Source organism: uncultured Tateyamaria sp., assembly GCF_947503385.1.
Classification (GTDB): Bacteria; Pseudomonadota; Alphaproteobacteria; order Rhodobacterales; family Rhodobacteraceae; genus Tateyamaria.
Genome location: NZ_CANNDO010000001.1, coordinates 956757 through 1072099 on the forward strand (window position 1 = coordinate 956757; position 115343 = coordinate 1072099).

The following is a 115343-nucleotide window of genomic DNA, read 5'->3' on the forward strand; positions in this document are numbered from 1 at the left end:
GGAGCGGATGCCGACATCGTGGTGTGGGATCCGAAGATCACCAAGACAATCAGCCCCGCCAATCACCATTCAGTTCTGGACTACAACGTGTTCGAGGGCTTTGAGGTCAAGGCGCAGTCGCGGTACACGCTGAGCCGGGGTGAAGTGATCTGGGCCTGGGGGCAAAACTCGCAACCCAGCCCGGGGCGCGGCAAGTTCGTGCCACGGCCTGCTTTTGCGTCGGCATCCGTGGCGCTGTCGAAGTGGAAGGCGCTGACAGCACCCAAGATGATCGAGCGTGATCCACTGAACATTCCGGCGGGGATTTGACATTGGCGAATTGGTTCACGCCCGACCCAATTCCGAACTCGGATGTCGCTGACCGGGATGCCCGCAATAAAGCCGCACTGCTATTGCGTCGCTTTGCAGTTGGGCGGATTACGAACGATGAATTCGAAGATGGCGCACCGACAACGGCTGATCCTGCCGTGGCTGCGATCTGGGATACTGCGTGGGTCTATTACTCCGATTTGCGCGAACACCGTCTTCGCGGGCCTGATCGGCTGCATCCAGACGCGAAACGCGCATGGGTTCGCTGGATTCTTTTTCTTGATTCCGATCTGCCGTATCGATGGCCCGCAATCCGGCATCCCGGCAATGATCCGGAGGCAGGACGCCGTTGCGATCTTTTGGCTTGGCTTATCGGGTCACTGAGCCGTGTGTCTGCAACACCTGAACAAGAACGCTTCACAAATTCGGGGCATTATCCTGTCTGGCCGTTCTCGTCAGTGCGTGATTACAAAGCGGCGCTTCGAAACCCAAAGAGGTTGGCGTGCCAAAAGCAATAAACGTAATCAGCGCTCAAAATCTCGACCTGACATTTCAGACGAATGACGGCCCCGTTCACGCGCTCAAGGGCGTATCGCTGGATATCGAAAAGGGGGACTTCGTGTCCTTCATTGGCCCTTCGGGCTGCGGCAAGACGACGTTTCTGCGCTGCATGGCGGATCTTGAGGCACCCACCGGAGGGTCAATCACCGTAAACGGGGTGTCGCCGGAAGAAGCGCGGAAGGCGCGGGCCTATGGGTACGTGTTTCAGGCCGCTGGGCTTTATCCGTGGCGGACAATCGGGCGGAACATTTCGTTGCCGCTCGAGATCATGGGGTATTCCAAGGGCGATATCGCGGAACGGGTGACGCGGACTTTGGAGTTGGTCGAGCTGTCTGGTTTTGAAAAGAAATTCCCGTGGCAGCTGTCTGGCGGGATGCAACAGCGTGCTTCAATCGCGCGGGCGCTGGCCTTTGATGCTGATATCCTGCTGATGGATGAACCATTCGGAGCGCTGGACGAAATCGTTCGGGACCACTTGAATGAACAACTCTTGCAGCTGTGGGCGCGGACGGAAAAGACGATCGCCTTTGTCACTCATTCCATCCCCGAGGCGGTCTATCTGTCCACGCGCATCGTTGTGATGTCGCCGCGTCCGGGGCGGATCACTGATGTGATCGAAAGCACCCTGCCGCGTGAGCGACCGCTGGATATCCGCGAAAGCCCGGAGTTCCTTGAGATTGCCCACCGGGTGCGGGACGGGTTGCGAGCCGGGCACGCCTATGACTGAGGGTCACGTGATTGTCGGGATCGGGCGTGAGGGGCCAGCCCCTCACACTCCCCGGGATTTTTTGGGGACAGAGACGGGGACATGATGCGCTCGACCTTTCCAGTTTTGACTGTGTTGGCCGTGATTGTGGGCGTCTGGTATCTGGCTGTGGCCCCGATGAACGTGCGTGTGGCGCTGGATCAGGCTGAGCGCGCCGGTTCGGCCATTGTGCCCGAAGGCTCCGTCCCACGGCGGGATGTGTCGGTGTGGCGGCTGATGTTGAACAACACCGCACACGTGCCGCTAGGTTACGCGCTGGAGCGACCACGCCTCCCGACGCCGGGGCAAGTGGGTGCGGAATTGTGGAAGACCACCGGCGAGATGATCGCCAAGGGCAGGGCGTTTTCCAAACGCGGGCTGATCTACCATGGATGGATCACGTTGCAATCGACGCTGTGGGGCTTTGCGCTTGGCACGGTGTTGGGCATTGTGGGCGCTGTGGCGATTGTCTATTCCCGCACGGCACAGCTGAGCATGATGCCATGGGCGATCATTTCACAGACCATTCCCATTGTGGCACTGGCACCGATGATCATCGTGCTGTCGTCGCAGATGGGGGTCGAGGGGCGTGGCCTGCCCAAGGCGATCATTTCCGCCTATCTGTGTTTCTTTCCGGTGCTGGTGGGCATGGTCAAGGGGTTGCGTGCGCCGTTGCCAGCGCAATTGGACCTGCTCAGGACGTATAATGCCAGCGGTTTGCAAAGCTTTTTGCGGCTTCGGTTGCCTGCGTCGCTGCCGTACCTGTTCACCTCTCTCAAGATCGGGATCGCGGCGGCGCTTGTGGGGACCATTGTGGGCGAATTGCCGACCGGGGCCATCAGCGGTCTGGGCGCACGGATCCTGATCGGGGATCAGTTTGGCACACCGCTTGCGATCTGGTCGGCCCTGTTTGCTGCGGCCATCCTTGCCGGGGGACTGGTCACATTGCTTGATCTTGTGCAGCGGCTGACCCTCAAACGGATGGGGCTGGCATGAGTTGGGTCCTTGTCGCTTTGCTGGTGTGGGCCGCAGGCTGGGGTCTGAACATCATGCTGTCACGGTGGGGCGAGGTGCGGGCCGTGCGCGTGGCCGTACCCGTGATCTTTGGTCTGACGCTGCTGGCCATGTGGGAGGCGCTGGTGCGCGGCTTTGACGTGTCGCCGGTGATCCTGCCGCCACCGTCTGTGGTGGCGCAGACCTTTGCCGCATCGACCGACATTTTGTGGACGGATTTCAAGCAGACAGTGGTCAAGGGCGCGTTGCGCGGCTTTGTCATCGGCACCGTCGCCGCCTTCGTCACCGCGATCCTCATCGACCGATCGCAATTCCTGACCCGCGGCCTGTTGCCCATCGGCAATTTCGTGGCGGCCCTGCCCATTGTGGGCATCGCTCCCATTCTGGTGAACTGGTTCGGCTTTGACTGGCAGTCCAAGGCAGCGGTGGTCGTTGTCATGGTCTTTTTCCCGGTGCTGGTGAACACGGTGCAGGGCTTGCAGGAATCCTCAGCCATGCAGCGGGACCTGATGCGCACCTATGCGGCCGGATACTGGCAGACGCTGTGGCGTCTGCGTTTGCCCGCCGCCATGCCGTTTGTGTTCAACGGCCTCAAGATCGCGACCACGCTGGCCCTGATCGGCGCCATCGTCGCTGAATATTTCGGCTCACCCACGCGTGGTATGGGCTTTCGCATTTCGACGGGTGTCGGCAGCTTGTCCATCGACCTCGTGTGGGCTGAGATCGCGGTGGCCGCTTTGGCGGGCACGGCATTTTACGGTACGGTCGCGTTTGTGGAACGCATCGTGACGTTTTGGCATCCGTCGCAACGGGGATAAACACGCAAACCAACCTGGAGGGTATCATGAAGATCAAAGCAACACTCGCAGCGCTGTCGTTGACGGCAACGGGGGCTATGGCAGCCGATGACGTCACTTTGCAGCTCAAATGGGTCACACAAGCACAGTTCGCGGGCTACTACGTCGCACTAGAAAAAGGGTTTTATGGCGAGGAAGACCTTGATGTGACCATCAAACCCGGCGGGCCCGACATTGCGCCAACGCAGGTGCTTGCCGGCGGTGGCGCCGACGTGACCGTCGAATGGATGCCCGCCGCGTTGGCTGCGCGCGAAAAGGGTCTGCCGATGGTGAACATTGCGCAGCCGTTCAAATCGTCGGGCATGATGCTGACCTGCCGCAAGGATGCGGGCGTCGAGACCACCGACGATTTCCTGGGCAAGACGCTGGGTGTCTGGTTCTTTGGCAACGAGTTTCCGTTCCTGTCGTGGATGTCGCAATTGGGCATTGCCACAGATGGGTCGGAGGGCGGTGTTGAGGTGCTGAAACAGGGCTTCAACGTGGATCCGATCCTGAACGGGCAGGCAGCGTGCGTGTCGACCATGACCTATAATGAATACTGGCAGGTGATCGACGCGGGGCTCAGCCCCGACGATCTGACTGTGTTCAAATATGAGGACAATGGTGTGGCGACCCTTGAGGATGGGCTCTACGTGCTCGAGGAAAACCTCGCGGACCCGACGTTCGAGGATAAGATGGTGCGGTTCGTGCGCGCCTCCATGAAAGGCTGGAAATACGCTGAGGAGAACCCGGACGAGGCCGCAGAGATTGTGCTGGAGTTCGATGAGACCGGGGCCCAGACCGAGAAACACCAAAAGCGTATGATGGGTGAGATTGCCAAGCTGACCGCAGGGTCGAATGGCGCGCTGGATGTGGCGGATTATGAGCGGACCGTGCAATCGCTGCTGGCGGGTGGGTCTGATCCGGTGATCACCGCGGCGCCCGAGGGCGCGTGGACCCACGCAATCACGGACAAGGCGCTGAACTAAGACGTTCCGAATTGTCGGCAAAAGCCGGCCTTCGGGCCGGCTTTTTTCGTGCTGCGGGGTGGAAATGCAGCCCGCGCGCGCCAGATGGTATGAAAATCTAGGAGTGCGCCCGATGACCCGAATGGAAAACCTGCAACCCAACCTTGATGAACAGGCCCGTCAGGATGCGGTCTATGAGGCCGCGATGCGGTCGATCAATGCCAAGCAGCGCGAGACGGAGCGGCAAGGATATGTCGTGATGTCGGGGGCCATGAATTGGGGTGAGGGATCACTGAGCGACGGGATTTTCGGCAAGGTGAGCCATGCGGCCAAGCTGTTCATGATCGGATTTGCCTGCGTGCTGCCGCCACTGATGGTGTGGATTGTGCTGCTCTGATTTCTCCAGAGATCTGAGCATATCTAGAGGGTCCGGTTTCCGGGCCCTTTTTTTGATGTCCCACGCTGGGACAGGCCCCCAATGACGGAAAATCAATGAGTTACAGCGGCGGATTAACCGTGCGTTTAGGGTTGGGGCGTGGGTCCGCTGAACGCTCAACCAGTTGGTAACCAAGTTTGGGCATGGTTTTGACATGTCGATCTACCGTCGTTTCTTTCTGCCTGGGCGCACGTTTTTCTTTACTGTCGCTTTAGCCGACCCGTCTTCGGATATGCTTGTACGCCATGTGGATGTGTTGCGGGCAGCATTTGCGCAGACACGGGCGGAGCGACCGTTTGCCTGCGACGCGATGGTTGTTTTGCCGGACCATCTGCACGCGATCTGGACCATGCCGGAAGGGGATGCGGATTTTTCAACGCGCATTGGCGCGATCAAAGCGCGGTTTGTGATGGGGTTGCGTAGGGCGGGCTTCAGCCCGCCGATGGATTTGCCTGTGGTGCGGTCGGGGCGGTATGCCGGGCTTAAGCCCGGCCTACGTCGACACAAGCGTGAGATTGGGGTCTGGCAACGGCGATTTTGGGAACACTGCATCCGGGATGAAGCCGATTACGCGATGCACCTGCGGTATTGTTGGTTGAACCCGGTGAAACATGGCTACGTGGAGCACGCGGAGGCGTGGCCATATTCCTCTGTTCATCGGGATGTGCGATTGGGGCGCGTCCATTCGGACGTTTCAGGATCGGTGCCGGACGGGGCGTTCGGGGAGCCGGATGACGTGATGCGCGCGTAATGGGATAGAGCCGGACAGCACCGGTTTTCGTAGGGCGGGCTTCAGCCCGCCACGTGGTTAAAATTGGGACTGGTTCTGGGCGTGTGCCGGGCTGAAGCCCGGCCTACGCATCAATCAAGACCCGAAGATCAGCACGATAATCCCGTCCACCTCGTGCTGCGCTGACGGTACAGCTGCGTGCGAAGGCGCACGCTCGGCGCGCGCTTCTCCGAACCGTTGAGTGTTTAAGGGTCACACTCAGCGGACGAATTTTTTGTGTTTCAGGCGTTTGGGTTCAAGCGCGTCCGGCCCCAACCGCCGCTTCTTGTCTTCCTCGTAGTCCTCGAAATTCCCCTCGAACCACTCCACATGGGCATCCCCCTCAAACGCCAGAATATGCGTACAGATACGGTCCAAAAAGAACCGGTCGTGGGAGATCACAACAGCGCACCCGGCAAAATCGACCAAAGCGTCTTCCAAAGCGCGCAGGGTTTCGACGTCAAGGTCGTTGGTCGGTTCGTCGAGCAGCAGCACGTTGCCTCCTTCTTTCAACAGTCGTGCCATGTGGACGCGGTTGCGTTCGCCGCCTGACAGCAGCGACACTTTTTTCTGCTGGTCGCCGCCCTTGAAGTTGAAGGACGAGCAGTAGGCGCGGCTGTTCACCTGTGCGTCGCCCAGTTCGATGATTTCGGCACCGCCGGAGATCGCCTCCCACACCGTATCGCCGTCCTTGAGGTCGTCGCGGGACTGGTCGACATAGCTCAGTTCGACCGTATCACCTAGGCTTACGGACCCCGCGTCGGGCTGTTCCTGACCGGTGAGCATCTTGAACAGGGTCGATTTGCCCGCACCGTTGGGGCCGATGACCCCGACGATGCCGCCGGGAGGCAGGGCGAAGTCGAGATTTTCCACCAGCAGCTTATCACCCATGGCCTTGGACAGCCCTACGACCTCGATCACCTTGCCCCCCAGACGCGGACCGTTGGGGATAACGATCTGGGCGCGGGTGAGTTTTTCGCGCTCGGACTGGTCGGCAAGCTCGTTATAGGCGTTGATCCGGGCCTTGGATTTGGCTTGCCGCGCTTTGGCGCCCTGCCGCATCCATTCCAGTTCGCGTTCGAGGGTCTTCTGGCGCGACTTGTCCTCGCGCGCCTCTTGCTCCAGCCGCTTGGCTTTTTGTTCGAGCCATGCGGAATAGTTGCCCTCGTAGGGGATGCCGCGGCCACGGTCCAACTCAAGAATCCAGCCGGTGATGTCGTCGAGGAAGTAGCGGTCGTGGGTGACGATCAGGATCGTCCCTTTGTAGTCAATGAGATGCTGTTGCAGCCACGCGATTGTCTCGGCGTCGAGGTGGTTGGTCGGTTCGTCGAGCAGCAGCATTTCCGGCGCTTCCAGCAGAAGTTTGCAGAGCGCGACGCGCCGCGCCTCACCGCCCGACAACGTGGTCACGTCGGCGTCGTCGGGGGGGCAGCGCAGCGCCTCCATGCTGACGTCGATTTGGCTGTCCAGATCCCAGAGGTTTTCGGCGTCGATCTGGTCTTGCAGCGCGGCCATTTCGTCGGCGGTCTCGTCCGAGTAGTTCATGGCCAGCTCGTTATAGCGGTCCAGAATGGCCTTTTTCTCGGCCACGCCGAGCATGACGTTTTCCCGTACGGTGAGAGTGGGATCAAGCTTTGGTTCCTGCGGCAGGTAGCCGACCTTGGCCCCTTCGGCGACCCACGCCTCGCCCGAGAATTCGGTGTCGAGACCGGCCATGATCTTCATCAGCGTGGATTTGCCAGCGCCGTTGACGCCCACAACACCGATCTTGACGCCGGGCAGAAAGTTCAGGTGGATGTTTTCAAAGCATTTCTTGCCGCCCGGATAGGTCTTGGAGACGCCGGACATGTGGTAGACGTACTGATAGGCGGCCATGGGACGCTCCTGTGGATTGGGTTTGGTTGGATGTAGCTTCGGGCGCGGCCAAGGGCAATGGGGCGTGGATTGTGATCCGGGCGCAGCTGTGGCGGGCTTTCCACGTGGGCCGTGCGTGCCTATGGTGGCCGGAACGATGATGCAAAGACGGGGAGGGCGAGGGATCATGCGTGTGGCTTTGGCTGTCCTGCTGTGTGCGGTGCTTGTGGCCTGTGAGGTGGGTATCGGTCTGGCGCCGCCGCCGAACCTGTACCGGACCGGTCTGAACTATCCCGAAGAGCGTGTGCACCCGTCGCTGCGGACGGTGGAGCCAACGATATTCTTTATGACGGACCGGGCACCGGAGGCGGGGTCCTATGGCCGGGAACGGTCCGCGTCGATGGCGTTTGGCCGCGCGACGGTGCGGTTTGGCAAGGATCTGGACTGGCCCGAGTTGCTAAGCCGGACCCGGGCGGATTCGGACAAGAACATCTCGCGTCTGTGGGTGCCGGAGGTCGAAGAGATCGTGCGGTTCAACGGCACGCCGCTGGCCTATGAGCGGGTGGACGGCCAGTTGCGCCACCTGCCGCGCGTGCGGGCCCTGTACGAGGCGCAGACACAGGCGTTTCAGGACACCATTGCAGCACAGATCCGCGAGACGGGGAATGACAGGCTGATGGTCTATGTCCACGGGTTCAACAATGAATTCGAGGACGGCCTGACCACGATTGCGAACCTGTGGCACTTTGCCGGGCGCAACACGGTGCCGATTGCGTTCACATGGCCTGCGGGTGCGGGGGCGGGGCCGCTGGGTTATTTCCGGGACCGCGATTCCGGCACGTTCTCGGTGCATCACACCAAGGAATTTCTACGGATGCTGGGGGAAATCCCGGAGGTCTCGCAGATTGACATCATCGCACATTCAAGGGGCACGGATGTGGTGACGACCGCCCTGCGCGAGATGATCCTTGAGGCCCGCGGGTCCGGGCAGCACCCCAAGCTGGCGCTCAAGACCGGGACCTTCATCATGGCCGCACCTGACCTTGACGTGGGGATCGTGCGGCAGCGGTTGCAGGCGGAGCGGTTTTCCGAAGCGTTCGAGCAGATCAACCTGTACATCAACCCAAGCGACGGCGCGCTGCGCCTGTCCGCCTACCTGACCCGGTCGACCCGTCTGGGAGCGCTGCGGGACGAAGATTTCCTGCCCGGTGAACTGGAACTGCTGAGCAAGCAGGCGCTGGTGCATTTCATCCGTGTCGAAGGGGTCAGGGGCGGCTTTGGCCACGCCTATTTCCGCGACAACCCGGCGGTGCTGTCGGATGTTGTGCTGGCGCTGCGCACGCGCGCGTTTCCGGGCGGCACCCTGCGCCCGCTGACCCGCGAAACAGAAAACGACGTCTGGGTGCTGTACCCCAACTATCCGCTGGAGCAATTGCCCGACCTGAGCCCGCTCGAAGAACGCGCATTGGCCCGCGACGAACGGTGAGCGACCTGCATGATATGATAGCCCGCTGGGCGCAGTCCGGTGCGCTGTGCTGGATCGGCCTGCGGCCTGCGCGGGGGGCCGACATCACCGCGGTCGAAACGGTCGAGGTCACGCAAGACGGGCTGACCGGCGACCGGGGGCGTGCGGGCAAACGGGCAATCACGCTGATGCAGGCCGAGCATCTGCCGGTGATTGCCGCCTTTCTGGGGCGCGAGACGGTCCCGCCCGAGATGCTGCGGCGCAACCTGCTGGTGGAGGGCATCAATCTTGCCGGTCTCAAGGCGCGAGAGGTGCAGGTGGGCAACGCCGTGCTGCGCCCCACCACGATCTGCGCCCCGTGCAGCCAGATGGAGCGGGCGTTTGGCCACGGTGGCTATGCCGCGGTGCGTGGCCATGGCGGCTGGTGCGCGGAGGTGGTGACACCGGGCCTGATCCGCGTGGGCGACGCGGTCACGCCGCTTTAACCAAAGAGTTCCGCGTCAAGCACCTGCGACGCGGTCAGCATCATAAACCCTTCCTTGCGTGCGGCAGACAGGGCAAATCCCGGTGTCGCGTCAAAGGCGGCGACGCGGGCGTTCAGGGCATCAACATGTGTCCAGTCATGGGCAAAGGTGCCGTCGGGCCGTTCCACCAACCCCGGTCCACACAGGTCGCAATATGCGTCCCAGGACAGGAGGTTCACCCATGCTTTGGAACCGCCAAAGAGCCCGCGTTTGGGTGTCAGTTCATTGCGCATCATCAACACTGCGTCCGTGGCCGGGCTGATTGTGATGGTCGCATCGCTCCAGACAAAGAATGTGCGCGGGGTGTCCTTGTCCAGAAACCATTGGACCTGTGGCACGAAAAAGTCCTGATCCAGCGCATCCTCCCGCGCCGCGCGGCCCGCGTTCCAGTCATGCACCGCCCGGATCAGTGCGCCGGGCCGGGTATGGGCCTGAAAATCGGGGTGTTGTGCGGTCACCGCCTGCATCGCGCGGCGCGCGTGGTCGGTGTAGCGCGCCACAAAGGCAAGCTGATCGAGCGGACCGGCAAAGGTGCTGTCGGTCTGGGGGTCGTAAATGTGCAGGTCGTGTGACTGCATGAGGTCGGACACGATCCGGGCGGCCACGCAGGCAAAATGGAGCGGGCGGTTGAAGTTGAGGATCAGCATCGCCACAGTGCCCGGCGGTGCGGTATCATCTTCGGTGTCCGGCGCGCCAAGATCAAAGATCATATGCACGTCCGTATCGGCGTATTCGTATTCGGCCTGTGCAAATCCGTTCTGTCCGCCCGACACAGTGAAATGGGGGCGTCCGGCGAACCAGTCCTGTAGGGTCTGAAGGTCCGGTGCAGCGCCGTTGGGCAGGAAATAGACGTCGTAACTCATGCGTGTACTGCGCGTTCAGGCCCCTGAAATTGTTTGACCTTCGCGGGGCGTTTGGTCTTAACCCCACTATGCGTTGCGGATTTCCTTTTGCAAGACCGGGTCAGGTGATCGGCCTTTTGGGCGGGTCCTTTGACCCGGCGCATGAGGGGCATGTCCACATCACCCGCGAGGCGATGAAACGGTTTGGTCTGGGCCGTGTGTGGTGGCTGGTGAGCCCCGGCAACCCGCTCAAGGAACATGGCCCCGCGCCGCTGGCCCGCCGGATGGAGCGCGCACGGGCGGTGATGCGTGACCCGCGCGTGACGGTGACGGATATCGAGGCAACACTGGGCACCCGTTACACCGCGCAGACGCTGGCCGCGCTGCGCGCGCGGTATCCCGGTGTGCGGTTCGTCTGGTTGATGGGGGCTGACAATCTGGCTCAGTTTCACCGCTGGCAGGACTGGACATGGATCATGGAAAACGTCCCCGTCGGCGTCTTGGCCCGGCCCAATGACCGGATTTCGGCGCGCATGAGCCCGGCGGCGCGGCTTTATCGTCCGTACCGCATTGCGGGGCGGGCGAGCCAGATGCTGTCCCGCGTGGACGCGCCCGCATGGTGTTTCGTCAACGTGGCGATGTCGCCGCAATCCTCAAGCGCGATCCGCGCGGCAGGGGACTGGGGCGCGCCTGCGGAAAAGTGATCCGGGGCGGGCATTGCGCGGTTGTTTGCCCATTCGCGCTGGGGTTAGATGCGACTATGGTGCGCGGGTTTTCGAGACGATTGTTTATGGGGTTGCTGGGGGCCGGAGTGGCCCAGACGGTGTCGGCGGCACCGCCCACGGCGTCGCTGCGCCCCGTCGCGCGCGGTGCCGATCATTTCAAGAAAGCCGTGGCCGGACCCGAGGCGATTGTGGCCAAGGCCAATCTGGGCGGGCGCGTCGTCTTTGCCGTGGCGGACCCGCGGACGGGTCAGATCCTCGAAGGTGTGAACACCAAGGTGGGCACGCCCCCGGCGAGCGTCGCCAAGGCCGTGACCGCGCTCTATGCGTTGAACGCGCTGGGCCCGTCGCATCGGTTTGAGACCCGTGTGATGGTCACCGGGGCAGTGTCGAACGGTGTGGTCAGCGGTGATCTGGTGCTGGTGGGGGGCGGAGACCCGACGCTGGACACCAATATGCTGGCCGCGTTGGCGCAGGCGCTCAAGAACAAGGGTATCCGCGAGGTGCGCGGCGGGTTCATGGTGGCGGAGGGCCTATTGCCCTATGCCAAGACCATCGACCGGGATCAGCCGGATCACGTGGGCTACAGCCCGGCGGTGTCGGGCATCGCGCTGAACTACAACCGGGTGCATTTCGAGTGGAAGCGGTCGGGTGGTGGCTATGGGGTGACGATGGACGCGCGGTCGGACCGGTATCGGCCTGCGGTCTACACCTCGAAGATGCAGATCGCGGACCGGAGCCTTCCGGTTTATTCCTACAGCGAAAGCGGCGGGGTTGACCGGTGGACCGTCGCGCGCGGCGCGCTGGGCAATGGCGGGGCGCGTTGGCTGCCGGTGCGCAATCCCGCGCTATACGCGGGCGACGTGTTCCAGACGCTGATGCGGGCGCAGGGGATTGTGCTGAAGCCCCCCAAGGTGGTCAAACGCGCGCCCGGCGGCACGGTTCTGGCGGTGCATCAAAGCGACGAGTTGCGGGTGATCCTGCGCGACATGCTGCGGTTTTCGACCAACCTGACCGCCGAAATGGTGGGCATGGCCGCCACGCTCAGGCGGACAGGCAAAGTGGCGAGCCTGAAGGCGTCGGCAGGCGAGATGAGCCGGTGGGCCGCGTCCGCGCTGGGCGCGCAGGGCACGCGGCTGGTGGATCATTCGGGGCTGGGCGGAGACAGCAAGATGACCGCAGAGGGTATGGTGCAGGCGCTGGTCAAGGTGCATGGTAACCGCGGGTTGCGCCCGATCCTCAAACCTTTTGCGATGCGGGATGCCAAGCGGAAGGTGATCAAGACCCATCCCATTGAGGTCCATGCCAAGACGGGCACGCTGAATTTTGTGTCGGGTCTGGCGGGGTATATGACGGCGCGCGACGGGCGCGAACTGGCCTTTGCCATTTTTTGCGCGGATGAGCGGACGCGGTCGCGGATTTCCAAGGCCAACCGCGAGGCCCCGCAGGGCGCGCGCGGCTGGAACCGGCGGGCCAAGGCGATGCAGCAGGCGCTGATCGAGCGCTGGGGCGCGCTCTACGGCAGTTAGATGTCGCCGCATGGTCATGCGGCGACCGGCTGGGGGGCCAGCCCCCCAGACCCCCCGTGGTATTTTTGGTCAGAAGAAGATGGGCGCCGTCAGGCGGCGATCTTCATGCGGCGGGCGTCGATGATGTCGGCGGTGGCTTCGGCGGTGGCCGCAGACAGGGTCCAGCCGAGGTGGCCGTGGCCGGTGTTGTAGTAGACACCCGGTTTGGCACCTGGCCCCACGCGCGGCATCATTGAGGGCAGCATGGGCCGCAGGCCCGCCCATGGCACGCAATGTTCGGTGGAGACGTCGGGAAAGAACGCCTCGCACCATTGGCGCAGCGGGCGGATACGGTCGTCGCGGATGTCGAGGTTGTAGCCGTTGAACTCGGCGGTGCCCGCGATGCGGAAGCGGCCCTTGCCCAAGCGGGACGTCACGATCTTGGCCTCGTCGTCCAGCAGGCTGACCCACGGGGCTGCGGCCTGACTGGCGGCGTCATCGAGGTTGACGGTGATGGAGTAGCCCTTGACCGGGTAAATGTTGATGCGGTCACCCAGTCGCGCGCCGATGGCGCGGCTGCCGACACCGGCGCAGACCACGATGCCGTCGAAATCCTGTTGCCGGGCACGCGCGTCTTCGGTCCAGCCGAGGCGGATGCCGGTGCCGGTGTGGCAAAGCTGGGTGACGTCGGATTTGTAGTGGAACGCCACCCCCATGCGCGCGCAGCCATCGGAAAGGGCACGGGCGTAGCGGTGGATGTCGCCGGTAAAGTCGCTTTCGGTGTAGAACCCGCCCAGCGTATCGGTCTTGAGCGCCGGTTCCAGCGCCTGCACCTCGGTGGCCGAGACCTCGCGACGGTCAAGCCCTGCCTGTGACAGCAAGTCGTTCACCCGGCGCGCATGGTCAAATTCGGCCTGCTTTTTGTAGACGTGCAGGATACCGCGCTGTTCGCAATCGAATGTGAACCCGACCTCGCGGGCGAACCCCATCAGGTGCGCGCGCGCCGATATGGCGAGGCGCGTGGTTTCGATCGTGTTGCGTTCGTAATGGGGAATGTTGCCCATGAACTCGGCCATCCAGCTTAGCTTGTGCCACGAGGGGCGCGGGTTCACCAGCAGGGGCGCGTCGGATTTCAGCATCCATTTGAGCCCTTTGAAGATGGTGCCCCAACGTGTCCACACCTCGGCGTTGGAGGCTGACAATTGCCCGCCATTGGCAAAGGATGTCTCCATCGCGGCATAGCGGTTGCGGTCAAACACGGAGACGGCAAAGCCGCGGCGCGCCAGCGCATAGGCAGTGGTGATGCCGGTGATACCGGCACCGATAACGGCGATATGGGTCATTGGGGGTCCTCCCAAAATCACGGCGATGACGCAGGACGCAGCCCCGGCACCATGCCGGGCAGGCGTCCCCATCTGTCGCGTGACCTGAGAGCTTCGCAGGCGCGGGCGCGCTGCTTTCTCCTTCGGTGGGCCGGATACCGTGCGGTCCGACCACTCTCCAGATCGTCGCATAAGCCCCTAGGGGCGCGGCGGACACGGTTCCTTGTGCCTGAGAGTTTCCGGGGCGTTGCTCCTTCGGCGGCGGGGTGTCTGTGCCCCGCGCTCTCCCATGTCAGCCTTGTGCGACTGACGGGCGTATAGGAAGCTGTTGTGAGTCGTGCAAATCTTATTTGTGCATCGGGCGACGATTTCGGCGTGCATGGTTTTCAGGCAGCGCTCGCCGCCTGTTACCATCGTGTGCCGGGCCTGCGTGCGCACGCAGTTGCCCAGCAGAACCAGAGAGTGAACGATTGTCAGAAAACACCTTTTTCGAGACCCCGCAGCGGCTGACGCCCTATCCGAATTTCCGATTCAAGATCAAATGGGACCAGAACGGTAGACCGACTTATGTTGCGGGCATCAGCCGTGTCTCTGCGTTGAACCGATCAACATCTGTGATCCGGCACCGCGAGGGGGGCGATCCGTCGGCGATGCATCTGGCGCCGGGTCAGACAGAATACGGACCCATCACGCTGGAACGTGGCGTGTGCCACGATCCGGCATTCACGGCGTGGGCGAACAAGGTGTTTGACCGTCGCAACACGCCCCCGCCAGACCCGGACGAGATGTCACAGGCCGATCACCGCAGGAACCTGACCATCGAAGTCTACAATGAGGCGGGCCAGAAGGTATTGGCCTACAACGTCTACAACGCCTGGGTGTCCGAATTTCAATCGGTGTCAGACCTTGATGCCAATGGGGAGGCGGCCATCCTGATCCAGTCCATGACGGTTGAAAATGAAGGCTGGGAGCGGGACACATCGGTCAAACCAGATGCTGAGCCACGCTTTACCCTGCCTGCATCGGATTGATCACCGTGCGGTGGGGTCCCGCGTGATCTCTTGGTAGGCCAGTTCAAGGGTATCAACCGCCAGTTCGTTTTTCATCGAATCCAGACTGTCCGCCTTCCATCCGACCGGATAGGCGGTGCGCACCGTCCATGACGCCAAGGCTTGGTTCGTCGTGTTGAGCAACGTGATGTGGACCGTTTTGGGTTCGATGGGAGCGGTCAAACTCCCTTGCAGCGTCTGGTGGACCCACTGCACCAACGGACCATTTGCAGGTGCCACCATATGTTTCAGTTTGAGGTTTGCGTGTCTTGGCGATTTCGGCAGACTGTGGACAAAGCGGTTTTCGCCACCTTCAACAAGCGGCTCGGTGTCCATCGTGCTGTCCAGACCTTCCACCCCCTGCGCCAGTACCGGCTGAACGTCACCGGCGAGGGTGACGCGGAAGGTAAACGCAGTCGTCGGTGCAAGGGTTTGGGCCACGGTGGATCAAACCGTCAGGTGCCGCGCACGGGCGCCGCGTTCGATGGCGGCGGCGTGCAGGCGGTCGATGTTCAGTTCATAGCGGATTTCTTCGAGCAGGCGCAGCTCAGCCTCGTCCAGCGTGCCGTCGGCTGCGGCCACATCGCAGGCCAGCGCATAGGCGGTTTCAAAGAGGTATTCCGGCAGCGCATCCCGCACGAGACCAAAGAGCGCGTCGAGCCCGTCCTCTTGTTCAAAGAGGTCAAAGACGGTCCGGCTGACCACCGGCAGGCGGTCCGCGTCGAAATCGGCAAAGACGGGCAGCATGTTGACGGCTGAGTTGATCTTGACCAGTTCGGCGGTGCGAATGTCCTCGTCCGAGGCGGACACCGCGACCATGACCGCGACCAGCGCGTCCTGCGGGGTAAGGGAAAGGGTTTCGATGTCCGACATGGGGCTGCGTTCCTGATCAAAGGCGTTTGTCCCTCAATATTGACGCCTTGCACCGCCCGCAATAGGTAAGCCCGGATCACGCGGGCCCCCGCGCGGTGCAAGTGGCTGCGGCATGGTGCCGGGCCTGAATGTAGGACACCCCGATGTCGAATTTCCGTGACGCTGCGATGACGAGCAAAGCCTGGCCTTTCGAAGAGGCGCGGCGGCTGCTCAAACGCTATGAGGCGGCGCCGCCGGAAAAGGGCTTTGTGCTGTTCGAGACGGGCTACGGGCCGTCGGGCCTGCCGCATATCGGCACCTTTGGCGAGGTGGCGCGGACAACGATGGTGCGTCGGGCGTTTGAGGCGATTTCCGACATTCCCACCAAGCTGGTCTGTTTTTCGGACGATCTGGACGGGATGCGCAAAGTGCCGGGCAACGTGCCCAACCCGGAAACGCTGGAGCCGCATTTGCAGATGCCGCTGACCAGTGTGCCTGACCCGTTTGGCACGCATGAAAGTTTTGGTCACCACAACAACGCGATGCTGCGGCGGTTCCTTGATACGTTCGGGTTTGATTACGAGTTCATCTCGGCCCGCGAATTCTACCGTTCGGGGCAGTTCGACGAGACCCTGCTGCGCTGTGCGGAGAAATACGACGACCTGATGGCGATCATGCTGAAGTCGCTGCGCGAAGAGCGTGCGGCGACCTATTCGATCTTCCTGCCGATCCATCCCGAGACGGGGCGGGTTCTTTATGTGCCGATGAAGCATGTGGATGCGGGCGCGGGCACGGTCACCTTCGACACGCCCGAGGGCGAAGAGATGACGCTGCCGGTGACGGGCGGCAACGTCAAGCTCCAGTGGAAGCCGGATTTCGGCGCGCGCTGGGCGGCGCTTGGCGTGGACTTCGAGATGTATGGCAAGGAACACGCAACCAACGAAAAGATCTATGACGCGATCTGCCGGACGCTGGGTGCCCGCCCGCCCAACCATTTCTCGTACGAGCTGTTCCTCGACGATCAGGGCCAGAAGATTTCCAAGTCGTCGGGCAACGGTGTGAGCATCGACGAATGGCTGACCTATGCCTCGACCGAGTCGCTGAGCTATTTCATGTACCAAAAGCCAAAGACGGCCAAGCGCATGTTCTTTGACGTGATCCCCAAGGCGGTGGACGAATATCACCAGCAACTGCGCGCCTATGCGGGTCAGGACGACAAGGGGCGCGCGGCGAACCCGGTCTGGCACATCCACTCGGGCGATGTTCCGCAAAGCGACATGGTGGTGCCCTTTGCCATGCTCCTGAACCTCGCGTCAGTCAGTCAGGCCGAGGACAAGGCGACGCTGTGGGCCTTTATCCAGCGCTATGCGCCGGGCACGGGGCCGGACACGCATCCCGGAATGGACCGCGCCGTGGGCCATGCGGTGGCCTATTACAACGACTTTGTAAAACCCGCGAAAGTGTACCGCCTGCCCACCGACACCGAGCGCGCGGCGCTGGAAGCGTTGCGTGCCGAACTGGTCGCCTATGACGGAGCGGTCGAGGATGAGGCGCTGCAATCGGTGGTCTACGCCGTGGGCCGCGACCGGTTTGACCCGCTGCGTGGCTGGTTCACTGCGCTGTACGAGGTGCTGCTGGGCGCGTCCCAAGGTCCCCGTTTTGGCGGGTTCATCGCGCTTTATGGTGTGGACGAAACGGTGGCGTTGATTGATCAGGCGCTGGCCGGTGAACTGGTGGCCTGATCGACAGCGCAGCCACGTGCAAAGTGACGTCCGAGAGAGAGACGACATGCGCTAACCCTTTGTGACGATTGCATACTGCGCGGATCCTGGCCTTGCGGCCTGCGATGCGCCCGGTATCGACACAGGCACAACACCGGTTGCACGGGGCGACGCCCGCAGCGGTCACGGGCAAGCCGCGTTTTGAAAACCGTGGGCTGTTGCCCAAGCGGCAGGCGTGGAACCAAGCGCATTTTTCGCCTGTTCTGCCCGGCCTTGCATGTGCGCCGGTTGCCCGTCTCGGGCGCGGCGCTACCATCCTTGGATCACGAGCAAGGATGGATCGATGCACAAATGGGTTTTGGGATGGGTTCTGGCGATCGGCCTCGCGGGCGGCGTCTGGGCGCAGGACAGTGAAATCAAAGGCGTGATTTCGGGTCAGATCGAGGCGTTCAAGGCTGATGACTTTGAACAGGCCTTTACCTTTGCTGCGCCGTCGATCCGGCAAATCTTTCGCACGCCGGAAAATTTCGGCGTCATGGTGCGGCGCGGATACCCGATGGTGTGGCGCCCGTCCGAGGTGACCTTTCTCGATCTGCGGGAACAGAGCGGGTCCTATGTTCAGACTGTGCGGATTGAGGATGCGGAGGGTGCGGTGCACCTGCTGGCCTATGCGATGACGCAAACGCCGGATGGCTGGCGAATTTCCGGGGTTCAGATACTTGAGGCACCGGGCGTCAGCACCTGATCCGGCCTAAGGCGTTGCGCCAAGGCATGACATCGTGCGCGGCGGTTCGGTCAACATGTTCACTGCACAGGATGCCGGTCAGGTCTGACCGGCCCGCGTTCCAGAAATAGTCGCGCACGGGGCAATTCTGCCCACATGGCCTGCCCGCGCCTGCGACGGGTTTTATGCCGCCGCAGAGGGCCTTGGCGGGCCAAGGCAGCGCCGCGCGCGCGGCGGCCACAGCGGCAGGGGTCGGCAGGGCTGCGTCGTCTTCCAATAGGGTCACTGCGGCGCGGACGTTTTGCACCGCCATGCACAGGAACAGCCCGGTCGCCTGCGCTGGCATCGGGACAGGCGGCAGTCGGTCGAGCCGCTGTTGCAATTGGGCCTGTGTCACCTTGGTTCCGGCGGTGCGCGACAACCGCCAAGCAAACATATGTTGCCACATCAACGCCCGCATGGCCGTCATGCTGGTGCATCCCCGCCAAGCGCCGCGCGGATCATACGGTCGTAAAGTGCGGCCAGTTCCAACTGGCGGTCACGATCCATGTCGGGGTCCAGCAGGATAATCCCGCTAAAGGCGGCGTATTCGAGATGGGCGCAGTTCCGGGCCGTCGCGTCATCCAGCGCAAAGCGCTGGCAGTAGAGCGATGTGAGAACATCCAGCCGGAGATCGTCCGCGTCCCTGACGATCTGTGCGACCGCTGGGCGCCGCCGCCCGACCTCGCGGATGCCAAGCTCCAGCCGGTAGTCGATGGCCATGGCGGCCTCTGTCAGTGCAGCATCCTGTTGCGCGGCGGGCGCGTCGGGGTCGATGGCGCTGGCCACGTCCTGTGTTTGCGTGCGGTGCCACGCATCGGCCAGCGCGACCAGAAAGGATTCGTGATCCGCAAAGTGGTGGTAGAACGACCCCCGGGTCAGGTTGGCGGCGGCGCAGATCGCCTCCAGCTTGACGGCTTCGGCCCCGTTGGCCGACAGTTCGGCCAGCCCGAGGGCGACCCAATCGTCCCGGCTGAACCGCCGTCTGGTCATTGCATCAGGCCGGTCAGGCCCAGCAGGGCGACGGGCAGAAACAGCCAGCCTTGAGGCAAGCGGCTGTAGGTTTCGCGCACGACCGGAACCAGTGCGACGCCAACCAGAAAGAAGCCGGTGGCCAGCGCCGTGCCTGCCGCCGCCAGCGTGGCGTCACCCGCATGTGCGGCCCACAGAAAGAAACCCGCCATGCAGGCAATCGCGACAGTGGTGAAGTGCCAGCACAGATACTGCGTGTGGCGCACCACCGGGCTGAGCGCTGTGGCGCTGACAAGGGGCCGGGCGATCTGCCGCCCGCCGACAATGACATGAACGACAAGCCACAACGCAGACAGCGCCCCGGCGGACAAGAAAAACATGTGCGACATGGCGCAACCCTCCGAAATTCGATGGGTACATACCTTTTTGTATGCTGCGCGACAAGTCAAACATACAAAAAAGTATGTTTGACGGTGCAAAGCCGCGTCTCAGGCGACGCGGCAGTTGTCCTGATCGAAGCGAAAGGCGCTGGTGTCGTCGAAATCGAGTTCAATCTGTGCGCCCACGCGGGTTGGGTCCTGTCCGAAGAGCCGCACGGTCAGCGTCTCGTCATGGTCGGTGGCGACCAGCAGGTTCGTGTCGCCGCCCAGACGTTCCACATGGGTCACATTGCCCGAGATGCGGCCACCTTTGGTCGGGCGCAGATGTTCGGGGCGAATGCCCAGTGCGCCGCCGGGCGGGATGTCCAGCGGTGCCCGTTCGAGAAAGTTCATCGCCGGTGAGCCAAGGAACCCGGCCACAAATCGGTTGGCGGGGTTGTTGTAAAGCTCCATGGGCGAGCCGACCTGTTCCACCCGGCCATCGCGCAGCACGACGATTTTGTCGGCCAGCGTCATCGCCTCGGTCTGATCGTGGGTAACGTAGATCATCGACGCGCTCAGCGTGCGGTGCAGTTCTGCGATCTCGATCCGGGTGTTCATACGCAGGGCGGCGTCGAGGTTGGACAGCGGCTCGTCAAAGAGGAACAGCTTGGGTTCACGGACAATGGCGCGGCCAATGGCGACCCGCTGGCGCTGCCCACCGGACAGATCGGACGGGCGGCGGTCGATATAGGCCCCGAGGTCCAGCATCTGCACGGCCTTGTCGACGCGGGCGTCGATCACCGATTTGGATTGCCGTTCCTGTCTGAGGCCAAGGGCCATGTTGTCGCGCACGCTCAGATGCGGGTAGAGCGCGTAGGACTGGAACACCATGGCGATGCCACGTTTGGCGGGGGGCACGGCGTTGACCACGTCGCCGCCAATGTTGACGGTGCCGCTGGTTGCGTCCTCCAAACCCGCAATCACCCGCAGAAGCGTGGATTTTCCGCAACCCGAGGGGCCGACAAAGACGACGAATTCGCCGTCCTCAACGGTCAGGTTGATGTCCCTGAGCACCTCGACCGCGCCAAAGGATTTGCAGACATTTGTAAGGGTCAGGGCGGTCATTGGACGTCTCCTAGCTCAACCGGGCGGCACGTGCGGATGCTTTCATCCGCGGCCAGACATATGCGCAGCGATTGCACGGCGTCGGACATGTGCCGTGTCAGGTCCATGTCGCGGGCAATCGCGTTCAACAGGAACGCTTGCTCTGCGTCGCAAAGCTCTTGGTGGCCGGGTTCGCCGGGCATCTTGATCAGGGTGTCGTTGCCGGGCCGGTGGACAAGGATAGCGCCAACGGCGGTGTGGCCGTCCACATCGTCGGATTGCCCTTTGTTGCCGTCCGTAATCGATACGGACCCGTTGGGCGACACCACGTCTTTGACGAAAAAGGCGGTCTCGGACATCATTGGCCCCCACCCGGCCTCGTACCAGCCGACAGAGCCGTCTTTGAACCAGACCTGAAGCTGGCCGTAATTGTACATGTCGGGCGCAATCTCGTCCGACAGGCGCAGGCCCATGCCGCTGACGCGGATGGGGGCGGCGTCGGTGATCTGGCACATGACATCGACGTAGTGAACGCCGCAGTCCACAAGGGGCGACGTGGTTTCCATCAGCGCCTTGTGGGTGGCCCATGTCGGACCGTCGGACTGCTGGTTGAGGTTCATCCGAAACACATACGGCCCACCCAGCGCGCGCGCCTCGGCGATGAGCCGCTGCCAGCTGGAATGGTGGCGCAGGATGTAGCCGACGACCAGCTTGCGACCGTTGGCCTGTGCTGCGGCCACGACCCGGCGGGCATCCGCAACGGTGGTGGCCAGCGGCTTTTCCACGAACACATGCGCACCGGCCTCCATCGCGCGGATGGCATAGTCGGCGTGGCTGTCGGAATAGGTGGCGATGCAGACGATATCGGGGCCAAGCGCCAGCCCTTCGTCAAAGGTCGCAAGGCGCGGGTAGGCGCGCAACGCCTCGGGCAAAGCCACGTCCGACCGGTTGACCAGCCCGACAATCTTGGCATCGGGGTGGACGTGATAGGCCAGCGCGTGGCTGCGGCCCATGTTGCCAAGTCCTGCGACGACGACCCTCATTTGACTGCCCCCGATGTGATGCCCCGGATCAGCTGGCGCGAAAAGATCACATAGAGTGCCATGACCGGCAGGATCGCCAGCGACAGGGCCGACAGCACCGCGTTCCAGTCAGTGACGAACTGCCCGATGAACACCTGACTGCCAAGGGTCAGTGTCTTGACCTCTTCGGCGGGCGCGAGGATCAGCGGAAACCACAGGTCATTCCAGATCGGGATCATGTTAAACACGGCCACGGTCGCCATCGCCGGGCGCACCAGCGGCAGCACCAGTTGAAAGAAGATGCGGTATTCTGACAACCCGTCGATACGGCCTGCGTTTTTCAGGTCATCGCTGACCTGCCGCATGAATTCGCTGAGAATGAACACCGCCAGCGGCAGGCCTTGGGCGGTATAGACAAGGATCAGCGCCCAGAGCGTGTTGACCAGCCCGGTCTGCACCATCATCTCAAGAATGGCGACGGTGCCGATGCGGATCGGGATCATGATCCCGAGCGCCAGATAGAGGCCCATCAGCGTATTGCCCTTGAACCGGTATTCAGCCAGCGCAAAGGCCGCCATGGCCCCAAAGAGCAGGATAAAGAACAGCGAGCCGACGGTGACAATCATCGAGTTCTGGAAGTAGAGAAAGAAATCCCCCTGTTTCAGCACGGTTTCGTACCCGATCAGTGAAAACGTCTCGGAATTGGGCATGGCCAGCGGTTCGCGAAAAATCGCGCGGCGGTTTTTGAAGCTGTTGATGACAATGACAAAAACCGGGAACAGCGCGATCAGGGTATAGAGGATGAGCGCGCCGTGGGCGGCAAGGGTGTTGAAGCGGTTGGTGCGTGCAATCGACATCAGAACTGATACCTCCGCATCCGGCTTTGAATGCCAAAGAGATAAATGCACACCCCCACGAGGATGATAGCGAACATGGCCGATGCGATGGTCGACCCCATATGCGGGTCCCCCAGTTGCAACTGAAACCCAAAGAAGGTGCGGTACATGAAGGTGCCAAGGATATCGGTGCTGAAATCAGGCCCCGCCAATGCACCCTGCGCCGCATAGATCAGATCGAAGGCATTGAAATTGGCCACAAAGGTCAGGATCGAGATGATTCCGATCGACGGCAGGATCAGCGGCAGCTTGATCTTCCAGAAGGCGGAGAGGCTGGTGATCCCCTCGACCTCTGCCGCCTCCAGTATCTCGTCCGGGATCGACAGGAGGGCGGCATAGATCAGCATCATCGGGATGCCGACAAACTGCCAGACCGACACCAGCGACAGGGTGGTCAGGGCGTAGGCTTCTTTGCCCAGCCATGGAGCATAGAGCGACTTGAGCCCTACCGCATCCAACATACCGGGCGCGATGCCCCAGATGGGCGACAGGATCAGCTTCCATGCAAAGCCCACGATTACAAAGCTGAGGATTGTCGGGATAAAGATGGCGGAGCGGTAGAAGGCGGCAAAGCGCAGGCGCGGGTGGCTCAGGATCGCGGCGAGCGCGATGCCGATGGGGTTCTGCACCAGCATGTGGATGACGAAGAACCAGAAATTATTGCCAAGCGCGTTCCAGAATTGATCGGACCAGACGGTTTCCCCGAACAGCCTGCGAAAGTTTTGCAGGCCCACATAGACGCGTTCCTGATCGACCTCGGTGAACAGCGACAGCCGCAGCGTATTGAACAGCGGATAGATCATCACGGCGGTGTAAACCAGCACCGCAGGCGCCAGAAAGACAACGATATGCCACCGGAATTTTGGGCGGTGATGTTGATCCGACATGGAACTCTCCTGTTGGCCCGCGCAGGTCCGTTGCAGCGCCGCAATGAGACGGGAATTGGTGCGCCGAATGTTGTGGGGCGATGTGCCACGACCGGTTGTGGGCGCATGTCCCGCCCCGACGCATCGGGACGGAACGGGGTCAGGTGACCCTTATTGCTGGGGCGCGTACCAGCTGGCCAGACCCTCTTGGAGCCGCGCGCCCGCGTCTTCGGGGCTTTCCTCGCCCTTGATCACCGCGACGGAGGCATTCCATGTCTCGTTTTCGAGATTGGGCGTGCCGCGCGACAGGACCTGATACGTGGAGCGGATCGTGCTTTCGCACTCGCCCCGCCACGAGATGAACTCTTGGGCCAGCGGGTCTTCGAGCGTCACGGGCGCATCCGACAGCGGGAAGAAGCCGGGCAGGGCATTGGCAAAGATCGTCGCAAACTCGGACGAGCCGACCCAGTTGAGGAAGGTCTTGGCTGCCTCGGGATTGTCAGTGGCGGCGTTCATGCCGATGCCGATGTCGGTGTGGTCCGAGATATAGCAGGTGTCGCCTGCGTTCTGGACCGGCGGATAGAACGCACCCATCTCGAAATCAGCGAGGTTGTTGAAGCCCGAGATTTCCCACGAGCCGGTCGGATAGATCGCAGCACGGCCAAGGGTAAAGATGTTCTGGCTGTCGGGATAGGTCTGTGCCTCGAACCCGTCGCCCAGATAGTCGCCCCATTTCGCCAGTTGCCGGTAGGGCGCGACCCATGCCTCGTCCGTCAGCTTTTGATCACCGGCGAGCAGGGCAAGGCGGCCTTCTTCGCCCTTCCAATAGTTCGGGCCGATGTTGTTATAGCCCATGGTCGCGGCTTCCCATTGGTCATTGGTGCCCATGGCCATGGGGATGTAGCTGCCGTCTTCCTTTATCTTGTCGAGCGCGGCAAAGAATTCCGCCTCGGTCGCGGGCTCTTCGAGGCCCAGTTCGGCAAAGGCGTCCTTGTTGTAGATAAAGCCGTGGATCACCGACGCCATGGGCACGCAGAACTGCGTGGCGGCGTCATCCGTGCTCCAGCCTGATTTGGCCACGGGCGAGAAGTTTGCCATGCCGTCTAGGTCGCTGATATCGGCGAGGTGTCCCGCCTCGAACAGGGCCAGCGACGCGTCAAAGGGGCGGCAGGTGATGATGTCACCGGCGGACCCTGCGTCCAGCTTGGAATTCAGGACGGCGTTGTATTCTGCGGGGGCGGAGGGCGTGAAGTTCAGCTTGATGCCCGGATGTTCAGCCTCGAATGCCGGGATGATCTCGTTCTGCCAGATGGCCAGATCGTCATTGCGCCAGCTTTCGATGGTCAGCGTCACATCCTCGGCAGAGGCGGCCCCCGCGATCACGGTCGAGGCCAGCAAGGCGCCGATCAGTTTGGAATTTGTCATTTTGTTCTCCCTAGTTGAATCATTGGTGTTCCGGTGCAATCGCGTGCAGGCACGGGCCCAAATGCCCGTCATGTGCCCGCAGCAGCGCCTTGGCGTCGGCATGTGACAGCCCGGCGGCCACAAGGGTCGCGGGTTTGACGTGGCCGGACGTCACGGCCAGCGCGCGGGCGGCGTCGGCATCGGCGACATTTGCGATGCGGGCCACCATGCGGGCGGACCGGTCCAGCAGTTTTGCATTGTCCGCCACCACATTGACCATCATGCCGCCATACACGTGGCCCAGTTTGACCCCCATGAGCGAAGACATGAGGTTCAACGCCACCTTTTGCGCAGTGCCCGCGCCCATGCGCGTCGATCCTGCGATGACTTCGGGTGGCGTTTGCAGGCAGATGGCGATGTCCGCAGCGTTCAGCAGGTCCGTGTCGGGATTGTTGGCGATGCCGATGACGCGCGCGCCGGCGTCGCGGACGGCACGGGCCATCTGCACCGCGTAGGGTGTTGTGCCGCTTGCGCTGAGCACGATGACTGCGTCGCCGGGCTGCGCGGCGCGCGCGGCGTCGCGCGCGGCATCTGTGTCGTCTTCGGTGTCTCCGGGCATCCGCCCGTCGATGGGGATCCCCCCGGCCATGTGTATCTGGATCTGTTCCGGGGCAATGCCGAAGGTGCCCGGCAGTTCGCAGGCGTCGGCCAGCGCCATCAGGCCGGAACTTCCAGCGGCGGCGTAGATGATGGATTTGCCGTCCTGAACGGTGCGCGCCAGCAGGTTCGCCGCGTCGCTGATGGGGGCGGCGGCGCGGCGCACCGCCTCGACCGCGTCAAGCTGTACGTCAACCATACGCGCCACCGCGTCCTGCGGCAGCAACGCGTCGATTGCGTCCCCGTCCATAACGTTTTCGGTGGCTGGCAGCAGCATACGAATCCCCTTTGACCAAGAACAATACCTTTAAGATACCTTTTGTCTACCACTTTCTTTTTTCCGCAACGCCGGTGGATGAGTGGCGGGAAAAATGCGCGTAAAAGATACGATAGGTCTGTTATTCCGCCAATAGGTATTATAAAGGTATTATATGTCTGATTCTGCACACAGCTACATTGTAGGCGTTGATGGCGGCGGCACGGGGTGCCGCGTTGCCATTTCCGCGATGAATGGTGCCGTGCTGGCGCGGGCCGAAGGTGCGCGTGCCAACGTGGCGTCGGATGCGGCCCTTGCGGTGCGCAATGTGCTGGCGACGGTCGCAGCGGCGGCGCAGGAGGCAGGCATCTCAATGCAGGCCTTGGCCCGTGCGCGGGCGCATCTGGGGCTGGCGGGGGTGCAGACGCCGCGGGACGCGGTTCGGATCGCATCGGCCATGCCGTTTGAACATATCGTTGTCACCGATGACCGGCCCACGGCTGTGACCGGGGCCTTGGGCGGGCGGGACGGATACCTGTTGTCGGTTGGGACCGGAACCATCGCGGCTGCGACGGTGGGCGGGCGGTTCCGGTATGTGGGCGGTTGGGGGTTTTACCTGTCGGATCAGGCCTCTGGCGCATGGTTGGGGCGCGCGGCGCTGGAGCACGTGCTGCTCTGCCATGACGGTGTGTTTGCGCACACCACGCTGACGCGCCAGTTGCTCCGCTCTTTTGATGATGACGCAAATGCGCTGTCGTCCTTTAGCTTTTCGGCCAAGCCCGGCGACTATGCTGCCTTTGCGCCGGTAATTTTCGACGCGGCGCGGGCGGACGACGCTTGGGCGCATGAGCTTATCGCGCAAGGCGCGGACCATCTGGTGCAGAGCCTGCGGGCGCTTGGGTTTCGCGCGGGCGACCCGCTGTGCCTGAGCGGCGGGGTCGGCCCGCATTACGCCGACCATTTGCCGCCGGACCACCTGTCCGGGCGCGTCCCCGCCGCCGGAAACGCGCTGGACGGGGCGCTGGCGCTTGCCAAATCACAAGGGGCCATGACGTGAGCATTGTCGAGTTTCTTGCACCGGACAACTGGCTGCTGCCGGATGGTGGCCCGCGCTATATGCAGTTGCGCCGACGGCTGAGCGAGGGGGTGGATCAGGGCCTGTTGAAAGCGGGCAGTTCGCTGCCGCCGGAACGGGAAATCGCGACAATCACAGACCTGTCGCGTGTCACCGTCCGCAAAGCCATACAGGCACTGGCCGAAGATGGTATTATCGTTCAGAAACAGGGGTCTGGATCATTCGTGGCCTCTGATACGCCGCAGATCGAGCAATCGCTGTCCCGGCTGACCTCGTTCAGTGAGGACATGTCGCGGCGCGGTATGGCTTCGGCGAGCATCTGGCTGGAACGCGGCATTTTTATGCCATCGCCGGACGAGGTGCTGGCGCTTGCGCTGACGCCGGACGCCTCTGTGTCGCGCATCGCGCGGCTGCGCACCGCCGATGACAAACCCATGGCGATTGAACGCGCATCCCTGTCGACCGACGTGCTGCCCAACCCGCTTTTGGTCGAAACCTCGCTATACGATGTGCTGGATAAGTCCGGGTTCAGGCCGGTGCGCGCGCTGCAAAAAATCTCTGCCATCAACCTACAGGAAGACAATGCCACGTTGCTTGGCGTCGATGTGGGCACGGCGGGCCTTCGGATTGAGCGCACGTCCTATCATGCGGATGGGCGGGTCGTTGAGTTTACGCAATCCATATATCGCGGGGACGCCTACAACTTTGTGGCTGAGCTTCGCCTTGCCAAGGAGCAGGACCGCACATGACGTCCCCTGAGACACAGATGCGCCGCGAGGTGCTGGAAATTCCGACCGCTGTCGAGCGATTGCTGGACGCAGGGGGCGATGACATCCGCCGCGCCGCCGACGCCATACGCGACCGCGCGCCGGGGTTTATGGTCAGCGTCGCGCGCGGGTCCTCGGACCATGTGGCGACGTACCTGAAATATGCGTCCGAGTTGCTGCTGGGCACGCCCATTGCGTCCGTTGGCCCGTCCATCGCGTCGATCTACAACCGCAAACTGAACCTTGCAGGCAGCGTGTGTCTGTCGGTTTCGCAATCGGGCAAAAGCCCCGACATCGTTGAGATGGCGCGTATGGCACGGGCCTCTGGTGCGTTGTCGATCGCGGTCACTAACCACCCGGACAGCGATCTGGCGCAGGTGTCGGACCACACGCTGAACCTGCACGCCGGACCCGAGCTGAGCGTTGCGGCGACCAAGACATTTGTGAATTCCGCCGTTGCGGGCATTTGGCTGCTGGCGGAGTGCAAGCAGGATGCGGAACTGTTGCGGGCGGTGCATGACCTGCCGGGCGCGCTGGCGCAGGCGGTACAGACCGACTGGGACGCTGCGCGCGCGGCGCTGGGCACACGCAATTCGATTTTCTGCCTTGGCCGTGGGCCGGCCTATGCGATTTCGAACGAAGCGGCACTGAAGTTCAAGGAAACCTGTCAGATTCACGCAGAATCCTATTCCTCGGCAGAGGTATTGCACGGGCCGGTCTCGATTGTGGATGGCGGATTTCCCGTCATTGCACTGGCGTCGAATGATGCGGCAGAACAGGCGCTGGCCGATGTGGCCGACACCCTTGCCGACAAGGGCGCGCAGGTGTTTGCCACAAGCGACAAAGTACAGCGGGCCACACCCTTGCCCACGGTGCGGACCGGCCATGCGCTTACTGATCCGATTGCATTGATCGCGCGCTTTTACGCCATGGTCGAACGCACGGCTGCGTCGCGCGGGATCAATCCGGATGCGCCGCGTCACCTCAAGAAGGTGACAGAGACGGTATGACCGACATCGCCCAAGCCTTTGTCGGTGCGCAGGTCCATGATGGCCACCGATTGTTGCAGGATCATGCGGTTGTCGTGGCGCGCGATGGCACCTGCCGGGTGGTGGACCGGGCCGCACTGCCCTTGGGGTGTCCGACACGGGATCTGTCCGGCGGCGTGATCGCCCCCGGTTTCGTTGACCTTCAGGTCAATGGCGGCGGCGGTGTGATGTTCAACGATGATCAGTCGGTGGAGACGTTGCGCACCATTGCAGCGGCACATGCCAGCACCGGGACGGTCGCCCTCTTGCCCACTTTGATCACGGACACCGGGGCGCGAACACATGCGGCGATCCGCGCCGTGGAACAGGCCATTGCACAACAGGTGCCTGGCATTGTCGGCATCCACCTCGAAGGGCCGCACCTGTCGGTGGCGCGCAAGGGTGCGCACGACCAGGACCTGATCCGTCCGATGGACGATGCGGACCTGTCACTGTTGTTGGGGGCGGCGGACCGGTTGCCCAACGTGATGGTCACCGTCGCCCCCGAGACAACGACACATGCGCAGATCAACGCTATGGCGCAGGCGGGGATCGTGGTGTCACTGGGGCATACGGATGCACAGTTCGGGACGTGCATGGCCGCGTTTGACGCGGGCGCGCGCTGTGTCACGCACCTGTTCAACGCGATGAGCCAGCTGGGCAACCGGGAACCGGGGCTTGTTGGTGCCGCGCTGGAACGGGACGACGTGCACGCGGGTTTGATCGCGGACGGCATACATGTGCACCCAGCGATGATCCGCATCGCCCTGTCGGCCAAGCGTGCCGCCGACAAGATCTTTCTCGTGACGGATGCGATGGCGACGGCAGGCTCCGACATCGATAGTTTCGAGTTGAACGGGCGGCGCGTGCTGCGCCGGGCGCAACGTCTCACGCTGGAGGATGGCACACTGGCCGGGGCGGATCTGGACATGCCGCGTGCGCTGTCTGTCATGGTGGATGCCGTGGGCGACGATCCGGAGCACGCCATTGCGCGGGCGACCTCGGGGCCTGCGTCGCTGCTGCGCGAACAGGGCACTGCGGGCGGGTTGAACGGCCCTTTGGCTGGGGTCATCCATATCGGGCCGGACAATGCGGTGACGCCGCTGCGGGGCCTTGCACGCCAAGACGCCTAACGGCACGACCGCGGGTTGCGCTTTTTGCTACCTGTGCGGGATGGCGCGCGGGCAAGGGCACAAAGTACCGGGATGTGAGCGCTACTTTATGTGATTTTTCGGCAATTTCGGATAGTGTGGCGCAAGTCTGACCGCATACGAGCTGCCTTGTGCGAACCGATCCGAAAGACTTGGATGATACGCTGCGCGACGTTTTCTCGCTCGCGCCCAGCAAGGAATCCGTGCTGCTGCATCGCGAGATGATTGCGCAATACGATCAGGAACAAGAACCCATTTCGGAACGGATCGTCTGGGCGGAGTTTCAGCCTGACATGGGCTTTGTCCGTGCCGGTATTTCCAACGCGCGCACCATGGAGACGGTCAGCGTACTGGACCCTAGCGCGCATCCCGAAATCGCCGAAATGAACGACATCGCCGCCCGGCAGGACTTGCAGGCCGGGGGGGTCGTGCCCGCGGGCACGCAGGACGGGTTCCATTGGTGCGTTCCGTTCACCGCCGTGTCCGACAGGGGCGCAAAGCGCAACACGCTGCGGACGGTGTTGATCACGCGGGCGCTGTTTCACGAGGTCTTTGACCTGTTCAACCGCCAATGCCAGCTGACCCCCGCCGAAAAGGTCGTGGTGTTTCAGTTGGTCGCGGGGCTGAACCCAACAGGTGCCGCGCGCGAGGATGGCGTGTCCATCGAAACAAAGCGCAGCCACCTGAAGCGCGCGATGAGCAAGCTGGGCTGTGCCAGTCAGTCGGAAACCGTGCGGATGCTGATCAGTCAGCTGGTGCACATCATGTATCTGTGTGAACAGGACCCGGACCAAAGCCGCGTTATTGATGCCTTTACGGCGGACCACCTGCGGGAGCCGATCCGCCTGTCAACGCAGCGTTTGCAGACCGGGCGTTTGATCCGCATCTGGGAAATGGGGCCGGTGGATGGCAAGCCGCTGCTGGTTCTGCACGGATACCTGTTTCCCTTTCTGCTCCTGAATGCGCAGGAGGCCTTGCTGCGCAAAAACATCCGCTTGGTGATCCCGGTGCGCGCGGGATATCTCGACGATCAGGCCTGCGCGTCAGCCTTTGGCGAAGGGACGCTGATCGACCAGACCATCGACGATCTGCTGGCCTTTATGGAAAAGACGTGGGCGGGGCCGGTGGACGTGCTGTGCCATTCCAGTGGCGCATTTTATGCGATGCTGATGTTGCAACGCGACCCGCACTGCTTTGCCCGCCTTGTCGTCACCTCAATCAACCTGATGGATCATCGCCGCGAGGCGACATCTCCGGCTGCGAAATTTCTGGACGGTCTGCGCAAACTCGCCACCCATAACGGCATGTACAAACGGCTGAGCGCGCAGTTCCAGCAGCGGGTGTTTTCCAATGATCGCACGACGCGGTTTGTGCTGCGCAAACTGTTCAGCGCCAGTGACACCGACGTGCAGGCGCTGAACGGTCAGGTGGGATATGGGGAGGCGTTTGGCTGGTATCGGGCGCTCCACGCCCATTCGACGATCGGCATCGCGTCGGATTTTGAACTGGTGCACAAGGAATCCGCGAACCTTGTGAACGGCCTCAGGACGCCGACTGTGTTTGTACATGGCACGCAGGATCATTTCACCGAGCCGGACGTGCTGCGCAGCTACTTGGACGGGCAGGACCATGCGCAGATGCGGCTGGTCGAGGGGGCCGGTCACCTGAGCGTTGCCAGCCATGCAACCCAGATTTGGGACGCGATTGCCGACAGTCTGGGGCTGGACCCGGCGCAGGGTTGAGGGGGTAGCCCTGCGCCGGGTACGGGTCTCAGAACCGCCAGACACCTCCGATGGAGGCGCTGTGCGTGTCCGCATTGTCCCCGAACTGCCCCGAATAGCGCATGTCGAACGAGAACGTGTCATCCACCTTGATCTCCAACCCGGCGCCAATTGCGATGACACTGTCGCCCAAGGCGGCACCGCTGTCTTGGAACGATGCACCCGTCACGCCAGCGATTGTGCTGTTCACGACGGACCGGTCAGAACCAAAGGCGTGTTCGTACATCAGCGACACTGACGGAATGACGGTCATCCCGTCAGCGGTCTGGATCGTCTGTTCGAATGCCATCCCAACGCCCAGCACGGTGCGGTCGAACCGTTCTGATCCAACGGTAAGATTGAGAATGCCTGCGCCGGTTTCGGTGTAGCCGTCGCGGTTCACCACCGTATGGCGCAGCGACACGACAGGGGCGAGGCGCATTTGTGCGGCATTGTCCCAGCCCAGACGCGGCGCGAGGTTGTATGACAGGTCCGCGCCGATTTCGAACACGGACCCGTCTGCGGATGCGCGCGCGGTGGCCGGGGCCGATCCGGTCAGAGGAATGACCCGCGTGATGTCATGCGATTGCCTGCCATATGTGGCTGCCGTCGTGAAGCGCCACGCGTCCCGTTCCATGTGGTAATACGCGCCGATCTGTCTGGTGTCGATGTCAGCGCTGTCGGGACCGCTGGACACATCGGTGCTGGAATAGCCAAGGGCCACGCCCGCGCGGACAAAGCCTGTGGCTGTGGGGCGCGTTACGTCATAGCCAATGGCCAACCCGTTGGCATCCGCGTTGTAGCCCGGCACGGGCGGGGCTGCGTCCACGTCACTGCGGCTGGCAAAGGGACTGACCCAGACGGATGCACCGTCGGGCCCAAACAGGCCCGCCTGATCCTGAAACGCGGCGCCCGAAAAGCGCAGCGCGCTTTGTTTTGCATCGTCTTGTGCGGCGTTGGCCCCCCGTGCGCGCAGTGTCCGGGCAAAGATATCGGCGCTGACAAGCCCCGCTTGGAGAGCGTTGGGATGGATCGATTTGTCTGACATCTCGGTCGATGGATCGTCCGGTGTGACAGTCCCCATGCTGTAGCTGACGGCGACACTGTTGGCGGCGTAGGCGGCAACCACATCCACGTCGGGCAGATTGTCGATGATCGTGTCAAAGGCACCGGCAATGCCGCCATCCGCCGTCAGGATGGTATAGGATTGCGTATCCGGATAGCCGGTCGGATAGCCCACACCAAAGATCGACAACGTCCCGCCGAGCGTTGCGCTGCCCGACACGTCGACGAGATCGGACGTGCCGTTGGCTGCAATCTCCACGTCCAGTTGGCCCGCGCTATCCTGCGCGAAATCCCCGTTCACGGTAAACGTGCCAATGGAGTTGCCGGGTGCAAAGCGTCCGCTGTTGGCAAAGCCCGAGGCGGTGCCGGTGCCGGTCACCAGGCCCATGTTCGACACCACGATATCACCGACCTGATTGTCTGTCTGGAAACTGGCCCCACCGCCAACGCGGATGTTCAGGCTGGCCTGATCGGCATCGACGATGCCGTGCCCCTCCATGATCTCGAAATCGAGCGGTCCATTGGCGAAACTGCCGCCGCCCACGACCAGCGTGCCTGCGCCGGATTTTGCGATGGATTCGAAATTGGTGAAATGCGCGATCTGAGATGCGGGATCGAACCGGGCGCTGTTGCCTGCCTCGACGGACAGCGCAACCCGGTCATAGCCTTCGCCCCCATCGACCGCGTCCGTTACGGCAAACCCTTGATAGAGGAACTGGTCGTCCCCGCCACCCAGTCGCGACACACCCGTGATCGACGCGGTTTCGCGGATGATCAGCGTATCACTGCCTCCGCCAAGATCCATCGCGATGCCTGAGCCGCTGCTGAGTGTGCCGGCGATGTCCACGGTCGTTTCATTGCCGAGGTCCACATCGACGACCACGACTTCTTCTGTGTCCGGGTCAGTTTCCGCGACGCGCGTGCGGCTGTCGTCCTGAATACCGATCCCGGTGGTGGTGGTGACCGCGCTGGTTTCGTCGATGCTGATGAAATTGTTGCTGGCAACGACACTGGGTATTTCGAATGCGCGGATCGAGACGCCCAAGGCGATCCCTGCGCCGCCGTCGGCGGTGACCTGCACCGACGTCCCGTTGCGCAGGATCGTCTCGGACATGCCGGATGAAAGGGCGATGCCGTTGCTGTTGGTGCCCTGCACATCGACCAGTGCGCCGTCCAGTTCCAGCTGTGTCCGGCCGGTCATCGCCAGCGAGATGCCGTCCGACCCTGCCACCAGATCGGATTGTGTGGCGCTTTCGACCCCGGTGCCTTGGGTGTAGATTTCACCTGTCACCAGAACATTGGCATCGTTGCTGATGGTCATGCCGTCCGCGCTGAACCCGGGGAAACCAAAGTCCGAAATCCCGATCCCCGTCGCGGTGCCCTGGCGGGTTGTCCCGGCCCCGCCCGTCGCGCGAATGACGCCTGCGTGTTCGATCTGTGGCGGAGTGTCCCCCGCTGTGCTGAACGAGAATATGCCGATTGCAGTGCCTCCGACCGCTTCGCCGGACCCGGTCAGGCTGGCATTGCCCCCAGTGACGATCATCTCGCCTTCGGTGCGGAATGTCGTGGTGCTGGAAGCTGGCGCATCTTCGGGTATGAACCCGCCGCTTACGATCATCCCGGTTGCGGAACCGCCCGTGACCGTCAGGTCTGATCCGGTGGACGCGACACCTGTCGCATTGCCGCCTGTTGTGACAATGTCGCCCGTCTGGACATATCTGCTTTGCCCAACCGCGTTGAGCGAGATCGACAAGGCGTTGCCTGTCCCGCCGACCACCCTCCCGGAAAGGTCGGTTCCGTCAAGCGTCAGCGACGCGTCACCGGCATGTGCGGTCAGCGCGCTGTCTTCGACCATATCGAATGTGGTTCCGTTGAGGCCGGACGTTGCGCCGATGCTGACCCCGCTGGCCTGTCCTCCACCGACATAGGCGGTCATGTCCGAACCTGTCACCTGGCCCGAGGCGTTGCCACCAATGGCGGTGACATCGCCTGCCAGATCGTAGCTCAGTTCTTGTGTGAAGAGCGTCAGACCGCTTGCACCGCTGCCGCCAAATCGGTTCAGGACCAGCGTGTCGCGGGGCGTCCCGTTGGGCAAATCCGACAACTCGTTGACGTCGGACGTGCCTGTGCCGACAATCTCGGCATGGGCGTCACCGCCGGTTACGTTGACGTCACCTGTTATGTTGAGCGACAGGCGTTGCGGGTTGGTATCCCCGATCAGACCGCTGCCTATGGTTTCAATGCCACTTGCAGTCATGCCCGATCCACTGGCCGCCACGAGCCCGCTGGCCTGTCCTGCGTCATCGGTGGCGCGTGCGGTCATTGTGGTCATGCCGTTGGTCACGCTGATATCGCCGTTGATCGTGATGGTGCGGGCGCTGGGTTTGTTGACCCAGACCCCGATCAGCGCTGCGGAATCCACTTGCGCGGTGGCCCGTGTGTTCGGGTCGCCGCCGGGCAGGTCGTTGGCTTGCGACAGCGCTTCAACATTGCCGCCGGACAGGGTCACGTTGCCGTTGATCGTCAACGATGTTTGATCGGCAAAGGTGACCTGATCGACATTGCCAAAGTCGTTGTCCGTGATGAAAACACCGCGGCCTGCGCTGTGGCGCGCGATTGTCGCGGCGATGGCTCCGGTGGTTTCAGCAGAGGCGGTCACGCCACCACCGGTCAGGGTGACATCCCCCGTCTGGGTGATGTCGATGTCACCATTGGCCTCAACATAAAATCCAAAGTGATCGCTGGATGTGGATTGGCCCGACGATTGGGCAAAGCGGGTTGAGAACACGCGCTGGTTCACGCCAACATCGCCGCTGCGGTCCACGACCAGCGTGCGTTGGCCACCATCCAGCGACACATTTCCGGTATTGGTGAATGTCACGTCGCCGCTGTCGTCCCGCAGGCGGATTGCTCCAAACTGGCCCATGACAAAGTCGCGCTCGCCGCCCGGCGCAAAAATATTGGTGCGCCTGCTTGTCGTTGCGGTGACCGTGGGCCGCGTGACGATGAGGTCGCCGGTGCGCGTGAGGTCGAGGCCTGTCCCGCTGAAGATGTTGAAGGTGCCAAAATTGGCGAGGTCAAATTCGGGTGTGTTGGTCACGTCGGACAATGTCGGCCCGGTAATGTCACCTGTCACGGTGCCGGTCACCGCTCCATCAGTCCGAATTTCAAAACCTGCACGCCGCGTCCGGCCAAAGCCGGGATCAAGCACGGTGCCAAAGGTCGACAGATCGGCGTTCACGTTGATGTCCGCGCCGGTCGTATTCGTAAAACGCAGACCGGTGCCGCCGACCGCCTGCGTCAGACTGTTGATGTTGATCGTGTCGAAACCACCGGTGACGGCCTGTCCGGTTGGCAGGGCCCCGTCGCAGGTAACGACGTTCCCCGTTGTCACGCAGGATGCGGACCCGACCGCCGGATAGAGTGCAGTTGTCAGTAACAAAGCGCCCAACGCGCCCATACGTGGCCACGTCACACACGGTTCGGCGTCGCCGGTTGGCGCGCCCCAATTCAATAGATTCATCTCAAATTCACCCCAGAAATACCATTTCTGACCACGAGGATAGAAGTGCGTGAAACCGATGGCGTCACCCAAATGGGTGAGATGAGGGCAGATAAAAGACGGGACCGCACGGTGCCTGCGCCGTTTGCCAGACAGGTATGCAGCAAAGGTGGCGGTCATCTGGAACGGCGGCAACCAACTGACAAGGCGGAGAAAGTGGCGGTGTGGGAGGCCGGTCCTTTTGCGGATCACAGGCTGTGCGCCGTGCGCGTGGTGTTGCCTGCCATTGCAAGGCTGCGCACGCCCCTCCCACGTCCCGTTAACCCCTTGTTGATACTTCCCCCTACCGCGATGGCTGGGTGTCCGGCCTTGGGTGTGACTGGTGGCCGTTCGGGCGCACCACGCCCGTCGAGACAAAAGGGAAATTTGGATGAACAAAGCGATCACTGATGGCGTGCTGCTGATGCCGCCTGCCTTTGCAAACGGTCTGGATGTCTGGTCGAGCGGTGATGGCACCCCGGGCTCGGACACGTATGAAAATGCGTCCAACGCGGCCTTTGTGCCTGCGGATCAGGACTTTGGCGGCTGTCTGGAGTTGCAGAAGACATCTGGCACGACGCGGGTGCGGTACATGGGGCAGACGCCGCTGTTGCCGGGCTGCTATCTGCGCATAACGGCCCGGATCAAGGCGATTGCGGGCAACCTGCCATCGGTGCGCATTGCGGGCTATGCAGCGCGGTCGAACGGGTCTGCTGTTGGCGGTGTGGACACCACTGCCGATGTGGTGACGCTGACCAGCTACGGGTCTGTGGTCGAAGTGTCGGCCATTGTCGGCGCGGGCAACCGGAGCGGTGTGGACCTCGTTTGGGGGGCGGAGCCGGTCTATGGCCACTTTGGCCTTGACCTGACGGGGCCGAATGGCGGGGTCGTGCGTATCGACGATCTGGTGATCGAAGACATCTCATCGGTATTCCTGAGCGATCTGGTGTCGGTGGTCGACGTGCGGGATTATGGCGCGGTGGGCGATGGCACCACAGATGACAGTGCCGCCTTTGACGCCGCAGATGCGGCGGCGAACGGGCGCACGGTTCTGGTGTCCGAAGGCACCTTTCGGCTGAATTCGGATGTGGCGTTCAACAACTCTGTGCGTTTTGAAGGCACGGTGAGTATGCCCGATACGGCCATGCTGCTGATCCGCAAGAACTACAGCCTGCCCACCTATATCGACGCTTTCGGCGACGAGGTTCTGGGGTTCAAAAAGGCGTTTCAGGCGCTGCTGAACAATTCCGACCATGACAGTCTGGACATGGAAGGGCGGCGCATCGCGCTGACCGAGCCAATTGATATGCAGGCGGCCGTGCCGAACCGCACCACCTTTGCCACGCGGCGGGTGGTAAAGAACGGCCAGATCGAGGCGGTGGGCGATGATTGGTCGACCGTTGTTGCAACCAGTCAGGCGACCTATTCCGCGTCGAATTCGCGCAAGCTGACCAATGTGACCAATGTGGCGAACGTGCCCGTGGGCGCGCTGGTGCAGGCCAATGGTGTCGGGCGCGAGATTTATGTGCGGTCAAAGAATGTGGGCGCACAGGAGATCGAGCTGAACGCGCCGCTCTATGACGCCGAGGGCACGCAGACCTACACGTTCCGCCGGTTCGATTACCTGCTGGATTTCTCGGGCTTTGCCAGCCTGTCGCTGTTCATCATGAGCGACATCGAATTTCAGTGTAACAGCAAGTGCAGTGCTGTCTTGCTGTCGCCCGGCGGTCCTGTGAAGGAATTTCAGGACTGCTATTTCAGCCGCCCCAAGGATCGTGGGATCACCTCGATCGGGGAGGGTTGTCAGGGGATGCTGATCAATCGGTGCCAGTTCCTGTCCGCCGAAGAGCCGCTGGATGTCGCTGACCGTGTCAGCATCGGGATGAACGTCAATGCCAACGATGTGAAGCTGAAGGATTGCCGGGCCACGCGGTTCCGTCACTGGGCGGTGATGGACGGCCAGAACCACCTGATTTCGGGCAACCACTTCTTCCAGGGTGACAACGTGCCCAGCGGTGTGCGCACCGCCGGGATCATCCTGCAAGAGAATTTTTCGGCCTCGATGATCACCGGCAACTACATCGACAATTGCTTTATCGAGTGGACAAATGAACGTGACCCGACGCCGGCCTTTTCGGGAGGTTTTTCGTTCAGCGCGCTGACGATTTCCGACAATGTCTATCTGAGCGGGGACGTCGCACCGTGGTTCACCTACATCGTGGTCAAGCCGTTTGCGGCCGGTCATTTTCTGAACGGTGTGACGATCACAGGCAACCGGTTCCGCAGCATCAACGGGTCCATCGTGCGGGCGGAAAGCGTCGACACCAGCTTTGCCGACCTGGACCACAGCCGGAACAAGGATGTGTGTTTCACCGGCAATTCGTATCACAACGTACAGGAGCAGGCGCACAATCCGCTGCACATCGAGTATACGCAAAACTCTAATGCGCAGACGTGGACCATCGACACCAACAACCAGTTGCCGTTCGAAGCGTATTGCCGGTCGGTGGATGCCGTTGTGGCGATTGGCGACATCCGCAACTCCAGCAACGCCAAGCAGTTTCAAGCGCCCGTGGCGCGTGGGCGTGCTGGGTTGAACGACGATCAGTTCACGCTGGAATGGGGCACCTCTGTGCGTGGTCCGATCCGTGCAACCGTGCGGATGGACGGCTAGGGCTGCGCCCCGGTTGATCTAAAATTCCTGCCAGAGGCCGAGCCGGAGCGACACGTCGCCCTGCTCGGCCTCGAACCCGATCTGGTAGCTGGGTTTCTTTTCGCGCGGCTGCCAGATCAGTGAGGGGGCCAGCGTCAGGCTGGTTGCGTCCTCCGTCCCGCTGACAAAAACCTGCATCATGATCTTTGTAGTGTCCGTGATGCCAAGGCCCAGCGTCGTGTCGAGTTTGGCCGTGTGCGCCGCACCGGCCAGCGACCACTCCACCGCAAAATCGACCGCAAGCCAGCCGTATTTCTCCCGCCACTTGATCCCGCGCCCGTAGCTGAGCCCGGTGCGGAGCAGCGGCTCCGTTTCGGAATTCAGCGTTGCCCCCAGACCGATTTCGTAGGCCAGTTTGTAGGCGCGGTCACCTGTCGGGATGGGCAGGCGCGCAAAGGCAAAGCCCGAGCCGCCCGCAAGCTGTCCGACAACCATGTTCGCGTCCACCTTGATGCCAAGGGTTAGCTTGGGCCGGACGCCATATTCGAAATAGAGCGCACCGTCACTGTGCCCGTCCGCCCCTTGCAGCACTGATGATGTTAGAAAACCTGTCCCCTGCGCGCGCAGCCACGCGCCGCCATGGCAGGTCGTGGCCCAGACGAGGGCGGCAATGGTCAGGATCAGGCGCAATCTTCCGCTCCTTAAAGCAGGGTTAATTTGCGCCGATCTTGGTTAACAATTGGTTAGGCTGGTCCGGAGTGATGTCTGGCTTAGATGGCAGCCTATGACTTTGCCCGCCGAAAATGTGCAATCCTATCCGCGCCCTCCGACGCTTGAGCCTGTGACGCATGAGATCCGGGTCGAACTGGGGGACGCGCCGGTGGCGCAAAGCTCTGCCGCGCTGCGTGTGCTGGAGACGCACCATGCGCCGACCTACTACATCCCGCCCGAAGACGTTGTTGCAGACCTCTCCGCCGCGCCGGGCGGATCGTTCTGCGAGTGGAAGGGGCACGCCGCCTATTGGACAGTCCACGCCGGGGGCATTTCGGCACAGGCCGCTGCGTGGAGCTATGCACGCCCGACGCCCCGCTTTGCCGCGTTGGCGGGCTATCTTGCGTTCTATCCGGGCCTCATGGGTGCCTGTTGGGTCGGAGGGGTGCGGGTCACGCCGCAACCGGGTGATTTCTATGGTGGCTGGGTGACGCCGAACTTGCAGGGGATTGTCAAAGGGGACGCGGCAACGCGCCACTGGTAGCTGGTTTTTTGCCGGTTCCGCCCCCATCTTGTGCCAAGACAACCCAACACAGGAGCCCCCATATGAAATGTCCTATCGATGGCACAGCACTGGTGATCACAGATCGCAGCGGCGTCGAAATCGATTATTGCCCGCAGTGCCGCGGGGTCTGGCTGGACCGGGGAGAGTTGGACAAAATCCTCGAACGTTCCGCTGCCTATACCGCGCCACCGCCGCCGCCACAGGCGATGGGCCGTCAGGATTATGACGATGACTACGATGACGAACCGCGGCGCCGGAAAAAGCGCAAGGGCGGTTTCGGGGACGTTCTGGGCGACATCTTTGATTTTTAGCGGTGCGCGCGGCGCGCCGCGTTGCGCGTGCCCTGAGAACACACAATAGCCGGTGCGTTTGGAGGCGCCTTCCCGCAGCCCTCAGGCGACAGGCGCTTTGGCACAGGCGCGAAAGTCCTGCACCGGACCGGCCGCACTGTCCAGCGACAGCGTAACGGCAGCCGTCTGGGTAAAGGCGGTGGCCGTTGCATTGAACTCCAACCCGTCGAGCACATTGCCAAAGCCCGCATCGGTCACGGTGAGGGTCTTGCCCCGGACCGCGTGGCGGGTGGTTGAAATAGTGTTTGGCTGTGCCCCGTCAAAGCGGATGGAAAACGCGGGCGCGCTGGGCCACCCCTCCGGATTGCTGATGGCGATGGCATAGAGAGAGGCGGCGTGATCGTACGTCACTGTGACGCCCGCGCCACCCTCAATGTGGCTCAGCGTGCAGATTGGCGTGGGTGAAAAATCCCACGCATGGGCGGGTGCGGCGAGCCAGACAAGGGCGGCTGCGGCGCGGATCATGCGGGTTCTGTGCTCAGGTCAAAATCGACGTGGATGTGGTTGCCATCGGGGTCTTCGACGTTGACCTGCACGATGTCGGTGCCGGGCACGTGGCCCAGCCGGGGTTCGATATCATGCGCGGCGAGCGTGTCGAGGAAGGTCTGATAGCCGGTTGCGCGAAACGCCACATGTTCCATCCGCACGCCGTCATACCCCGTGGGGGCGGTGTCGACTTCGACCAGATGCACGACGGGTGTTGCGCCCAGATAAAGCCATGCGCCGGGGATGTCGAAAGGCGGGCGGGGCCCTGCGTGCAGGTCCAGCACCTCGGCATACCAGCTTTGCATGGCGGCGAGGTTTTGGGTGAGGATATTGACGTGATCAAAGGCGGTCAGGGGCATGGGGTGGAGGTTAGAGCAGCGTTGCGGGCTTGTTAAGCCTTTGTGAGATTGTGAATACGACACGGACCGCGATAGCCACGCGAGCGCGGTGTATATCGTTCTAATGTGAGCGGATGGCGGGGTTTCGCAGAGGGACGGTGTTTTGGTGTTCGGCGTTACCCGTGGGTAACTTAAGTAATTGGTATTGTGTCTTAAAATTTGGTTTTCTATGTGTGCGGTTCAAGCCGGGGCGAAGGACAAAGTGCACGTGTTGTCGTCTGTGCGCAGAGATCAGGCCTTTGAGCCCAGCCAGGAAAGCCTGCAACACTCCGCTTTGATCTGAGCGCCTGCCCGACAGGCACTGTCGGGCCGCGCCGACCCTCCCCCGTCAAACCGGAGGTTTGCCTCCGGCAAAACGGGAGGCGCGATTGCGCCACCCCTCGGGTCGGCGTGTGAAAGATCCATAGAATGTTGCGACCTATTTGACCCGGGTTATGGCGACACGAGCTGTGCCAGACCTGGAGGGCGCTTCGATCGCGTTGGTCGGTGCAAGTGCTTCAAAGAATAGATGTCGAGTGAGTTGCGAAGTCCCTCGCCAATAGCGCCCTACGGGGGTAGGTCGGGCGCTGCCCGGCGGTGCCGCTGGGCGGGCGTCGGCCCCAACGTGATCTCAATAAAATGCTACTGTGATTGCCACTATGGTGTCACGGCTTCGAGTTTTTGGCATTCAATAAGACAGTTGTCGATCAAATCGGCGGCTTTGCCCTCTGAGAACCGATTACGCCTCAGATAGGCTTCAGAGGCAATAATCTCTTTAGTTAAACTCAGAGCGCCGCTTGTTATTCGAGGAAGTCCAGCAATTTCAATCGACCAAGATACAACTTGGAAATGTACGAACTCGTTTCGCCAATTGTGAAGCCGCCACAGGTCCCGGATCTGAGGCGATGCACAGTCGTCAAACCGCTGGGGAATATCGGTATTTAGGCCGTCCGGTAGCCGTCTCAAAAGACCGGGCAGATTCTGCATTTTCGGCGCTGGGAAAGCCATTTCTTCCGGTGGCAAAGTCCCTTGCTTTTTCGCAGTGGTTTTTTCGCGGTCGTTCTCAAAGTAATCTAACAGATCAGTTTCGCTCCGTTTCGATAGAGCGCCACCGCCATTCGTTCTCGTCAGGATGCATACTGCTGCTCCTTGCAAAGCGGCGTGTGTGCATAGGACCACCTGCTTCCAAAAAAGGGGGTTCCCTGAGGTCGCCTGAAGTCCGGCTAAAGCAGAATGTAGTGACGCTTCAACGTCAATAAACTCATCAAATTCGACATAGTCGATTTTCGACATCTCTTACCGCTTCCTTCGCTTCACATTCCCACCCCGTTGCCCAGCCCTACCAGCCGTTGACCGACCCGATGCCTTTTGCGCGTCGTCCACGGCCTTTTCCACCGCGTATTGCCGCGCCAAGGGGTCGTCGGCCACGACCAGATCGACCGTTTCCAGCCGTTTCACCTCATCCCGCAAGCGCGCGGCCTCTTCGAACTCCAAGTTCTCGGCGGCCTTGCGCATGTCAGCGCGCAATCCGTCCAGCACCGCTTGCAGGTTGCCGCCCGCAAGCGTTTTGTCGACCTTGGCGGTGACGCGGTTCATGTCGACGTCGCCTTTGTAGAGGCCGGCCAACACATCCTCGACGTTCTTTTTCACCGTCTCGGGGGTGATCCCGTGTTCTTCGTTATAGGCCATCTGCTTGGCGCGGCGGCGGTTGGTTTCAGCCAGCGCGCGTTCCATCGAGCCGGTGATCTTGTCGGCATACATGATCACGCGGCCGTCGGCGTTGCGCGCAGCACGTCCGATGGTCTGGACAAGCGAGGTCTCAGACCGCAGGAACCCTTCCTTGTCGGCATCAAGGATCGCGACCAGCCCGCATTCGGGGATGTCGAGCCCCTCGCGCAGCAGGTTGATGCCGATCAGCACGTCGAAGGCGCCCAAGCGCAGGTCGCGCAGGATTTCGATCCGTTCCAGCGTGTCGATGTCCGAATGCATGTAGCGCACGCGGATGCCCTGTTCGTGCATGTATTCGGTCAAATCCTCGGCCATGCGCTTGGTCAGCGTGGTGCAGAGCGTGCGCATCCCGGCGGCGGCGACGCGGCGCACCTCGTCGAGCAGGTCGTCCACCTGCATCTCGACGGGGCGGATTTCAACCTCCGGGTCCAGAAGGCCGGTGGGGCGGATCACCTGTTCGGTAAAGACACCGCCTGTCTGCTCGATCTCCCACGCCGCCGGGGTGGCAGAGACGAAGACGGATTGCGGGCGCATGGCGTCCCATTCCTCGAATTTGAGGGGGCGGTTGTCCATGCAGGAGGGCAGTCGGAAGCCGTGTTCGGCCAGTGTGAACTTGCGCCGGTAGTCGCCCTTGTACATGCCACCGATCTGGGGGACGGAGACGTGGGATTCATCGGCAAATACGATGGCGTTGTCGGGGATGAATTCGAACAGGGTGGGGGGTGGTTCGCCCGGCGCGCGACCTGTGAGATAGCGCGAGTAGTTTTCGATGCCGTTGCAGACGCCGGTGGCCTCGAGCATTTCGAGGTCGAAATTGGTGCGCTGTTCGAGCCGCTGCGCTTCGAGCAGTTTGCCCTCGCTCACCAGTTGGTCGAGACGGATTTTCAGCTCTTTCTTGATGCCGATGATGGCTTGGTTCATCGTTGGTTTCGGCGTCACGTAGTGCGAGTTGGCGTAGACGCGGATATGTTCCATCGTGTCCGCTTTTTCCCCGGTGAGGGGATCGAACTCTGTGATGCTTTCCAGTTCTTCACCAAAGAATGACAGTTTCCACGCCCGGTCTTCGAGGTGGGCGGGGAAGATTTCGAGGCTGTCGCCGCGCACGCGGAATGACCCACGCTGGAACGCCTGATCGTTGCGGCGGTATTGCTGCGCCACGAGGTCGGCCATGATCTGCCGCTGGTCATATTCTTTGCCCACGCGCAAATCCTGCGTCATGGCGCCGTATGTCTCGACCGAGCCGATGCCATAAATGCAGGAGACAGAGGCCACGATGATCACATCGTCACGCTCTAACAGCGCCCGCGTGGCGGAGTGGCGCATTCGGTCGATCTGTTCGTTGATCTGGCTTTCTTTCTCGATATAGGTATCGGACCGCGCGACGTAGGCTTCGGGCTGGTAGTAGTCGTAGTAGCTGACGAAGTATTCGACGGCGTTGTCGGGGAAGAACCCTTTGAATTCGCCGTATAATTGCGCAGCAAGCGTTTTGTTCGGGGCGAGGATGATCGCGGGTCTCTGCGTCTCTTCGATCACCTTGGCCATGGTGTATGTCTTGCCCGTGCCGGTCGCCCCCAAGAGCACCTGATCGCGGTCACCCGCATTGACCCCCGCGCTCAGCTCTGCGATGGCCGTGGGCTGGTCGCCTGCGGGTTTGAATTCCGTCTGCATGGTGAGACGCTTGCCGCCTTCGAGCTTGAGGCGGGTGCGGACATCCTCGGCCGGGTTGGCAAGGAAGGTCTCGGGGTCGGAGGAATCGGTGTGTGCATAGGCCATGCGCCTAATGTGGCGCAGTGACCCGAACGCGCAAGGGCGCTGTTGTCAGATTCTGGCAGGAGCAAAGAGAGGCATGGGCGCGTCCAGCCCCTTGAGCGGTTCAGTGCTGACGTGGACCATGTCCTGACCCACCGCCTGCGCCACCGTGTCGGACACCAAGATGGGCGCGCCCAGCCTGCCGCAGAACGCCTCGACCCGCGCGGCGATGTTCACCGACTGGCCCAGCACGGTGAAATCGATCCGTTCGCGGGCACCGACATTGCCATACAGCAGCGCACCGTAATGGATGCCGGTGCCAAAGGGCACGGGCAATTCGGCCAGCGCCGCGATGCCAAGGCCCGCCTGTGCCGCGCTGAGCGCGGCGCGGCAGGCCTGCACCTTGCCCGCCTCGGTCCCGTCAGCGGGAAACATCGCCAGAATACCGTCGCCCATAAACTTGAGGATCTCGCCGTCGCTGCCGTCTATGGCGTCTGACATCACCTCGAAATAACGGTTGGCGATATTCAGCACGCGGTCCGGCGGTTCAGAGGCATTGAGCGCGGTCCAACCCCGGATGTCGGAAAACAGGATCGCGGCTTGGGTCGTTTCGATGTCGCCGCGGGTGATCTGCCCGTCCAGCACCCGGCGGCCCGTGCGCGGGCCGAGGTAACTGGTGGCAATGGCTGTGGCGAGGTGGTCGTGGCGGCGCGCCTCGACCACGGGGGCCAGCACGTCCGACAGGGTGTCGAGCAGCGCGATGTCCGCATCGCTGAAGCCGGGCCCGTCAGCGACAAAGATGACCATGCCGAACGATCCGGTGGCAAAGGGCATGGGCCTGCCGTACCAGTCGGAGGCACCGCGATCTCGCAATTCGTGCAGGACAAGGTGATCATCCGGCCCCAGACTGTCGTCAAGACGGCGGCGATAGGGCGCTTGGCTGGTGGCGATGATCTCCATCGGGCTGCCGACATAGGTGGTGCGGGTTTCCATGCCGTGCCCGGTGCGCAACTGGTCCTGATTGGTGTCATCGGTCCCGTCGGGGTCCCAGATATAGCTGACCGCGGCAATCAGGGGGTGGGTGGTGCGCATCCCCATGCGCAGGCGCATCAGCGGCACACCTGCATCCCGCAGACGTGGACCCAGACCATCGGTCAGGGCCTTCAGGCCCTGCATCCGCCCGTCGGTCAGGACCCATTCAATGAGAGGGACGGCATCATGCATCAGTCTGATATGGCCTCTTTACGATCTGAGACAATTCGCATCTTGCGGGGACAGGGCGAATTTCCGATATACAGGATTAGAACGTCAGGAGCCATTCAATGCGCGCACGCATCTACCAGCCGGCCAAGACGGCCATGTCCTCGGGCACGGCCAAGACCAAGCATTGGGTGCTGGAATTCGCGCCTGCTTCCGCACGGTCGGTGGACCCGCTGATGGGGTGGACGTCGTCGTCGGACACGCAGGCGCAGGTGCGCATGAGCTTTGACAGCAAAGCGGCGGCACTGGACTATGCCAAAGAGCATGGGATCGACGCGCTGGTGCAAGAGCCGAACAAGCGCAAGGCCAACATCCGCCCCGGCGGATACGGCGACAACTTTGCCACGAACCGGCGTGGGGTATGGACGCACTAACCGTCACCCGCGATACGCCCCGCACCCCGGACGTGGCCGCGTTGCTGACGCGCCACTTCGACTTGATGCGGTCGACTTCTCCCGAAGAAAGCTGTCATGTCATGGCGCCCGACACCCTGTCGGACTGCGGTGTAACGCTGTTTGCGGCGCGCGAAGGGGACAAGGTGCTGGGCGTGGGGGCGCTGGCCGTGATTGGTCCCGATCATGGCGAGCTAAAGTCGATGCACACCGCCGCAGAGGCGCGCGGCAAAGGGGTGGCGCGTGCAATACTGGCCGCGCTGTTTGACGCGGCGCGGGCGCAGGGGCTAACGCGGTTGAGCCTTGAGACAGGTTCAGCACAGGCGTTTGCGGCCGCGCGCGCCCTGTACGAAGCGCATGGGTTTCAGGACTGTCCCCCGTTCGGGGATTATGTGCTGGACCCGCTCAGCGTTTTTATGACCCGTCGCCTCTGAACGCTTGCCCTGTCGGCGGCACTGCGGCATGACAAGGCCAGCGGTCCCTTAGCTCAACTGGATAGAGCAGCTGACTTCTAATCAGCAGGTTGAGGGTTCGAGTCCTTCAGGGATCGCCACATTTGACCCGACATGCGTGGCCTGCGGTTTTTTCGCGAGGCGATCGAGCCTGTGTTGTGAGGCGGTGCCGGGCTGAGAGGGCTTTGGTTTGCGACGGCACCCGGACCACCGTTGCACCTGCCCACCCGGACAAGCGTTCACGCATCGACATGCAGACCACAGGCCAGCCCGCGCTGCGGGACTTTTACACTCTGCGAGTTTGCATTGTTTGCCTCGTGTCCAGCAGTCTGCGCATGGATCGCGCGCGCAATGGTAGCACGGCCTGTTTGCGCCTGTTCGAGAGGATCAGACAGGCGGGGCAGGCGCGTGTTGAGGCGGTATCATGGGGCGATTTGCGTGACGTTTGCGGGCGGGCATTCGGTGTCGTATGTTGCTGTTATCGAAAGCAAATTCGTGCATTATCCCGCAGAGCGTGTGCCCTCTTCGTAACAGATGACAACAAAACAGCCGTTTTCCCCATGATTGTGTAAAAAAGTTAATGCACATGACAGGCGGATTGGCACGAATGCATGTCATGCTCAGCCGGCCCACGCGCCGGAGCACGAATAAAAAACGGCAAAAGCCGTGCGTGAGGGATGAAGATGTCAAAGCTCAAAGCTGCCGCGGGTGCGGTCATTGCTGCTGTTGTTTCGCTGGTGTCCGCCACACCCCCGTCCCACGCCACGACATTCACCACCAACGTGCCCAACACGAACATCACGCTGCCAAGCGCTTATCCCGAGGCTGGCGGTGTCGTCATCGTCATGGAGGGCGTGAACGGCCAGATCTACTACCAGTTCAGCGATCCGAACGGGGCGTTCCGTGGGCGCAATTCGAACGGACGGCCAACGCGGTTTCGGGGCAATCCGTTCACGATCAACGATCCCATCCCGCTGGATTGCGGCATTCGGTCGTGCACGGACTATTTCGGCGGCGCGATTGCGCGGGTCTATGTTCGCTTTTCCGCCTATGACGGCGACACGCAGCCCGGCGGCTTTGACGAAAACGACATCAGCCTGATCCTCAACGGGGTGAATGTGGGCAACTGGTCGGGGCTGACAACCGAACGCACCAACAATGCAGGCACCAGCAGTCAGGGGTTCGGAACCGGGTTCGGCAACAACACGTTCAACACCGGCTGGTTTGCATCCAGCAATCCGACCCTGCTCAACAGTTTGCTGACGACAGGACGCACGACCACGCAGGTTCTGGATGATGACCCCGATGACAACTATTGGGACTTTCGTCGGGGCAATAGCCTGAGCAATGAGGCGTTGCGCACAATTGCGCCCGGTTACGAATTCGAAAAGACGACCACCGCAACGGATTACACCGACGTGGGCGACGTGATCAGCTACACTTACACGGTCACGAATATCGGATCGGTGAATATCAACAATCTCACCGTGTTCGATGACAAGGTCGACGCGCAAGGCGGCACCGTCAGCTGTGACACCACGACGATCAACGAAACCACCGGCGGCGGCTCGGCCGAGGTGGCGACCTGTACAGCCACCTATACCGTGACCCAAGCGGATATCGACAATGGCAGCCTAAAGAACGTGGCCCGCGCCAATGGCGATCCGGAGTTCGGTCAGTTGGGCGCGGTCGAGGACACTGTGACATTGCCCGGACCCACGGCGGCCCCCGACATGACCGTGACCAAGCTGGCCGGTCAGACGACGTTTTCGACCGTCGGTGAGGTGATCAGCTATGATTACACGGTCGAAAACACGGGCAACACCACGCTGACCGACCTGTCCGTCAGCGACGATCGCATCCCGACGCTCAGCTGTGCGCAGGCGACACTGCTGCCCGACGAGACGCTGACCTGCGCGGCCAGCTATACGGTTACACAAGCTGATCTGGACGCTTTTGCGGTCAGCGGAACGCCACTGACCAACACCGCAACGGCGGTGGGGCAGGACCGGGGCGGTGCGACCCTGACGCGCACGGTGACCGAAACCGTGGACGGCCCTGCGGCGGCACCGGTGATCGACGTGACCAAAACGGCGCTGCAACAGAATTTCGATGCGCGCGATGACGTGCTGCAGTTCCGGATCGAGGTGACCAACCTCGGGAATGTGACATGGCCCGGCCCGCCCAGCATCACCGATGATTTGATCACCAACGCAGGGGGCACGGTCAGCTGCCCGCCGGGGGCCATCCCGCCCAACGGCGCGGTGATCTGTTCGGCGGATTACACGGTGATACAGGATGACGTAAACGCGGGCCAAGTCTTTAACGAGGCGACGGCAAGCATCACCGTCGGCGGCACAACTGTCAGCGCCACGGGCAATGTGACCGTTCCGTCGGTGCAAACAACCGGCCTCACAATGGTCAAACAGCTGAACTCCGGCAGCGCCACCAGCTTTGACGCGCCGAACGTCACGCTGATCTACGACTACGTGCTGACCAACACCGGCAACGTCACCCTGACCACGCCGCGCGTGACCGATGAAAAGGTGAGTGTGACCTGCGCGGCCACCGAAATCCTGCCGGGCACGTCGGTCACCTGTACGTCCGACAATTACCTGACGACCCAAGGCGACGTGGACACAGGCGGCGTCACCAATATCGCCACCGCTGCGGGTGATGATCCGAACGCGACCGAGGTCACCAGCGACCAGCAACAATTGACGGTCGACGCGGACCAAATGCCTGAACTGACCCTCGACAAGCAGGCACCGGTGGTGGCACCGGTTGATTTCTTCGAAGGGCAGACGGTCACCTATACCTACGAGGTGCGCAACACCGGCAACACCACCTTTACCGGGCCGCTGACGGTCAGCGATGACCGGATCACAGGGCCGATTGACTGTGGATCGGCGGATTTGGCCGTGAATGACATGCGGACCTGTCAGGCGATCTATACGGTGACCGTGGCGGACGAAGATCTGGGCTTTGTCACCAACACGGCGACCGCCACGGACGGTACCACCACATCCAACGCCGACACGGAAACCGTACCGCAGAACGGCACGGACGCGATTGAACTGACCAAGGTGGCCGATCTGGCGTCTGTGTCCAGCCTGTCGGACGTGATTACTTACACCTTCACCGTCACCAATGTGGGCGACCGGTCCATCGGCACGCCGCGCACGATCACGATCAACGACCCGCGCATCGGCCCTGTTGCCTGTACGCAGACCCAGCGTATTTTCCCGGTGGGGCAGGGCACGCCGAATTCGATCACCTGCACCGGCTCCACCAACCCGACGCAGGACGAGCTTGATGCGGGCGAGGTGGTGAACACCGCCACAGCGCAGTTTACACGGACCAATGGCGGCAATCCGTTCACGGTTGTGTCTCCGTCGGCGCAGTCGACAGTGCCAGTGGCAATCACCCCGGCCTTTACGCTCGACAAGGTCGGTCCGGCGCAGTTCAGCAGCGTGGGCGAGCAGATCACCTATGAGTTCCGCGTCACCAACAGCACCGAGCAGACCATCGCCACCGCAACCGTGACCGACCCGCTGATCCCGGGTCTGTCCTGTGATTTGACGGATATCGGGCCTCGCGCCACCCAGCAGTGCATCGGCACCTACACCGTCACGCAAGCGGATGTGGATGCAGAAACCATAACGAACACCGCCACAGTCAATGGCATGTCGAGCACCGGCGAGACGTTGGACCCAGCCAGCGACACCGAAGTGACGCCCATCGACCCGGCGGCGGCCACGCAGTCGGTGGACCTGTCGAAGACCGCGAATGTGAGTGCGTTCAACGCGGTGGGCGATCAAATCCGCTTTAGCTTTGCCGTCGCGAACACCGGCACGCAAACGCTGACCGACATCGTGGTCACGGACCCGCTTGTCTCGTTCAGCTGTTCGATCCCGGTGCTTGCGCCCAGCACAACGGACAGCACATCCTGTCAGGCGGTCTACACCGTCACGCAGGCTGATCTGGACGCGGGGGCGGTCAACAACATCGCGACCGTTGCCGCGCCCGGCACGTCGGGGGACACCAGCACATCGTCGGTGCCTGCTGCCAGCCGGGATGCGTCCTTTACCATCGACAAACAGGCCGATGACGCGGTGAACGTGGTGGCTGGGCAGGTCGTGACCTACAGCTACAGGGTGACGAACACGGGCAACGTCACCCTGTCGAACGTCGCGTTGACCGACACACATGTGAGTGCTGCGGGCACGCAATCCCTCGCCATCTCGGGCGGGGGCGACACAGGCAGCATCGCGCCCGGCAACACCGTGACCCTGTCAGCCACGTACACCGTCACCCAAGACGACATTGATGCAGGTGCTGCACTGACCAATACGGTCAGCGGCACCGGCACGCCGCCCGCCGGGGTGACGCCGCCCACGGCGACCGGCAACGAAAGCGTGTCAGTCGCCGCTGCAAACCCGATCTTGCGGGTGGTGAAGACCGAGACTGACGGGCTCGGCACCTTTGGGGCTGCAACCAGCAGCAAAGCCTACACATTCGCCGTGTTCAACGACGGCAATGTGACCATTGGCAATCTGGTGCTGACCGATGACCTGACCGGGTTCACCTGCGCGCTGGATGATCTGGCACCGGGCGCGTCCACGACCACCTGTAGCGGCGGTTTGGCCCTTGGCGACAGCTATACGGTGCAGCAATCGGATTTGGATGCGCGGTTTCTGACCAACGAGGTGCAGGTGACCGGTGACGCCCCCGGCGGCACTGCCGTCAGCGCCACTGACAGCGTGACACTGACAGGCCCGTCACAGGCCCCTGCCATCACCATGACCAAGACAGCGACAGCCGGGGCCGGGTTCGCGGCCGTGGGCGATACGCTCACCTATTCTTATGTCGTGACCAATGCAGGCAACGTGACGCTGACCGAGCCGGTTGCCATCTCTGACAACCGCATTTCGGTGACCTGTCCGGCCCTGCCGTTGGGCGGGCTGGCCCCCGGCGCCACGCTGACCTGCACGGCAACGGACACGGTGACACAGACCGATCTGAATGCGGGCAGCGTGACCAACACCGCCACTGCCAGCGTGACGCAGCCCGTGGTGCCCGACACCCCCGGCGGCCCGACCACGGTCACAGCGACGACACCGCCGCAGACCGAAGTTGTGACTGCCGCGCAGTCGCCCGGCCTGTCGATCTCCAAGGCATTGGCCAGCACGTCCGCCAGCAGCTTTACGGCAATCGGCGATCAGATCACCTATGAATACACTGTCACCAACAGCGGCAACGTCACGATCACCGACACGATCAACGTGAGCGACAACAAGATTGCGGGCGGCGTGGCGCAGTTCTGTTCAGACACCGATCTGGCGCCCGGTGCCAGCCTGTCCTGCACCCTCGTCTGGACCGCCGATCAGGGCGCGATTGACGACGGAGAGGTGGTCAACACCGCCAGCCCGGTCTCAACCTTTGGGGGCGGGTCCGTGCCGGCCAGCAGCGACACGCTGACTGTTCCGGCGGTGCAGACGCCTGCGCTGACCATGCGCAAGGATTTTGTGACGATCCGCAATGCAACTCCGCCGCCGGTGGTGGGGGATTTTGCCGCTGGCAACACGGTCGTCTACCGCTACACGGTGACCAATTCGGGCAACACAACGATCACCACGCAGCCCGTGGTCAACGACAACCTGATCAGTGCCGCCGCCATCACAATCGACGCCCCGTTCCCCGCAGGCGGGATGGAACCGGGCGACACCGTCACCTATACCGGTGAATATGTCCTCACCCTTCAGGACATTCAGCTGGGCAGCGTCACGAACAATGCCACGGCCACATCCGGTGGGGTGACATCGAACCCCGAGGCGGAGACCGTACCGACAGGTGCCACCCCGGCCTTGAGCATCGTCAAGACCGCGTTGCAAAGCGCCTTCACGGCGGTGGGGGATACGATTGACTATGAATATGTGGTGACCAACACCTCGCCCGGATCGCCTGCGCCGGCCTTTGCCAACCCGATTACGGTCACTGATGACCGCACAGCGGTGACATGCCCGGCGACGCCGGGTGGTCAGTTGCGGGTGGGCCAATCCATCACCTGCACCGCGTCCTACACGGTGACGCAGGATGACCTTGATGCCGTGGACGCAGGCCAGACGGGCGGGTTCGTCACCAACGTGGCCACCGCAAACACCCTGTTTGGCGGGCAAGCGGTGCAATCACCCGCCGCCACTGTGACGGTGTCCGCGGTCAACGACCCGGCCCTGGCGGTTGCGAAATCCGTGTCCGGCGGCCCCAACCCCGCCGGGGCAGGCGACGCCATCGTTTACGCGATCCTGACCACCAACAGCGGCGACACAACGGTGAACGGCGTTGAAGTCAGTGACCCGATGCTGGCCACGCTCCGTTGTTTTCAGGGGGCAAGCAATACCGGCGCCTCCGTGACCCTGCCCATCACCCTTGCACCGGGTGCGCAGGTGCTGTGCGAAGGGGACTACACCATCACGCAGGATGACGTGGACGATCAGACCCTTGTCAACACGGCAACCGCGCAAGGGACAACGCCCGCAGGAGCACCTGTGACCGCCACCGGTTCGGTTCCCGCCCCGCTGGAAGATGACGCACCTGCCGTGACCGTGACCAAAGCGCTGAGCATCACAGAACCCGACAGCACGTTCAGCATCGTCGGGCAGGAGATCGCGTTCACCGTGACCGTGCGCAATTCGGGCAATATCACGCTGAGCGCGACAACCGTGACCGACGACCTTGTGCCGGGAGAAAGCTGTACTGTGCCCAGCCTCGCTCCGGGGGATGAGGACAGCAGCTGCACCTTTGCCTACACCGTCACGCAAGAGGATATCGACGCGGGCGCGCTGACCAATGTGGCGCGGGCAAGCGCGGTCCCGGTGAGCGATCCGGGCAACCCTGTGGACGGCAGCGGCACGCTGGTCGTGGGTGGCCCCGCCGCCGAACCTGCGTTCAGTCTGGTCAAAACCGCCGACGTGACGAGCTTTGCCGCGCCGGGTGAGACGATCACCTACAGCTACAGGGTGTCGAACACCGGCAATGTGACACTGACAGCCGCCCCGACAGTCAGCGATGACAAAATTGCAAACGTCTCTTGCCCGGCGCTGCCTACAGGTGGGCTGGCCCCGCAGGCCAGTATCGTTTGCACGGCCACGTATCTGACCACCCAGCCGGATGTGGACAATGGTGGTGTGACCAACATCGCGACGGTGCAAAGCAGCGAAGTGCCCTTTGACCCAAGTGACCCGAACCGGGCCGAGGCCACCGAAACCGTACCCGCGACCCAAGGCCCTGCCTTCACCATCGACAAGACCGTGAACGACGCCACGCAGGTCGTGGCCGATCAGGTGCTGACCTACAGCTACCGGGTGGTGAACACCGGCAACGTCACCCTGACCGACATCACCCTGACCGACGCGCACACCAGCGCTGCCGGAACAACCGCACTGGCGCTAAGCAACGGTGGCGTGATTGACAGCCTTTTGCCGGGGGACGAGGCGACGCTGACCGCCACGTACACGGTCACGCAGGCCGATCTGGATGATGGCAGTGACATCACCAATGCGGTGTCCGGCACCGCAACACCGCCCGGCACCCTGACACCCCCCGGCGCGCAGGACACGCAGACCGTGACCGTCGCGGCCCCTGCGCCCGAAATCACAGCGCTCAAAACCGTGAGTGCCAGCACCGGCACCGGGGTGGGCGATACTGTCACCTTCGACATCACGATCACCAATACGGGCAATGTCACGCTGGACAGCGTGAGCCTGACGGACACTTTGCGCAACGGCAACGGGCAGGCGATCACGCCCGCGCCGGTGCCTGTCCTGACCGCCGGTGACGGCGTGGCCCTTGATGTGGGCGAGGCGTGGACCTATCAGGTGACCTACACCTTGACCCAGCCGGATATCGACAGCGGCGGGCTCAGCAATGCGGTTCTTGTGCGGGCACAAGACCCAAGCGACACGCCGGTGAGCGACCTCAGCGACAACGGCATCGCCGGTGACGGACCGGACACGCCGACGACCTTTGAACTGCCTGCACAGGCCGCAGTCACCGGGCTCAAGACCGTCACGTCCACAGGCACAGATGTGGGTGACATCGTCACCTTTGACATCACGGTGCAGAACACCGGAAACGTGACCCTGACCGGTGTGGGTGTCGCGTCTGACACGCTTGAACGACAGGACGGCACAAGCCTTGTGCTGGCGACCGGCCCCACATTTTCCTCCAACGACGCAGGTTCGCCTGCGGGCACGCTGGTGGTGGGCGAAACCGCGACATTCGTGGCCAGCTATGTGCTGATCCAGCCCGATATCGACGCTGGTGGCATTCGCAACTCCGCCGTGGTCACAGCCACACCGCCCCGTGGTCCACCGGTTACGGATATCACCGACAATGGCGTGCCCGGCGATGGGAACGACACGCCCACTGCGCTCGACATCGCACCCGCGCCCGCCTTTACCTTTGACAAGGCATATACCGGAGCCGATGCGAGCTTTGACAGCGCAAGCGACGTGCTCGAATACACGTTCACGCTGGTCAACACGGGCAATGTGACCCTGATCGACCCCATCACGATCACCGACCCCATTATCACCAACCCGATCATCTGCGACCCGGTGTCGGCCGCCGCTCCATGGTCCCCGACCGAGACGCGCACCTGCTCCACAACCTACGTGGTGACCCAAGACGACGTTGACACAGGCGCGGTTGTGAACGCGGCCTCCGCCGCTGTCGGGTCCGCGCCCGGACAGACCGACAGCGTGACAGTGCCAGCGAACCAGACCCCCGCGATGGCGCTGGATAAGGTCGCCGACAGCGTTGACCCCGCGACCGAGTTCTTTGTGGGGGCTGTTATCAACTATACCTACACCGTGACCAATACCGGCAACACGACGGTCGCGGCACCGATCACCATCACCGACAACCTGATCCCGGCGGGTGACATCACCTGCCCCGTCTTCCCGACAGACGGTATCGCACCGGGCGGCACCTATGCCTGCCAAGGCACCTATACGGTGACCGCTGGCGATGTGGACCTGACCCTTGTCACGAACCTCGCCACGGCCAGCGACGGCACCACCACGTCGCCCCAAGTGACCGAGACCATCCCGAACAATGCGATCCCGGCTCTCGACGTCACCAAGGAACTGCTGGCGGTGACGGATGCCAGCGACACGGCGCGGGCGGGCGGTTTCGAAGCGGTCGGGGACAAGCTGCTTTATCGCTTTACCGTGGTGAACACGGGCGGACTGGCCTTTGTGAACGATGTGGTGATCAACGACGCGTTGCTGTCTGCGCCGCTTGTCTGCTTTGCCCGGACGGGTGGCGATCCCGATTTCCGCCCCGGCGAAACCGTGACCTGCCAGACGGATGCCAGCACGGCCTATCTGGTGACCCAAGACGATCTGGATGCGGGACAGGTGGTGAACGAAGCCATAGCCCAGACCAGCGCCAGTGGCCTGACCGCGCCGGTGATTTCGGATGTGTCATCGGTCACAACGCCTGCGGCGACCGACCCGATGTTCACGCTGGCCAAGACAACCACCGCCACCAGCTTTGCCACTGTCGGAGAGACGATTGCCTTTGACTTCGTGCTGCGCAACACCGGCAATCAGACGCTGTCCAACCTCAACGTTACAGACCCGTTGATCCCCAGCCTTGTCTGTGACGCTGCGACCCTTGCACCGGGCGCTGACCTCACATGTTCCGGGACTTATGTCACCACGCAGGTGGACGTCGATGCGGGCACGTTCAGCAACACGGCCTCCGCCTCTGCCGTGACCCCGGCGGGCACAGCCGTGCCGCCTGTCACCAGCACGGCAACGGTGCCGGGGCCACTGACCGACCCGCTGACCCTCGCCCTGACCAAGACGGCGACGCCGTCGCCCTTTGGCGCGGTGGACAGCACGGTGTCCTATGGTTTTGCGGTCGAAAACACATCGCGCTTTACCCTTGTCGATGTCACTGTGACCGATCCGCTGATCCCGGGGTTCAGCTGTGTGATTGCGCAGCTTGATCCGGGTGTGACCAACAGCACAAGCTGCGCGGCGACCTATACGGTGACACAAGAAGACGTGGATCGCGGATCGCTGGCCAACACGGCAGAGGTGACGGCAGGCGACGTGTCAGGCACACGGAGCGTGACGACAAGCGCCACGATCACAACTCCGGGTCCGGCGCGCGCGCCTGCGCTTGAGGCGACCAAGACCGCCAACATCACCAGCCTGACACCCGGCTCCACCCTCACCTACGCGCTGCGTGTGGCCAATACCGGGAACGTGACGCTGGACATCTCCGGCATCACCGACACGATGAACCGGATCAATACCGGCGCGCCCACCTTCCTGACCACGCCCTTTGTGCTGGTCGGAGGCGACACGAATATCGACGGCCTGTTGGATGTGGGCGAGGTCTGGGAATACAGCGCCACCTACCGGATCACGCAATCCGACCTGAATGCAGGGGGCGTGCGCAACTCTGTTCAGGTCACTGCGGACGGGCCTGCGGGCTCCGGGTCGGTCAGCGACACGTCCGACGACGGCGACGATGGCGACGGCAACATGAGCGATGATCCCACCGTGGTGGAGATCACGCCCGATCCGCGCCTTGATGTGACCAAAGTGGTCGTGACGCCGGGTACGCAGGCGGGCGACACGGTGGTGTTCGAAATCACTGCGGCCAATATCGGCAACGTGGACATCACCGGTCTGTCCGTCACCGACACGCTGAGCCGTGCCGACGGGTCCACCCTTGGCACGCAAAATGCGGTGCCGGTCGGGGCAATCGCGGATCCGCTGTCTCCGGGGGACGCGGCCCGTTGGCGGGTGTCCTATGACCTGACCACCGAAGATGTGGATGCAGGTGGCCTGTCCAATGCGGTGGTGGTGCGCGGCGTGGGCCCCGGTCCGGGGTCCGTGCCTGTGACCGATACTGGCGACGACGGCGACGATACGGATGGCAACACCAGCAGTGACCCAACCGTTCTGGCGATCGCGCCGCAACCGGAACTGGTGGTGACCAAAACCTCTGCCAGCCAGACGACGGCACCGACCGCGCCCGGCGAAACTGTGTCCTTTGACATCTTGATCGAGAACCTGGGCAACGTGACGCTGCGCGATCTGGTCTTTACCGACACGCTCACCCGTCTGGACGGAACGCCATTGTCGCTGAACGGCACGGCGCCAAGCGGCATCGCCGCGTTGGGGGCAGGCGACAGCACGACGCTGACGGTCGCTTATACGCTCACCCAAGAGGATTTCGATGCGGGCGGCGTGCAGAACGTGTTTCAGGCGACAGGCACGGACCCGTTGGGCCTGCCGATTGCGGATGTGTCCGATGATGGCGACGACGGCGATGGCAATACGCTGAACGACCCGACACAGGTGCCCATCCCGGCCATCAGTTCCGTGACGCTGAGCAAGGAGGCAAGCGTGCCGACGCGCATCCTTGGTTCGGTGTTCGAGGTTGTCTTTACCCTGACGCTGGAAAACACCGGCAATGTCACCCAAGCAGACCTTGTGCTGGAGGACGATCTGACCGTCTTTGTCGCGCCTGCGACCCTGACGGCGGTCGGAACGCCCGTTGCAACCGGTTTCACCACCGGTGGCGCCAATGGAGGGTTCAACGGACAGAGCGTGCTGAACACCTTGGCGGCGGGGACGTCTCTTGCCCCCGGCGAAACGGGCATCGTCACCATCGCGGTGCAATATGACACCGCCGCCGGGTCGCCTGCCGGCACCAACACGGCCACGCTGACCTCTGACAGGATCGCAACGGCGGTGACCGCATCCGCAACGGTGAGCAGTTCCGAACCCACCTCGGATATTGTCGCGGGCAAGCGGCTGATCAGTGGCGGTGTCGTGCAGCGCGGGTCGGTCGTGACCTTTGAACTGACCTTTGAGAACCGCAACACCACGGCGGAAAGCGGTCTGACCTTTGTCGATCAATTGCCACCGGGGCTTATCTATGTGCCGGACTCCGCCACGTTCAATGGGGCTGCAACGCCTGCGCCCACGCTGATGGGCCGTGCCGTCGCGTGGCCGGGTCAGACACTGACAGCCGGTGAACTTGTCACGATACAGTTGAGCGCGCGCCTCACCGGGGGGCCGGGTGAATATATCAACAACGCCTATGTGATCGGGCCGGACGGGTCGCGCGTGTCCAACACAGCCACCGCGGTGCTGCGGGTCAGCCCCGAGGCGGTGTTCGACTGCGGTGACATCATCGGCAAAGTGTTCGATGACCTGAACGCCGATGGCTATCAGGACCCGCCCCAGACGATCCGGCGCGAGGGCAATACCGCCGCAGTGCGCCGGATGCTCGACACATGGACGCCTGAACAAATCCAACTGGATGGGGGCGAACCGGGCCTGCCGGGGGTCAAGCTGGTGACCCCACGGGGCGACATCATCACCACCGACAAATTCGGTCGTTTCAACGTACCTTGCGCGCTGCTGCCCGATCAGCGGATCGGCTCCAATTTCCTGCTGAAGCTGGACGACCGGTCGCTGCCCACAGGCTACCGCGTGACAACCGAGAACCCGCGTGTGATGCGGGTGACGGCGGGCAAGATGGTCGAGATGAACTTTGGCGCGCGCCTTGGCAATCTGGTGGAGATCGACCTGACCGCCACCGCCTTTGCCGGAGATGCGCCCAGTGCTGCGCTGGTGCAGGGGCTTTTGGGGCTGGTCACACAGATTCAGGACGAACCATCAGCCATCGTGCTGCGCTACTACCGCAGTGATGAAACGGTGGGCACCGCGCGCGCCCGATTGCGCGCCGCCGAGGCGGAATTGCGCAAGGCGTGGAAGGGTCGGGGCACCTACAGGTTGGATATCGAACGATCCGTCAGGCGGTTGCAGTGAGGGTGACTGCTATGAACCGGATTTTCGCGACAACGGCTTTCCTTTTGGGCTCCACCGCGCTGCCTGCGCTGGCACAGGACGGTTTTGTCATCCAGCTGAACGGCGACCGGGTTGCGGGCAATGACCCGGCTCTTGAACGCCAGATCAAACGCATTGACGAGGTGCTGGAACGGGCCGACGTGCGCGTGCAATATGACGGGCTCGACGTCACGCCGCGCCTCGACCTTGAGATCGACGGACCCGATGATACCCGCCGCGCGGGTGAAACTGTTACGCTGCAATCGGCGCTGAACTACCCCGGATTTGTCACGCGCGGCGAGGTTCTGATCCTCGACCTGAACGCGCGCGGCGGTCCCAAGACGCTGGGGCGTTACGACATCGCGCCCAATGGTCAGGTCAATGTAGAGGTGCCCGAAGGCGACAATATCGTGGCCCTGCACCGGGTCTACGATGCGCGCGGGCGCTATGATGAAACCGCGCCCCTGCGTCTGAGCCGTGGGGACGACCGCGACCTTGTGGACGGTGTCGAGGACGGTAATGACGCCACCGCGCGCCGCCGCATCCCGGTCTATGGCGGTGCGGTCACCGTATCGGGCAGCAGCGTGGCCGCAGGCGCGCAGGTCAGCACATTGGGCGAGGTGATCACACCCAGCCCAGGCGGTGAATTCGTTATCCAGCGCATCCTGCCGCCCGGCACACATGCGGTTGGCGTGCAGGTGCGCGGCGCAGGCGCCGAACCGGTGGACGTGGTGCGCGAGATCGACGTGCCGCGCTCGGACAGCTTTTACGCGCTGCAACTGGACCTGACGCTGGGCTATAGCGACAGCGATCTGGACGGGCGCGACTACTACCAGCAGGGCCGTATCGCGGGCTATTTCAATGGCCGCTTTGCCAATGGCGTGGAATTGACCGCGCAGGTGGACACGGGCGAAGGCGATCTGGACGAGATTTTCTCGGGACTGGGCGAACGCGATCCACGCTCGACCTTTCTGCGGCTGGACCCGGACGATTTGTATCCGACCTATGGGGACGACAGCACACTGGTCGATGACACGCCCACATCCGGCAAATTCTATCTGCGGGTCGAAAAGGACAACAACTACGCCATCTGGGGCGATTGGCGGGCCAATATCGCCAACACGACCTATCTGCGCAATGACCGCACCCTGTACGGCGCGCGCGCGCATGTGGAATCGCGGGACGTCACATCGCAGGGCGAGGCGCGCTGGCAACTGGACGCCTATGCGGCGCAGCAGGATACGTTGACCCAGCGCGACGTGTTCCGGGGCACCGGCGGGTCGGTGTATTTTCTCAGCCGTCAGGACCTGACCATCGGGTCCGAAACGCTGCTGGTGCAGGTGCGGGATGCCACCACGGGGCGGGTGATTTCCACCCAGACGCTGGTGGCCGGGCGCGATTACACCATCAACCACATCCAAGGCATCATCACACTCGAAGAGCCGCTGCAATCCGGCACCGGGTCCAACGGGCTGGTGGTCACGGATGTGGGCGGCGCAGCGGATGTGAACCTTGTGGTGCAATATGAATTCACCCCGGACACCGGTGACATTGATGCGTTTGCCTACGGCGCGCGCGGCGAGCTGTGGGCGACGGACCGGCTGCGCTTTGGCGCCACTCTCCAAAGCGAACAGACCCCTGCGGGCACTCAAGAATCCTTTGGCGTCGATCTGCGGTATCAGGTGAACGAAGACACCTACCTCAGCCTCGAATACGCTCAATCCGAAGGTCCGGGCTTTGGCTCTGATGTGTCGACTGACGGTGGCCTCGTCTTTGACGAAGCCGCAGCGGTCGCAGGCAGCGGTGAAGCCTACCGGATCGAGGGGCGTGCGGCCCTTGTCGATCTGGGTCTCGACGCTGACGGGGCGATCAGCGCCTATTTCGAAGAACGCACAGCCGGTTTCACTACGCTGGATTATTCGACCACGGCGGACGAGACGCTATGGGGCATTGCGCTGGACGTCGCGGCGACCGAACGGCTTGATATTGCGCTGTATTTCGACAGCTTTGAACAGGATGGCGGCAAGATCGACCGCGAAGGCGGGATCGAAGCAGACTATGCCGTGACGGATCAGATGACCCTGAGTTTTGGCCTCGAAAACCTTGAACGCGAGGGTGTGTCGGGGTCCGGCGATGGGTCGCGGACCGACGCCGTTGTCCGGCTGAGCTTTGAGCCGTCGGAAACGCTGAGTTGGTACGTCTATGTTCAGGAAACGCTGGAACGCTCCGGCGCGCTTGAGGAAAACGACCGCGTCGGTCTGGGTGGGCGCGTGGAATGGGCCGAAAGCTGGGAGCTTGAGGGCGAGATTTCCGATGGTGACGGCGGCACCGGTGGGCGTCTGTTGATCCGCAATGACCGGGGCGAGGCGGGCAACACCTATTTCGGCTACGAACTGGACCCCAGCCGCGAGATTTCGGGGCTGAGCCGCGCCGAAACGGGCCGGTCCAAGGGCCGGTTCATTGTCGGCGGTGAACGGCAGGTCAGCGGCACGGTCACCATGTTTGGCGAAAACGCCTATGACCGGTTTGGCCGCTATAACAGCCTGACCTCGTCTTACGGCATCACTTACGAGCCGACCGAACGGTTGTCCTTTGTGACCGCGTTCGAGACGGGACAGGTGCGTGACGAGGTGAATGGCAATTTTGACCGCTACGCGCTGTCCTTGGGCGTGCAGTACCAATCGGACATCTGGGAGGGCAAGGCACGGCTGGAATACCGCAAGGAAGACGGCACGGGCAGCGCCTCCACCCGCGACAGCGACACGTGGCTGTTCACCGGGTCGGGCAGCTACAAGATCGACGAAAGCCAGCGTCTGGTGTTCTACGCCAAACTTTCGGACACCGATGGCAATGGCGGTATCGCCCCGGATGCAAATTTCACTGATCTGTCAGTCGGTTATGCCTATCGCCCGATCCACGACGAACGGTTGAACGTGCTGTTTCGCTATCGCTATTTGGATGACGAATTTGGACAACGGGTGCGCGACAGCGATGTGCCCGGACCGGTGCAGCGCAGCCATGTGTTCAGCCTCGATGCCGATTATGACCTGACCAAAGCGTGGTCTGTGGGCGGCAAGATCGGCGCACGGTTCAGCGAAAGTGCCGCGACCAGCGGGGACGCCTACACCTCTAACGATGCGGTGCTGGGCATCATGAACGCGCGGTGGCATATGCTGGACAAATGGGACGCTCTTTTTGAGCTGCGCGCGTTGGATTTGCGGGACGTGGGCACAACCGAGGTTGGCGGTCTGGCTGCCGTCTACCGGCACGTGGGCAAGAATGTGAAGCTCGGGATTGGCTACAACTTTACGAATTTCAGCGACGACCTGACGGACCTGACCTATGACGACAAGGGCGCATTCATCAACATTGTTGCCAAGTTCTGACCGCGCGTGAGCCCGCCCAATCGGGTTGGTGGCGGGCGGTGCAGATTGCGCTTGCGGCACGATTTGTGTCCGTCACAACGTGGCGCGACAAGGGGATAGGGACCGAGCGACCATTGCCCAAACGCGATGTCCTTCGGGGTGACGGCGTGCGTGTCGCCTTGAGATATGTGACGTTTCGGCTGGAATACCTGACCCGTGATGAATGCCCCCGGACAGGCCCGTATATATGTCAAAGCCTTTGTGCCCGCTATCCGGCACATGGGTCGGGATCGCGCCGGAGGTGGATCGTTTTGGACCACATGAAAGCACTCAACTATCTTGCGGGTGCGTTTTCCAACGGGCCTGCGCACCGTAGGACGGATGACCGGCAGGCCAAAAATTGCGGCGTCCTGCCGATCCATCGCGGACAGGCTTTGGGCTTTGCGTTTGTTGTGCCCTTCAGGCGCGATCAGGTGCGTGCTTTTTCGAATTGCGCCCAGACCTCTTCCAGCGTGTCGATGTCGAAACCGGGTGCGCGCGCGGGACCCAAGACGATGGCCTCGCAAGAGATCACGGTTTCGATGGCCTGCTTTAGCGATGGAATGACATCGGTCGGGATGACCAACGCGCCGTGACGGTCGGCGTGGATCAACTCGTCCTGCGCCACGCGCATTCCCATGATGCTGACGGGTGTTCCGATCTCGACCACATGCACAAAGCCGTGGCTGGGGCCGATGGACCCGGACAGAACCGGGAACCCGTCGTCGATCACATCGAGATCACGCATGACACCATTTGTCACCGCACCAGCAAGGCCAAGGCCCTTGTGGACCGCGACATGGACCTCGCCCCACCACCCGGCGATGCAGTTTGGATAATCGACATCTTCCACCACGGCGGCGGTCGGCCCGCTGCCCGCGGCCATGGACCGGAAATAGTCCATGCGCCGGGCTCGGATCGCCTCTGGTTCTTCGGTCGGCGGGGCAAGGCCGGAAATCTTGGCGGTACGGGCAAATCCAACGGTGGCGGGGTCGCCGGGCTTGGAATGCTGCATCGTGCCACGGGTGAACCGGTTAAAGCCGCGCCTGCCCTGCGCCACCTCGATGGCGTTGCAGACAGTGGGCGTGTCCACTGATCGCAGGAGCGACAGAAGGTCGTCGGGAATTACTGTGTCAGCCATGTGCTCAATGTCCTGTTCATAAAGTCGGGTTGTTCCAATGTCGGCAACTGCCCCGCGCCCGGAATGATCGCGAGCGTCGATCCCGGGATCAGTTCGTGCGTCCTCTCATGACGCGCCACGGGGCAGGGGCGGTCATCCTCACCGCACATCAAACCGGGCCGCCAGACACGCGAATCACGCATCAGCCCAGCGGCATTGTCTTGCCCGCAGGATCGTCCGTGCGTCTGATGCGGTACAGTGAGGCCTCGCCCGTCATCGAAGGGGCGACGGACCGCGCCACACCGTCCGGCACAAGGCACGTATCGCCGGGGGCCAGCACGGTTTCGCCGCCGTCCCAGCCCAGATGCCAGTGACCTTTCATCGGCATCAGCACTTCGGGGGCATTGCAGGTGTATTGGTCTGCGGGAATGGACCGGCGTGTGATGAAATCCACTTCAAAGCCCGGACGGTCGCGCAGGATTGCATCCGGGCCGATCACCTTGGCGGGTTGACGGTCGGCCAGCGCCATCAAGTCCCAATAGCGGGCGACGTAATGCGGAACGACGTCGGCGGTTGTGGGTTCGCCACGTTTGGCAAGTTCTGCCTCGGGCATCAGTGGCATGGGGGCGATATCCTGCGGCGGCGTCTGCCCCTTTTTGGTGTCGTAGAGAACACCGTTTTCACCAAGGATCAGCCCATGCGCTGCCGCCTCTTCGACGACCTGCGGCGCCCACATCACGCCTCCGCCTGCATCGTCCCCGCCGAGGAACGCCATGATCATCCCGTAATCCGTCCCGATGTTTTCGAACCCGCGAAAGATGCCGGTGGGGATGTTGAAAATGTCGCCCTCCTCCAACGTCACCTTGCCGGCGTCGCCCCACCGACCCCAGAAAAACCGCCAGCGTCCCTTGAGGACAAAGAACGCCTCAGCGGTGTTGTGATCGTGCAGAGAGTTGCGGCACCGTGGCGGCTGGCCCGCCGCACCGATGTTAAAGCCGGGCGTGTCGCGGATATGCACGTGCTGGTCCGGGCTTTCTGACACTCCGCCACCGATAATGGTAAAGTTCTCCTTTTGATCGCTGCCCGGTGTGTGGGCGTCGATAAAGGCGGTTTTGCAGGGTTTGAGTTCGCCGTAGCGGACGATGCGGGGGGCTGTGTCGGTCAAAGTCATTGTCGTGGCCTTTTGTGGTTCGAATTGATGCGCGTCGCGGTGCAGGGGCCGGTCAATTCGGTGGCCGCAGGTTCAGCCGTCGGGACCGCAGGCTTTGCCGATGGGTGTGAAAGCGACGCATGGCCGTGCTTTCTGACAGGCCTTCTGTACAGGTCGGTCGTCCAGCGCGTCCGTGCGCAGCACTGCGCCGCACGGACGCATCCGACTGCGGACCGCATCGTAGGGGGAGCACCGGCCCACGGCGCAGGTCCGGGACTTTGACGTGGCGGTGCGCGGCGTCAGATCGGACCATCGGCCCACCCTTCCGGCACGCGCGCGCTGCCCCGAATGACCAGCGCGCTTTCGATCTCCACCCGTCCCTTGGGCGTCACGCCATCCTCGATCATGCTCAGCAGCATAGAAACCGTTTCCTCGACCATCCGGTTCACTGGTTGGCGCAGGGTGGTCAGATCGTAGGTCTTCCACGCGGACATGGGCACATCATCGTATCCCACGACCGAAACGTCCCGCGGTACGCAAAGCCGAAGATCACACCGCAGCGTTTCCAGCACGGCAAAGGCCATGTGATCATTGCCCACAAAAATCGCATCCGGCACCTCGGCACCGCTGAACAGATCCAGTGTCGCCGTGATCGCCATGCTGCGGCGATAATGACTGTCGATAACGGCAAAGGGTGTCAGGCCGTGGGCAGCAAGCCCATCCACGAACCCTTGTTGCCTGTCTCTGCCGTTCACCGATTTTTTCCAACCGGCGATATGGGCGATCCGGCTGTGGCCGCCTGCGGCGAGGAACTGTCCGGCCAGCCGCCCGCCATCGTAGTTTGCTGCTGTCACGGACGGCAATGTGCGGTCGTCCTGACCACGGTTGAACAGAACGAATGGCATGTTCAGATCGCGCAGGCGCGCGGTCAACTGGTTGGACATGCTGGTCGATGCCAGAATGATCCCGTCCACCTGATGGGCGAGCAGCCCTTCGACCACGCTGTCGACCTCTTCGGCCATGTTGGCGGCGAAAAAGACCAGCACATGATATCCGCGCTCGCTCAGCCGTTCGGACAGTTTTTGCAGGGCTTCGGGGTAGAACGGGTTTTTCAGATAAGCGAGCACGATGCCAATGGTAAAGGACCGACCCGTATTGAGAGACCGGGCCAGCGTATTGGGGCGGTACCCCAGTTCGCGCGCTGCATCCTGCACCAGTTTGACCTTGTCGGCTGACACACGCGCGCCCGGTGTGAACACACGGCTGACCGTGGGCTGGCTGACACCGGCCCGTCGCGCAACCTGCGCGGCAGTGATGCGCGTATCAGGCACAGAGCGGCCCCGTGGCGGGTTTGAACAAAAGGTGCGCGCCGGACCGCATCATGTGATCCGGTTCCCGGTGTCGGGGTCGAACAGGTACAAATGGTCCGGGTCCAAAGAGATGCTGACCACATCGTCCTGATCCTTGCGCAGATGTCGGTCGCCCTTGGCGATCACGCGCTGTTTGCCCCATTGCACGGTCAGCAACGTGGCCTCGCCGGTGTTTTCGAACGCATAGATGCGAACGTCGATATCGCCCTGACCTTCTTCGGCCACGCGCATGTCATCGGCGCGCACGCCCAGAACGACCTGCGCGCGGTCCGACGCCGCGACCCGCACCAGTTTTGTGCCACCCGTCGTGACGAAATGCCCATCCTGCACCGATCCATTGATCAGGTTCATTGCGGGCGATCCGATGAAGCCTGCCACAAAGAGATTGGTGGGATCGTTGTAGATTTCGTCGGGGGTGCCCAACTGCTGGATGATGCCGTTTTTCATCACGGCAACCCGGTCGGCCAGCGTCATCGCTTCGATCTGATCATGGGTCACGTAGATTGTCGTTATCTTGAGCGCGCGGCTAAGGTGTTTCAATTCGGCTCGCATGGTTACGCGCAGCTTGGCGTCGAGATTGGACAGCGGTTCGTCCATCAAAAAGACCTTGGGCGTGCGCACAATGGCGCGGGCCAAGGCGACCCGCTGGCGCTGGCCGCCCGACAGCGCCTTGGGCTTGCGGTGCAGAAATTCGGTCAGCTCCACCTGTTCTGCGGCCTTCTGCACGCGCGGTGCGATGTCAGCCTTGGGCGTGCCGCGCACCTTGAGCGGGTAGGCGATATTGTCGAATATCGTCATGTGCGGATACAGCCCGTAATTCTGGAACACCATCGCGACATCCCGGTCTTTGGGCAGATCGTCATTGACCTTACGGTCGCCGATCCAGATCTCGCCCTCTGTCGGCTCTTCGAGGCCGGCGATCATGCGCATGGTCGTGGTCTTGCCGCAGCCCGAGGGTCCAAGCAGGACCAGAAACTCCTTGTCGAGTATGTCGAGGGACTGGTTGTCGACCCCGATGAAATCGCCCCAACGCTTGGTCAGGTTCTTGAGGACGACTTTGGCCATCAGCGCACGGCCCCCATTGTCATGCCTTGTACGAAATACTTGCGGATGATCAGCGCCAACACGAACATTGGCAGCATGATTATGATGCCTGCCGCACTCAGCAGGTTCCACAAATCCCCCTCTTCGGCCTTGAACAGCGCAAGGCCGATGGGCAGCGTTACCGCGTCCTTATTGGTCAGGATCAGCGCAAACAGGAACTCGTTCCACGCGATGATGAAGCAGAAGATGCCTGCCGTCAGCAAACCGGGCGCCGCCATGGGCAGAACGATATTGCGGATCACCTGAAGCCGCGATGATCCATCGACCATCGCCGCTTCCTCGGTGTCCAACGGAATGCCATCAATGAACCCTTTGATCATCCAGATTGCAAAGGGCATGACGATGGCAAGGTTGACGAGGATCAGGCCCAGACGCGTGTCCAGAAGCCCGACATCGCGGAACATCACAAAGAACGGCAGGATGATAACCACGGCGGGCACGAATTGCGTGGCGAGGATCACCACCAACATCGCCGTCTCGCCGCGCAGCCGGAACCGGCTAAAGGAATAGGCGGCCATCGTAGCAATGGGGATCGCCAACACGACCGTGACAAAGGCGATGATGGTCGAGTTCAGCAGTTTGTCCCCGAGGTTGTAGGGCGCATCAAACACGGTCCCGAAATTCGCGAAGGTCGGCGTAAAGAACAGTTTGAGCTGGTAGACATCCACGTGGGTTTTGAACGCTGCCATGAAAATCCAGATAATCGGGACCAGCATGACGAAAATAGCCATCAGGATGAGTGCGGTCTGGATCGCCCGTGCCACCTGCTTTTTCCGTTTTCCGGTCATTGATCAATCCTTCCGGAACACGAATTTTGCGTAGGCATAGGTCAGGAAGATCATCGGGATCACCATCAGCCACGCGACAGACGCCGCATAGCCTATTTGCCCGTACTTCATCCCGTTGAAATAAATGTAGTGGCTGAGCGTTTGCGTGGCTGTGCCGGGACCGCCATTCGTCAGCATGAATATCTGGTCAAAGGTTTTCAGGCTGAAGATCGACTTCAGGATGATGACGACGGCCAGAACCGGTGCAAGCTGCGGCAATGTTACGTCCCTGAAGACGCGCCAGCCGCTGGCGCCGTCGACCTGTGCGGCTTCGATCGTGTCTTGTGGCACGCTGGCCAAACCGCCGATCAGCACCAGCGTCAGAAACGGAATCCAGCCCCACACATCCGCCATCACGCAAACGGCGAAGGCGAGGATCGGATCCGCCAGCCAACTGACATCGGCAAGAGGCGGGATCATCACGCCGAAAAAGGCATCGAACAGGCCAAATTCCGGGTTGAACATGAACCGGAAGCTCACGCCGATCAGCGCAGGTGACATGGCAAAGGGCAGGATGAGCAGGGTCTGCACACCCGACCGAAACCTGCCGCCCGGAGCCAGCAGCATCGCGAGACCCAGCGCCAGTAACGTCGTCAGGGCAACCGTCAGAACCGTGTAGATGGCGGTTATCCAGACCGAATTCCAGAACGCGGGTTCCTGACTGAACGCCCAGGTGTAATTCTCCCATCCCAGATACTGGTCAAGCGAACCGGGCCGGTTGAGCCGACCCACCGTGAAGGACAAGCGCAGGCTTTCGATCAGCGGCCAAATCGCGGTGGCAAACACCACAAGGACGGCTGGCAGGACCAACAGGTATTTCAGCGTGTTGTCGCGCATGGCTGCGATGTCCCGGTGGGTGTGTGCGCCGCCCGGCTGACACGCCGGGCGAAGGGGGGATTGGCCGGACCGCGCGCGGCGGCCCGATCAGACGTCAGGACAGATCACTCAATGCGCCCGGCGCGCCGCAGGACGCGTGTCGCCTGTTCGGCGGCGTCGGTCATCAGTTGGCGCGTATCGCCGCCTGCGGCGGCCTCGGCGATGGCGGCTGACAGGATGTCACCGACTTCGGGCCACTCCGCGATTTGCGGCATGATGTCGGATTCCTTTAACGACTCCCATGCCGCAGCCTGAATGCCGTCATTGGCCGCGTTCACATCGGGGTCCTGCAAGGACGAGATGTGGGTAACCACGTTGTTGACGATGCTCTTGCCCGCGACCTCACGCTCGGTCGCGTTGGCCTTGTCCATCTCGGGGTTTGACAACCATTTGAGGAACTCCCATGCGGCGTCCTTGTTTTCGGAATATTCCGAAATCGAGAACGGCATGGAAATCGCGTAGGTCTTGGTGACCTCGTTGTACGATGGCATACCTGCGAATCCGACCTGATCCTTGGACAGGGTCGAGGTTTCCGGATTGTAGAACCCGGAATAGGCCCACCACCAGACCGGGATCATCGCCGACTTGCCCTGCATGAACGACTGGCGCGCGTCTTGTTCGACAAAAGCGAGGCTGTTGGGGTTGGTCACGCCATGCACCGTGTGCAGCGCGATGTAATCCTCTGTCGCCTTTAGCGCCTCTTCGGAGGTCCAGGCCGGTGTCCAGTCATCGTTGAAAATATCCGCCCCGGCGGCCCATAGGAAGTTGATCCAGATGAACAGGTTTTGCCGGTTGCCGTCGTTGTTGTAATACAGCGCGAGCGGCGCGATGTCCGGGTTCGTTTCCTTCAGCGACTTGCCGATCTCGATCACCTCGTTCCAGCTTGTGGGCGGTTCGGGGATCAGGTCCTTGCGATAGAACATCAACTGCGGATGCGCGCGGAGTGGAAAGCCCAGCGTGTCGCCCTCGAACTGGGCAGAACGCGCAAAGGCGGCCGGATAGCGATCCATGGAGATGCCGTCCCGCGCCATCAATGCGTCGATCTTCATCAACCAATGGGCGTTTGGCGGCCCCCAACTGTCGAGATAGTTGACCACGTCAAAAGTGCCGTTGGCGGCGATGCCTTCGGCATTGATCTTTTCCTGCAGGCTGCCAAACGGGATGAATGTCCATTCTGTTTCGATGCCGGTCAGTTCGGTGAACTCACCGTCGCGCAGCATCAGGCCGTCAAATTGTGGCGTCACGACGCTAAGGATGTTGAGCGTGGTGCCTTCAAAGGGTTTGCCCGCCATCAGGTTGTAGGGCATGTCCTCAGCCGACGCGGAAAGCGGTGCAAGCAACAGGGTTGCTGCCGCCACTCCGGCCTTCAATAAAGTCCTCTTGCGCATTTCGTCCTCCCAGATGATTCGCCGAGTTGTGATTGTGGCAAGGTTTCCAAGAATACGTATTCAAATCAATCCCTGTTGGGTTTCTGATTGTATGCGGGCCTGTGACAACGGCATGGGCGCGCCTGTTTGATATCCATGTGGCGTCATCAATCCGTGCCACGTTTCACCCAGAAAAACGCGCAAAAATTGCTTGCGGCAGACGGTGTGGGGGCGGGGAGACTTGTTTGGGGCTTGCGAAACGGCGCCTCTACTATAGGTAAAAAAAGTTGCACAAAGGGAAAAATTCTGCGAGCGTCGAAAGCGCCTTTGTTGTCCACCGACGTTAGGAAGAGTTGTGAAAGACAGCGCCTCGACCCATCACCACATTGACGGGCGCGCCATTGCCGCGCAAATCCTGAGGGACTGTCAGGCGTATGCACAAAGCGCGCAGCGGATCGGGCGGCTGATTTCGGTTTCCATCGGGGATGTGCCGGAGATCGAGGTATATGTTCGCAACCAGACGCGCGGTGCGGCCCGCGCGGGCCTGCCGTTCGAGACAGAGTTCTGGCCGGGCGATATCACGCAGGACGCGGCCAAGGCGCGCATTCAGGCGATGAATGACGATGCCGGGACGTTGGGGATTATTCTGCAACGCCCGGTGCCCGCGCACATCAACCTGCGCTCGCTGCAATCGGCCATCCACCCGCTCAAGGATGTCGAGGGGATGAACCCTGCCTCCATCGGCAATATCGTCTATTCGGATGTGGCGCTGGCGCCGTGTACCGCTGCGGCCAGTGTCGCGTTGATCAAGTCGACGGGTTTGGACCTCAAAGGGACCGAGGTTGTGATGATTGGCCATTCCGAGATCGTGGGCAAACCCGCTGCCATGATGCTGATGGCCGAAGGGGCAACAGTGACCGTCTGTCATCACTTGACCCGGTCGGTTGCGATGCATTCACGCCGTGCCGATGTGGTGGTGGTCGCGGTTGGCATTCCCCATTTTCTGGGGCCGAATATGATCAAACCCGGTGCGGTGGTCATCGACATCGGGATCAACCAAGTTAAAGGCGCGGATGGCAGGCCCCGGATCGTCGGTGACGTGGATACCGATGCGGTGGGTGAGATTGCAGGGTGGATCACCCCGGTGCCGGGCGGCGTGGGTCCGGTCACGGTGGCGACCCTGATGCGCAACGCGACCGTGGCGCACCAGCGCCAGGTTGCCGCTGGATGGATGGACTGACATGGGCAAACAGCAAAACCGATTTGACGTGGCCGCCGCTGTGGCAGACCCGGCGCGGGCGCAGGTGGTCGAGATTTACGTAAGCAAGGGTTTTAGCGGGCTTGAGTTATCCTCTGTCACGCATGTGCTGGCCACGGCCAACGCGATATTGGCGCGGGATCTGTTTTCGTGGCGGTTCAGCACGGATGCACCCGGTTTTGTGACCAGCGATCAGGGGGCGCTGGTGCGTGGGGAACCGGCCATTGGTGACCACAGGCTGGCAGACATGATGGTCGTGGTTGGCGGTAAAAAGGCGGGCGGGAACACTTGGCTGCCGCGCGCACGCGCGATGCAGCGCAAGGCCCGCACAGTTGTGCTCTTGTCGGACGCGGCAACGGCGTACATCAGGGCGACCAAAGCACCTGCGGGCCGGGTCACCACGCATTGGCGGGATGTGACGCAACTGGTCGAAACCGGATACCACCCACGTTTGACAACGCATCTGAGCGAGAATTCGGATGGCATCATCACGTCCGCAGGGGCGGGTGCCACGCTGGAGCTGATGGTCGGCCTTGTCGCGCCGCACCTGACCAGCCCGCAAGTCGCAGAACTGGGCAATCACCTGCTGTTGCAGACCATCCGCAAAAGCGACGCAGAGCAACCCAAGTCCATCGCCGACAACGAAGGGCTGTTTGATGCAAGGTTGACCGAAGTGATCCGCCTGATGGAAGACACGGTAAACGAGCCGCTGTCGATGGACGACATCACCACCCGCGTGGGCGTTTCGACCCGGCATCTTGAGCGGGTCTTTCGTTCTGTGTTCAATGATACGCCCGCGCGGTTCTACAAGCGACTGCGTGTCAAGCGCGCGCGGGCCATGATCGAGGAATCGCTATTGCCGATGGTCGATATTGCAGTCGCCACCGGCTTTGGCTCCTGCACGACGATGGCAAAGGCGATCAAGGGCGAATACGGTGTCACGCCGTCCAAGATGCGCGAGCGCAAGAACCTGCAACTGCTCACCTATGACGGGCGCTAGGCGGCCAGATACCCGATGGCCGCAAAAACCACGACGATCCCAAGCCATTGGGCACGCGCGACCGCTTCACCAAGAAAGACGGCGGCAAGGATGATGGTAAGCACGCCAAATGTCGACGCGGCGACGGCTGCAAAGGCGGGGTAGGCGTAGCCGCCCGCCAGCATCACCGCGCCGATGGCGATTGCGTCCAGCACGCCCATGACAATCAGCACCGGCACAGCGCGGCGCACCGGCAACAGCGGCTGGCGCAGGGCCAGCGCGAGGGCAACTACCACCGCGACCGCGCCAAAACGTGCCAGCGCAATTGCGGTCATCTCGGTGCCTTGGGCGATGGACAACTGGCCCAGTGCAAAGGACACGGCAAAGCCGATGGCGGCAAGTATGGACCAGACCACCGCTGACGCGCGCGGGCCCGTTGTGTCCCGGTCGACCGACGTCAAGGCAACCGCGCTGCACCCGGCGACGATCACAACCACGGCCAACCATTGCCAGCCGGTCACAACCTGCCCGTTCGCCACGGCCCAGCCGACCGACAGGATGGGAAAGCTGGCGACGATGGGGGCGACAACCCGCACTGGCCCGATCTTGAGCGCTTGATAAAAGCTGAGGCCAGTCAGGCCAAAGACAGCCCCGGACAGGAGGGCCAGCCACGTGGCATCCCCGCCGATCCGCGCGGTGTCCAGCGCAGGTGACAAAACGGCTGTCATCACGCAGCCGGTGACAAGAACCGGGAACAGGGAGGGAAACACGCCCACTTTCTGCGAGATGTACCGCACCAGCGTGTCGTGCACGCCCCAGCAAAACGCAGCGATCAGGCCAAGGGTCAGCGCGCCCATGTGCATTGCCCCGCCGTCTGGATTGTTTTTCTCACGCGGCGGTGTCCCTTTCATTTGCAGATTTGCCAGAGAGGAGTATTCTCACAGTTAAATTTTTATTCCGCTAGTGCAAATCCGCGCGGCGTGGGAGGCGATGATGCTTGATGACCCCTATCCCAAGGTTCGGCCTGGCCCACCGCGCCCAAGCCAGATCATCCAGCCCGCGCAATTTTCGATGCCGCCCGGCACAGAACGCTACGTGGTGCAGGGCGGTGGCGCAGTCTTTATCCCCGTCGAAGCCGGAGATGGCCTCACGGTGATCAACGATGAGGGCGGGCAGGTGTGCGAGGTGGTCTGTGCAGATGCGCAGGGCCGGGCGGGCGACACTTTGCTTGATCGTCCGGTTGACGCATCTGCGGATGGCTTGCGTGCCTTATTGGCAGGCAGTGACCAGTCTTTGCGCGGATTTCGGATGGGGCTCGAAGCGCGCAAAATTGATCTCGCAGGGGCGCGCGCCATCCGTCTGTTCGATACGGACACCCGCGCCAAGGCCACAGAAGACATGCGTGTCACCCGCGACGGCACCCTGATCATCGCGGCACCCGGCGACCCGATGGATGCAGAGGCGCAGAATACGACGACGCCGCTCACCGTCATGATCCGGCGCGCCACGATCAAATCCCACGTCAAATTCGCGCTGCCCGATCCGCTGGCCGACCCGGTCGCCGACATTCGCGTGCACAGCCAGACTGCCGAAGCCTACTTTGTCAAAGCGGGTGACTATATCCAGATCATTGATGTGGATGGCCGACAATGCACGGATTTCGAATGCTTTTCCGCGCGCAAGCTGGACAAGGGCATCGAACACGCGCTGGACGTGACCACGACGCGCACCCTGATGGGGCACGCATACCCCATGCCAGGCCTGCACGCGAAATACTACGATCAGGAGATGCTGCCGCTGGTCGAGGTGGTACAGGACACCTGCGGGCGTCACGATGCCTTTGCCTTGGCCTGCTCTGCCAAATATTACGACGACATCGGCTATCCCGGTCACGTTAACTGCTCTGAGAATTTCAACACCGCACTGGCCGAATTCAATGTGACAGGTCGGCCGGGTTGGATGGCCATCAACTTTTTCTTCAATACCTATCTGGACGAACACGGGGTCATGTACTCGGACGAACCGTGGTCGCGCCCCGGCGATTATGTCCTGCTGCGGGCGCTGACGGACATCGTCTGTGTGTCGTCGGCCTGTCCTGACGACACAACGGCGGCCAATGGCTGGAACCCGACCGACATCCACGTGCGCACCTATAGCGGGCGCGAGACATTCCAACGCAGTGTCGCCTATCGGCCCACCCCTGATGCGGACCCCAAAATGACCAAACAAACCGCCTTTCACGACAGCTTTGCCAAACACACCCGCAACTTTGTCGAATACAACGGCTATTGGCTGGCCAACTGTTTTGCCGAAGCGGGCCCGATCGAGGAATACTGGGCCTGCCGCAAGCAAGCTGTAATCATGGACCTGTCGCCGCTGCGCAAGTTCGAGATCACCGGCCCGGATGCAGAGGCGCTGTGCCAATACGTCTTTACCCGCAACATGAAGACGCTGGCCGTGGGCGGGGTGGTGTACACCGCGATGTGCTACGAACATGGCGGCATGATCGACGACGGGACTGTCTTTCGGTTGGGCAAGGATAATTTCCGCTGGATCGGCGGCAATGATTACGGCGGCGAATGGCTGCGTGAACAGGCGGACAAGCTGGGGCTCAGGGTGTTGGTGCGGTCCTCCACCGACCAACTTCACAACGTCGCGGTGCAGGGACCGGAAAGCCGCGATCTTCTGCGCAAGATTGTCTGGACCGCGCCGCACAACCCCGAATTCGACCAACTGGGCTGGTTCCGCTTTACGCCTGCGCGCCTCAACACCGAAAGCGGCACGCCCTTTGTCATCTCCCGCACCGGCTACACCGGCGAGTTGGGGTACGAGGTCATGTGTCACCCAAAGGATGCGGCTGAAATCTTTGACGCGATCTGGGATGCGGGGCAGGGGCACGGACTGCGCCCGATGGGGCTCGAAGCGCTGGACATGGTGCGGATCGAAGCGGGGCTGATCTTTGCGGGTTACGATTTTTCTGACCAGACGGACCCGTTCGAAGCCGGGATCGGCTTTACTGTCCCGCTCAAGTCAAAAGAGGATGATTTTATTGGCCGCAATGCGCTGATCCGGCGCAAGGAACACCCAAGCCGCAAAATGGTGGGCCTTGATATCGACAGCAACGTGGCGGTGGATCACGGCGATTGCATTCACATCGGACGCGCGCAAGTGGGCGAGGTCACGTCCTCCATGCGCTCGCCGCTGCTGGGCAAGAACATCGCCCTTGCGCGCATTGACGTGGCCCATGCCGAAATTGGCGCAGCGGTTGAGGTGGGCAAGCTTGACGGTCACCAAAAACGTCTGCCAGCCGAAATCGTACCCTTCGCGCATTACGACCCGAAAAAGGAGCGGCCAAGATCATGATCCGTCGCGCATTCCTGATCGGGCTTGTCGCTCTGGCCTTTCCCGCCCACGCTCAATCGGTCAAGCTCAAGGCGCACGAGATCGACGCGCTTTTGTCCGGCAACACGGCTGTGGGCAAATGGGAGGGTGCAGCGTACCGTCAGTATTTCGATGCGGACGGCACGACAATCTACGCGCAGGACGGGGCGCGGTCGACACGCGGGAAGTGGCGCATTGATGCGGACAAGGATGAATACCAAAGCATCTGGCCCCGCGATGCGGATTGGGAAGGGTGGTTTGTGATGGAATGGGCCGGGACGTTCTACTGGGTCAGCAAGAAGACCCCGCCAACGCCGTTCGAACTGGTCGAAGGCCAAAGGTTGGTGGCCCCATGATCCGCGCCGCCATTTTCGCTCTGCTCTGCGGGACGTCCGTCCATGCGGAAGCGTATTGTGCGGACCTGACCGCGCTCACCAACCACAGCGCCGGGACAATCACGCTGCCCGATGGCACGCCGGGCACCTGTGTCACCTCACTGGACCTGACGGGGGCGCGTGCGGCCAATTGCCGGTGGCCCTTTGAATACCGCGCCGAGGCGGCAACAACTGCATTTACGACTTTGCTGAACGCAACGACGCGCTGCCTGAATGCCAATGGCGTTGCGGATCAGGGCGTCAACCACCCCGACAGCTACGACCTGCGCACGTTCGATACCGAAACGGCGCAGATCAGTGTCTCCATCAAAGACAAGGGCGCTTTGCAGCAGACCTATGTCTTTTTGCGGGTCGCGCCTGCCCCTTAGTTTTGCAGATAGACTTCGAGGCTGTCATCCAGCGCATCCACCCACGGTGTGTGGTGGATGGGCGCCATCGACCCGGTCATCACGGACGCATAGCAATTGTCGCGGAACGTCATGATCCCTTGTTTCTTGTGGCCCTTCCATGCCTTGAACGCCTGACAGGCCCCTTCGACATCGAATGATGGATAATCCGTCTCTGCGATCAGTTCCTTGATGTAGTCGCCCTGATACCAGATCGCGTCATAGTCATCCTCTCCCGCATCCTCGCGGGCGATACGGTCCGCCACGTCGGCTTCCATCTCGGCCTTGGAGGGCAGCGCGATCTTGCCCATGATCGCGTCGCGCACCCACCATGCCTGCGCGTCAAACATGTTGAAGGTGAACCACTGGTCCTGCATCCCCAAATAGAAGAGCGCCGGATTGTCGACCCACGCAACGCCCTTAAAAAGGTCCGCCGTCGCCAGACGGTTGGCGGTTTTCAGGCGCAAATCTTCGGCCATAAAGGGGAAATGGTGCTGGTAGCCCGTGCACAGGATCACGGCGTCCACGTCGCGGCTGGTCCCATCCTTGAAATGCGCGGTCTTGCCGTCGACATGGGTCAGAAGCGGTACTTCCGCCCAATTGTCGGGCCAATCATATCCCATGGCAGCGGTCCGGTGTGACACCGTGATGGATTTTGCCCCGTATTTCCAACATTGCGAGCCGATATCTTCGGCGGAATAGCTGGTGCCGACGATCAGAATGTCCTGATCCTTGAATTCCAGCGCATCCCGGAAATCATGGGCGTGCAACACGCGGCCCTTGAAGCTTTCGAAGCCGGGAAATTCCGGCACGTTCGGGGTGGAGAAATGGCCCGACGCGCAGATCACGTGGTCAAAGGTTTCGGTGTATTCGCGGTCGTTCGGCAGGTCTTTGACCGTCACGCTAAACACACCGTCCTCGAACGTCACCCGGCGCACCGCGGTTTCAAAGCGAATCCAGTCGCGCACACCCGCCTTTTCGACCCGGCCCTGAATGTAGTCGAAGAGCACCGCGCGCGGTGGATAGGATGCGATTTGCTTGCCGAAATGCTCTTCGAACGAATAGTCGGCAAATTCCAACCCCTCCTTGGGGCCATTGGACCACAAATACCGGTACATAGAGCCGTGTACCGGCTCGCCATATTGGTCCACGCCAGTGCGCCATGTGTAGTTCCACAAGCCGCCCCAGTTGGATTGCTTTTCAAAGCAGACGACCTCGGGGATGTCTGCGCCGTTCTTTTTGGCGGACTGGAACGCGCGGAGCTGCGCAAGGCCCGAAGGACCGGCCCCGATGATGGCGATACGTTTGGGCATTGTGCGACTCTCCTTAAAAAATGCGTTACCTCAATTCCATCCACATCATCCCTGTAAGTCAACAAATTTGAACATCAGGAAAGTCATTGCTGCGCAACAAAGCCCATGTCAGGGTCACGTGACGCAAGTTTATACGATCCGGGAAAGACGTAAGACATGATCAAACCCCATTTCAGTTTCTGGTTCATCGCGGCGTGCGGGCTTGTCTGGAACCTGATGGGATGCCTGAACTTTATCACCCAGATGAACGCGGACGTGGTTGCGCAGATGCCCGAACTGTACCGTCAGATCATCGAAAATCGTCCCGCTTGGGCTACAGCGGCCTTTGCGGTGGCGGTGTTTGGTGGCGCAGCGGGCTGCATCGTGCTGTTGCTGCGCCGCCGGGTGGCGATGCAGGTCCTTTTTGTATCGCTGATCGGGAGTGTTGTGGCAGTGATCCACACCGTCACATTGGTCGGGTTCGCCCCCAGCACCGCTTTGGCTCTGCTCGTTGGGGCGGCCCTGTTTTGGTATTCCACGATTGCGGCGCGGGCAGGTTGGTTGCGCTGACGCGCCCGATACACGCCCTCAGATATCGAGGGTGTTGTCCTTTTCCCATTGCGAGAAATGCGCAGTAAAATCGTTCCACTCCTGCGTCTTCATCTTGATGTAAGAGGCCGAGAATTCTTCGCCCATCGCCGCCTTCAGGCTCTTGTCTTTGTCATACTCGCGCAGGGCGTCCAGCATGTTGAGAGGCAGTTTGGGTGCGCCGCGCACTTTGTGACCGTCGGCATACATGTCGATGTCGTGCCGTTTTCCGGGGTCCGCCTTGCTGCGGATACCGTCCAGCCCCGCCGCAATGATCACCGCCTGCAACAGATACGGGTTCGTCGCCCCGTCCGGCAGCCGCAACTCGAACCGGCCCGGGCCGGGGACCCGAACCATATGCGTGCGGTTGTTGCCGGTCCACGTGACCGTGTTGGGCGCCCATGTGGCCCCTGACATGGTCCGTGGCGCGTTGATGCGCTTGTAGCTGTTGACCGTCGGGTTTGTGATCGCGGCCAGCGCGCTTGCGTGTTTCATGATCCCGCCCAAGAAATGACGGCCCTTTTCCGACAGGCCCAATTCGGCGGTCTGACTGCTGTCATTGGGTTCCATGGCGAAGACGTTGGTTTTGGCCTTCCCGCCAGGCGCGTCCCAGACAGAGATATGGGCGTGACATCCATTGCCCGTCAGTCCTTCGACCGGTTTGGGCATAAAGGTTGCGCGGAAGCCGTGTTTTTCGGCCACGCTTTTGGTCATGAACTTGAAGAACGAGTGCTTGTCAGCCGTGCGCAACGCGTCGTCAAATTCCCAGTTCATCTCGAACTGGCCATTCGCATCCTCGTGGTCATTCTGGTATGGTCCCCAGCCCAGATCGAGCATGTAGTCGCAAATCTCGCGCACCACATCGTAGCGGCGCATCACGGCCTGCTGGTCGTAGCAGGGCTTGGCCGCAGTGTCGTATTCGTCGCTGATCTGGTTGCCGTCGGGCGTCATGAGGAAGTATTCGGCCTCGATCCCGGTCTTGACGTGTAACCCTTCGGCGGCGGCTTCGTCGATCAGGCGCCGCAGCACGTTGCGGGGGGCTTGGGCGACATCCTCGCCTTCCATGACGCAATTGCCCGCGACCCACGCCACCTCGGGTTTCCACGGCAGTTGGATGACCGAGGACGGGTCCGGCACCGCCAGCATGTCCGGGTGCGCGGGCGTCATATCAAGCCACGTGGCAAAACCCGCAAACCCTGCGCCGTCTTCCTGCATCTCCGCAATCGCTTGGGCGGGCACCAGTTTCGCCCGCTGACCGCCAAAGAGGTCGGTGAAAGAAATCATGAAGTACTTTACACCGTTGTCAGCGGCGAACTTTGCAAGATCAGTGGTCATCTGTCTGTTCCTGTTGGTCTTTATGTGATGAGGGCGCGTGCCGTGATGGCCGCGCCCTTCGTTGTGGTGATCAATATGCGGTGCCGGGCTTGCCGGGGTACCAGTCAGTGCCAGCAAGCGGGATCTTGGCCATTGCCGCGGCCTCCAGCGTCAGGGCACAGAGGTCCTCGGGTTCGAGATTGTGCAGGTGGTTCTTGCCGCAGGCCCGCGCGATGGTCTGCGCCTCCAGCGTCATCACCTTGAGGTAATTGTTGAGCCGCCGCCCCCCCTCGATCGGGTCAAAGCGTTTCATCAACTCGGGGTCCTGCGTGGTGATGCCGGCGGGGTCTTGCCCCTCGTGCCAGTCGTCATAGGCACCTGCGGTGGTGCCGAGCGCGTTATACTCGGCCTCCCATTTCGGGTCGTTGTCGCCCAAGGCGATCAGGGCAGCCGTGCCGATGGCGACCGCGTCCGCGCCAAGGGCCATGGCTTTGGCCACATCCGCACCCGTACGGATGCCACCAGACACGACAAGCTGCACCTCGCGGTGCATGTCGAGGTCTTGCAGCGCGCGCACCGCTTCGCGGATACAGGCCAGAATAGGCTGGCCCACATGTTCGATGAACACGTCCTGCGTGGCCGCCGTGCCGCCTTGCATCCCGTCGAGCACAACCACATCCGCGCCCGCCTTAACGGCAAGCGTGGTGTCAAAATAGGGCCGTGCACCGCCGACCTTGATGTAGATCGGCTTTTCCCAATTGGTGATCTCGCGCAATTCAAGGATCTTGATTTCCAGATCGTCGGGTCCGGTCCAGTCGGGGTGCCGACAGGCCGACCGCTGGTCGATCCCTTTGGGCAGGTTGCGCATTTCGGCGACGCGGTCGCTGATTTTCTGACCCAAGAGCATACCGCCGCCGCCGGGTTTCGCGCCTTGGCCCACAACAATCTCGATGGCGTCGCAGCGGCGCAGATCATCCGGGTTCATACCATAGCGCGATGGCAGGTATTGGTAGACCAGCTTGTTGGAATGGCCGCGTTCCTCTTCGGTCATGCCGCCATCGCCGGTGGTGGTTGATGTGCCTGCCATGGTGGCGCCACGGCCCAATGCTTCCTTGGCACCACCCGACAGCGCACCAAAGGACATGCCCGCAATGGTCACAGGAATATCCAGCTTGATCGGGTTTTTGGCAAAGCGGGTGCCCAGTGTCACGTTGGTGTCGCACCGCTCGCGATATCCTTCGAGCGGATAGCGCGACATGGACGCACCCAAAAACAGCAGATCGTCGAAATGGGGCAGCTTGCGTTTGGCGCCGCCGCCGCGAATGTCATAGATGCCCGTCGCCGCCGCGCGCCGGATTTCGGCATTCACCGGGTTCGAAAAGGTGGCCGACTGGATCGGCATCGTGCGCGGTGCGCCCTTTTGCTCGTCTTTCATCTGCCGTTCCTCAATACGCGTTGTCGATGTTGAAGTTATAAAGCTGCCGGGCCGATCCATAGCGTTTGAACTCGGACGCCTTGGCATTGCAGCCCCCGCGTTCCAGCAATTCTTCAAGGAGGGTAACGTGTTCCGGCCGCATCTCTTTTTCGATGCAGTCAGCCCCCAGCGATTTCACCGATCCACGCACGAACAGCTTGGCCTCGTAAAGAGAGTCGCCCAACGCCTCACCCGCATCCCCGCAGACCACAAGGTTGCCCGATTGCGCCATAAAAGCCGACATGTGGCCGATATTGCCGTGCACGATGATGTCGATGCCCTTCATCGAGATGCCGCAGCGCGAAGATGCGTTGCCCTTGATGATCAGCGTGCCGCCATGCCCGGTGGCACCTGCATATTGCGAGGCATCGCCTTCGACGACGACCATGCCCGACATCATGTTTTCAGCCGTCCCCGGCCCAACAGAGCCGTGCACATGCACGGTCGCCTGCTTGTTCATACCAGCACAATAGTATCCGGTGGAGCCTTTGATGTTCACTTCAATCGGCGCGTCCAGACCCACGGCAATCGCATGGCTGCCCTTGGGATTCACGATTTTCCACTGCGTCTGGTTGGTCGTGTCGGCCTGCGCGTGCAGGGTGGAATTCAGCGCACGAAGCCCTTGCGCTTCCAAGTCAAATGTTTGCATTTACGCCGCTTTCTCTTGCGCGGTTGGGGCCGCGTTGTGCGACCAGAAATAGACGGTGGCGGGCTCGGGTTCCCAGACCTTTGCGCCTTCAATGCCCGGCAGGTTTACCAGAGCGCGATATTCAGAACCAAAGGCCACATATTGATCGGTTTCGGCCATCACGGCGGGCTTGCAGGCGATCGGGTCGCGCACCACGCCGAACCCGTCCTTGGTGCCCACGACAAAGGTAAAGAACCCGTCGAGGTCATCAAGGCTGGAGGTCAGCGCCTCGCCCAGCGTCGATCCGGTCTGCATCTTCCATGTCAGGTAGGCCGCCCCGACTTCGGTGTCATTCTCGGTTGCGATATGCACGCCAAGACGGCGCAGTTTGCGGCGCAATGAGTTGTGGTTGGACAGCGATCCGTTGTGCACGAGGCACTGGTCGATCCCGGTGTTGAACGGGTGCGCGCCCATCGTGGTCACCGCCGACTCGGTCGCCATGCGCGTGTGCCCGATCCCGTGCGTGCCAGACATTTGCCGAATATCGAAGCGGTCTGCCACATCTTTGGGCAGTCCAACCTCTTTGTAGATTTCAAGGGTGGACCCGTGGCTCATGATCCGCACATCGGGTCGAATTTCGGCCAGAACATCACGTGCAATGGCCACCTGATCCGCTTGCAGAGACAGCACCGCATGGGTGTCTTTTACCGACATAGACACCTTGCCCTTGATCCGTTTGCGCAGGTCATTGTCGAGCTTGTCAAAACTGGTCTCGGGTGTGTTCGACTGTACTGTCAGTTTGGCGTTACCCGTTGTTTCGTCACCATAAATCGCAATGCCTGCACTGTCAGGCCCACGGTCCGTCATGGTGATGAGCATATCCGTCAACATGTCACCAAGCTGTGGTTCCAACGCGGTGTCTTTGAGAAAAAGTCCGACAATTCCGCACATGGTGATGGCCCTCCGGTCAGTGGTTTGTCGTTCGACTCGAACGCTAGCATCGTTACATCACATGCTCAACCAATGGGAAACTATTTTTCACACGAGTTAAAAAAAGAGTCGCCAGATGAAACGTTGCGTGTTTCACTCCGGCCAGCGTCGCGCAGTTCATACGACGACGCACCAACCCAACAGTCCAACACGGGGGTTCATCGTGGAAGAGCAAATCGCAGAGCTGACGGCCCAGATTGCCGCGCTGCAAGCAAGCAGTGGTGTCACCAACACCATGTTTGCCGAAACATTCTATTATCTGACAATCCCGCTGATGATCATCATTCATGCGGGGTTTCTGGCGTACGAGATGGGGGCATCGCGCCTCAAGAACGTGCTGAGTTCCGGGGTCAAGAACATCCTCGCTTTCGCCTTTATGATCCCGACCTTCTATTTCTTTGGGTGGTGGGTCTATTGGGGCTTTCCCACGGGGCTGCCGGGTGCGGCGGGGCCTGCGGGCATCTCGGGTGTGGAATATGCCAACGCCATTGCGTGGGGCTGGGGCGAAAGTGCCCAGTATATGGGCCCGAACATCGCGGATCAGGCATCCGGCGTGTTCTTTGGCGCTTTTGCGCTGTTCGCCGCCACGACGGCGTCCATCATGTCCGGGGCTGTAATTGAACGTATTCAGACGGTCGGCTTTGTCATCCTTGCCGTGGTCCTTGGGTCGTTCGCGTGGGTCGTTGCCGCCGCATGGGGCTGGCACGCAGATGGCTGGCTGGTCACGCAATGGGGCGTGCATGACTTTGGCGCGGCGGGCCTTGTGCACGCGGTTGCCGGGTTCTTTGCCCTTGGCGTTTTGATCAACCTCGGGCCGCGCATCGGCAAATTCAACGCGGACGGCACGGCCAACCACATCGCAGGCCACAACATGCCGCTGACCGTGACGGGCCTGATGCTGATCATCGTCGGCTTCTGGGGCTTTCTCATGGCGTGTGTGATTGTCCCCGGAGAGGCGTGGAGCTGGTTTGCGGACAAGCCGTCGACCATCTACGGCACGCCTATCACGCTGTCGGCGCTGGCCTTCAACATCCTGATGGCAATTGCTGGTGGCGTCATCGGCGCATGGGTGCTGACGCGCGATCCGTTCTGGATGATGTCGGGCGCTCTGGCGGGGATCATCTCGACCGCCTCTGGCCTCGACATCTATTACCCCGCGCTGGCGTTCATCATCGCCTTCTCCGCCGGGGTGATCCTAAAGCCCTGCGCCACATGGCTGGAAAACCGCGGCATCGACGATGCGGTGGGTGCGGTCACGGTGCACGGCACCATTGGTCTGTATGGTGTGATCCTGCTGGGTATCTTTGGCGCGGGCTATCCGTCGCTACAGGGTGCGGCGGGCGAGGTGCCGACCATCAGCCTGATCGGGCAGATTGTGGGTGCGATTGTTTTCTTCCTCTTGGGCTTTGTGCCCGGCTACGCGGTGTCGTTTGTCCTCAAGATGATGGGCATGTTGCGCATTCCCGAAGGGGCCGAGATCGCGGGCATGGACATGGTCAAGGTGCCAGCCGAAGGCTACCCCGAAGGCATCCCAGCGCCCGGCGTCAATCTGGCGCCCGGCGAATAATCGAACAGGAAAGGACAAAACCATGGGTTTTCCATATGACGAAGCAAGCTGGTCGGTTGTTGACGGGGCTATGTTCATGGGTTGGGGCAGCGCAATGCCGGGCCTTTACACCCTGATTGCGGCAGGCATCTGCGTGGCCGTGCTGCTTTTCGGACAAAAGACCGAAAGCGCCAAAACCAAGCAATACGAGAAGTAAGCGCTGATATCGCGTGCAAGGGGCGGCTTCGGTCGCCCCTTCACCGTTCAAAAATTGCCCAGCAGGAAAAAAAGTTGCACCGCATTCTTGCTTTTCGGCATGTGCTGAGGCTCAATACATCACAACAAGACTCATAAAGAACAGGGAAAACCACCATGGCCATTCTATGGAGAACCTCGGCGCTTGCCAGCCGCCACGCAGAGATCGGCGGCGAGTTGGAAGACTGGAATGGTATGGGCACCGCGTGGTTCTACGACCATACACCGGAACGTGCCAAAGCGGATTATGAGGCAATCCGCACCAAGGCGGGCCTGATGGATGTGTCCGGTCTGAAAAAAGTGCATGTCGTGGGCGAAGACGCTGCCTATGTGATCGACCGGGTCACAACGCGCAACGTGGAAAAGATCGCACCGGGCCGCGCTGTGTATGCCTGCATGTTGGATGACCGCGGATTGTTTGTGGACGATTGTGTGATCTACCACATCGCCGTTAATTCGTGGCTCGTCGTGCACGGCACCGGCACCGGGATGGAGCAACTGACCACCGTGGCCGCGGCCAAAAATTGTTCGGTGATCATGGATGACGATCTGCACGACATGTCGTTGCAAGGCCCCAAGGCGGTCGACATCTTGGCCAAGGACATCCCCGCGATCCGCGATCTGGCCTATTTCGGGATCATGCAAACGCGCCTTTATGGCCGCGACGTGATGATCTCGCGCACGGGCTACACCGGCGAGCGTGGCTACGAGATTTTCTGCCGTGCCAAGGATGCGGTGCATATCTGGGACAATGTGTTGGAGGCCGGCGGCGACGACGTGCGCCCGACGCAGTTCTCCACCCTCGATATGCTGCGGATTGAGTCGTACCTGCTGTTCTACCCCGGTGACAACTCCGAGACCTTCCCGTTTGCGGATGGAACGCCCGCGGGCGACAGCCTTTGGGAACTGGGCCTCGACTTTACCGTGTCCCCGGGCAAGGAAGGCTTTATCGGGTCCGAAAACCACTACGCCATGAAGGGCAAGGAACGGTTCAAGATCTATGGCGTAAAGCTTGAGGGCGACGCCATGGACCAGATGGAAATGTTTGCCCGGGTGCATCACGAGGGCAAGGATGTGGGTGTCATCACCTACGGCCTGTCCTCGGAACTGAACGGCTATTCGGTGGCAATTGCGCGGCTCGACCCGTCCGTGGCGGTGCCCGGCACCAAGGTGACTGTTGTGCAGCCCGATGGCACTGAACTGGCTGCAACCGCGGAAGAGATGCCGTTCTATGACAAGGACAAGTCGATCCGCACCGCCAAGGGCTGAATTTTCAAAGGGCGCTGGTGCAGACACCAGCGCCCTTTTCACGTGACGAGGACAGGTATGTCGAAATTCGAATTTCCCCCGTCGATCAAGAGCAGGCCCGTCTACGGCACGCTTGAGGCGCGTCAGGGCAAGGCGCATCTGATGATCGCGGATGCCGAAGGGGCCGAGGCGATCCTGCGCATCGCGACCCCCGATCTGATGGCCAAGACCCACATCATCTACATCCCGCGCGGCGCGGGTTTTGCCGATCAGCTGCGCGCATTGAACCCGGCGCAGTTCTACGAGGGCCCAAGCTATGCCGCGTCGGTGCAGCGCATTCGCCGCGTCTTGCAGGATGCGCATATGGGGTTGCAGGTGTACCTGACCGGGACCGAAGGACTGATGGGGCAGGCCCAGAACGAGGCGATGCAGGCGGGTATTCCGCACACGGCCATTCAGACCGAACATCGCGGCTCCGTTGCCCGCCGGATGCAGTGCGTGCACTGCAAGGGCATCACCGAAGACGTGGAAACCGACCCGTTTCAATGCAGCCATTGCGGGCTGAACCTGTTTGTGCGCGACCACTATTCGCGCCGTCTGGCCGCCTATCAGGGGGTCTGCATCGACGCCGAAGATCCGGGCAATGTGCCCGCACCGAAGGGGATCTATGAATGAGCGCCGCCCCACAAAAAGCCAAGCCCGGCGCGGAAAAGATCGAGGTTGTCGTGTCTGCTGTCGTGCCTCTGAATGATCTGGTGACACGGTTCGAATTTCAACGCCGTGACGGCGCCCCGTTTCCGCCGTTTTCGGGCGGGGCACATACGGTTGTCACCATGGAAGACGGCGACGGGACCCGCCTGAATCCCTATTCGCTGATGTCCGACCCGGCGGATCTGAGCACCTATGCCATTTCTGTGCGCCGTGATGACGCTGGCCGGGGCGGTTCGCTTTTTATGCACCGCAACGTGTCGGTGGGTGACGCCATGACGATCACCTATCCCGTCAACCTGTTCTCGCTTGATCTGCGGGCGCGCAAACATGTGTTTCTCGCCGGTGGCATCGGCATCACCCCGTTCATGTCCATGATCGCGCAACTGGAACGTCAAGGCGGCGCGTGGGAGCTGCATTATGCCTGCCGCACCGAGACGCTTGGGACCTATGTCGACGTGCTGACCTACAAGCACCCCAACAAGGTTCATGTGTATTACGACGACCAGAGCGATGCGATTGATCTGGAACGTCTGCTGGACGGGCAACCCTTGGGCACGCACGCTTATGTTTGCGGCCCCAAGGGCATGATCGACTGGGTGCACGCGACCGCCTCGGCTGCGGGGTGGCCAGATGCCAATGTGCATTCCGAAGAGTTTCTGGCCCCAGAGCCGGGCGTTCCCTTCCAGGTTCGGCTGTGCAAGTCCGACAAGACGATCACAGTGGGCGAACACGAAAGCCTGCTGGAAGCGATTGAGCGGGTCGGGGTCGAGGCCCCCTTCCTGTGCCGTGGCGGGTCGTGCGGGCAGTGCGAGACAGATGTCGTCACCCATAACGGTGAATTCGTGCACCGCGATCACTGGCTGGACGAAGACCAACATGCCAGCGGGGACAAGATCATGCCCTGCGTCAGCCGCTTTATCGGGACATTGGAGCTTGAACGATGACCATTCAGTTTAACGACGAGACGTTCCGCGACGACTATTCGTTCCACAACTCGGACTGGGCGATCAAACGCTTTCCGTTTCCGTTCCACGAAGACAGCTACATGTACGCGGTCAACATGGAACAGCACCGCGGCGGGCCCGAAGGGTCGGTTTATGAAAAACGGTTCGATGTGGACGAGCATTACGTGTCCGAGATGCGGGACCGGGCGATGGTGCTGGCGGACGATCCGCTGCGCTGTCAGTCGCTGCCGCATATGACGCTTGCGGGCTGGGACCTGCTGGAACTGATCATGGTGTCCAAATCGGAGGACTACCCGGACCTGTTCGAGTTGCACCGCGATGGCGACACATGGCGCTGGGTGAACAAGCCGCTAGGCATTGACGATACGTTCACGTTCCTCGATGACACAACGCTGCCCTACGGGCCGATGGAATACATCACCCGCCAGACCCAAGGCGATTTCTGTGTGCTGGATCAGCGTGACGGCAACCTGTGGATGGACGCCGGGATGGTGACGACGCAGGCGGACTGGAGCCTTGATTTCGACATCGGCATGAACTTTTTCGAATGGCACGCACCGGTGCCGCTGGCCCATGAAAAAGGGATCTTTGTCCGCGCGCTGAAATTTCTGCTCAACATCCAGCAGGGCGCGCCTGCACGGCGGCTCAATTGGACGATGACGGTCAACCCGCTGCTGGATACCAGTCCGGAAAACTATCACAAATGGGGTATCCAAAAGACGACGCTGACACCCGAGAACATCGGCGCGAAACAGCATCTGCGGGTCGAATTGCAGACATTCTTTCGTCTGCCACGCTCTAACGGTCTGGTGTTCCCGATCCGCTGCTACCTGTGCAGCTTTCAGGATCTGATGACGATGCCGAAATGGGGGCGTCGCCTGCACCGTGTGGTGCGCGATCTGCCCGTCGAACTGGCCACATACAAAGGGTTCATCGACAACCGTCCGATGATGCTTGATTACCTGTCACAGTTCGATGACGGGCTGCCCACATCGCCCGGTGTCTGGCCCGATCTAGAGACCGAGCCGCCCCTGTCCCGGTGATCAGGTGTTCTGCGGATAGCTGATGACGGACAGGTAGCGTGCGGGCAGGGCCACCAGCTTGTCCGGGCCGTGCGGCGCATCCGCATCGAAAAACAGCGTATCACCCGGTTTCAGAGCAAAGACGTCATCACCGTGCCGATAGTCGACCTCGCCCTCCAGCATGTAGATCGTTTCGATCCCGCCGTGCTGGAACGCGGGAAACACGTCGGATTCCGCCGTCAACGTAATGAGGTAGGGTTCAACAATCACACCAGAGGCATTTGCCCCGATATGGCCCAGCAGGTTGTACTGGTGGTTGGCGCGCGTACCCTCGCGATCAATCGACACGCCTTCGCCGGATTTGGTGTGCACCGCTTGGCGGCTTTCTTCGAACCGGCGGAAAAAACTGGTGAGCGGGACCGACAGCGCATTGGCCAAGAGCTGCAATGTGGTGAGGGACGGGGAGGTATTGCCGTTCTCGATCTTGGACAGCATTCCGATGGACAGGCCGGTGATCTGGGACAGTTCGGCGACCGTAATCTCTTGCTGTCGACGAAAGGCGCGCACCTCACGACCGATCGCCACTTCGAGGACCTTTTCACGTTCGCCGTCACGCGTTCTATGCGGATCCTGCGTAAGTTTGCTGACCACTTCGGCTTCCAACTTTTCTCTGTTCACAACGCGCGCTTTCTATGCAGCCATGCCCAGGGAAACAATTCGGTTCTGGGCGAAACTGAGCCACCATAAGACGGATTTTTCCCTTGAGAACGCAAAAGTTGAACCAGAGTGAAAAAATGCAGATCGGATTTCTGGTCTTTCCCGGTTTTCCCATGGCCTGTCTCACCTCCGTGATCGAACCGCTGCGCGCCGCCAACGAGATTGCGGAAGCCGACGTGTTTGGCTGGCATTTGGTGTCTGAAACGGGGCAGCGTACGGTGTCGAGTGCGCGGGTCGCCTTTGATCCGGATATGGCGCTCGCCGATGTGCCCGATCTGGATATCCTGTTTCTGCTGGGTGCCCCGGGCAGCGTGTTTCAAATGCCACGGCAAAGCGACGGGGCGCTGCGGCGTCTGGACCGCGAGGGTGCCGTTCTGGGGGCCATCAGTGGCGGAGTATTTCCGTTGGTCCGTGCGGGCGTAATGGCAGGGTACAGGTGTTCGGTGCACTGGTGCTACGAGACTGCGTTCAGCAGCGCCTTTCCTGAAATCGAGATGACAGATGATGTCATCACCATGGACCGTCGCCGTTACACCGTGTCCGGTGCGGCCTCTGCCTTTGATCTGGCGTTGCGTCTGATCGAGGATCGGCTGGGGGCTGACACGGCACATGAGGTTGCGTGCTGGTTCCAGCACCCGACGGCCAGAGGCGAAGGTATCCGGCAAAATGTACCGATGCGCCCCGTTGCATCACCGGACCTGCCCGATCTGGTCGCGCGTGCCGCGTCCCTCTTTGCCGACAGGATCGAGGATACGATTTCCGTGGCCGAGGTGGCGGAGCGCTTGCATGTCACGCCGCGTCAGATCGAACGCGCCTTCAAAAAGGCGACGGGGCACAGTCCGACCCATTATTACCGCGCGATGCGGATGAAAGCGGCGCGGCAGCTTGTGCTCTATTCCCGCGACACCACGCTGAGCATTGCGCAGGCCGTCGGTTACAGCTCTGCCACGCCGCTACTCACCCACTACCGCGCAGCATTTGGCGTCACCCCGCAAGAGGACCGGCGCCGCATCAACTCGTTCCGCGTGCAGGGCGATGTTCCCCTGCCATCCGCCTAAGCGACGGACGTCATCGCCGTCGTCACCGCATGATGCAGAGACCCGGCGGACGCACGGGGGCCCATGATCCGCACCAGCCGGTCCGGTTCGATGCAGGTTACCAAACAGCCCAGATGATGGATCGATGTGCGCGTGCTGTCGCCCGCCGCAAACTGCAAAAGGTTGATATTGCAGAGCAACTCCAGCACCGCATTCACACCCGCCCCGGACAGATCAAAGCACACCCAGGCGTCCGTCTGTTCCGTCACAGATGCGCAGCGGCCAAACCGTGACGAAACCTGCGCCGCAATATCTTCGTGGGTGGCGAAATCGGCAGAGATCATCCACTGGTCCGGCCCGATCCACAGCGCCGAAAAAGGATCGCCAAACACCGCCTTGCCCGCAGCCGGTGCATCTGCGCCCAGCATGTCCCGCAGCTTCGCGCCGCACGCCGTTTCCTGACCCGCCCGCGCCGCGACAGAGGCGAGGGCGATATCGGGCAGTTCGGTCAGCGTCGTGTCGCCGATGGTGTCGACGTGCGCTGTGGTGCCACCAAGGGCGGTGATGGGGATCAGATCATGCACGGACACGGTCTCCTTCGGGATCGACGAAATGGGCCGATACGATTTCTACGTTCACGGTGAGATCGGTAACGGGAGAGACAAGGCGTAGCGTTTCGCCGTGCCGGTTTGCGCCGTCTTTCAGAAAGCCCAGCCCAATCATGTGGCCCAGCGTGGGCGAATAGGCGGCAGAGGTCACGTAACCCTGATCATGTGCCGCATCGACCGGGCCGTCCGCGTGCATCAGGTGGCCGCCTGCGGTGATTTTGTCGGCCGCATCGACCGGGCGCAGGCCCACTTGCACCAGCGCATCCGCCGTGTTCAGACCGGGGCGTTCTGACAGTTTGGACCCAATACTGTCCTTGGTCTTGGACACCATGCGACCCATGCCGAGGTTCAGAGCGGTCGTTGTGCCGTTGAGTTCATTGCCCGCCGCGTGGCCTTTTTCGATCCGCATAGCGCCCAACGCTTCGGTGCCGTATGGGGTGACGTCAAACGCTTCTCCCTCCGTCATCAGCTTGCGCATCAGCGCATCGCCATACCGGGCCGGTACGGCAATCTCGAACGCCAGTTCGCCGGAGAAGGAAATGCGGAAGAGCCGCGCGCGCAAACCGCCACAGACGGTGATGTTGCCACAGGCCATGAAGGGGAACGCATCGTTTGAGATATCGTACTCCGCGTCGACGATTTTTTGCAGCAGTTTGCGGGAGTTTGGTCCGGCAACCGCGTATTGCGCCCATGCTTCGGTGGTTGAGATCAGTTGCACATCCGCCTCTGGCATCAGGCATTGGCGCACAAATTCCATATGCTGGTACACTTTGCCCGCATTGGCTGTGGTCGTGGTCACGACGAAATGGTCCTCGGCCAGACGGGCGGCGGTGCCGTCATCCATCGCAATCCCGTCTTCGCGCAGCATCAGGCCATAGCGCGTTTTGCCCACGGCCAGCTTGGCGAACCCGTTGCAATAGACTTTGTTGAGAAAAGTCGCGGCATCCGTTCCCTGCACGTCAATCTTGCCCAGTGTGGTGCAGTCGCACACCCCGACCGACGCGCGCGTGGCCATCACCTCCCGGTCTACGGATTGCCGCCAATGCGTCTCGCCCGGCAGCGGGAACCACTGCGCCCGCAGCCAGTTGCCAACCTCGACGAAAACCGCGCCGCGCTCCTTGGCCCAGACATGCGAGGGGGTCAGGCGGGTGGGGTGGAACTCTTTGCCCCGCATCCGACCGGCCAGCGCTCCGATTGATGTGGGAGTATAGGGCGGGCGAAAGATCGTGGTGCCCACCTCTGGGATCGTCTTGCCCGCAAGTTCGGCCATAATGGCGAGGCCGCCCATGTTGGACGTTTTGCCCTGATCGGTGGCCATGCCCAGCGTGGTGTATCGTTTCAAATGCTCGACCGAGCGGAACCCTTCCTGATGGCTGAGCTTCACATCCTTGACCGTGACGTCGTTTTGCTGGTCAAGCCATGCGCGCGTGCAGCCCTCCACATACCAGAACGGGGTCTGTTCGACAGGCGCGTCCTCAGCATCGGGAATGCGGGGTGCGCGCCCTTTAAGGCCAAGCGCCTGACGCGCGGCGTCTGCCCCGGATTTGAGTGCCGCATAAGTCGAGAACTGGCCGCCCACCGCACCAGCGACCACCATGCCGGGCGGCAATGTGCCACCGGGGACAAAGGCGGCAAGCGCATCATCCCATGCAGGCCGTCCCCGTTGGTGACAGGTCAGCTGGACGTTGGGGTTCCATCCGCCGGACACACCCAACGCACCACATTCGACGGTACGCATTTCGCCGTTGGCTTGCCGTACCTCGACAAAGGTCAGGCCAAGGCGACCCATCGTATCGACCACCTGCGCGCCTTGCAGCACCTCATAGTCGTGGCTGCGGGGCGCGTCCGCGCGGGTGTCGATCACGGCGGCCACCTTCACGCCTTTGGCGTGCAGGTCCCGTGCGGTGCGATGACCGTCATCATTGCTGGTAAAGACCGCAACACGCGGCGCGGGCGTCGCCGCCCAGCGGTTTGCATAGGCCCGCAGCGACGCCGCCAGCATGATGCCGGGGCGGTCGTTGTTTTCAAAGGCGATCGGACGCTCAGTCGCACCGGCGCACAGCAGGGTGTTCTGCGCATAGATGCGCCACAAGATCTGACGCGGCTTGCCCGTTTCAGGCACGGCGACGTGATCGCTGATCCGTTCAACGGCGCCATAGATGCCGTGGTCGAACGCCCCGATCACCGTCGTGCGTGGCATTAAGCGGACGTTGGGCATCGCGCTGAGTTCGGCAACGGATTGCGTGGCCCAATCGGCCCCTGCCATATCCGCAACCGAAAACGTCTCTGCGTTCAGCCGTCCGCCCATGCGAAAATCTTCGTCCGCGAGGATCACGTGTTTGCCCGCCCGACCCGCGGTCAGTGCTGCACTGAGGCCCGCAGGACCGGCGCCGATGATCAGCAGATCACAGTGCCGGAACCCTTTGTCATAAGTGTCCGGATCGGCCTGCATCGACAAAGACCCAAGACCAGCTGCCTTGCGGATGATGGGCTCATAGATCTTTTCCCAGAACGCCGCTGGCCACATAAACGTCTTGTAATAAAACCCCGCAGTGAGGAAGCCCGACAGCCTGTCGTTCACCGCCATCGCGTCAAAGGCAAGGCTCGGCCAGCGGTTCTGCGACCGCGCGGCCAACCCGTCAAACAGTTCTGCCGTGGTGGCCCGGGTGTTGGGTTCTTGCCGTGCGCCGCTGCGCAATTCGACGATGGCGTTGGGCTCCTCCGATCCGGCAGAGAGCGGGCCGCGTGGGCGATGGTATTTGAAGGACCGGCCCATCAGGCGCACGTTATTGGCCAGCAGCGCCGAGGCGAGCGTGTCGCCGGGATGTCCCGCGTATGTCTTGCCGTCGAACGTGAAGGTCAGCGTGGTGTTGCGATCCACCTGCCCACCGCCAAGCCGATTTTTCTGGGTCATGTCCGTGCCCCCACCGTGCGGGCCAGTTCGACCGCCGTGATCTCGTGCGTGGTGGTGTTGCGCGTGACGATCAGGATCGACCGGTCGCCACCTTCGTGAAACCACAACTCGCGGTGCGGTCCTGCCGGGTTGTCGCGCAAGTATCCATAGTCGTGCCACTCTTCGGCTGTAGCGGTGTCCGGGTCGGGGCGGTCCATCAGTGTCGCCGCACCAAGATAGACAAATTCAGCGCTGTCGCGTGGACCAAGCAAAGGGTGATTGATGATCATGTGCGGCCCCTCAATGCAGGTTGGGCTGATTGCCCATCCCTTTTTCGTCGATCATGTGACCGGTGCGGAACCGGTCAAAACGATAGGCGGTTGCGGTCTCGTGCGGTTCATCCCGGGCGAGCAGATGCGCAAAGGCGTAGCCAGAGGCGGGCGTGGCCTTGAACCCGCCATAGCACCAGCCGCCGTTGAAATAGAGCCCGTCGATATGGGTCCGGTCGATGATGGGCGAGCCGTCCATGCTCATGTCCATGATCCCGCCCCACATGCGCAACAGGCGCGCCCGTCCGATCATGGGCATGATGGCCATGCCGCCCTCGCAGACATCCTCGACAACCGGCAGGTTGCCGCGTTGGGCGTAGGAGTTGTAGCCGTCGATGTCGCCTCCGAAGACGAGTCCGCCCTTGTCGGATTGCGACACATAGAAATGGCCCGCGCCAAAGGTGATGACGCCCGGCAAGACCGGCTTCAGCCCTTCGGAGACAAAGGCCTGCAGGACGTGCGATTCAATGGGCAGGCGCATCCCGGCCTTGGCCATGAGGCGACTGGAATTGCCCGCAACTGCACAGCCCACGCGGCCTGCGCCAATAAACCCCTTGGACGTTTCGACACCAAGGCATGTGCCGTCTTCGATGCGAAAACCGATGACTTCGCAGTTCTGAATGATGTCGACGCCACGGCTGTCTGCGGCGCGCGCGTACCCCCATGCCACTGCATCGTGGCGTACCGTGCCGCCGCGCCGCTGCGCCAGCCCCCCTTTGATGGGGAACCGCGCATCATCAAAGTTCAGAAACGGATACTCCAGCCGGATCTGCGCCTCGGACAGCAGTTCGGCATCGGCACCGTTCAGGATCATGGCGTTGCCGCGCCGGATGAATGCATCGCGCTGCGCGTCGGAGTGGATCAGATTCATGATCCCACGCTGGGACACCATCGCGTTGTAATTCAGGTCCTGTTCCAGACCCTCCCACAGCTTTAGGGAAAACTCATAAAACGGCTCATTTCCGTCCAGCAGATAGTTCGAGCGGATGATGGTCGTGTTGCGCCCGACATTGCCGCCGCCGATCCAGCCTTTTTCGATTACCGCAACGCGCCGTTCTCCGTAGACCGACGCAAGATAGTGCGCGGTGGCCAGTCCGTGTCCGCCGCCGCCGATGATGACGATGTCATATTGCGCTTGCGGCTCGGGATCGCGCCACGCTTGCGTCCAGCCTTTGTGGCCTGTGAGCGCCTCTTTTATGACCTTGAATCCGGAATATCGCATGGAATCGGACCTCCTCCTCTCGGAATAAACGAGAAAACGCAGTTTTGCGCCTTTGGAACCCGACATCGAACCTTTCAAATCGGACATCCTAGCGGGTTTCCAACGGCAACAGGGGGTCACAAATGTAACTCAGCAAGAAAAAAACTTGATTGATAGGAAAATAGTGCAAGACTGCCCGCACCAAGAATGGACGCCCGTCCGGGAATCAATTTCCCACTGCGATCAACAGGGGCGATCCGTGCCGATCAAGCGGCGAAACAGCCGCGTACCACTAGGGAGACTATCAATGAACAGATTTACAACTGCGCTGACGGCAGGTGTCATGGCTTTTGCGCCAATGTCGCTCCTTGCAGCGGACAGCAGCGATCCGATCGTAATTCCGATCCACAACTGGTCCTCGCAAATCGTGATGAGCCACGTGGTCGGCCAGATTTTTGAATCCATGGGCAACAACGTGGAATTCGTTACCACAGACAGTCAGGCGGTCTACGAATCCGTCCGTTTGGGTGATGTCACGCTCGAACTTGAGGTGTGGGAAGGCGCGTTTGGCGCATCCTTCCGGGCTGCGTTGGAAAAAGGCGGGCTGCATGATGCGGGCGACCATGACGCCGTGACCCGCGAAGACTGGTGGTACCCCATGTGGACCAAGGACGCCTGCCCCGGATTGCCAAGCTGGGAAGCACTGAATGACTGTGCCGCCGTGTTTGCGACAGCGGAAACAGGCGACAAGGGCCGGTATCTTGACGGGCCTGTGGACTGGCTCAAGCACGGTCAGGAACGTGTCGAGGCTCTGGGTATGGACTTTGTCGTGGTGAACGCAGGCTCTGCCGCCGCGCTCTGGGCCGAGATTGGCGCAGCCGAGGCCGACAAGCGCCCCGTGGTGGTGTTCAACTGGACCCCCAACTTTGCCGAAGCCGTCTGGCCCGGCGAGTTTGTCGAATTCCCGGTCTGGGTCGATGGCTGCGACAAGGACCCCGCCGTGGGTCCGAACCCGGACGCGCTGTATGATTGCGGCAACCCTGCCGACGGCTACCTGAAGAAGGCCGCTTGGGACGGGATGAAGGACAAATGGCCGGGCGCATATGACGTGCTGACCAAAATCTCCTTTACCAACCCGCAGATTGCCGAAATGGCCCGTCTTGTCGATGTCGAAGAGATGGAGCCCGAAGAGGCTGCCGCCGAATGGCTCGAGGCGAACCCGGATGTGTGGAAGGGCTGGACCTCCTGAGGCCATCCAAACCTGTTGAGACCTTTCGCCCGTCCGGGGTTACACTCCGGGCGGGCGTTTTGAACACCGACGCCTGATCGGTGAGGAGAGCCAAAACCATGACCGCCGACACGGTGATTTCCTGCAAAAACGTCTGGAAGATTTTCGGCGCCGATCCGGAACGATATCTGCGGTCGATGCCTGCGGATCACAGCTTTGATGACATCCGGGCGGACGGCTACATCGCCGGGGTCAAGGATGTGTCCATCGAAGTTTCGCGCGGTGAGATGTTGGTGATCATGGGGTTGTCGGGGTCGGGGAAATCCACGCTTGTCCGTTGCTTTTCCCGCCTGCACGAAATCACAGGCGGGTCGATCGTGGTTGAGGGGCAGGACATCATGTCCCTGTCCGAAAAGGAACTGATCGAGTTGCGCCGCAACAAGATGGGTATGGTGTTTCAATCCTTTGGCCTGTTGCCGCACCGCACGGTGCTGGAAAACGTGGCCTTCCCGCTTGAAATGCGCGGGCAGGACAAACACACGCGCCGCGAACGGGCGCTTGAGGTGGTCAAGCTGGTGGGGCTCGAAGGGCGCGAAGAGTATTTCCCCCGCGAACTGTCGGGCGGTCAGCAGCAGCGCGTAGGCATCGCCCGCAGCCTCGCCATTGAGCCAGACATCTGGTTTCTGGACGAACCCTTTTCAGCGCTTGATCCACTGATCCGGCGCGAGATGCAGGACGAGTTTCTGCGCCTGCAAGGGATGCTGGGCAAGACCATTGTCTTTATCACCCACGACTTTGACGAGGCGTTGCGGCTGGCGGATCGTATCGCGATCATGAAGGACGGCGCGGTCGAACAATGCGACACGCCCGATCAGATCGTGTTGAACCCCGCCACCGAATACGTGCGCAAATTCACCGAAGACATCGACAAGGCCCGCGTGGTGCACGCGGGCGTTCTGGCGCAGGCCGACGCGGCGGGCGAGGGGGAGCCGGTGGATGCCAAGGCATCGGTGCAGGATCTTGCGCGCCTGTTGGTGCATGACACCCGTCCTGTCATTCCGGTTGCCACGAACGGCACTGTGATTGGCGGGATGGACCGTATCGCCGCGCTGGATATCTTGCTGGAGGCCAGTTGATGGCCAACGTGGCCGACACGATCAAGGACGCGGCCCCTGCGGTTGGACAATGGACCCGTGGCAGACTGGCGCTGGTCCTTGTGGGCATTGCCGTCGCGTTGACCTTGCTGCGATATGCCGGATTGTTGCCGGATGCCCTGTTTCGTCTCCCCGAGGCGCTGATTCCGCCCTTTGCGCTTTGGCTGGACGTGATCTTCAATTTCATCAAGGACGATCTGGGCCTGTTGGCCTTTACGCGGATGCTGACCGAAGGGCTGGAATGGCTGCTGGATGTGACCGCCAACCTGATGTTCGGCAAGCGGCGCTGGCCGTATCTTGGGCCGATCCCTTGGACGGCTGTGGCGGCGGTGGCCGCCGTCATCGGCTACTATCTTGGCGGTTGGCGCATGGCTGCGCTGGGGGCGGGCACGTTCATTTGGACTGCGTTGATCGGTCAGTGGAAAATCGCGATGGAGACGATGTCCGTGCTAATGGTCGCGGCTCCGCTTGCGTTCTTTATCGGGCTGGGGCTGGGGATCCTTGCGTGGAAATACACCGCCGTGAACCGCGCGATCAAACCGATCCTTTCGGTACTACAGACGCTGCCCTTCTTTACGTATCTGCTGCCTGCGGTCATCTTCTTTAAGGTTGGGCCAACCGCCGGCGCGGTGGCCACAACGATCTATGCCATTCCCCCGATGATCCTGATGACGACGCTGGGGCTGCAAAAGGTCCCGTCGGAAGTGGTCGAGGCAGGCAACATGAGCGGTTGCAGCAAATGGCAGCTGCTGCGTCATGTCTATCTGCCATCAGCCCGTACAGAAATCCTCGTGGGTGTGAACCAAGTCATCATGCTGTGTCTGGCGATGGTTGTTCTGACCGCATTTATCGGAATGCCCGGTCTGGGGGCCAAGCTGTTGGCGATGATGGGCAGTTTCAAGCTGGGTCGGTCGTTCGAGATTGGCGTGACAATTGTTCTGCTTGCGGTGACGCTCGACCGGATGTCAAAAGCATGGGTTGTCAAACAGCCCGAGCATTTCGAACGCGATACGCCGTGGTGGCGCAGGCATGTCATGTTGCTGACGGGCTTGGCCGCGTTCGTGTTTTTCTGCATCGCTGCTCAGTTCGTGGAGGTGTTTGCAGAAATCGGACGCAAGCAGAACTTTAGCCAAGGCAAGGAAATTGACACGCTGATCAAGCAGTTTCTGGCTCTTGATCCGGTGCAGAACACGACCGGTGCCATCCGTTACGTGCTGAATGTCTGGATTTTGAACCCGTTCCGCGATTTCCTGCTGTCGATACCGACTCCGGCCTTTATTTTGTGTGTCGTGGCCTTTGCATTGGCGTTGGGGGGCAAGCGTCCAGCGGTTTATGGTGCGATTTTCTTTAGCCTTGTGGCGCTGTCGGGGTGGTGGGATCGTTCTGTGATCACGCTCTATTCGGTGATCTCGGCCGTGACACTTGCCCTTTTGATTGGTGTGCCGGTGGGTATCGCGGCGGCGCGGTCGGAAAAGTGGTCGCAGCGGGTGCTTTTGGCCTGCGACACGGCGCAGACATTCCCCAGCTTCATCTATCTGATCCCGGCGATCATGCTGTTTGGCATCACGGCGACATCCGTTGTCATGTCCATCCTGATCTTTGCGATGGTGCCGCTGACCCGCTACACAATCGAAGGGTTGCGTACCGTGCCCCCTGAAATGACCGAAGCGGCAGATATGGCGGGGGCCACGCGGATGCAAAAGCTGGTGAAGGTTCAACTGCCCTTGGCGCTGCCGACAATGGCGGTGGGGTTCAATCAGGCGATCATGTTTGCCTTCTTCATGGTGATCATTGCTGCGTTCATCGGAACGCAGGACCTTGGGCAAGAATTGCAGCGGACACTTGCGGGCACAGATTTGGGCAAGAATTTCGTGTTGGGTATTTGCGTGTCGTTGATGGCGCTGACCTTTGATCTGACAATCATGAAATGGGCGGCGGATCAGAAAAAAGCATTGGGTCTGCCGGACTAGCGCCCAGTCTGGTGTTACATAGCGACCGGTTTCAATTGCTGCCGTTTTACCCGTCTCGCGCTGTGTCACGTCCCAAACGCGCGGTGAGCGGGTCAAGCTGCGGCGATGGCAAAACTCTCGTTCCCGCTGTCCATGCTTTTGCAAAACAGAACAGGGTAATCGGCCTGTTTCTGCTTTGACCAATACATTGCAGCATCCGCATGTGACAGCACCGTTTCCCAAGCCGTGCCGGGGCTTGCAACGGCCAGGCCGACCGAAGGGGTTACGATCTGCTCGCTTTCGTTGAACGAAACCGGCGATTTTGCGAGCGCCAAAATCCGTTCGGCGACGCGGATGGCGGCGGATTCCGCTTCTGGATCGACGACGACGCAGATGAACTCATCCCCGCCCAATCTGGCGACGATATCCGTCTTTCTGACAGCCGTCTGAATGCGTTCGGCGGTGACACGCAATGCGATATCCCCAACCTCGTGTCCGAAGGTATCGTTCAGTGCCTTGAATTTGTTCAGGTCGAGGTAGATCGCCGCAAGATGACCACGTTCAAGGCTCCGCAGGATATCCTTGCTGCGCAGGGATTCGGCCAGTCCGGCGCGGTTCAACACGCCTGTCAGTTGATCGGTGGTCGCAATTTTCCGCGCCTGCCCCAGAGCGATGTATTGCAGGCGAAAGTACCGCGCAGCCAAGGCGCAAATGCCCAGAACGCTTGCCGCGATCAAAATGACGCTTGGCAGCAGCTTGTCCCGCAGGCGCGTACCCAACGACTGAATGTCCCATGTCACTGTGGCAACCGGCACATCGTTCAGGTCTGTGAGTGTCAGGCCCGCTGCATCCGAGGCAACCGGATCAAAGGGCGTCAGCTCAATGCGGGTGATGTCCGTCGCCCCAAGAAGCGCATCAAGCCGCTGTTGATCAAGTTGAATTAACCCGTACATCGCGGTAAGCTCTGCGTCGGGCATATCGGCGATAGCATCGGGCGTGATCCACGCCCCGACCACCTGAAAGACTTGTCCGTTCCGGTCGATCACCGATGACACGGAAAGATAGTCGGCAGGGTCGTTTTGCGTGAGTGCGGCCCACACAGGTGACACTGCCGCAGGGTCGAACAGCGTCTGCGCCTCATCGCCCATAACCTCGTCAAAGGCGTAAAGGAGTGTTCCATCCGGTCCAACGATGAATATCTGGTCAAACAGAGCGCTTTCCGTGGCCCCGGACCCGAGGTTTTCCAATACTCCGGCATCATCGCGCGCGGCTACCACGTCATGGGCCAGCGTCCAATATGCGTAATCCTCAACCGCAAGAGACAGAGCTTTGGCGGTTTCGCTCAGCTTCAGGTCCACGAGGGCATAGGCTTTTTCTTCTTCCGTCCGCTCGATTTGAGAGGTCATCCAGAACAACATGCCAAGAATGACGCAAGCCGACAGCAGACCCAGAAAGCCCAACAAAAAGAAGACGTGCCGCCAAGATGCCATTCGAATACCGATACCGCGAAACCGTGCGCGCAGTGTTCGGGAAAATGAGTTTAGAACTGGTAAACAATGGTGCGTCAGTTGCTGATATCGCCGAAAATGCCAGAGACGAGATCCGTGGACCGGATCAGGAGCCATCCACATCAACACATGTTCGCGCGGTTTGGGCCGGGATACGGCCCATGTCCCGACTAGCCCAATTCCATGGTTGCGATGGCGCAAAATGGCGGCAATTCGGCGTTCGGTGGCGTACCCGTCCACATTCTGGCAGTTTCGAAAACAGGTGTGAAACCGCAGGCCTCCAAAACCCCGGCGAGAGGCGTGGACCGTCCCGGCACGTCGACAAACATCGGAGCGCCTGGCGCAGAAAACGGGTTGGCGCCCAGCAGTGCAACGGCGTCGACATCTGACACAGCGTGAAGCGGCCCGACCTTTGTGCCCATGCCGCAGCGACGGAACGTCGCGAAACCGGCGACCGCAGACCTGTTCGTCAGGATCATTGTCTGGCGGCTGGGTGCTGCGGACACCCACGACGCTGCAAAGGCTTGGCGGTCAATGCCTGATGCCGTCCTGTCGCGCGCGACCAGCTCGGCGACGTCGGACGTGGTCGCAGGACGGATGCGGCGGTCACGATGGGCGGCGATCTGACCATTGTACCGGATGGTTTCGCCATGTTTGACAAAGCCGGAACGGGCGTAGTTTTCTTGCTGTTCGGGCACTCCGTCCAGCCCGATGCAGCGTGTACCGGCATGGGCGATGCCCGCGCGCCAGACGTCCCAGCCGTGGCCTTGGCCGCGATAGCCCGGCTTGCACAGATACAGGCCAAGGAAAGCAAACGCAGCGTCGTGATTGACGACGGAAACGGCGGCCACGGGTGCGCCGTCGACCTCTTTGACCAGGAACCCGGCGGGGTCTGCGGCATGAAATGCCGCTGCATCGTTCAGACCGGGGTTCCAGCCTTCGGCTTCGGCCCACGCCAAGACTGTGCCCAGATCATCAAAGGTCATCGCGCGTATTGTCATGGCGACAAGGCATCCCTGAGCGACAGGGTGCGCCCGTTACGTTCGCGCAGATCTAATGCAGAGTGCAAATCGACAAGGTGGCTGCGCATCAACTCTTCGGCTTGTGTGGCGTTGCCGTCCGCCAGCGCCTGTACCAAGGCATGATGGGCATGTTTTTCGCAAAGCGCACTCTCGCGCCGCCAATAGAGCGCGATGATCAGAGACGAGCGGGCGACCAGTGTCTCGATGAAACCGGCAATTGTCGCCTGATCCGCGATGCGCGCAATTTCAGTGTGGAACAGACCCGAAAGATACAGCGCGCGTCCAGGATCGGCGGCATCCAACGCCGCATGTTCGTCGCTGATGTGACGTTCCAGCCGGGCAATGTCAGCTTGGGTCGCGCGCCGTGCGGCGGTGTGAGCGGTGCGGGGTTCCAGAAGTTCGCGGGCTTCGAACACCTCATGCGCTTCGGTAGGAGAGGGGGAGGCGACGGATGCGCCTTTGTTGCGGCGGATATCTACCAGCTTGATATGCGACAGGCTCAGCAATGCGGCCCGCACAACCGTGCGCGACACGCCATAGATGTCAGCCAGTTCACCCTCGCCCAGTTTCGTGCCGGGTGCGATCCTGTGTTCGTGGATGGCCAGCGAAAGTGCCTGCGCAATGCTGTCTCCGGTCGCGGGCTGCGCCGCGTGTGAAGCTGTGCCTTGGGTCATGTGCGTCCTTTCCGGGTTCCCACATGGCAGAGGCAATGGTGCGCCTCAAGGCTTTCGCTCGTACGCACTACAAACAAAGATTGTATACAATTTTGTGTTCAATTTTTGATCAATACGGCGTGGAAGCGCAGCAATTTTCAGCACAGCCGACAATCCGCCCCGGAAAACCGCCGCTCCGATTTGCCATGGGACCCCACCGCCCAATTCAGTGACTCAACGCCGGGGGCCAAATGACCACATCGCACAAAGAGCTGGAATTGGTATCCGTGACCAAGCGCTATGGCGCGACGGTGGCGGTTGATGCGATCCACCACAAATTTCAGCCGGGCGGCTACGCCTGTTTGCTGGGGCCTTCGGGATGCGGAAAATCCTCGACCCTGCGGATGATCGCGGGCCATGAAATCGTGTCGGACGGGTCCATCCTGCTGGGTGGGTCTGACATTTCCGACCTGCCGCCTGCCAAACGTGGCACAGCGATGATGTTCCAGAACTACGCGCTGTTTCCGCATCTGAGCGTGGCCGACAACGTCGCCTTCAGCCTGAAAATGCGCGGCGAGGACCGCCAGACACGGCTGGCAAAAGCGGGCGAGATGCTGGAGCTTGTCGATCTCAGCGCGCTGAGCGACCGGTTGCCGGATCAATTATCGGGGGGCCAACAACAGCGCGTGGCGCTGGCCCGCGCGCTGATCACGCGGCCCGACGTCTTGTTGCTGGACGAACCATTATCCGCGCTCGACCCGTTTTTGCGTATCCGAATGCGCGGCGAACTGCGCAGGTTGCAGCGCGAACTGGGGATCAGTTTTGTCCACGTCACTCACGGACAGGACGAAGCGCTGGCACTGGCGGATGAGATCGTCGTGATGAACAACGCCGTGATCGAACAGGCCGGGTCAGCCCGCGACGTGTTCAACGCGCCTCGCACTGCCTTTGTTGCGCAGTTCATCGGGGGGCACAACGTTATCGCCCTCCCGCAAGGCCATTTTGCCATCCGCACCGATGCCGTTGGCATTGGGGACCCCAGCGCGGGCGGGATGGAAGGCAGCATCCTTGCCGTGGAATACCAAGGGGCGCATGTCGCCGTTTCAGCCCGTGTCGCGGGTGACCAAGAGGTCAGCGCGATGGTGCCCGAAGCCCAGTTTTTCACCAACCCTTTCAACCCAGGCGATCCGGTCGGTCTGATCTGGGACGACGCAAATCTGCACAAGCTCACGGCCTAATCACCCCGACAAGGAGAGAACGAACATGACCACCCTATCCAGAAGAAATGTCCTCAAGGGCGGCGCAGCATTCGCCGCTGGCAGCACCCTCGGCGCACCGATGATCTGGGCGCAAAACATCAAGGACGTAACACTGCGCCAGTTCGGCACGGGCGTGTCGAACCTCAATGATGTGGCCAACAAGGTAAAGGAAGACCTCGGCTTCACTTTGGAAATGACCGCGCTCGACAGTGACAGCGTCACACAGCGTGCCGCCACCCAACCCGGCAGTTTCGACATCGCCGACATTGAATACTGGATCTGCAAGAAAGTCTGGCCGACGGGCAATTTGCAGGCGATGGACACGTCGAAAATCAAGAATTACGACAAGATCGTGGGCATCTTCCGCAATGGCAAGCTGACGCCGGAAAGCACCATCGCCCAAGGCACCGCACCGCATACGGTTGGCTTTGTCGAAGGGCCGGATGGCAAAGGGTTTGTCGACAACGAAAGCGGTTGGATGACCCTGATCCCCACCATCTACAACGCCGACACGCTGGGCATCCGCCCGGACCTGATCGGACGCCCTATTTCCAACTGGTCCGAACTTCTGAACCCCGAATTCAAGGGCAAGGCGTCCATCCTCGACATCTCGTCCATCGGGATCATGGACATGGCGATGGTTGTCGAATCCATGGGCGAATACACCTACCCCGACAAGGGCAACATGACCCGCGAAGAAATTGACCTGACCATGGCGATCTTCACCGAAGCCAAGAAGAACGGCCAGTTCCGCGCCTTCTGGAAGTCCTTTGATGAAAGCGTCAACCTGATGGCCTCGGGCGAGGTCGTCATCCAGTCCATGTGGTCGCCCGCGATCACTGCGGTCAAATCCAAGGGCGTGCCCTGCATCTACCAACCGCTCGAAGAAGGGTATCGGTCATGGGGGGGTGGCATTGGTCTGTCGGCATCCCTGAGCGGGCTCGAACGCGACGCCGCCTATGAATACATCAACTGGTATCTCGACGGCTGGGTCGGCGGCTACCTGATGCGGCAGGGCTACTACTCGGCGGTGCCGGAAACCTCCAAGAACTACATGTCCGAAAACGAATGGGGCTACTGGTTCGAGGGCAAGGAAGCCACGGACACCATTACCTCACCCACGGGCGACGCGCTTGCCCAAGCCGGGGAAACCCGCGACGGCGGTTCGTTCCAAGAGCGGATGGGTGCCGTGGCCTGCTGGAACGCCGTCATGGACGAAAACCAGTACATGGTCCGCAAGTGGAACGAATTCATCGCGGCCTGACAGATAACGGGACGGGGGCCAGTGGTGCCCGTCCCGACCCCTTTTCGGAAAGTCCCCTGCGTGCTGAAGAACAATACCTTGATTGGATGGTTGATGGCGCTGCCGATCATGGCGGTGCTTGTGTTCTTTTTGGTGCTGCCCATCGCAATGATCGTGGTGGTCAGCTTTTGGCAGGCGACCGAGTTTTCGATCATCCCGGCCTTTGACTTTGAAAACTACCAGTTCCTCTTTGGGTCAAATGTCACCTACCGGGTGTTCCTGAACACTTTCAAATATGCCCTCATCACTTGGGCCTTTACGCTTGGTATCGGCTTTACCGTCGCTTATTTCCTCGCCTTCCATGTCCGCAGTCTGACATGGCAGGTTGTTTTGTTCCTGCTGTGCACAATCCCGTTCTGGACATCGAACATTATCCGGATGATCAGCTGGATCCCGTTTCTGGGCCGCAATGGCATCGCCAATTCCACGCTGATCTCGTGGGGTGTGATCGACGCACCGCTCGACTGGCTGCTGTTTTCGGACTTTGCCGTGATCCTCGCTTTTGTGCATCTTTACACGCTGTTCATGGTGGTTCCGATCTTCAACACGATGATGCGGATCGACAAGTCCCTGATCGAAGCGGCGCGGGACGCGGGCGCAACGGGTGCGCAAATCCTGTGGAATGTCATCATCCCGCTGACCAAACCGGGGATGATGATTGGCACGATTTTTGTGGTGACGCTGGTGATGGGCGACTTTATCACCGTGCGCTTCATGTCCGGATCGCAATCGGCGAATGTCGGGCGGCTCATCTCGAACGATATCGCGCTGCTGGCGTATCCGTCCGCGTCAGCGACCGCTGTCGTGCTGCTGCTCACCGTGCTGATCGTCATTGGCATCCTGTTGCGGTTTGTCGACATCAGGAAGGAGCTGTAGGATGGAGCCGCGCCCCAAATCATTCTACGTGCTCGGCGCCTTTTTCGCGCTGTTCCTGCTGTTCCTGTACGGGCCGACGATCACCATCGCGATCCTGTCGTTTCAAGGGCCGGGCGGTGGGCTGACCTTTCCGATGCGCGGCACGTCGTTGCATTGGTTCCGCGACCTGTTCGAACAACAGGCAGTGGGCGATATCTGGGGCAGCTTCCGCCGCAGCTTTGTGCTTGGGCTGATGGTCATGGTCACCACCGTGGTGCTGTCGGTCATGGGCGGGCTGGCCTTTCGCAAGCGGTTCAGGGGGGCGGGCGTGCTGTTTTACCTGATCATCACCGCGCTGGTGATCCCCTCCATCCTAATCTCGTTGGGCGTTGGGCTGATCTTTTCGCAATCGGGGCTGAACGTGCACTGGTCCACCTCCGGGTTTGGAGCGCAGCTGACATGGACATTGCCCTTTGGGCTATTGATCATGTTCGCCGTCTTCAACCGGTTTGACAAAAGCTATGAGGAAGCGGCGCGCGATCTGGGTGCCACATCGTGGCAGACATTGCGCCATGTGGTGTTGCCCATCATCGGACCGTCCCTCATTGGCGTTGCGCTTTTCGGCTTTACCCTCAGTTACGATGAATTTGCCCGCACGCTGCTTACTGCGGGCAGTTACAACACGCTGCCGCTGGAAATTTTTGGCATGACGACAAATGTCACCACGCCGGTGCTTTATGCCCTTGGTACTTTGACAACTGTGTTTTCCCTGCTGATGATCGGCCTGTTCCTGTGCCTTGCGCTCTGGAGCGCGCGCCGCAAAGCGCGGGCCGGGACGGATGCGGGTAAGGGAATGCTATGATCGTTCTGATCAACCCCAACAGCACCGTTTCGATGACCCAAGCGATGCTGCGTACCGCCCGGGAAACAGTGCCTCACGCGCAATTCGAAGGGTGGACGTCGCATGACGGCCCCCCTGCCATTCAGGGCAAGGCGGACGGCGAATTGGCCGAGGGGCCGCTGTTGGCGTTGGTCAGGGATGCCTCGGATCAGGGCGCATCGGCAGTCATCATCGGATGCTTTGACGACACCGCGTTGGAGGCCGCGCGGGACATCGCCGATTGCCCCGTTATCGGGATCGGACAGGCGGCCTACCACCTTGCAGCCATAGCGGGTGGTCGGTTTTCCGTTGTGACCACGCTGGCGGTGTCGGTGCCGATCCTCGAGGCCAATGTGCGCGCTTACGGTCTGGGTGCCGGGCTGGCCAAAGTACGGGCCAGCGGTGTCCCGGTTCTCGCGCTGGAGCAGGACGCAACCGCCGCCACGGACCGAGTCATTAATGAGGTGCAAAAGGCCGCGCGCGAGGATGGCGTGCGGTCTGTCGTGCTGGGATGTGGCGGTATGGTCGATATCCGCATCGTATCACCGACTGTTCGCCTCATCGACGGTGTGCGCGCAGCGGCGAGCTTTGCCAGCCAGTTTTGACCGCCGCGCGGTGGGGACCCGGACGCCCCAGCTAGGGTATGTAGTACATCACCCCAGCCCCCGGTCCCGATCCTTCGACGTTTTCACCGGGAGAACCGACAATTAGAAAGGCCGAGTGTTCACCCGGATCGTGCCCACCGATCAGGGCAGCGCCGAACATATCCTGCGCCTCGTTTCGACCAGCCAACTGATCGAAATGGATCGGTGCCGCAAGAAGCCCGTTCTGCGTGCCAAGCGCGGTATAGAACACGCCCGCATTTGGCCCCGAACCACGGTAATTTTCGCCCGGCGCTCCAATTGCGAGATCGTCAAAACTGTCGCCGTTCAAATCTGCACTGGTCAGGGCAAATCCAAACCGATCGCCGGATTCGTTTCGACCGATGGGCGCTTGGGTCAACAGGGTGGGGGCCGTCAAACCGGCCCCGAACGACCCGGCAAAGACGAACACCACGCCGGCGTCCGGCCCCGATCCGTCGAAATTTTCGCCCGGTGCCCCAACGGCGAGATCGGCGATACCGTCTGCGTTGAAATCCCCCGAGGCCAGCGCAAAGCCAAACGCATCGCCCGCCTCGTTGCGGCCAGCCGGAGCTTGTCCCAAGGTGCCGACACTGTTCAACCCACCCGCGCTTCCGTGGTAGATGACCACCGCGCCCGACGGAGCACTGCCCGACACCGCCCGCATCGGCGCCCCCACGGCCAGATCGTCAAAACCGTCGCCGTTGAAATCCCCGGTTGCCAGCGCATGGCCGAACTGGTCCCCGGATGACACGCGGCCCGCGCCGTGCGGCAAAACATCAGGCAACGCCAGCCCGGTCGTGGTGCCATCATAAATGAATACGGATCCGGACCCTGACACCCGGCGCGTTGCGGAATCGCCCGGCGCGCCGATCGCAACATCCATGAGACCGTCGCCATTGAAGTCGCCCGTTGCAATTGCGGAACCAAAGAGATCGCCGCTTTGACTGGCTTCGACGGGTTCCTGTTTCAGCACGACGGGCGTGCCAAACTCTGTGCCCGTGCCGGGAAACAGGAACACCACACCTGCATTGGGGCCAGAGCTTTGGTAGTCCTCGCCCGGTGCGCCCACGAGCAAATCAGTGTTTGCGCCGCCAATGACATCGGCACTTGCCAAGGCAGCACCAAACCGGTCGCCAGCCTCGTTCCGACCGGCCCCCGATTGCTCCAGATAGCCCGAGGGCTCAAACAGTGCCCCGCGTCGGCTGAACAGAAAAACAACACCGGCATCCGCACCTGACCCGCGGTAATCCTCGCCCGGCGCGCCCACCGCGACATCAAGGCTGTTGAACGATCCGCCGGTGTCGATGAACTCTCCTACCGCAAAGGCGGACCCCATTCGGTCGCCCGCCTCGTTCCGACCCGATCCGCGTTGGTCAAACCATGCGGCGTCGTGGCGGCGGCCGAGCTTGTATTCGATCCATTCGCCCAGCCGGGGTGCAAACAGGCCACTGGAATCCGTGCCGCCAGGGCCAAACGTCACCACGTAGGTCTCCGCCGTATTCTGGAGATCCCCGATGACATAGAGCTGATCATCCTCGGGATTGGTCCAATATAGCGGGCCACCGCTGTCACCTGGCGCAACGGATCGCCGCGCGCTGGTTGTTGTGACGCAGATTTTGTTGGGAATGCAGCCACAGGTCCGCGTGCTGGCATTGCTGACGCGGCACGCCGCAGGCCATGGCGCGCTGTCGCGGTAGGTGGCGCCCGATGCGTTCAGCGTCATTCTGTAGCGTGGATAGACCGGCGTTATCTGTGGCCCGCCCGGCACTTGGGGCGGGACCGCAATCAACGAACCCCAGCCTGCGGTGCGAAAGTCCTGCTGCGACCAGTCGATATCCATGCCGCTTGCGTCCAACAGCGGTTTGGCAGGCACCGCATGGTCCGGGGATATCGGACCATCCAGCAGCAACAGCACCATGTCGGCATAGCCGGGTTTGGCAAAGTATCTGACGTTCTTGGTGTCGAGCCAATTGAGCGTGTCGTGTCCCACGTGGATTTGCATCCCGTCGGGCAACCGGTTGTAGGTGGGATACCATTTCTTGGGATGGATCCAGTCCGCCTGATCCGAGGACCGATACCTGTTCGCACCGGCAGGGCGTGGCGCGACGTTCTGCATGTCGAGGCAATGCCCTGCCGACAAAACGATGTTGGGCGCGATCAGCGTTCCGGTGCATCGGGCGGTGGTGCCGGTTGGGGTCGCAGCAGCGTCGGTATGTATGTACACGGTCGCGTTCTCGACCGGGGACCTGCCATCACGTGCGCCGCTGGTAATCGCGGCAGTGGCGCCGTCAACGTCGCTTTGGCTATGCGCGGGTGCAGTAAGAAAAGGGCTTATGCAAAGAAGGGCACACGCAAGCGTATGCCGTTTGGGCAAATAACACATCATAATAACTCTCCAAAAATACTGGCGAGTGTAGCAATCTCCGGGCCGAATACCAAATTGCGGGGCCGCGACTGTCACGGCGCTGCGAAAATCCCGCGCTTTTGGGGTCATGCGATACGCCACATATTTGCGTCCAGTCGGGATGCACCGTGGCGTTGGCGGATCATCGATGCAGAGGCACCGCGCCCAACGAAAAAGGCCGCCCCAGTCGGAGCGGCCCTTTCACCAAACGCGTATATGCCAGAGTGCTTAGAAGCCCAGGCCAGCGTATTTGTTCTTGAACTTGGACACGCGGCCACCGGTGTCCATCAGACGGGCGCCGCCGCCGGTCCATGCGGGGTGCACCGACGGGTCGATGTCCAGCGCCAGCTGGTCGCCTTCCTTGCCCCATGTGGATTTCATCTGGACCACTGTGCCGTCCGTCATCTTGACGTCGATGATGTGGTAGTCGGGATGCGTATCGGCTTTCATGCCTCTGCTCCTTCGGACTTCTTGGGTTTGTAGTTGGTGACTTCCGCGATCCGGGCCGATTTGCCGCGGCGGGTGCGGAGGTAGTACAGTTTGGCGCGACGCACGCGACCGCGGCGGACCACGGTGATGCTGTCGATGTTGGTCGAATAGAGAGGGAATACCCGCTCCACGCCTTCGCCAAAGGAAATCTTGCGAACCGTGAACGACCCGGCGATGCCGTGACCGTTGTTGCGTGCGATGCAGACACCTTCGTAATTCTGAACACGGGTGCGTGTGCCTTCGGTCACGCGAAAGCCGACACGAATGGTGTCACCGGCTTTGAAGTCGGGGATGTCTTTCCCCAGGGCGGCGATTTGCTCCGCCTCAAGCTGTGCGATCAGGTCCATTGACCATCACTCCTATGATGCTCGCGGTTTTGGTCCGCGAAGGTTTGTGCGTGTCCTCAGAGCTCTGCGTCTTCACCGGGTCCGCCATTGCGCCCGCCAGAGGTCAGGTCATCGTTCCTTGTCTTTGTCCGCCTTGCACCGAGATCACGTGCCGAAGAAGGCACCACAGCACAAAGGGCCGATACGGGCCGGGCCCGAGTCGGAATGGGCGGTGTATAGGGGGGCTGGGTGGCGTGATCAAGCGTCTTTGCGCCTGCAGATGATGCGCTAGCCCACCAGAAGGTTGTAGCCCACCACGCCGATGCCCAGAACGATGATCAGGGCAATGAAACGCTCCATCCCGATGGTGAAGTGAACGAACAGCTCAAAAACAACCTGAAGGGTCAAGTAGGCACTGAACAGCGCAACAAGCGCTGCAATCCAGCGAATACTGCCCCAGATACCTTCCGTGGGCGGCGGAAAGCCGGTGCCGCCATAAACGAAAAGCAGGGTCGAAATCGCGCAGGTCCCACCAAAGATATACAGGCCGATCAGGGTGATTTTGCCATCTTCGGGGTCACGCTTTGGGAAAAGCCTCACGACGTCTCCTTGTACGCGGCCCACAGGTCGGGACGCCGCTTGCGAGTGAGCGCTTCGGATTGTGATTGCCGCCATTTCTTGACGTTGCCGTGGTGGCCGGACATGAGCACCTCCGGGATATCGCGCCCTTCCCACGTCGCGGGCCGCGTGTATTGAGGGTGTTCCAGCAAACCACTGGAATGGCTTTCGTCGACGGTGCTGTCCGCGTTGCCCAGCACGCCGGGCAACAGGCGCACAGTCGCGTCCAGCATGGCCTGCGCCGCGATCTCTCCGCCGGTCATCACAAAGTCGCCCAAGGAAACCTCGGTGATGTTCCAGTGTTCCAGCACGCGTTCGTCCACGCCTTCAAACCGACCGCAGAGCATCGTGACACCATCGCAGCGGGCCAGATCACGCGCCATTTCCTGATCAAAGGGACGACCACGCGGCGACATATAAAGGATCGGCCAGCGGCCACGGGCGTAGGCCTGCGCCTCGGTGATAGCCGCGTGTACGACGTCCGGGCGCAGCACCATGCCCGCGCCGCCCCCCGCAGGGGTGTCATCAACATTGCGGTGCCTGCCCACACCATGGGTGCGCAGATCGTGTGTGTGCAGTTGCCATTTGCCGTCCTGCAAGGCCTTGCCGGTCAGCGACGCGCCCAGCACGCCGGGAAAGGTCTCTGGAAACAGGGTCACAATGCGTGCCTGCCAGACCCCGACCAGATCAGGCGCCTCGTCCATCAGGGATGCGGGCGTGCGCGTGGGGCGGATCGCCTTGCGGCCATGGGACTTGGGCTGGGTCATCAGCGCGGGCGGTGGACATGCGCGCTTTGCGTGAGGCCGAAGGCGAGCATGAGGACCAGCATAGCTGACCCGCCATAGCTCACCAGTGGCAGCGGCACGCCGACGACAGGGGCCAGCCCCATGACCATCGACATGTTCACGGCAAAGAACAAAAAGAAATTTAGCGCGATCCCAAGCGTCAGCAGCGACGAGAACCGGTCCTTGTTGGTCAAGGCTGAGACAACGCAGAACAGGATAATCAGCGCATACAGGAACAAAAGCGAAAACGCCCCGATAAAGCCGAACTCCTCGGCCAGCGTGGTAAAGATAAAGTCGGTGTGCTTTTCCGGCAGGAAGTTCAGGCGGCTCTGTGTGCCCTGCATGAACCCGCGCCCGGTCCAGCCGCCGGATCCCAAGGCGATCTTGGACTGCGTGATGTGGTAGCCCGCGCCCAGAGGATCCGAAGACGGGTCAAGAAACGTGTCGATGCGGCGATACTGGTAGTCTTGCAGCAACTGCCACGTCGTCCCGCGTGACTGGAACACCGCCGTGATGAGCCCGCCCACAGACGCGATGACAGCGGCGAAATAGGCCCAGTGGACACCGGCGAGAAACATCAGGCCCCCGCCCGCTGCCATCAGCAGGATGGACGTGCCAAGGTCGGGCTGGCGCAACACCAGAAAGGTGGGCAGCAGGATCAGCAGCACAGGCAACAGCACCCATTGCGGGCGCGACTTTTTGTGCTGCGGCAACCAGTCATAATAGGCGGCAAGGAACATCACCAACGTGACCTTCGTCAATTCCGACGGTTGCAACCGCATAAAGCCCAGATCAATCCAGCGCTGCGCCCCCATCCCTACGGAGCCAAAGAATTCGACCCCGACAAGCAGCAGGATCGACGCCCCATACGCCACGCCTGCAAGGTTGCGCCAGAACCAGATTGGTACAACTGCAACGAGGATCATCAGAACGAAACCCATGGCAAAACGCTTCATCTGCGGTTCGGCCCACGGGGTCATTGACCCCCCGGCCACCGAATACAGCATCAGGAACCCGACACCCGCGACGGCACTCAGCAACAGCGCCAGCGGCCAGTTCAGGTACAGGATCTTGCGCGGCCCGACAGGGACATATTTGGCGTTGTACTCAAGATAGCTCATGCCTGATCGCTTCCCGCGATATTGGCGACAGGGCGCATTTCGCGCAGCGCGCGCTGTTGTTCGCGGATGCGCCCCCGGTCCTTGGTTGGATAGGCGTCAAGCGGCGGTTCACCGTCATAGAGTGCTTGCAGGGTGATGTCGCGGGCGATGGGGGCCGCGGCCTTGGACCCACCACCGCCATGTTCCACAACCACCGCGATGGCGTATTTCGGATTGTCATAAGGCGCAAAGTTCACGAACAGCGCGTGGTCGCGGCGTTCCCAAGGCAGATCCTCGTTGCGGGTCACGCCGCGGGCGCGTTCGGCAGCGGTGATGTTGCGCACCTGGCTGGTGCCGGTCTTGCCCGCCATGCGCATGGCGTCTTCGATGATGCGACTGCCATAGGCCGTGCCGCGCCGGTCGTTGACTACCGCATACATGGCGCGGCGCATCTTGCGCAGGTTGTTTTCGTTCATGCCCAGATCGGTGCCGCGCCCCGAGGGCTGTTCAACCCCGTCCACGGATTTGACAAGGCGCGGCGATACACTGCGCCCGGTGGCCAGCCGCGCCGTCATCACGCACAATTGCAGCGGCGAGGCCAGCATAAAGCCCTGCCCGATGGATGCGTTCACCGTGTCGCCAACCACCCAGCTTGCGCCGTGGACCTGCGATTTCCACGCCATCGTGGGCGTCAACCCACGAGCCACCGCAGACATCGGCACATCGTGGCGCATCCCCAATCCAAAGCGGTTGGCCATGGCGGTGATCTTTTCGATCCCCACTTTCACGGCCAGATCATAGTAATATACGTCACAGGATTGCTTGAGCGAGTTCTGGAGGTCGACCCATCCGTGACCAGCCCGTTTCCAGCAGTGGAACCTGCGGCCCGCAACTTCGAGATGGCCGGGGCAATACACCGTCTCGTCCGGTCCGATCAGCCCTTCTTCGAGCGCGGCCAT

At 61.5% G+C, this 115343-nt stretch carries 97 protein-coding genes, 1 tRNA gene and 2 riboswitches (2 of these 100 cut by a window edge); of the genes, 49 read left to right on the forward strand and 49 right to left on the reverse strand.

From position 1 onward, the window contains the following. The 8 genes from hydA to Q1A85_RS04770 all read left to right on the forward strand — a co-directional run. A protein-coding gene (hydA, locus tag Q1A85_RS04735; protein ID WP_299685812.1) for a dihydropyrimidinase crosses the window boundary here: on the forward strand, positions 1-309 show its 3' end. Its footprint begins 1152 nt before the window's first position; only the last 309 of its 1461 coding nucleotides appear in the window; its start codon lies off the left edge, out of view; it ends in the stop codon at positions 307-309. Positions 310-311: 2 nt separating this feature from the next. Then, entirely contained in the window at positions 312-827 is a 516-nt protein-coding gene (locus Q1A85_RS04740; protein ID WP_299685815.1) for a hypothetical protein, read from the forward strand. Then, positions 812-1597 carry an ABC transporter ATP-binding protein gene (locus Q1A85_RS04745; protein ID WP_299685818.1) on the forward strand — a complete coding sequence of 262 codons (786 nt, stop codon included), beginning with the start codon at positions 812-814 and terminating at the stop codon, positions 1595-1597. The genes Q1A85_RS04740 and Q1A85_RS04745 overlap by 16 nt, the downstream gene beginning before the upstream one ends. Before the next feature lie 84 nt (positions 1598-1681). Next, complete coding sequence (locus Q1A85_RS04750; protein WP_299686346.1) at positions 1682-2611, forward strand: ABC transporter permease subunit; 930 nt, start codon at positions 1682-1684, stop codon at positions 2609-2611. Further along, positions 2608-3447 carry an ABC transporter permease gene (locus Q1A85_RS04755; RefSeq protein ID WP_299685820.1) on the forward strand — a complete coding sequence of 280 codons (840 nt, stop codon included), beginning with the start codon at positions 2608-2610 and terminating at the stop codon, positions 3445-3447. Before Q1A85_RS04750 ends, Q1A85_RS04755 begins: the two co-directional genes overlap by 4 nt. A 26-nt stretch (positions 3448-3473) precedes the next feature. After that, entirely contained in the window at positions 3474-4454 is a 981-nt protein-coding gene (locus Q1A85_RS04760) for an ABC transporter substrate-binding protein (RefSeq protein ID WP_299685822.1), read from the forward strand. Positions 4455-4566: 112 nt separating this feature from the next. Beyond that, positions 4567-4830 carry a hypothetical protein gene (locus Q1A85_RS04765; protein ID WP_299685824.1) on the forward strand — a complete coding sequence of 88 codons (264 nt, stop codon included), beginning with the start codon at positions 4567-4569 and terminating at the stop codon, positions 4828-4830. Positions 4831-5023: 193 nt separating this feature from the next. Continuing rightward, entirely contained in the window at positions 5024-5620 is a 597-nt protein-coding gene (locus Q1A85_RS04770) for a transposase (RefSeq protein WP_299685826.1), read from the forward strand. A 237-nt stretch (positions 5621-5857) separates the two neighbouring features. Here Q1A85_RS04770 and ettA read toward each other — a convergent pair whose 3' ends face one another. After that, positions 5858-7513, reverse strand: coding sequence for an energy-dependent translational throttle protein EttA (gene ettA, locus Q1A85_RS04775; protein WP_299685829.1), 1656 nt, complete (start codon positions 7511-7513; stop codon positions 5858-5860). Positions 7514-7679: 166 nt separating this feature from the next. Here ettA and Q1A85_RS04780 point away from each other — a divergent pair, with 166 nt between their 5' ends. Together Q1A85_RS04780 and Q1A85_RS04785 are read left to right on the forward strand one after the other, a co-directional pair. Then, entirely contained in the window at positions 7680-8978 is a 1299-nt protein-coding gene (locus Q1A85_RS04780; protein ID WP_299685832.1) for an alpha/beta hydrolase, read from the forward strand. Further along, positions 8975-9442 (forward strand): MOSC domain-containing protein, encoded by a 468-nt coding sequence (locus Q1A85_RS04785; RefSeq protein WP_299685834.1) that lies wholly within the window; start codon positions 8975-8977, stop codon positions 9440-9442. Before Q1A85_RS04780 ends, Q1A85_RS04785 begins: the two co-directional genes overlap by 4 nt. On the opposite strand, the gene Q1A85_RS04790 is transcribed toward Q1A85_RS04785, so the two are convergent. Next, a complete protein-coding gene (locus Q1A85_RS04790) occupies positions 9439-10344 on the reverse strand; it encodes a hypothetical protein (RefSeq protein WP_299685836.1) in 906 nt (301 codons plus the stop codon). The two genes, Q1A85_RS04785 and Q1A85_RS04790, sit on opposite strands and share 4 nt — an antisense overlap. Positions 10345-10412: 68 nt before the next feature. Here Q1A85_RS04790 and Q1A85_RS04795 point away from each other — a divergent pair, with 68 nt between their 5' ends. Both Q1A85_RS04795 and dacB read left to right on the forward strand, forming a co-directional pair. Further along, on the forward strand, positions 10413-11027 hold the full coding sequence (locus Q1A85_RS04795; RefSeq protein ID WP_299685838.1) for a nicotinate-nucleotide adenylyltransferase: 615 nt from the start codon (positions 10413-10415) through the stop codon (positions 11025-11027). 86 nt (positions 11028-11113) lie between these two features. Beyond that, positions 11114-12574: a D-alanyl-D-alanine carboxypeptidase/D-alanyl-D-alanine-endopeptidase gene (gene dacB / locus Q1A85_RS04800; protein ID WP_299685840.1), complete on the forward strand. Its 1461-nt coding sequence runs from the start codon at positions 11114-11116 to the stop codon at positions 12572-12574. Between the two features lie 89 nt (positions 12575-12663). Here dacB and Q1A85_RS04805 read toward each other — a convergent pair whose 3' ends face one another. Further along, a complete protein-coding gene (locus Q1A85_RS04805; RefSeq protein WP_299685842.1) occupies positions 12664-13896 on the reverse strand; it encodes a D-amino acid dehydrogenase in 1233 nt (410 codons plus the stop codon). A 62-nt stretch (positions 13897-13958) separates the two neighbouring features. Next, positions 13959-14067: riboswitch (glycine riboswitch) on the reverse strand. Positions 14068-14081: 14 nt separating this feature from the next. Further along, a riboswitch (glycine riboswitch) is annotated at positions 14082-14175 on the reverse strand. 170 nt (positions 14176-14345) lie between these two features. On the opposite strand from Q1A85_RS04805, the gene Q1A85_RS04810 reads away from it, so the two are divergent. After that, positions 14346-14906, forward strand: a complete 561-nt coding sequence (locus Q1A85_RS04810) for a phage tail protein (RefSeq protein ID WP_299685845.1) — start codon at positions 14346-14348, stop codon at positions 14904-14906. Here Q1A85_RS04810 and Q1A85_RS04815 read toward each other — a convergent pair whose 3' ends face one another. Together Q1A85_RS04815 and Q1A85_RS04820 are read right to left on the reverse strand one after the other, a co-directional pair. Beyond that, positions 14907-15365 (reverse strand): phage tail protein, encoded by a 459-nt coding sequence (locus tag Q1A85_RS04815; protein WP_299685848.1) that lies wholly within the window; start codon positions 15363-15365, stop codon positions 14907-14909. It lies immediately after the preceding gene. A gap of 6 nt (positions 15366-15371) precedes the next feature. Continuing rightward, the gene (locus Q1A85_RS04820) at positions 15372-15797 is read right to left on the reverse strand and encodes a tellurite resistance TerB family protein (RefSeq protein WP_299685851.1); all 426 of its coding nucleotides are present in this window, start codon (positions 15795-15797) and stop codon (positions 15372-15374) included. 143 nt (positions 15798-15940) lie between these two features. Here Q1A85_RS04820 and Q1A85_RS04825 point away from each other — a divergent pair, with 143 nt between their 5' ends. Together Q1A85_RS04825 and Q1A85_RS04830 are read left to right on the forward strand one after the other, a co-directional pair. Beyond that, positions 15941-17518, forward strand: coding sequence for a lysine--tRNA ligase (locus Q1A85_RS04825; protein WP_299685853.1), 1578 nt, complete (start codon positions 15941-15943; stop codon positions 17516-17518). 322 nt (positions 17519-17840) lie between these two features. Next, complete coding sequence (locus tag Q1A85_RS04830; protein WP_299685856.1) at positions 17841-18242, forward strand: DUF4864 domain-containing protein; 402 nt, start codon at positions 17841-17843, stop codon at positions 18240-18242. Here the strand turns inward: Q1A85_RS04830 and Q1A85_RS04835 are convergent. From Q1A85_RS04835 to Q1A85_RS04875, 9 genes are all read right to left on the reverse strand, one after another. Next, positions 18232-18690 carry a hypothetical protein gene (locus Q1A85_RS04835; protein WP_299685859.1) on the reverse strand — a complete coding sequence of 153 codons (459 nt, stop codon included), beginning with the start codon at positions 18688-18690 and terminating at the stop codon, positions 18232-18234. The two genes, Q1A85_RS04830 and Q1A85_RS04835, sit on opposite strands and share 11 nt — an antisense overlap. Next, the gene (locus tag Q1A85_RS04840; RefSeq protein ID WP_299685862.1) at positions 18687-19253 is read right to left on the reverse strand and encodes a TetR/AcrR family transcriptional regulator; all 567 of its coding nucleotides are present in this window, start codon (positions 19251-19253) and stop codon (positions 18687-18689) included. Before Q1A85_RS04840 ends, Q1A85_RS04835 begins: the two co-directional genes overlap by 4 nt. Then, positions 19250-19621 (reverse strand): hypothetical protein, encoded by a 372-nt coding sequence (locus Q1A85_RS04845; RefSeq protein ID WP_299685865.1) that lies wholly within the window; start codon positions 19619-19621, stop codon positions 19250-19252. The genes Q1A85_RS04840 and Q1A85_RS04845 overlap by 4 nt, the downstream gene beginning before the upstream one ends. Before the next feature lie 99 nt (positions 19622-19720). After that, on the reverse strand, positions 19721-20719 hold the full coding sequence (locus Q1A85_RS04850; RefSeq protein WP_299685868.1) for an ABC transporter ATP-binding protein: 999 nt from the start codon (positions 20717-20719) through the stop codon (positions 19721-19723). Then, the gene (locus tag Q1A85_RS04855; protein ID WP_299685871.1) at positions 20716-21741 is read right to left on the reverse strand and encodes a Gfo/Idh/MocA family oxidoreductase; all 1026 of its coding nucleotides are present in this window, start codon (positions 21739-21741) and stop codon (positions 20716-20718) included. Before Q1A85_RS04855 ends, Q1A85_RS04850 begins: the two co-directional genes overlap by 4 nt. After that, positions 21738-22577 carry a carbohydrate ABC transporter permease gene (locus Q1A85_RS04860; RefSeq protein ID WP_299685874.1) on the reverse strand — a complete coding sequence of 280 codons (840 nt, stop codon included), beginning with the start codon at positions 22575-22577 and terminating at the stop codon, positions 21738-21740. The genes Q1A85_RS04855 and Q1A85_RS04860 overlap by 4 nt, the downstream gene beginning before the upstream one ends. Beyond that, positions 22577-23503 (reverse strand): sugar ABC transporter permease, encoded by a 927-nt coding sequence (locus Q1A85_RS04865; protein ID WP_299685877.1) that lies wholly within the window; start codon positions 23501-23503, stop codon positions 22577-22579. The genes Q1A85_RS04860 and Q1A85_RS04865 overlap by 1 nt, the downstream gene beginning before the upstream one ends. A 150-nt stretch (positions 23504-23653) precedes the next feature. Continuing rightward, positions 23654-24907 (reverse strand): ABC transporter substrate-binding protein, encoded by a 1254-nt coding sequence (locus Q1A85_RS04870; RefSeq protein ID WP_299685880.1) that lies wholly within the window; start codon positions 24905-24907, stop codon positions 23654-23656. A gap of 19 nt (positions 24908-24926) precedes the next feature. After that, positions 24927-25820 carry an N-acetylmuramic acid 6-phosphate etherase gene (locus tag Q1A85_RS04875; RefSeq protein WP_299685883.1) on the reverse strand — a complete coding sequence of 298 codons (894 nt, stop codon included), beginning with the start codon at positions 25818-25820 and terminating at the stop codon, positions 24927-24929. Positions 25821-25974: 154 nt separating this feature from the next. Between Q1A85_RS04875 and Q1A85_RS04880 the strand changes: the two genes are divergently transcribed. The 5 genes from Q1A85_RS04880 (at position 25975) to Q1A85_RS04900 (ending at position 31562) form a co-directional block, all read left to right on the forward strand. After that, complete coding sequence (locus Q1A85_RS04880; protein ID WP_299685886.1) at positions 25975-26856, forward strand: BadF/BadG/BcrA/BcrD ATPase family protein; 882 nt, start codon at positions 25975-25977, stop codon at positions 26854-26856. After that, complete coding sequence (locus Q1A85_RS04885; RefSeq protein WP_299685889.1) at positions 26853-27623, forward strand: GntR family transcriptional regulator; 771 nt, start codon at positions 26853-26855, stop codon at positions 27621-27623. The genes Q1A85_RS04880 and Q1A85_RS04885 overlap by 4 nt, the downstream gene beginning before the upstream one ends. Then, on the forward strand, positions 27620-28651 hold the full coding sequence (locus Q1A85_RS04890) for an SIS domain-containing protein (RefSeq protein WP_299685892.1): 1032 nt from the start codon (positions 27620-27622) through the stop codon (positions 28649-28651). Before Q1A85_RS04885 ends, Q1A85_RS04890 begins: the two co-directional genes overlap by 4 nt. After that, on the forward strand, positions 28648-29802 hold the full coding sequence (gene nagA, locus Q1A85_RS04895) for an N-acetylglucosamine-6-phosphate deacetylase (protein WP_299685895.1): 1155 nt from the start codon (positions 28648-28650) through the stop codon (positions 29800-29802). Before Q1A85_RS04890 ends, nagA begins: the two co-directional genes overlap by 4 nt. A 170-nt stretch (positions 29803-29972) precedes the next feature. Next, a complete protein-coding gene (locus Q1A85_RS04900) occupies positions 29973-31562 on the forward strand; it encodes an alpha/beta fold hydrolase (protein ID WP_299685898.1) in 1590 nt (529 codons plus the stop codon). A 28-nt stretch (positions 31563-31590) separates the two neighbouring features. Here Q1A85_RS04900 and Q1A85_RS04905 read toward each other — a convergent pair whose 3' ends face one another. Beyond that, a complete protein-coding gene (locus Q1A85_RS04905; RefSeq protein WP_299685901.1) occupies positions 31591-36168 on the reverse strand; it encodes an autotransporter outer membrane beta-barrel domain-containing protein in 4578 nt (1525 codons plus the stop codon). A 409-nt stretch (positions 36169-36577) separates the two neighbouring features. On the opposite strand from Q1A85_RS04905, the gene Q1A85_RS04910 reads away from it, so the two are divergent. Further along, positions 36578-38860 carry a glycosyl hydrolase family 28-related protein gene (locus tag Q1A85_RS04910; protein WP_299685904.1) on the forward strand — a complete coding sequence of 761 codons (2283 nt, stop codon included), beginning with the start codon at positions 36578-36580 and terminating at the stop codon, positions 38858-38860. A gap of 18 nt (positions 38861-38878) precedes the next feature. Here the strand turns inward: Q1A85_RS04910 and Q1A85_RS04915 are convergent, their stop codons facing one another. Beyond that, positions 38879-39529, reverse strand: a complete 651-nt coding sequence (locus Q1A85_RS04915) for a hypothetical protein (RefSeq protein ID WP_299685907.1) — start codon at positions 39527-39529, stop codon at positions 38879-38881. A 94-nt stretch (positions 39530-39623) separates the two neighbouring features. Here Q1A85_RS04915 and Q1A85_RS04920 point away from each other — a divergent pair, with 94 nt between their 5' ends. Next, positions 39624-40094, forward strand: coding sequence for a DUF427 domain-containing protein (locus Q1A85_RS04920; RefSeq protein ID WP_299685910.1), 471 nt, complete (start codon positions 39624-39626; stop codon positions 40092-40094). Between the two features lie 62 nt (positions 40095-40156). Further along, a complete protein-coding gene (locus Q1A85_RS04925) occupies positions 40157-40426 on the forward strand; it encodes a zf-TFIIB domain-containing protein (protein WP_299685913.1) in 270 nt (89 codons plus the stop codon). Between the two features lie 81 nt (positions 40427-40507). Here Q1A85_RS04925 and Q1A85_RS04930 read toward each other — a convergent pair whose 3' ends face one another. From Q1A85_RS04930 to Q1A85_RS04950, 5 genes are all read right to left on the reverse strand, one after another. Continuing rightward, on the reverse strand, positions 40508-40930 hold the full coding sequence (locus Q1A85_RS04930) for a hypothetical protein (RefSeq protein ID WP_299685916.1): 423 nt from the start codon (positions 40928-40930) through the stop codon (positions 40508-40510). Next, a complete protein-coding gene (locus Q1A85_RS04935) occupies positions 40927-41310 on the reverse strand; it encodes a VOC family protein (RefSeq protein WP_299685918.1) in 384 nt (127 codons plus the stop codon). Before Q1A85_RS04935 ends, Q1A85_RS04930 begins: the two co-directional genes overlap by 4 nt. Before the next feature lie 675 nt (positions 41311-41985). Continuing rightward, positions 41986-42621, reverse strand: a complete 636-nt coding sequence (locus tag Q1A85_RS04940; protein ID WP_299685920.1) for a hypothetical protein — start codon at positions 42619-42621, stop codon at positions 41986-41988. A 3-nt stretch (positions 42622-42624) separates the two neighbouring features. Then, the gene (uvrB, locus tag Q1A85_RS04945) at positions 42625-44829 is read right to left on the reverse strand and encodes an excinuclease ABC subunit UvrB (protein WP_299685922.1); all 2205 of its coding nucleotides are present in this window, start codon (positions 44827-44829) and stop codon (positions 42625-42627) included. A gap of 45 nt (positions 44830-44874) precedes the next feature. Beyond that, a complete protein-coding gene (locus Q1A85_RS04950; protein ID WP_299685925.1) occupies positions 44875-46029 on the reverse strand; it encodes an adenylate/guanylate cyclase domain-containing protein in 1155 nt (384 codons plus the stop codon). 98 nt (positions 46030-46127) lie between these two features. Here Q1A85_RS04950 and Q1A85_RS04955 point away from each other — a divergent pair, with 98 nt between their 5' ends. From Q1A85_RS04955 to Q1A85_RS04975, 5 genes are all read left to right on the forward strand, one after another. Next, positions 46128-46439, forward strand: a complete 312-nt coding sequence (locus tag Q1A85_RS04955; protein ID WP_299685928.1) for an ETC complex I subunit — start codon at positions 46128-46130, stop codon at positions 46437-46439. Next, entirely contained in the window at positions 46427-46891 is a 465-nt protein-coding gene (locus tag Q1A85_RS04960) for a GNAT family N-acetyltransferase (RefSeq protein WP_299685932.1), read from the forward strand. Before Q1A85_RS04955 ends, Q1A85_RS04960 begins: the two co-directional genes overlap by 13 nt. A 42-nt stretch (positions 46892-46933) precedes the next feature. Continuing rightward, a tRNA-Arg gene (locus Q1A85_RS04965) sits at positions 46934-47010 on the forward strand. Between the two features lie 582 nt (positions 47011-47592). Beyond that, complete coding sequence (locus Q1A85_RS04970; RefSeq protein ID WP_299685935.1) at positions 47593-59775, forward strand: hypothetical protein; 12183 nt, start codon at positions 47593-47595, stop codon at positions 59773-59775. Between the two features lie 11 nt (positions 59776-59786). Further along, positions 59787-63179: a hypothetical protein gene (locus Q1A85_RS04975; protein WP_299685938.1), complete on the forward strand. Its 3393-nt coding sequence runs from the start codon at positions 59787-59789 to the stop codon at positions 63177-63179. A gap of 448 nt (positions 63180-63627) precedes the next feature. Here the strand turns inward: Q1A85_RS04975 and Q1A85_RS04980 are convergent, their stop codons facing one another. The 7 genes from Q1A85_RS04980 to Q1A85_RS05010 form a co-directional block, all read right to left on the reverse strand. Beyond that, positions 63628-64338: an RraA family protein gene (locus Q1A85_RS04980; protein WP_299685943.1), complete on the reverse strand. Its 711-nt coding sequence runs from the start codon at positions 64336-64338 to the stop codon at positions 63628-63630. Positions 64339-64519: 181 nt separating this feature from the next. Beyond that, positions 64520-65488, reverse strand: a complete 969-nt coding sequence (locus Q1A85_RS04985) for a cupin (RefSeq protein ID WP_299685946.1) — start codon at positions 65486-65488, stop codon at positions 64520-64522. A 278-nt stretch (positions 65489-65766) separates the two neighbouring features. Further along, positions 65767-66798, reverse strand: a complete 1032-nt coding sequence (locus tag Q1A85_RS04990) for a LacI family DNA-binding transcriptional regulator (protein ID WP_299685948.1) — start codon at positions 66796-66798, stop codon at positions 65767-65769. A 48-nt stretch (positions 66799-66846) separates the two neighbouring features. Beyond that, entirely contained in the window at positions 66847-67902 is a 1056-nt protein-coding gene (gene ugpC / locus Q1A85_RS04995; RefSeq protein WP_299685951.1) for a sn-glycerol-3-phosphate ABC transporter ATP-binding protein UgpC, read from the reverse strand. Further along, positions 67902-68729 (reverse strand): carbohydrate ABC transporter permease, encoded by an 828-nt coding sequence (locus tag Q1A85_RS05000; protein WP_299685954.1) that lies wholly within the window; start codon positions 68727-68729, stop codon positions 67902-67904. The genes ugpC and Q1A85_RS05000 overlap by 1 nt, the downstream gene beginning before the upstream one ends. Positions 68730-68732: 3 nt before the next feature. Next, the gene (locus Q1A85_RS05005) at positions 68733-69605 is read right to left on the reverse strand and encodes a sugar ABC transporter permease (RefSeq protein WP_299685957.1); all 873 of its coding nucleotides are present in this window, start codon (positions 69603-69605) and stop codon (positions 68733-68735) included. Between the two features lie 104 nt (positions 69606-69709). Next, the gene (locus Q1A85_RS05010) at positions 69710-71032 is read right to left on the reverse strand and encodes a sugar ABC transporter substrate-binding protein (RefSeq protein ID WP_299685960.1); all 1323 of its coding nucleotides are present in this window, start codon (positions 71030-71032) and stop codon (positions 69710-69712) included. 334 nt (positions 71033-71366) lie between these two features. Between Q1A85_RS05010 and Q1A85_RS05015 the strand changes: the two genes are divergently transcribed. Both Q1A85_RS05015 and Q1A85_RS05020 read left to right on the forward strand, forming a co-directional pair. Then, a complete protein-coding gene (locus Q1A85_RS05015; protein WP_299685963.1) occupies positions 71367-72251 on the forward strand; it encodes a bifunctional 5,10-methylenetetrahydrofolate dehydrogenase/5,10-methenyltetrahydrofolate cyclohydrolase in 885 nt (294 codons plus the stop codon). Position 72252: 1 nt separating this feature from the next. Then, positions 72253-73269: a helix-turn-helix domain-containing protein gene (locus Q1A85_RS05020; RefSeq protein WP_299685965.1), complete on the forward strand. Its 1017-nt coding sequence runs from the start codon at positions 72253-72255 to the stop codon at positions 73267-73269. Here Q1A85_RS05020 and Q1A85_RS05025 read toward each other — a convergent pair. Then, on the reverse strand, positions 73266-74105 hold the full coding sequence (locus Q1A85_RS05025) for a DMT family transporter (protein WP_299685968.1): 840 nt from the start codon (positions 74103-74105) through the stop codon (positions 73266-73268). The genes Q1A85_RS05020 and Q1A85_RS05025 overlap by 4 nt on opposite strands. 136 nt (positions 74106-74241) lie before the next feature. Here Q1A85_RS05025 and Q1A85_RS05030 point away from each other — a divergent pair, with 136 nt between their 5' ends. Genes Q1A85_RS05030 through Q1A85_RS05040 form a run of 3 tightly spaced genes read left to right on the forward strand, consistent with a single transcriptional unit; the run spans position 74242 to position 77392 of the window. Next, positions 74242-76611: an aminomethyltransferase family protein gene (locus tag Q1A85_RS05030; protein ID WP_299685971.1), complete on the forward strand. Its 2370-nt coding sequence runs from the start codon at positions 74242-74244 to the stop codon at positions 76609-76611. Next, entirely contained in the window at positions 76608-76985 is a 378-nt protein-coding gene (locus tag Q1A85_RS05035; protein WP_299685974.1) for a hypothetical protein, read from the forward strand. The genes Q1A85_RS05030 and Q1A85_RS05035 overlap by 4 nt, the downstream gene beginning before the upstream one ends. Beyond that, positions 76982-77392 carry a hypothetical protein gene (locus Q1A85_RS05040; protein ID WP_299685977.1) on the forward strand — a complete coding sequence of 137 codons (411 nt, stop codon included), beginning with the start codon at positions 76982-76984 and terminating at the stop codon, positions 77390-77392. Before Q1A85_RS05035 ends, Q1A85_RS05040 begins: the two co-directional genes overlap by 4 nt. On the opposite strand, the gene Q1A85_RS05045 is transcribed toward Q1A85_RS05040, so the two are convergent. Further along, on the reverse strand, positions 77389-78723 hold the full coding sequence (locus Q1A85_RS05045) for an NAD(P)/FAD-dependent oxidoreductase (protein WP_299685980.1): 1335 nt from the start codon (positions 78721-78723) through the stop codon (positions 77389-77391). The genes Q1A85_RS05040 and Q1A85_RS05045 overlap by 4 nt on opposite strands. 156 nt (positions 78724-78879) lie before the next feature. Between Q1A85_RS05045 and Q1A85_RS05050 the strand changes: the two genes are divergently transcribed. Continuing rightward, the gene (locus Q1A85_RS05050; protein WP_299685983.1) at positions 78880-79272 is read left to right on the forward strand and encodes a hypothetical protein; all 393 of its coding nucleotides are present in this window, start codon (positions 78880-78882) and stop codon (positions 79270-79272) included. An 18-nt stretch (positions 79273-79290) separates the two neighbouring features. On the opposite strand, the gene glnT is transcribed toward Q1A85_RS05050, so the two are convergent. The 4 genes from glnT to Q1A85_RS05070 all read right to left on the reverse strand — a co-directional run bounded on the left by glnT (position 79291) and on the right by Q1A85_RS05070 (position 83657). Continuing rightward, the gene (gene glnT / locus Q1A85_RS05055) at positions 79291-80625 is read right to left on the reverse strand and encodes a type III glutamate--ammonia ligase (RefSeq protein WP_299685985.1); all 1335 of its coding nucleotides are present in this window, start codon (positions 80623-80625) and stop codon (positions 79291-79293) included. Between the two features lie 70 nt (positions 80626-80695). Next, positions 80696-82039: an FMN-binding glutamate synthase family protein gene (locus Q1A85_RS05060; RefSeq protein WP_299685988.1), complete on the reverse strand. Its 1344-nt coding sequence runs from the start codon at positions 82037-82039 to the stop codon at positions 80696-80698. A 10-nt stretch (positions 82040-82049) separates the two neighbouring features. Continuing rightward, positions 82050-82727, reverse strand: a complete 678-nt coding sequence (locus Q1A85_RS05065; RefSeq protein ID WP_299685991.1) for a GXGXG domain-containing protein — start codon at positions 82725-82727, stop codon at positions 82050-82052. Next, positions 82728-83657, reverse strand: coding sequence for a glutamine amidotransferase family protein (locus Q1A85_RS05070; RefSeq protein ID WP_299685994.1), 930 nt, complete (start codon positions 83655-83657; stop codon positions 82728-82730). It abuts the gene before it with no gap. A gap of 202 nt (positions 83658-83859) precedes the next feature. Between Q1A85_RS05070 and Q1A85_RS05075 the strand changes: the two genes are divergently transcribed. The 6 genes from Q1A85_RS05075 to Q1A85_RS05100 all read left to right on the forward strand — a co-directional run bounded on the left by Q1A85_RS05075 (position 83860) and on the right by Q1A85_RS05100 (position 89464). Then, positions 83860-85263: an ammonium transporter gene (locus Q1A85_RS05075; protein ID WP_299685997.1), complete on the forward strand. Its 1404-nt coding sequence runs from the start codon at positions 83860-83862 to the stop codon at positions 85261-85263. A gap of 22 nt (positions 85264-85285) precedes the next feature. Beyond that, a complete protein-coding gene (locus Q1A85_RS05080; protein ID WP_299686000.1) occupies positions 85286-85459 on the forward strand; it encodes a hypothetical protein in 174 nt (57 codons plus the stop codon). A 155-nt stretch (positions 85460-85614) separates the two neighbouring features. Beyond that, positions 85615-86766, forward strand: a complete 1152-nt coding sequence (locus Q1A85_RS05085; RefSeq protein ID WP_299686003.1) for an aminomethyltransferase family protein — start codon at positions 85615-85617, stop codon at positions 86764-86766. Positions 86767-86823: 57 nt separating this feature from the next. Then, complete coding sequence (gene dmmA / locus Q1A85_RS05090) at positions 86824-87420, forward strand: dimethylamine monooxygenase subunit DmmA (RefSeq protein WP_299686006.1); 597 nt, start codon at positions 86824-86826, stop codon at positions 87418-87420. Continuing rightward, positions 87417-88400, forward strand: coding sequence for a PDR/VanB family oxidoreductase (locus Q1A85_RS05095; protein ID WP_299686009.1), 984 nt, complete (start codon positions 87417-87419; stop codon positions 88398-88400). The genes dmmA and Q1A85_RS05095 overlap by 4 nt, the downstream gene beginning before the upstream one ends. Beyond that, entirely contained in the window at positions 88397-89464 is a 1068-nt protein-coding gene (locus Q1A85_RS05100) for a DUF3445 domain-containing protein (protein WP_299686012.1), read from the forward strand. The genes Q1A85_RS05095 and Q1A85_RS05100 overlap by 4 nt, the downstream gene beginning before the upstream one ends. Here the strand turns inward: Q1A85_RS05100 and Q1A85_RS05105 are convergent, their stop codons facing one another. Beyond that, positions 89465-90094: an XRE family transcriptional regulator gene (locus tag Q1A85_RS05105; protein WP_299686348.1), complete on the reverse strand. Its 630-nt coding sequence runs from the start codon at positions 90092-90094 to the stop codon at positions 89465-89467. It abuts the gene before it with no gap. Positions 90095-90237: 143 nt separating this feature from the next. On the opposite strand from Q1A85_RS05105, the gene Q1A85_RS05110 reads away from it, so the two are divergent. Beyond that, complete coding sequence (locus Q1A85_RS05110) at positions 90238-91218, forward strand: GlxA family transcriptional regulator (protein ID WP_299686015.1); 981 nt, start codon at positions 90238-90240, stop codon at positions 91216-91218. Here the strand turns inward: Q1A85_RS05110 and Q1A85_RS05115 are convergent. From Q1A85_RS05115 to Q1A85_RS05130, 4 genes are read right to left on the reverse strand one after another with little or no spacing between them, the layout of a single operon-like run. Next, positions 91215-91781: a sarcosine oxidase subunit gamma gene (locus Q1A85_RS05115; RefSeq protein ID WP_299686018.1), complete on the reverse strand. Its 567-nt coding sequence runs from the start codon at positions 91779-91781 to the stop codon at positions 91215-91217. The two genes, Q1A85_RS05110 and Q1A85_RS05115, sit on opposite strands and share 4 nt — an antisense overlap. Next, the gene (locus Q1A85_RS05120) at positions 91774-94719 is read right to left on the reverse strand and encodes a sarcosine oxidase subunit alpha family protein (RefSeq protein WP_299686021.1); all 2946 of its coding nucleotides are present in this window, start codon (positions 94717-94719) and stop codon (positions 91774-91776) included. The genes Q1A85_RS05115 and Q1A85_RS05120 overlap by 8 nt, the downstream gene beginning before the upstream one ends. Further along, the gene (locus Q1A85_RS05125; RefSeq protein ID WP_299686025.1) at positions 94716-94988 is read right to left on the reverse strand and encodes a sarcosine oxidase subunit delta; all 273 of its coding nucleotides are present in this window, start codon (positions 94986-94988) and stop codon (positions 94716-94718) included. The genes Q1A85_RS05120 and Q1A85_RS05125 overlap by 4 nt, the downstream gene beginning before the upstream one ends. A gap of 10 nt (positions 94989-94998) precedes the next feature. Further along, entirely contained in the window at positions 94999-96249 is a 1251-nt protein-coding gene (locus tag Q1A85_RS05130) for a sarcosine oxidase subunit beta family protein (RefSeq protein ID WP_299686028.1), read from the reverse strand. A 286-nt stretch (positions 96250-96535) separates the two neighbouring features. On the opposite strand from Q1A85_RS05130, the gene Q1A85_RS05135 reads away from it, so the two are divergent. The 3 genes from Q1A85_RS05135 to Q1A85_RS05145 all read left to right on the forward strand — a co-directional run bounded on the left by Q1A85_RS05135 (position 96536) and on the right by Q1A85_RS05145 (position 100580). Continuing rightward, positions 96536-97477 carry an ABC transporter substrate-binding protein gene (locus Q1A85_RS05135; protein ID WP_299686031.1) on the forward strand — a complete coding sequence of 314 codons (942 nt, stop codon included), beginning with the start codon at positions 96536-96538 and terminating at the stop codon, positions 97475-97477. A gap of 98 nt (positions 97478-97575) precedes the next feature. After that, positions 97576-98592, forward strand: coding sequence for a glycine betaine/L-proline ABC transporter ATP-binding protein (locus Q1A85_RS05140; RefSeq protein ID WP_299686034.1), 1017 nt, complete (start codon positions 97576-97578; stop codon positions 98590-98592). Further along, complete coding sequence (locus Q1A85_RS05145) at positions 98592-100580, forward strand: ABC transporter permease subunit (RefSeq protein ID WP_299686037.1); 1989 nt, start codon at positions 98592-98594, stop codon at positions 100578-100580. Before Q1A85_RS05140 ends, Q1A85_RS05145 begins: the two co-directional genes overlap by 1 nt. Before the next feature lie 92 nt (positions 100581-100672). Here the strand turns inward: Q1A85_RS05145 and Q1A85_RS05150 are convergent, their stop codons facing one another. From Q1A85_RS05150 to Q1A85_RS05160, 3 genes are all read right to left on the reverse strand, one after another. After that, positions 100673-102049 (reverse strand): diguanylate cyclase, encoded by a 1377-nt coding sequence (locus Q1A85_RS05150; protein ID WP_299686040.1) that lies wholly within the window; start codon positions 102047-102049, stop codon positions 100673-100675. A gap of 188 nt (positions 102050-102237) precedes the next feature. Beyond that, the gene (locus tag Q1A85_RS05155) at positions 102238-103068 is read right to left on the reverse strand and encodes a GNAT family N-acetyltransferase (RefSeq protein ID WP_299686043.1); all 831 of its coding nucleotides are present in this window, start codon (positions 103066-103068) and stop codon (positions 102238-102240) included. Next, positions 103065-103763, reverse strand: coding sequence for a GntR family transcriptional regulator (locus Q1A85_RS05160; RefSeq protein ID WP_299686046.1), 699 nt, complete (start codon positions 103761-103763; stop codon positions 103065-103067). The genes Q1A85_RS05155 and Q1A85_RS05160 overlap by 4 nt, the downstream gene beginning before the upstream one ends. A 230-nt stretch (positions 103764-103993) precedes the next feature. Here Q1A85_RS05160 and Q1A85_RS05165 point away from each other — a divergent pair, with 230 nt between their 5' ends. From Q1A85_RS05165 to Q1A85_RS05185, 5 genes are all read left to right on the forward strand, one after another. Then, on the forward strand, positions 103994-104980 hold the full coding sequence (locus Q1A85_RS05165; RefSeq protein WP_299686050.1) for an ABC transporter ATP-binding protein: 987 nt from the start codon (positions 103994-103996) through the stop codon (positions 104978-104980). A gap of 25 nt (positions 104981-105005) precedes the next feature. Further along, positions 105006-106265, forward strand: coding sequence for a PotD/PotF family extracellular solute-binding protein (locus Q1A85_RS05170; RefSeq protein ID WP_299686053.1), 1260 nt, complete (start codon positions 105006-105008; stop codon positions 106263-106265). Between the two features lie 93 nt (positions 106266-106358). Continuing rightward, positions 106359-107180 carry an ABC transporter permease gene (locus Q1A85_RS05175; RefSeq protein ID WP_299686349.1) on the forward strand — a complete coding sequence of 274 codons (822 nt, stop codon included), beginning with the start codon at positions 106359-106361 and terminating at the stop codon, positions 107178-107180. A gap of 1 nt (position 107181) precedes the next feature. Then, a complete protein-coding gene (locus Q1A85_RS05180; RefSeq protein WP_299686056.1) occupies positions 107182-108021 on the forward strand; it encodes an ABC transporter permease in 840 nt (279 codons plus the stop codon). After that, positions 108018-108644 carry an aspartate/glutamate racemase family protein gene (locus tag Q1A85_RS05185; RefSeq protein ID WP_299686059.1) on the forward strand — a complete coding sequence of 209 codons (627 nt, stop codon included), beginning with the start codon at positions 108018-108020 and terminating at the stop codon, positions 108642-108644. Before Q1A85_RS05180 ends, Q1A85_RS05185 begins: the two co-directional genes overlap by 4 nt. A 31-nt stretch (positions 108645-108675) precedes the next feature. On the opposite strand, the gene Q1A85_RS05190 is transcribed toward Q1A85_RS05185, so the two are convergent. The 7 genes from Q1A85_RS05190 to mrdA form a co-directional block, all read right to left on the reverse strand. Further along, positions 108676-110886, reverse strand: coding sequence for an FG-GAP-like repeat-containing protein (locus tag Q1A85_RS05190; protein WP_299686062.1), 2211 nt, complete (start codon positions 110884-110886; stop codon positions 108676-108678). A gap of 408 nt (positions 110887-111294) precedes the next feature. Further along, entirely contained in the window at positions 111295-111516 is a 222-nt protein-coding gene (gene rpmE / locus Q1A85_RS05195) for a 50S ribosomal protein L31 (RefSeq protein ID WP_299686065.1), read from the reverse strand. Beyond that, positions 111513-111902: a 50S ribosomal protein L19 gene (gene rplS / locus Q1A85_RS05200; protein WP_299686067.1), complete on the reverse strand. Its 390-nt coding sequence runs from the start codon at positions 111900-111902 to the stop codon at positions 111513-111515. The genes rpmE and rplS overlap by 4 nt, the downstream gene beginning before the upstream one ends. Before the next feature lie 267 nt (positions 111903-112169). After that, positions 112170-112481 (reverse strand): hypothetical protein, encoded by a 312-nt coding sequence (locus Q1A85_RS05205; RefSeq protein WP_299686070.1) that lies wholly within the window; start codon positions 112479-112481, stop codon positions 112170-112172. Next, entirely contained in the window at positions 112478-113266 is a 789-nt protein-coding gene (gene trmD / locus Q1A85_RS05210) for a tRNA (guanosine(37)-N1)-methyltransferase TrmD (protein ID WP_299686073.1), read from the reverse strand. The genes Q1A85_RS05205 and trmD overlap by 4 nt, the downstream gene beginning before the upstream one ends. Next, positions 113266-114405 carry a rod shape-determining protein RodA gene (rodA, locus tag Q1A85_RS05215; RefSeq protein ID WP_299686076.1) on the reverse strand — a complete coding sequence of 380 codons (1140 nt, stop codon included), beginning with the start codon at positions 114403-114405 and terminating at the stop codon, positions 113266-113268. Before rodA ends, trmD begins: the two co-directional genes overlap by 1 nt. Next, positions 114402-115343 carry the end of a penicillin-binding protein 2 gene (mrdA, locus tag Q1A85_RS05220; protein ID WP_299686079.1) on the reverse strand. It continues 1002 nt past the right edge of the window, so the window shows 942 of its 1944 coding nt (coding positions 1003-1944); its start codon lies beyond the right edge, outside the window; the stop codon is at positions 114402-114404. The genes rodA and mrdA overlap by 4 nt, the downstream gene beginning before the upstream one ends.

Bases quoted from the DNA above. Each gene is read 5' to 3' on its own strand.
- Q1A85_RS04795 (WP_299685838.1), top strand. From the start codon at position 10,413: ATGCGTTGCGGATTTCCTTTTGCAAGACCGGGTCAGGTGATCGGCCTT.
- Q1A85_RS04980 (WP_299685943.1), bottom strand. From the start codon at position 64,338: ATGGCTGACACAGTAATTCCCGACGACCTTCTGTCGCTCCTGCGATCA.
- Q1A85_RS04950 (WP_299685925.1), bottom strand. From the start codon at position 46,029: ATGCATGATGCCGTCCCTCTCATTGAATGGGTCCTGACCGACGGGCGG.
- Q1A85_RS04985 (WP_299685946.1), bottom strand. From the start codon at position 65,488: ATGACTTTGACCGACACAGCCCCCCGCATCGTCCGCTACGGCGAACTC.
- Q1A85_RS05035 (WP_299685974.1), top strand. From the start codon at position 76,608: ATGATCCGTCGCGCATTCCTGATCGGGCTTGTCGCTCTGGCCTTTCCC.
- Q1A85_RS04870 (WP_299685880.1), bottom strand. From the start codon at position 24,907: ATGACAAATTCCAAACTGATCGGCGCCTTGCTGGCCTCGACCGTGATC.
- Q1A85_RS05100 (WP_299686012.1), top strand. From the start codon at position 88,397: ATGACCATTCAGTTTAACGACGAGACGTTCCGCGACGACTATTCGTTC.
- Q1A85_RS04855 (WP_299685871.1), bottom strand. From the start codon at position 21,741: ATGAGGGTCGTCGTCGCAGGACTTGGCAACATGGGCCGCAGCCACGCG.
- Q1A85_RS05065 (WP_299685991.1), bottom strand. From the start codon at position 82,727: ATGCAAACATTTGACTTGGAAGCGCAAGGGCTTCGTGCGCTGAATTCC.
- Q1A85_RS04825 (WP_299685853.1), top strand. From the start codon at position 15,941: ATGTCGAATTTCCGTGACGCTGCGATGACGAGCAAAGCCTGGCCTTTC.
- Q1A85_RS05110 (WP_299686015.1), top strand. From the start codon at position 90,238: ATGCAGATCGGATTTCTGGTCTTTCCCGGTTTTCCCATGGCCTGTCTC.
- Q1A85_RS05010 (WP_299685960.1), bottom strand. From the start codon at position 71,032: ATGCGCAAGAGGACTTTATTGAAGGCCGGAGTGGCGGCAGCAACCCTG.
- Q1A85_RS04960 (WP_299685932.1), top strand. From the start codon at position 46,427: ATGGACGCACTAACCGTCACCCGCGATACGCCCCGCACCCCGGACGTG.
- Q1A85_RS05140 (WP_299686034.1), top strand. From the start codon at position 97,576: ATGACCGCCGACACGGTGATTTCCTGCAAAAACGTCTGGAAGATTTTC.
- Q1A85_RS05180 (WP_299686056.1), top strand. From the start codon at position 107,182: ATGGAGCCGCGCCCCAAATCATTCTACGTGCTCGGCGCCTTTTTCGCG.
- rplS (WP_299686067.1), bottom strand. From the start codon at position 111,902: ATGGACCTGATCGCACAGCTTGAGGCGGAGCAAATCGCCGCCCTGGGG.
- Q1A85_RS04860 (WP_299685874.1), bottom strand. From the start codon at position 22,577: ATGTCGATTGCACGCACCAACCGCTTCAACACCCTTGCCGCCCACGGC.
- Q1A85_RS04905 (WP_299685901.1), bottom strand. From the start codon at position 36,168: ATGAATCTATTGAATTGGGGCGCGCCAACCGGCGACGCCGAACCGTGT.
- rodA (WP_299686076.1), bottom strand. From the start codon at position 114,405: ATGAGCTATCTTGAGTACAACGCCAAATATGTCCCTGTCGGGCCGCGC.
- Q1A85_RS05135 (WP_299686031.1), top strand. From the start codon at position 96,536: ATGAACAGATTTACAACTGCGCTGACGGCAGGTGTCATGGCTTTTGCG.
- Q1A85_RS04930 (WP_299685916.1), bottom strand. From the start codon at position 40,930: ATGATCCGCGCCGCAGCCGCCCTTGTCTGGCTCGCCGCACCCGCCCAT.
- Q1A85_RS04770 (WP_299685826.1), top strand. From the start codon at position 5,024: ATGTCGATCTACCGTCGTTTCTTTCTGCCTGGGCGCACGTTTTTCTTT.
- Q1A85_RS05185 (WP_299686059.1), top strand. From the start codon at position 108,018: ATGATCGTTCTGATCAACCCCAACAGCACCGTTTCGATGACCCAAGCG.
- ugpC (WP_299685951.1), bottom strand. From the start codon at position 67,902: ATGGCCAAAGTCGTCCTCAAGAACCTGACCAAGCGTTGGGGCGATTTC.
- Q1A85_RS04835 (WP_299685859.1), bottom strand. From the start codon at position 18,690: ATGACGGCCATGCGGGCGTTGATGTGGCAACATATGTTTGCTTGGCGG.
- glnT (WP_299685985.1), bottom strand. From the start codon at position 80,625: ATGACCACTGATCTTGCAAAGTTCGCCGCTGACAACGGTGTAAAGTAC.
- Q1A85_RS05150 (WP_299686040.1), bottom strand. From the start codon at position 102,049: ATGGCATCTTGGCGGCACGTCTTCTTTTTGTTGGGCTTTCTGGGTCTG.
- Q1A85_RS04760 (WP_299685822.1), top strand. From the start codon at position 3,474: ATGAAGATCAAAGCAACACTCGCAGCGCTGTCGTTGACGGCAACGGGG.
- rpmE (WP_299686065.1), bottom strand. From the start codon at position 111,516: ATGAAAGCCGATACGCATCCCGACTACCACATCATCGACGTCAAGATG.
- Q1A85_RS05130 (WP_299686028.1), bottom strand. From the start codon at position 96,249: ATGCGATATTCCGGATTCAAGGTCATAAAAGAGGCGCTCACAGGCCAC.
- Q1A85_RS04820 (WP_299685851.1), bottom strand. From the start codon at position 15,797: ATGTCGGACATCGAAACCCTTTCCCTTACCCCGCAGGACGCGCTGGTC.
- Q1A85_RS04830 (WP_299685856.1), top strand. From the start codon at position 17,841: ATGCACAAATGGGTTTTGGGATGGGTTCTGGCGATCGGCCTCGCGGGC.
- Q1A85_RS04970 (WP_299685935.1), top strand. From the start codon at position 47,593: ATGTCAAAGCTCAAAGCTGCCGCGGGTGCGGTCATTGCTGCTGTTGTT.
- nagA (WP_299685895.1), top strand. From the start codon at position 28,648: ATGACCGACATCGCCCAAGCCTTTGTCGGTGCGCAGGTCCATGATGGC.
- Q1A85_RS04750 (WP_299686346.1), top strand. From the start codon at position 1,682: ATGCGCTCGACCTTTCCAGTTTTGACTGTGTTGGCCGTGATTGTGGGC.
- Q1A85_RS04765 (WP_299685824.1), top strand. From the start codon at position 4,567: ATGACCCGAATGGAAAACCTGCAACCCAACCTTGATGAACAGGCCCGT.
- Q1A85_RS05125 (WP_299686025.1), bottom strand. From the start codon at position 94,988: ATGATCATCAATCACCCTTTGCTTGGTCCACGCGACAGCGCTGAATTT.
- Q1A85_RS04865 (WP_299685877.1), bottom strand. From the start codon at position 23,503: ATGTCGGATCAACATCACCGCCCAAAATTCCGGTGGCATATCGTTGTC.
- Q1A85_RS05120 (WP_299686021.1), bottom strand. From the start codon at position 94,719: ATGACCCAGAAAAATCGGCTTGGCGGTGGGCAGGTGGATCGCAACACC.
- Q1A85_RS05005 (WP_299685957.1), bottom strand. From the start codon at position 69,605: ATGCGCGACAACACGCTGAAATACCTGTTGGTCCTGCCAGCCGTCCTT.
- Q1A85_RS04755 (WP_299685820.1), top strand. From the start codon at position 2,608: ATGAGTTGGGTCCTTGTCGCTTTGCTGGTGTGGGCCGCAGGCTGGGGT.
- Q1A85_RS05170 (WP_299686053.1), top strand. From the start codon at position 105,006: ATGACCACCCTATCCAGAAGAAATGTCCTCAAGGGCGGCGCAGCATTC.
- Q1A85_RS05070 (WP_299685994.1), bottom strand. From the start codon at position 83,657: ATGTGCGGAATTGTCGGACTTTTTCTCAAAGACACCGCGTTGGAACCA.
- Q1A85_RS04975 (WP_299685938.1), top strand. From the start codon at position 59,787: ATGAACCGGATTTTCGCGACAACGGCTTTCCTTTTGGGCTCCACCGCG.
- Q1A85_RS05155 (WP_299686043.1), bottom strand. From the start codon at position 103,068: ATGACAATACGCGCGATGACCTTTGATGATCTGGGCACAGTCTTGGCG.
- Q1A85_RS05020 (WP_299685965.1), top strand. From the start codon at position 72,253: ATGGGCAAACAGCAAAACCGATTTGACGTGGCCGCCGCTGTGGCAGAC.
- Q1A85_RS04780 (WP_299685832.1), top strand. From the start codon at position 7,680: ATGCGTGTGGCTTTGGCTGTCCTGCTGTGTGCGGTGCTTGTGGCCTGT.
- Q1A85_RS04910 (WP_299685904.1), top strand. From the start codon at position 36,578: ATGAACAAAGCGATCACTGATGGCGTGCTGCTGATGCCGCCTGCCTTT.
- Q1A85_RS05000 (WP_299685954.1), bottom strand. From the start codon at position 68,729: ATGACCGGAAAACGGAAAAAGCAGGTGGCACGGGCGATCCAGACCGCA.
- Q1A85_RS05145 (WP_299686037.1), top strand. From the start codon at position 98,592: ATGGCCAACGTGGCCGACACGATCAAGGACGCGGCCCCTGCGGTTGGA.
- Q1A85_RS05045 (WP_299685980.1), bottom strand. From the start codon at position 78,723: ATGCCCAAACGTATCGCCATCATCGGGGCCGGTCCTTCGGGCCTTGCG.
- Q1A85_RS05060 (WP_299685988.1), bottom strand. From the start codon at position 82,039: ATGAAAGACGAGCAAAAGGGCGCACCGCGCACGATGCCGATCCAGTCG.
- Q1A85_RS04875 (WP_299685883.1), bottom strand. From the start codon at position 25,820: ATGCTGCTGCCAGCCACCGAAAACGTTATGGACGGGGACGCAATCGAC.
- Q1A85_RS04955 (WP_299685928.1), top strand. From the start codon at position 46,128: ATGCGCGCACGCATCTACCAGCCGGCCAAGACGGCCATGTCCTCGGGC.
- Q1A85_RS04935 (WP_299685918.1), bottom strand. From the start codon at position 41,310: ATGCCCCTGACCGCCTTTGATCACGTCAATATCCTCACCCAAAACCTC.
- Q1A85_RS05160 (WP_299686046.1), bottom strand. From the start codon at position 103,763: ATGACCCAAGGCACAGCTTCACACGCGGCGCAGCCCGCGACCGGAGAC.
- Q1A85_RS04790 (WP_299685836.1), bottom strand. From the start codon at position 10,344: ATGAGTTACGACGTCTATTTCCTGCCCAACGGCGCTGCACCGGACCTT.
- Q1A85_RS05050 (WP_299685983.1), top strand. From the start codon at position 78,880: ATGATCAAACCCCATTTCAGTTTCTGGTTCATCGCGGCGTGCGGGCTT.
- Q1A85_RS04850 (WP_299685868.1), bottom strand. From the start codon at position 20,719: ATGACCGCCCTGACCCTTACAAATGTCTGCAAATCCTTTGGCGCGGTC.
- trmD (WP_299686073.1), bottom strand. From the start codon at position 113,266: ATGACCCAGCCCAAGTCCCATGGCCGCAAGGCGATCCGCCCCACGCGC.
- Q1A85_RS04940 (WP_299685920.1), bottom strand. From the start codon at position 42,621: ATGTCGAAAATCGACTATGTCGAATTTGATGAGTTTATTGACGTTGAA.
- Q1A85_RS05175 (WP_299686349.1), top strand. From the start codon at position 106,359: ATGGCGCTGCCGATCATGGCGGTGCTTGTGTTCTTTTTGGTGCTGCCC.
- Q1A85_RS04805 (WP_299685842.1), bottom strand. From the start codon at position 13,896: ATGACCCATATCGCCGTTATCGGTGCCGGTATCACCGGCATCACCACT.
- uvrB (WP_299685922.1), bottom strand. From the start codon at position 44,829: ATGGCCTATGCACACACCGATTCCTCCGACCCCGAGACCTTCCTTGCC.
- Q1A85_RS05085 (WP_299686003.1), top strand. From the start codon at position 85,615: ATGGCCATTCTATGGAGAACCTCGGCGCTTGCCAGCCGCCACGCAGAG.
- ettA (WP_299685829.1), bottom strand. From the start codon at position 7,513: ATGGCCGCCTATCAGTACGTCTACCACATGTCCGGCGTCTCCAAGACC.
- Q1A85_RS04925 (WP_299685913.1), top strand. From the start codon at position 40,157: ATGAAATGTCCTATCGATGGCACAGCACTGGTGATCACAGATCGCAGC.
- dacB (WP_299685840.1), top strand. From the start codon at position 11,114: ATGGGGTTGCTGGGGGCCGGAGTGGCCCAGACGGTGTCGGCGGCACCG.
- Q1A85_RS05025 (WP_299685968.1), bottom strand. From the start codon at position 74,105: ATGGGCGCGCTGACCCTTGGCCTGATCGCTGCGTTTTGCTGGGGCGTG.
- Q1A85_RS04920 (WP_299685910.1), top strand. From the start codon at position 39,624: ATGACTTTGCCCGCCGAAAATGTGCAATCCTATCCGCGCCCTCCGACG.
- Q1A85_RS05040 (WP_299685977.1), top strand. From the start codon at position 76,982: ATGATCCGCGCCGCCATTTTCGCTCTGCTCTGCGGGACGTCCGTCCAT.
- Q1A85_RS04890 (WP_299685892.1), top strand. From the start codon at position 27,620: ATGACGTCCCCTGAGACACAGATGCGCCGCGAGGTGCTGGAAATTCCG.
- Q1A85_RS04880 (WP_299685886.1), top strand. From the start codon at position 25,975: ATGTCTGATTCTGCACACAGCTACATTGTAGGCGTTGATGGCGGCGGC.
- Q1A85_RS05165 (WP_299686050.1), top strand. From the start codon at position 103,994: ATGACCACATCGCACAAAGAGCTGGAATTGGTATCCGTGACCAAGCGC.
- Q1A85_RS05095 (WP_299686009.1), top strand. From the start codon at position 87,417: ATGAGCGCCGCCCCACAAAAAGCCAAGCCCGGCGCGGAAAAGATCGAG.
- Q1A85_RS05030 (WP_299685971.1), top strand. From the start codon at position 74,242: ATGCTTGATGACCCCTATCCCAAGGTTCGGCCTGGCCCACCGCGCCCA.
- dmmA (WP_299686006.1), top strand. From the start codon at position 86,824: ATGTCGAAATTCGAATTTCCCCCGTCGATCAAGAGCAGGCCCGTCTAC.
- Q1A85_RS04845 (WP_299685865.1), bottom strand. From the start codon at position 19,621: ATGTCGCACATGTTTTTCTTGTCCGCCGGGGCGCTGTCTGCGTTGTGG.
- Q1A85_RS04840 (WP_299685862.1), bottom strand. From the start codon at position 19,253: ATGACCAGACGGCGGTTCAGCCGGGACGATTGGGTCGCCCTCGGGCTG.
- Q1A85_RS05080 (WP_299686000.1), top strand. From the start codon at position 85,286: ATGGGTTTTCCATATGACGAAGCAAGCTGGTCGGTTGTTGACGGGGCT.